The organism is Variovorax trehalosi (assembly GCF_051216415.1).
Classification (GTDB): domain Bacteria; phylum Pseudomonadota; class Gammaproteobacteria; order Burkholderiales; family Burkholderiaceae_C; genus Variovorax.
In genome coordinates, this window is record NZ_JBPJZG010000002.1 from 169,113 (window position 1) to 278,975 (window position 109,863).

Consider the following 109,863-nt stretch of genomic DNA (forward strand, 5'->3'; position numbering starts at 1 on the left):
AGCCGCGGCTGCTGGCGCTCTCGGGCGTGCTGTTCGTGGGCTTCGTCGTCGCGCTCGACCGCCACTGGCTCGTTGCCGGCCTGGCGGTGGTGTTCTGCGCCTATCTGGTGTTCCAGCGCCGGGTGCTGCGCGACATCGACTGGGCGTTGCTCGCGATCATCGCGCTGATGTTCGTCGACCTGCGCCAGCTCGCGGAGCTGCCGGCCATCGCATCGCTGATGGGCCAGTGGCCGATTGCCGAAGGCTGGCGCGCCTACCTCGCGGCCATCGTGACCTCGCAGTTCATCAGCAACGTGCCGGCGACCATCCTGCTCGACCGCTATGTGCATGACCTGCCGGCGCTCGCGGCAGGCGTGAGCGTCGGCGGCTTCGGCTGCGTGCTGGGCTCGCTCGCCAACCTGATCGCGCTGCGCCTGGCCAAGGTGCCGCACGGCCTGCGCGAATTCCACCGCATCAGCATTCCCTTTCTGCTCGTGTGCGCAGCATCCGCGGTGCTGCTGCGGCTCGGCTGATTTTCCCCTCGCTCCCCCACACTCCGACAAAGGAACTCCCATGCCGCATTCCCACGACACCCTCGACATCTGGTCCGTCGAAGGCCGATTCCAGCATCTCGTCTACAGCCCCAAGGGTGGCATCGAGGGCGTGCTCATCGACACCGACGGCATCGCCACGCAGTTCGTGTTCGATCGCCACGAACACCCGGCCGCCACCGCCTTCGCCGGTCTGCGCCCGGGCCAGGCACTGGTGATCGAGGGCGCCGAACAGGGCCCGTCGCCCAAGGGTGATGCGGCGCACAGCGTCTACCAGTTCGAGCGGCTCGTTTCGGTCGACGGCCAGGCGCCGCAGGATGCACCGCCCCGCAAGGACATCGCCGGCACCGTGGTGCGCCTGAACTACGCACGGCACGGCGAAGCGAACGGCGTCGTGCTGGACACCGGTGATTTCATCCACACGAAGCCGGACGGCTTCGCGCGCCTGGGGCTGAAGGTCGGCGACACGGTGCGCGCCGAGGGCCGCGCGCAGCCGCTCGCGACGGGTGGTGGGCAGGTGGTCGAAGCGGTCCGGGTCAACGGCCGGCACGTCAAGGAGACCGAAGGAGCCTGAGACACGGCTTGCGGCACCGCGAGGGCTGCGCGGACAATCCGCAGCAGCCCTCCATGCACGCGACACACGAACTCTCCCTGCGCAACTACGGCCCCTCGCACGGCAGCCATGCGCACGACCATTTCCAGGTGCTGATCGGCCTCGATGGCGTGCTGGATATCGAGGTCGAAGGCCGGGGCGCGGGCATCGGTGCCGGCCAGGCGCAGGTAGTCGCACCGGGCGACCGACATGACTTCGAGGCGCGCGGGCACGGCAGCGTGTGCCTCGTGCTCGACACCACGCATCCGCCGTGGGCCCGCTGCGCCGAGCGCGCACCGGCCGATGTGCCGCAGCTGCATGCGCTCGCACGCTATCTCGCGCAGTGCATGAAGCAGCCGCAGCAGTCCATGCTCGCGCTGCAGCACGGCCCCGCGCTGTTGCTGGAAGCCTGGAGCTCCGTGCCTTCGCCTCTGCCGGACACGCACCGCCGCCGCGGCATCGACTGGCAGGCGCTCACGGCCTGGGCCCGGGCACGCTGGCACGAACCCCTGACCGTTTCCGACCTCGCCGGGGTCACCTGCCTGAGCCCCAGCCAGTTCGCACAGCGCTGCCGCGAAGAGCAGGGCGTGAGCGTGATGCACTGGCTGCGCGGTCTGCGTCTGGCGCATGCGCGCGAACTGCGGCTGGACGGCATGGGTGTCGCGGAAACGGCGCGGCGCACGGGCTACCGCTCGCCGTCGGCGCTCACGGCCGCGATGCGGCGCCGGGGCATCTGACGACAAGACCGTCGCCACGCGACGAGCGACCGGCGTTGCGCGACGACCGCATCGCGTAGCCTCGCCGGTCATGTCTTCCACCGTCTACGCCCTGCTCGCCATCGCGCTCTGGACCAGCCTTGCCTCACTCGGCACGGCGCTGTCGCACCTGCCGCCGTTCCTGCTCACAGGGCTCGCACTCATGATCGGCAGCGTGCCGAGCTGGCCGCTCGTGCTGCGCGACCGCCGCGCCTGGAAGGTGCCGCCGCGCACGCTGGCTCTCGGCATCTATGGCCTGTTCGGCTACCACTTCCTGCTGTTCATCGCGCTGCGGCATGCGCCGCCGGTCGAAGCCAATCTCGTCAACTACCTGTGGCCGCTGCTCATGGTGGTGCTGGCGCCGGTGCTGCTGCCGGGGGTGTCGCTGCAGCCGCTCCACGTGGTGGCGGCGTTGCTCGGATTCGCGGGGGCGGCGATGGCGATCCTCGGTGCGCGCGGCGGCGCGGCCCCGGCTTCGGGCGCAGCCGCCGGCTACTGGGGTTTCCTCCCTGCGCTGGGCTCGGCCTTCATCTGGGCGAGCTACTCGCTGTGGACGAAGCGGGTGCCAGCGTTTCCGACCTCGGCGATCGGGCTGTTCGGGCTGGTCTCGGGCGCGCTGTCGCTGATCTGTCACGCACTGCTGGAGCCCTCGGCGGCGCTGTCGACCCGCGACTGGCTGCTGGTCGCGCTCTGCGGCCTCGGCCCGCTCGGTGCGGCCTTCTTCGTCTGGGACATGGCGCTCAAGCGCGGCGACGCGCGGCAGATCGGCATCCTGAGCTACATCACGCCGCTGGCTTCCACGTCGCTTTTGCTGGCCGTGACCGGCCGCCCGCTCACCTGGAGCATCGCGCTTGCCGCGGCGCTGATCATCGCGGCGGCCGTCATGGGCACGCGCGCCCGTTGAACGAATGAGCGAATCACGCCCGTGTCCGACGGATCGGCGCGCTTTTTCTGGCTAGAGTGGAGGCTCAGGAAAAAAAGGAGCCGAACCCATGGACGACAAGAACAAGAACGACAACTTCGAAATCACGCCCAAGCTGGTGTTCGACCTGAACCTGGCGCTGTACCTGGACCTGGTGGCCGCGCTCGAAGGCGCCGGCGCCATCACCTACCGGCAGATGGCCGCCCGGGTGCTCAACATCAGCATGGACGCCCGCGCCGACGGGGAGGCCGGCCTCTCGACGGCGCTGGAAGGCATCGCCAAGGGCTTCGCGGGCCATGGCGACGGCTTGTCGATCGAACTGCTGAAGGCCGCGCGCGGCCTGCGCGAGGACGACGCGATGGGGGATATCCCCATGCGCCCCGCCGACTGAGCCTGGCTACTTACTTGTAGTCGAGCGTGAAGGTCGCCGTGCCGTTGGCACGGCCCGGCGTCACCTTGTCGCCGGTCTGGAAATAGCGCGCGGTGTAGGGCAGCACATAGGAGCCGTCCATCGACGGCCCCACCAATGCCTCTTCACCGAATTTCACCGGCACGGTCTTGTCGTCCACCACCTGGATGCCCACGCCGGTGGCGGTGGTCGAACCGGCTTGCGTGATCTTCAGCACGCCCTGTTCGTTCGACGGGTCCTGCGTCGCATCCATGCGCAGGTAGACCGTGTTCTGCGCGTTCTGCCCGGCCTTGCAGTTGAGCTTGATGTTGAACTTGCGGTCGCCCGTGGTGGTGCCCCTGCCCTTGAAGTTGCTCTGCGGCACCTTGCCGAATTCCACCAGGATGTTGCGCGAGCCCAGGTCCACCGAGCACGAGGGCGTGATGATGGTGATGCCCTCGCCCAGCAGATTTGTCGTGAGCACCGACTTGTTGTCCGCCACGCTGTAGTACCGGGTGTAGGTGCCCTGCGCGAGCGGGCCATTGCCCGTGACGGGCGCGATCTTGAACAGCTCGACCTGAAAACGCGACGCTGCATTGAAGTCGCCGAAATCGCTGGTGGTCGAGCGGTCGTGCGGGTAGTAGCTGACCTCGGTGTCGCTGAAGTAGCGCGACAGGCGGATGCCCACGCCGGGCACCGCGGTGGTGAACACGTGGTCATAGCCCGGCACCGCGGTGCCCTGCAGCATCACGCCCTTCACGTTGCCCCCGCCCACGCAGGTCCATGGCTTGTTGGTTGTGCCGGAGAGGGGCAGCGGGAAGAGTTGGCTCTTGAACATCGTGCCCACCGCCGCATCGTTCGGAATGAGGACGCGGCCCATCGCCATGTTGACGGTCTTCTCGACATAGCCCGGCGTGACGGTGCACGCCGCCCACGCGCCCTGTGCGCCGAGCAACAGCGCGAGGGCCGATACGGCGAAGCGCACGGAACGGCGGAATGGATGGCTGCGGTTCATTCCGCTCCCTTCGGTTGCACATCGACCGGTGCAGCAGCGGCGCATTGGCCGTTCAGCTCGCGGATCGGCGGCGGGTTCTTTTCATCGGGCAGGCTGTAGGGCACGACGCATTGGTCGGCCTTGTCCTGGCCCCAGCGCACGGTCAACTGGCCGCTGCTGCCCGCGCCGGTCACGAAGGCCTGGCCGTCGGGGCCGACGATGCCGACCTCCTGGCCCGCCTCGTTCTCGATCTTCGAGCCGAGCGGCAGCATGCGGCCCTTGCGGTCGGTGAGCACCATCAGCAGGCGGAAGCCCACCGAGGTCTCGAACTTCGCGACCACCACGGCACCGCGCGTGGGCACCACCTCGGTGGCGGCGTTCTTCACTTCCACCGTGTCGCCGAGATCGCCGGTGCGGATGGCCAGGCGGTTCAGGCGATAAGGCGTGAGGTTGGGAATGATCGCGTTGCCGGCCCAGTCGGTCGCCACGCCAGGCTGCGACTCGAAGCCCACGCCGGAGGCCTTGGGCGCCTGCACCAGCGCGACGGTCTCGCCCAACGGCTGCGACATCGTGACGCCGCCGCCGTGGATCAGCACGCCGCCCGACACGCCGAAGGTGCTCTGGCCATAGCCGCTGCCCTGCGAGTGGCCGACATCGAAGCGGCCCACGGACGACAGGTAGCTCGCGCTCGCGCTGCCGCTGCTGCCACCGCCCTGGTTCGCGGCGCCGGCGGTCACGTTGTAGGTCAGGCGGCTGTCGTCGAAGGCCGAGCCGTAGACGCTGGCCTGCTGGTTGACGCGGCCGGTGCTGTCGCGCGTGACGGCGTACTGCGCGCTGGCGCGCGTGTCGCCGAGCGGGATGCTCAGCGTGAACATCACCTGGCGCACGGCCGGCCGGTTCAGGCTGGTGGTGTAGTTGTAGAAGACGCTGTAGCCGAACTGCTTGTAGTTGCCCGAGTAGCCCAGCTGCACCAGCCGGTCCTTCGCACTGGTGCCCCAATAGCTTTGCTGGCGCGCCGACGCGAACACCGTACCCAGGTCGCCGACCTGCTGCGAGACCTCGAAACGCACTTCGTTGCGACGGCTGTTGAACGACTCGAAGGGCCGCAGGTCCTGCATCTGCACCGCCTCCTGGAAGGTGCGATAGCCGCTGGTCGAGTACCGATAACCCGCCACGCGGAAGTTGGTGCCCGAGGTGAGGAATGCCTTCGAGTAGAGGAATCGCACCGACTGGCCGTCATAGGTCTTCACACCGTTGATCGGTGTGCGGTCGGTGGTGCGCGCGCTCGAGAGATCGACCGACACGGCGCCGAAATCGCGCAGGTTCTTGCCCACGCCTGCGAGCAGCGACTGGTACATGTTCGCCATCAGCAAGCCGCCGTAGACCGAGAACTCGTTACCCAGCCCGCGCGCCAGCGTCGCCTGCATGAAGACCGGCTGCGAGAGTGACGACCGAATGCCCAGCACGCTGCTGCCGTCGAAGCCGTTGCGGTATTTGCCGACAGTGGCCGAATAGCGCCAGGTGCCTTCGCGCAGCAGCGTGGGCACGGCCGAGAAGGCCTGCGTGTACTTGGTTTGCCGGCCATCGGCTTCGGCGACGGTCACCTCGAGGTCGCCGCTCGATGAGGTGGGATACAGATCGTCGATCACGAACGGGCCCGGCGCCACGAAGGTGCTGTAGATGACGTAGCCGTTCTGGCGCACGGTGACGCGTGCGTTGGTCTGCGCCACGCCGCGGACGGTGGGCGCGTAGCCCTGCTGGCTGTCGGGCAGCATCGCGTCGTCGGAAGAGAGCTGCACACCGCGGAACGGCAGGCTGTCGAAGAAGTTGCCCGGCGTGTTGCCGTCGCCGATCAGGAGGCGTCCGTTGATCGAGGCGATGTCACGCTGCATGTAGGTGTTGATGCCCTGCCAGCGGCTCTTGCCGTCGATGCCGCGGTTGTAGGTCGAGAAATGGCGAAAGCGCCAGTCGCCGTAATTGAAGCCGGCGCGCAGGCCTGCGAACAGGGTGTTGCGCTGCAAGGTCCTGTCGCGCTCGGCGAAGGGGTTCCCGTCGAACACGTTCTGCGGCGGCGCGAAGGGGTTGGTGTCGTTGCGGTAATTGCTGCCGCTGTAGCGCGCGAAGTTGAGCTGGTAGTCCAGCATGCCGGCGGTGATGCCCTGGTCCCATTTCTCGGGCCCGACCGCGCCGCGCGCCGAGCGCTTGAGCGCCGCCTGCGGAATGCTCACGAACAGGCGCTGCTTGCCGGCGTCGTAGGTCACGGCCGCATCGGGAATGACCTTGGTCAGCTCGATACAGGCCTCGTCCGCGGCCGCAACGAGTTCAGGGAACACCGCCACGTTGACGCCCCACGCGTCGAGCATGCCGCGCGTGAGACAGGGCTCCGCATCGCTCTTTCCTTCTTTGGCGGCGAAGCGGATCTCGGTCTGTCCCGCGCCGCGCTCGTTGAGCGACACGTCGACCATGTACTTGCCCGCGAGCACGCGGTTGCCGAAGGAAAAGAGCGAGAGGTCCGCGTGCGGCTGGTCGCCACCGATGCCGAGGAATTCCTCGTTGAAGCTGGAGCCGGCCAACTGCTGTGGCTTCTCCTGCGCATGACCGGGCGCGCCGAGCGTGCCCAGCAGGGCGGCGCACAGGGTCAACCGGAACGGTGCGCAAAGAGCAGGTGAACGGCGCATGGCGATTCGTCTCTTGCGTCTCAGCGCTTGGCGCCGTCGGCGGAAGGCACAGGCGGCGGGACCAGCTCGGCCTTCACGGCCACGGGCTCCGCGCCAGCCGGCACTTGCACGCGCTCTTCAGGCGTCTCGCCGCCGTAGTCGTTGAGCGTGGTGTAGTTGACCTGGATCGCCTGCGGCGCCTTCACCGTGGTCAGCGGATAGCTCATCTCGCCGAACGGCGGCACCATGTCGGCGTTGATCAGCTGCTGGCCGCTGTTGATGTTCAGCGCGGTGAAGGTCACGTGATAAGGCGTCGGGTTGCCGACCTTGAGCACCGCGCCCTGCCCTTCGGCACCCGCGCTCACCGCCCACTTGAGCTGGCCGCGCGATTCCTCGGACTTGCCCACAAGCTTCGAGGGCCGGTAGAACAGCTTGATGCGGCTGCGCACCGCGATCTGGAGCACGTTCTCTTCCTTCGACTTCTCGGGAATCTCCTTGACGTTGAGCCAGAAGACCGATTCGCGGTCGGGGGGCAGATCGCCCTGCACACGCATGATGCGCAGGATGTTTTCCATGCCCGGGTCGAGCCGCGACAGCGGCGGCGTGACGAGCAGCGGGGTCTTGTTCTTGCCTTCGCCGGCGTCGATCCAGGACTGGACCACGTAGGGCGAGGTGCCGGTGTTCTTCACCGGAATGGAGGCTTCGCGGTCCCTCTCACCGAGGATCACGCGGGTGCCGCCGAGCATCACGCCCGCGCCGGCCAGCCCCTGGAGGCCCAGCATCAGCAGGATGGCGAAAGCCCAGCGGAAGCGATGGTTGCTGCACATAAAAAAGAATCCTTGGGCGCGGGTCAGACGCATGGAACACGCGCGCCCCAGCACGGCGGTGCGCATAGGGGCACCGTCGGAAAAAGGCGAAAAAGAAGGAAATGCCGGCGCCGATGGACGCGGAAGTCAGGCGGCGGCGCAGGCATGGGCGGCATCGCCGGCCGGCCCGGAGCGGCTATGCGCTCCGGCTGGCCGCGGCAATGCCGCGGACGCTACTTACTTGTAGGCAACCGTGAACTGCGCGACCGAGTTGGCCGGGCCGACCGTGACGGCCGTCTTCGTTGCCACGTAGGCTGCCTGGAACTTCAGCGAGTTGTCGCCCAGGCCCAGGGTGTATTCGCCGGACGGCGAGCCGAGCGGGATCTTGGTGGCAGCGGAGTCACCGAGTTCGATCGCCACGCCCGAAGCCGCGCCCACGCCGACCTGGCCGGCATTGGCCACGCGCAGGTTGGTGGCGTCGTCGAGGTCGGCGGTGCCCGAGAAGGTCACGGTCGCGCCCTTGGCGGTGGCGCCGCAGCCCAGCAGGTCGATGTTGAACTTGGCGGGGGTGGCCTTCTTGCCGACCAGCGCGGTGCCGGCGGTCGGGCCGTCGAACGCGGTGCGCGAGACCTTGCCGAGTGGCACGGTCAGGTTCTGGCTGTTGGGCGAGATCGAGCAAGGTGCGTCGACGATTTCGCCGGTGAAATTGATCGTGCCGTCGGCGGCGAAGGCGCCTTGCGACAGGACGCCGGCCACGGCCAGCGATGCGAACTTGACGAGTACAGACTTTTGCATTTTGTGTTCCCTGAGGAGATGAAATAACCGAATTGCAACCTGCCTTATGCAGGGCAGGCCGCAGTCTAGTTACCCGATGACGCAAAATGGACTGTTGTTATCGTCAGTTCACCGTAGTTAACAGTTCTATTCAATTGTCCGTGACATAGGCACGAACGTTAACAAGTCGATACTAGTCTGCGGCAATTTGCAGAACCAGTTTGCCAAAGTTCTCACCACTGAACAGTTTGTTGAGCGCTTCCGGGAAGGTATCGATGCCCGAAACCACGTCTTCCTTGCTCTTCATGCGGCCATCTTTCAGGTATCCGGCAAGTTCCGCGATGGCGATGTGATACCGGTCGGCGTAGTCGAACACCACGATGCCTTCCATCCGCGCGCGGTTCACCAGGAGGCTCAGGTAGTTCTTCGGGCCGGCGCCCGGCATGCTGTTGGCGTTGTTGTACTGGCTGATCGCGCCGCAGATGATCACGCGGGCCTTGCGCGCGAGCCGGGCCAGCACCGCGTCGAGGATCTCGCCGCCGACGTTGTCGAAGTAGATGTCCACGCCCTTCGGGCAATGCGTCTTGAGGCCTTCGCGCACCGCGCCGGCGCCGGCCTTGTAGTCGATGCAGGCGTCGAAGCCCAGCTCCTTGACCACCCAGTCGCACTTGGCAGCACCGCCGGCGATACCGATCACGCGGCAGCCCTTGACCTTGGCAAGCTGCCCCACCGTCTGGCCGACGGCACCCGCCGCGCCGGAGATGACGACCGTTTCGCCCGCCTTGGGCTGACCGACGTCCATCAGGCCGAAATAGCCGGTCATGCCAGGCATGCCCAGCACGTTGAGCCATTGCGTGATCGTACCGACGCGCAGGTCGATCTTGACCAGGCCGTTGCGCTTGACCTGGTCTTCGGGGATCAGGATGTATTCCTGCACGCCCAGCGTGCCGTAGACGGTGTCGCCCACCGCGAACTGCGGGTTCTTCGAGGCGATGACCCGGCCGACGCCGCCGGCGCGCATCACCTCGTCGATGGCCACGGGCGCGATGTAGCTCTTGGCGTCGTTGAGCCAGCCGCGCATGGCGGGGTCGAGTGACAGCGACAGCGTCTTGACCAGCACCCCACCCTCGGCCGGCTCGCCGACGGGCTCGGTGGTGAACTTCCAGTTCTCGCGGGTGGCCGTGCCTTCGGGGCGTTTGGCGAGGCGGACCTGGTGGTTGGTGAGTGAGCTGCTCATGGTGTCTCCTTGATTGACGGACGCGCCGGACGCGGGTTGGAGGCGCATCGTAGCCGCGCCCATCGCACTCGCTGGTAGCGCAGGCGACAGGGTCGACACCGGGAGGAAACTCAGATTCGCACGACGATCTGCAGGCCCGGATTGGCGTTGCGCACGGTCAGCGAACCGCCGTGCGCCTCCGCAACCAGCCGGCACAGGTACATGCCCAGCCCGACGCCACCGGTGGCCCGCGCCCGCGCACCGTCGGTGCGATAGAAGGGCTCGGTCAGCCGCCCGAGCTGGGCTTCGTCGACGCCCGGGCCGAAATCGCGCACCTCGAGTTCGACGCCCTGCACCTGGCCGTCCACCACCGCGCGCAGCGATACGCACGGCGGCCGGGGCGCCTCGGTGCTGTAGCGCATGGCGTTGTCCAGCAGGTTGCGCACCAGGAGGCGGATGCGCATGCGGTCGATCGAATGCGGCGGCAGGCCTTCGGCCAGATCGAGGTGCACCTTTTCGGCACCCGGCATCTCGGCCACGATCTGACGCACCAGCACCGCAAGGTCGACCGGCTCGCGCTGCAGCGCCGCATGCGGGCTCGCCAGGCGTTCGCTCTCGAGCAGGTCGCTGATCAGGTCGCGCATCTCGTTGAGATCGCGCAGCAGCGCTTCGCGCTCGGCCCGGCCCTCGGGCGTGGCAGGCAGCAACTCGGCGTTGAGCCGGGCGCGCGTGAGCGGCGAGCGCAGCTCGTGGCTCAGCGCCAGCAGCAAGCCACGCTTGGCATCGAGCATGGCCTGGATGTCGTCGGCCATGGTGTTGATGCGCTGCGCGAGGTCGCCCAGGTCGTCGTTGCGGCGCACCGGAATCGGCTCGGTGAACTCGCCCCGGCCGAAGCGCTGCGCGCCTTCGCGGATGTCGATCAGCGGCCGCAGCAACCGGCTCACGTAGGCATAGCCCAGCAGCACGCACGACAGCAGCAGGCCCAGCGTGGCCCAGCCGGTCGCGCGCGGCGCGAGCTGCCAGAGCTTGGGCGCCCAGCCGAAGATGACGCGATGGCCGTCGGCCGTCGGCCGGATGAACCACTTGTCGCCGCCGAACACATCCTCGCGGTCGTGCATCCAGCCGCCGGGGCTGTGCGACCCGCCCGGGTTGGAATCCCAGTTGACCGTGGGGCCGACGATGCGGATCGTGATCGGCAGCCGGGCCACCAGCGCCTGCGCGCGCGTCACGTCGGGCGGCGTGCCGATCTCGGCGACGAGCCGGTCGGCGTAGTCCACCAGCATCGGCTTGGCGGCCTCGGCCCAGCCGGTGGAAAACGCCTTCTTCATGCCGCCCATGAAAACGCCGGCCATCACCAGCGCGAGCAGCACGAACATCATCACGAGACGGATGCGCAGTGACCGGCGCCAGCGGCGCTTGCCCTGCACTTTTTCGTGCCACTGGGCGTGCCATTGCCTGCGCATTTCGGCGCGGCGGCAAGCCATCTGGCGCCACGCTTCGCGGTGGTCCCGTCCGCCGAACCTCATGCAGGCTCGCTGCGTGCCACGGCCAGCGCGTAGCCGGCATTGCGCAGCGTCTTGATGCAGTCCAGCGGCTCCAGCTTCTTGCGCAGGCGGCTCACCACGATGTCGACCGCGCGGGTGTAGAGCTCGGCCTCGTGGCCGCGCAGGCGGTTGAGGATGTCGTCGCGGCTGAAGACCTTGCCGGGCTCGGCCGCCAGCAGCGCGAGCAGTTCGAACTCGGTGCCGGTGAGCTCGACGCGCTCGCCCTGGCGCAGCACCTGGCGCCGGTCGAGATCGATCGAGAGGCCGTCGAACACGCGCAGCTGCGTGCCGTTGTTGCCGCCATTGCCGTTCGCCGTGGCCGGCGTGCTGCGCTGGCGCCGCAGGATGGTCTGCACCCGCGCCACCAGTTCGCGCGGCTCGAAGGGCTTGGGCACATAGTCGTCGGCGCCGAGTTCCAGGCCGACCACGCGGTCCATCACCTCGCCGCGGGCGGTGAGCATCACGATGGGGATGTCGCTCTCCTTGCGGATCTCGCGGCACAGCGCAAAGCCGTCCATCTCGGGCAGCATCACGTCGAGGATGGCCGCGTCGTACTGGCCGGCGCGCAGCTTGGCGAGGCCTTCGCTCGGGCGCACGGCGCTCTCGAGCGTGCAGCCGAAGCGGGCGAAGTAGGTGGTCAGCGGCGCGGCGAGGTGTTCGTCGTCGTCGATCAGCAGGATGCGCGGCATGGCGGGATTGTGCCTCCTGGCAAACATGTGGCGAATGACTTCGCTGGCCATCAGACCGGTCGGCATCGCACCGCCATGGTCAGGCCCGTCACGAGCGTTGTGAGCAGCAGCGCGTGAAAGACGACGTCGGACATCGTGTGCGGACCGATGCCGAGCACGATGGTGATAAGGCCGACCAGCGTGCCGACGAGCGCAAAGCCCTGGCCGAAGATCGCTGCCGGGCGCGCGTGCGCGGGACGCAGCCATGTCTCAACCGAGGCGAGCACCAGCACGGTGGCGATCACCGCCTCGGCGATGCGGGCCTGCGGATGGGCATGGCCCGGCACGAGCAGGCCGGCGTGCACCGTCGATGCGACGCCGAGCGCGAGCGCCTCGACCAGCATCCAGGCGCGCGCGACCTGCGGGCGCAGCACGGGAGCGGTGTCGTTCATCGTCACCATGGATCGGCGCGGCCGACGCGGCCCAGGTGCGTGAGGCCGAAGCCCGAGGCGTACTTGAGCCCGTAGCCAAGTGCGCGGTCCAGGCCGAGGTGCGTGAACCAGATCAGCGCGCCGGCCACGGCCCACGGCATCGCCGCGAGCACGCCGAGCACGAGCAGCGCGACGGGGCCGATGTACGAATGCGCCGCGTTGTAGAGCGCCGCGCCTGCGCGAGGGCCCGCGAGGTAGCCGAGCAGCGACAGGTCGGGCACGAGCAGCCACAGCGCGAACACGCCCCAGCCCAGGCCGAACTGCGTGTAGGCGGCCAATGCCGCGGCCAGCACGACGGCGCCTTCGAGGCGCAGCAGCGTGCGAACGCCGCCCGCCGCTGCGTTGGGCGTGTCAGCCGCGGGCGTGACCCGTGTCGCCCATGCCACAGCTGCCGAAGCACGTTGCGTCATGAGCCCGTGCGCGGAGACCGACTCAGCCACGGTGGCTCCAGCGACGTCCGCCACGGTCCATGAAGTCGCGGACCTTTTGCTGTTGGGCGGCGTTCAGGCTGTCGAAGAAGTCGGCGGCGGCGGCGATGATTTCAGGACTGCCATTGCGTACCGCGGTGGTCTTCTCGTCGATGAGCCGCGTGGCACCGGCCTGGTCGAGCTTGTTGCCCGCGAACAGCGCCTTGAACTGCGAGCGCGGATCGCCCGAGCCGCCCGCGCCACGCAAGGCTTCGCGCTGCGCCTGCAGCTTCTCGGCCAGCACGGTGAGCTTCTGCTTTTGCGCGGTGTCGAGTTCGAGCTTGCTGCCCACGCGCTCGACCATCTTGGTGCGGAACTCGGCGCTGTCGCCGCCCCAGCCGTGACGTTGGCCTGCACAGCCGGCGATGCTGCCAGCCACCATCGCCGCGCCGGCGAAACCGAAGAGAGTGCGCTTGATCCAGTGTTTCATGAGACGTCCTTGTGTTGTCGGAAGAAGAGGAAGCTCGATGGTGCGATTTGCGCGCTCCGAAGTCCTCTCACCGCGGTTTCGGCGTGTTTCGTTTTATTGCGACGTACGAGGCGACAACGCGATGTTGTTGCTCAGAGCTTGCTGCTGTTGTTGCGTGCGGCTTCGGCGCGTGCATCGACGGGGTTCTGCATCGTCGAGATGACCTTGCTGTTCACGCGCGAGCCCGAGGTCACGTTCTGGTCGGGAGCAGCGGCGGTGCGCACGGCTTCGGCCACGACGCGGGCGCGTTCGGTCGAGACCGCCACGGTTTCAGGGCCGCGCGAACCGCGCACGATGTTCTGGTTGGGTGCCGATGCGGTGCGCACGGCTTCGGCGCTGACCTCGGCGCGGCTCATGGCCGACACGGCGGGCTGCACGCCCTGGTAGCTCTCGGCCTTGGCGCCCGCTGCGGCGAGCATGGCGAACGAGCCGACGGTGATGATCTGGGTCAGGGAGAGGGACTTCATGATGCAGGCCTTTCAGGGTGTATTGAGGAGCCCTGATCGTGCTTGCAGAGGCGCGGCAAGTCCTTTCACCGCGGTTTCGGCATGTTTCGTTTTATTGCGGCGCTATTGCTTTCGGATTCAGCAACGCAACGCAACGCCGCGGCTTGCGCGCGGCGCTTGAGATCGAATGGAAGGCAGGCGAGGACGGATGGACAGCGCCCCTCGTCCGACGCACTCGTCAGCCCGTGAGCGCGGCCGAGGGATCGTCCGACTCGAGCACCCCCCGTGCCCAGGGCTCCAGCTTGCTGGTGTCGGCGCGCAGCACTTCCTGCTTCACGGCCAGGATGCGCGACGGATGCATCGAGAAGCTGCGCAGGCCCAGGCCCAGCAGCAGGCGGGTGAAGGCTACGTCGCCCGCCATTTCGCCGCACACGGCCACGCCCTTGCCCTGGCGGCGGCACTCGGTGATGGTGTCGGCCACGAGCTTCAACACCGCGGGGTGCGCGGGGTCGTAGAGGTGCGCGACCGACTCGTCGGCGCGGTCGATGGCCAGCGTGTACTGAATCAGGTCGTTGGTGCCGATCGACAGGAAATCGAAGTGCTTGAGAAAGGTCTTGAGCGTGAGCGCGGCCGCGGGAATCTCGATCATGGCGCCGAGCTTCACGGGGCCGTACACGGCCCCGCGGTTGTCCAGTTCCACACGCGCAAAGTCGATCAGCGAGAGCGTCTGGCGAATCTCGCTCGCGTGCGCGAGCATGGGGATCAGCAGGTGGATCTCGCCGTGCGCCGCGGCGCGCAGGATGGCGCGCAGCTGCGTGAGGAACATCGCCGGATCGGCCAGGCTCCAGCGGATCGCGCGCAGGCCGAGCGCGGGGTTCAGATGCTCCTGCTTGCTGCCGGACTTGTTCTCCAGCTGCTTGTCGGCGCCCACGTCGATGGTGCGGATCGTGACCGGCATGCCCTGCATGCCCTCGACCGCGCGCTTGTAGGCCTGGTACTGCTCTTCCTCGTCGGGCAGGCGGGTCTGGCGCGCTGAAGATTCACGGCCCATGAAGAGGAATTCGCTGCGGAACAAACCCACGCCCACGGCACCCGCCTTGACGGCGCCCACGGTGTCCTCGGGCATCTCGATGTTGGCGAGCAGCTCGACGCGCTGGCCGTCGAGCGTGACGGCGGGCTTGTGACGCAGCCGCGCGAGCCGGCCGCGTTCGAGGTCGCCCTGGCGCTGCTTGAAACCGTACTCGGCCAGGATGATCGGCGAGGGGTCGATGATCATCACGCCGGCGTCGCCGTCGATGATGACCCAGTCGTCCTGGCGCACCAGCTGGCTCGCGGTGCGCGCGCCGACGATGGCCGGAATGTCCATGCTGCGCGCGACGATCGCGGTGTGCGAGGTGCGCCCGCCCACGTCGGTCACGAAGCCCGCGAACACGCTCTTCTTGAACTGGAGCATGTCGGCCGGCGAGAGGTCGTGCGCGATCAGCACCAGCGGCACGTCGATGCCGTCGCCCGCAGTGGGATCGTCATCGTCGTCGTGGGTGGCGGCGCGCTTGCGGCGCGGCGGGCTGGGCGCGAGCACCGCGGCCGTGCCCTTCATTCGGTGCAGCAGGCGCTCGACCACCTGCTCGAGGTCGGCCTTGCGCTCGCGCAGGTACTCGTCCTCCATCTCGTCGAACTGGCGCGCGATGATCTCCAGCTGCGTAGTCAGCGCCCATTCGGCGTTGTAGAGCCGGTCGGTGATCCAGTGCTTGACGCCGCCGGTGAGGGCCTCGTCCTGCAGCAGCATCTGGTGCACCTCGAGCAGCGCGGCGAGCTCGTGCGGCGCGTCGTTCGGGCCCATCTGCGCGACGCTGGTCTGCAGCTTGGCGAGTTCGTCGGCCACGGCGTTGCGCGCGGTGCGCACCCGGTCGATCTCGGTCTCGATTTCCTCGGGCTTGATGAAGTAATGGGCGACGTCGATGCGGCTCGACACCACCAGCACCGCGCGGCCGATGGCAATGCCACGGGCGACAGGGAGGCCGTGGACTGCGAAGGTCATGAGCGTGGACCGAAGGTCATCGGCCGCCGCCGGGCCGCCCCAAGGCGGCCGAGCCCCCTCGGGGGGCGGCGACGACACGCAGTGCGGAGCGTGGGGGCCACATTCATTCGCCTTCGCCGAACTTGTCGTCCATCAACTGGACGATGGCGTTCATCGCTTCTTCTTCCTGCTGGCCATTGGTCTCGAGCTCGACGGTGGAGCCCAGGCCCGCGGCCAGCATCATGACGCCCATGATGCTCTTGGCATTGATGCGGCGGTCGCCGCGCGAGAGCCACACCTCGCAGGGGTAGCTGCCTGCGAGCTTGGTCAGCTTGGCCGATGCGCGTGCGTGCAGGCCCAGCTTATTGCTGATGGTCACGGATTTCTTGATCACTGTGCTTTCTTTTTGCCTGGTTCTGGGGAGCCGCCACCGCCACCTGCATGACGCCTGCGGTGCCACCCGCGATGGCGCGCTGCACGAGCGTGTCGAGCGGTTCGTGGCGGTAGGTGACGGCGCGCAGCAGCATCGGCAGGTTGACGCCGGCCACCAACTTCGAATGGACGCCGTCCACCAGCTTCTGCGCCACGTTGCAGGGCGTGGCGCCGAACACGTCGGCCAGCACCAGCACCTGCGAGCGCGGGGCATGCAGTTGCTGCTGGAGCGTGATGCGTGCGGCCGCCAGCGTTTCCTCGGGCGACACGTTGGGCAGCACGTCGAGCGCGACGACGGCCTGCTCGCAGTCTGGAAACACATGCAGCGCGCACTGCCGCAGCGCCTGCGCGAACGGTGAGTGGGCGATGATGAGGATGCTGTTCATGCGGCTCGGAGGACGACGCGTCGATTATGCGGGGGCGCCCAGGGAAAGTAGAGATAAGACATAACGCATCAGCCCGCGAAAGAACGGACAGTGCCGTCGCTCATGGGAGGCGCAGGCCTTCGAAAAAGGTCTTGGGCGCCTCGGGGGAAGACGGCTTGCCGAGCACAGTCGCCTGGTAGAGCGCCACGGTGCCGTTTTTCTGCGATTGTGCGAACCAGAGCACCTGGACGGGCGCTGCGCCCGATGGCGCCGGTTGCGCGTCGAACCGCACCGGCGCAGGCATCGCGGTCGCCCGCTGCAGGGCTGCGGGGGCTTCGGCCACCTTTGCATCGCCCAGCTGGCCGCGCGTAGCGGCGCGCCAGGCGTTGAGCCAGGCCTCGGCTTGCTCCGGACTGCCGGCGGAGGCATGGGCAATTGCGAAGGTCGCGCCACCGGTCTCGCAGCCGGCCATGTCGACCTGCACGGATTCGGCGCCCAGCGGGAGCGCGCGGTTCGCGCGGTCGGGCTTGCAGGGCAAGAGCGCGACGAGGCCCGCATCGGCGATCGACACCTCGCGCCAGTTGAAGGTGGGGCTGCAGGCGGCGAGGAAGGTGGCCGCGGCTGTCAGCGCAAGCCAGGGGCGGGGGGCGAACGACGGCATGGGGGAGCGATTATCGAGCCGGCCCGGGCACACGCCAGCACGATCCCGCAGGCGGAACTAAAATCGCGCCGCCCTTCTCTCTCCCGCTGCCATGAAAAAATACATCGCTGCCGCCGCCGTCGCTCTTGCATTGGCCGTCGGCGTGGGCGTGTACCTCGGCTCCGGCAACACGGCGGCCCCGGCCTCCACCTTCGTGCTGCTGGACGGCAGCCAGAAGACCACCGCCGACCTGAAGGGCAAGGTCACCCTGGTCAACTTCTGGGCCACGAGCTGCGTGACCTGCGTCGGCGAGATGCCCAAGGTCATCGCGACCTACGACAAGTACAAGTCCAGGGGCTACGACACGCTGGCGGTGGCCATGAGCTACGACCCGCCAAGCTACGTCGTCAACTTCGCCGAAACCCGCAAGCTGCCGTTCAAGGTGGCGATCGACAACACCGGCAGCGTGGCGCAAGCCTGGGGCGACGTGAAGCTCACGCCGACCACCTACCTGGTCAACAAGCAGGGCGAAATCGTGAAGCGCTACGTCGGCGAGCCCGACTTTGCCGAACTGCACAAGCTCATCGAGAAGCTGCTCGCCGAGGCCTGACGCCTCTTCGATCCACCCGCAAAAAAGGCGCTACCCGGTAGCGCCTTTTGTTTTTTGCGGCCGCTCTTACTGATTGCGGAAACTGTCGTGGCAGGCCTTGCAGCTCGCGCCGGTCGGGCCGAACTGGGCCTTGAGCGCGTCGATGTTGCCGGCCTTGGCCGCGACCACCAGCTTGCCGGTTTCCTCGATGAGCTTCTGCTGGCGCTCCTTGAACTTGGCGTCTTCCTTCCAGACTTCGGGCTTGGCCTTGCCGCCCTCGGTGCCGGGGCCGAAGCCGGCCCAGGGCAACTTGGCCATCTCGGCCACGATTTCGGCGTTGGCTGCGGCAGCCGCGGCGTCGTAGGGAACCCGGCCGTTGGCCATGGCGCCCAGGCGACCGAAATGCTGGCTCATCACGAACAGCGCGCTCTGGCGGTACTTGATGGCGTCCTCGGGCTTGGCGAACTGGGCGGCGGCGGGCAGGGACATCGCAGCGCAGGTGGCTGCAAGGGCGAACGAGGCAAATCGGGTCATCGTGGGTCCTTGTGTGGGTGGGCAACGCCGTCGAACGCAGCGCTGCGGCCGAGTGTAGGGGCAGCCCATGTCGGGCGCATAGCAACAACCCGAAGCAGCCTTGCGCCCGGACTTTGCTAATCTGCGCCTTCCGCAGCCTCGCGCATCCGCGCCCCCATCGATGACCGACACCTCCGTGGCCGCCCTCCAGGCGACCGCCAGCACCGCGGCCCCCACGCGCGTCTGGGACCTGCCGACGCGTCTTTTTCACTGGGCATTGGCCATTGCCGTGCTCGGCCTGATCGGCACCGGCCTGAACGGCATCATGGAATGGCACTTTCGCCTCGGGTACACGGTGCTAGCGCTGTTGCTGTTCCGGCTGCTGTGGGGCTTCGTGGGCGGGCGCTGGTCGCGCTTTGCGGCGTTCATCTACGCGCCGGGTTCGGTCCTCAACTACCTGCGCGGGCGGGCGCACCCGGACCACCTGATCGGGCACACGCCGCTGGGTGCCCTTTCGGTGTTCGCGGTGCTGGCGATCCTGGCGTTCCAGGTCGCCACCGGGCTGATGGCCGACGACGAGATCTCCGCCTCCGGGCCGCTCACCCGCTTCGTCTCGGGTGCGGTCGTGAGCTTTGCCACCGGCTGGCACAAGGCGCAGGGCAAGTGGATCGTGATCGTCCTCGTGAGCCTGCATGTGCTGGCCGTGCTGTTCTACGTACTGGGCAAGCGGCATCGCCTCGTGCGGCCGATGGTGACGGGCGACAAGCTGGTCTCGAGCGCAAACGGCCAGGTCGCCGGAAGCCGCGACGACGCGGCTTCGCGCGGGCTGGCGCTGGTGCTGTTCGCGCTGTGCGCCGGCGTGGCGTACTGGGTCGCGTCGTTGCGCGTATGAGCTCTTCGGTTTCACGCCCTCTGCCGCTGGCGGACACGCCGGTCGTCGTGCTGCTCACGCCCGATGAAATCCACGAGATCGATGCCGCGCGCGCGATCTTTCGCGACTATGCGGCCTCGCTGAACATCGACCTGGACTTCCAGGATTTCGACAGCGAACTGGCCGACCTGCCGGGTGAATATGCCGAGCCGCGCGGCACGCTGGTACTGGCGCTCGTGGACCCGGCGAACATCAAGGAAGAAGCGGGCCGGCAGGCTCCGACGCTGCAGCGCACCGATGGCTCGCTGGCGCACGTGGCAGGGTGCTGCGCCCTGCGTCCGCTCGACAACGCGGACTATGCGAATGCGGCGGAGATGAAACGGCTGTTCGTGCGGCCTGGCTTCCGAGGCCTCGGGTTGGGCCGGCAACTGGCCGAAGCGATCCTCGACGCCGCGCGCGCCGCAGGCTACGGCTGCGTACTGCTCGATACGCTCGACGACATGGAATCGGCGCGGGCACTCTACGAAGACCTGGGCTTCGTGGAAGTGCCGCCCTACTATCACAACCCCATCGCTGGGGCTCACTACCTCAAGGCCGATCTCTGAACGATCGGCTGATCGATCACCCGCGGGCTTGCGCCAGCAGCGTGTCCGCGTCGCTGACTTCGAACTTGCCCGGCGCTTCGACGTTGAGCGTCGCGACCTTGCCATCCTTCACGAGCATCGAATAGCGGTTGCTGCGCAGGCCCATGCCACGGCCCGTCAGGTCGAGCGTGAGGCCGGTGGCCTTGGCGAAATCGGCGCTGCCGTCGGCCAGCATGCGCACCTTGGCGCCGGTCTTCTGGTCACGCGCCCAGGCGCCCATCACGAAGGCGTCGTTCACGCTCACGCACCAGATCTCGTCCACACCGGCGGCCTTGAAATCGTCGAAGTGCTGCACGTAGCCCGGCACGTGCTTGGCCGAGCAGGTGGGCGTGAAGGCGCCCGGCAGCGCGAACAGCGCAATGGTCTTGCCGGCCGAAGCCTTGCTCACGTCCACAGCGTTCGGGCCGATGCTGCAGCCTTCGCCTTCGACTTCGGAATATTCCTGCAGGGTTGCCGAAGGAAGGGTGTCACCGACTTTGATCATTGAATGCTCCTGAAAAAGAAAAACGGCCCACATTGTGGGCCGTTTCCGGTTGAGTCGTTGGACTCGAAGATCAGACCAGCACGGCCTTCTCGACCAAACGGGTCACAACCCAGTTCTTGGTCTTCGAGATCGGACGGCTTTCCGTGATCTCGATGGTGTCGCCCAGCTTGTACTCGCCCTTTTCGTCATGGGCGTGGTACTTGCTCGTCTTGGCCACGATCTTGCCGTACAGCTCGTGCTTCACACGGCGCTCGACCAGCACGGTCACGGTCTTGGCACGCTTGTCGCTGACCACCTTGCCGATCAAGGTGCGCTTGAGGGATTTTTTAGCTTCCGTCATGTTCACTCCTTACTTGGCGGCTTGGGTTTCTTGCTGCTTCTGCGCAAGAATGGTCTTGGCGCGCGCGATGTCGCGGCGCGTCACGCGCAGCGTCGAGGTGTTCGACAGCTGTTGCGTGGCTTTCTGCATGCGCAGACCGAAATGGGCCTTCTGCAGGTCCTTGATTTCGGCTTCGAGGCCTGCGACGTCCTTCGTGCGAAGGGTTGCAGCCTTGGTGACCTTGGCCGGAGCCGCGGTTTCTTTTTTCTTACGTGTTGCCATGGATGTTCTCCTCTCAGGCGCCGAGCTGGCGAGCGACGAACGTCGTACGCAGCGGAAGCTTGGCGGCGGCCAGGCGGAACGCTTCGCGGGCGAGCTCTTCGGGCACGCCGACGATCTCGAACACGATCTTGCCAGGCTGGATTTCAGCGACGTAGTACTCGGGGTTGCCCTTACCGTTACCCATCCGCACTTCGGCGGGCTTGGTCGAGATTGGCTTGTCCGGGAACACGCGGATCCAGATACGGCCACCGCGCTTCACGTGACGCGAGATCGCGCGACGAGCGGCTTCGATCTGGCGCGCCGTGAGGCGGCCGCGGTCGGTGCATTTGAGACCGAAGTCACCGAACGCAACCGAGTTACCCGTGGTTGCGATGCCGGTGTTGCGGCCCTTTTGTTCCTTGCGGAACTTTCTGCGTGCAGGTTGCAGCATTTTTGTTACTCCGTAGTTCTAAGACCAATTACTCGGTCTTGGCACCGTCAGCTGCTGCAGCTGGCGCGGCTTTGCGGACGCGCTTAACGGCGGGTTTCGAGTCTGCACCGGCACCGCCGGTTGCTTCGGCGGGCTTGTCGCTGCCATCGGCCGGAGCGGTGTTGCCACCGATCGGGCCGCGGGCGCCGGCACGGGGGCCGGGACCACGACGATCCGAACCCGGACGGTCGCCACCCGGGCGGCCATCGCGGCGCGGACCGCGCGGACGACGTTCTTCTTCAGGACGCGGCGTTTCGACGGCCGGCAGGTCGTTGCGACCCAGCGTGTCGCCCTTGTAGACCCAGACCTTGACGCCGATGACGCCGTACGTGGTCTTGGCTTCCGAGGTGCCGTAGTCGATGTCGGCACGCAGGGTGTGAAGCGGCACGCGACCTTCGCGATACCACTCGCAACGAGCGATTTCGATGCCGTTCAGGCGGCCCGACGACATGATCTTGATGCCCAGGGCACCCAGACGCATGGCGTTCTGCATGGCGCGCTTCATGGCACGGCGGAACATGATCCGCTTTTCGAGCTGCTGCGTGATGCTGTCGGCGATCAGTTGCGCATCGATTTCGGGCTTGCGCACTTCTTCGATGTTGACTGCGACCGGCACGCCGAGCTGCTTGCCCAGTTCGCGCTTGAGGTTCTCGATGTCTTCGCCCTTCTTGCCGATCACGACGCCCGGACGTGCCGAGTAGATCGTGATGCGAGCGTTCTTGGCGGGGCGTTCGATCATGACGCGCGAGACCGAAGCGTTCTTCAGCTTCTTCTTCAGGTATTCGCGAACCTTGATGTCTTCGGCCAGCATGCCCGCGAAATCGCGGTCGCTTGCGTACCAGCGGCTGGACCAGTTACGGGTGACCGCAAGGCGGAACCCGGTTGGGTGGATTTTCTGTCCCATATTTCTTCCAGGCCTTCTTAGTTGCCAACCGTCACGTACACATGGCACGTGGGCTTGCTGATGCGATTGCCGCGACCCTTGGCCCGCGCGGTAAAGCGCTTGAGCGTTGCACCTTGCTCGACGTAGATGGTCTTGACCTTCAGCTCGTCGATGTCGGCACCGTCGTTGTGCTCGGCGTTGGCAATTGCCGACTCGAGCACCTTCTTGATGATCACAGCGGCCTTTTTCTGCGTGAACTGCAGAACGTTGAGCGCTTGATCGACCTTCTTGCCGCGGATCAGGTCCGCGACCAGACGGCCCTTGTCGACCGAGAGGCGGACACCGCGGAGGACTGCACGTGTTTCAGACATGGTCGTTCCTTACTTCTTCTGGACTTTTTTGTCCGCGGGGTGCCCCTTGAACGTGCGCGTGAGCGCAAATTCGCCGAGCTTGTGGCCGACCATCTGGTCGGTGATGTACACAGGCACGTGTTGCTTGCCGTTGTGCACGGCGATGGTCAGACCGATGAACTCGGGCAGAACCATCGAACGACGCGACCAGGTCTTGATCGGCTTCTTGTCCTTGGTCGTCACAGCCTTGTCGGCCTTGGCCACCAGGTGGTGGTCGACGAAAGGACCCTTTTTGAGAGAGCGAGTCATGGGCTATCCCTTACTTCTTGCGACGCGACACGATGAAGACCTGCGTGCGCTTGTTGTTACGGGTGCGATAGCCCTTGGTCAGGTTGCCCCATGGGTCGACAGGGTGGCGGCCTTCGCCAGTCTTGCCTTCGCCACCACCGTGCGGGTGGTCGACCGGGTTCATCACCACACCGCGAACGGTCGGGCGAATACCCATGTGACGCTTCACACCGGCCTTGCCGAGTTGGCGCAGGCTGTGCTCTTCGTTGGCCACTTCGCCGATGGTCGCGCGGCATTCGATGTGGATGCGACGCACCTCACCCGAACGCATGCGGACCTGGGCGTAGACGCCTTCGCGAGCCAGCAGCGTGGCCGACGTACCGGCCGAACGCGCGATCTGCGCGCCCTTGCCGGGTTGCAGTTCGATGCAGTGGATCGTCGAGCCGACCGGGATGTTGCGGATCGGCAGGGTGTTGCCGGCGCGGATCGGGGCTTCGGCGCCCGACAGCAGCGTTGCACCGGCTTCAAGACCGCGCGGGGCGATGATGTAGCGGCGCTCGCCGTCGGCGTAGCAGACCAGAGCGATGTGGGCGGTGCGGTTCGGGTCGTACTCGATGCGTTCGACCTTGGCCGGGATGCCGTCCTTGTTGCGCACGAAGTCGACAACGCGGTAGTGGTGCTTGGCACCGCCGCCACGATGACGGATCGTGATGTGGCCGTTGTTGTTACGGCCGGCCTTCTGGAACTGAGGTTCCAGCAGGGGAGCGTGAGGAGCACCCTTGAACAGGTGGTCACGCGAAATCTTCACCGCGCCGCGTTGGCCCGGCGAAGTGGGTTTCATCTTGATGACGGCCATGATTAAGCGCCTTCCCCGACGAGGTTGAGCTCTTGACCCGGCTTCAGGGTCACATAGGCCTTGCGAACGTTGTCGCGGCGGCCGATGGACTTGCCAAAGCGCTTGGTCTTGCCCTTGGTGTTGAGCACCGACACGCCCTGGACTTCGACCTTGAACATCAGTTCGACAGCGGCCTTGATCTCGGGCTTGGTGGCGTCTTGCAGCACCTTGAAAGTGACAGCGTTCGACTTCTCGCCGACCATCGTTGCCTTTTCGGACACGATCGGGGCGACCAGCACCGCCATCAGGCGGCCTTCTTCGAACGTACGTTCAGCGGCGGTAGGGTTCACGCGGCTCATGCGAACATCTCCTTGAGCTTGTCGACGGCACCCTTGGTGACCAGCACCTTCTTGTAGTGAACCAGCGACACCGGATCGGCGTAACGGGGTTCGACCACGAGGATGTTGACCAGATTGCGCGAGGCAAGGTACAGGTTTTCGTCGACTTCTTCGGCGATCACGAGCACGGACTCGAGATTCATTGCCTTGAAACGGGCTGCCAGCGGCTTCGTCTTGGGCGAATCCACGGTCAGCGAATCCACCACGGCCAGACGGCCTTCGCGAGCGAGCTGCGAGAAGATGGCGGCCATGCCGGCGCGGTACATCTTCTTGTTGATCTTCTGCGAGAAGTTTTCGTCAGGCATGTTCGGGAAGATACGGCCACCCCCGCGCCACAGCGGCGAGGACGTCATACCGGCACGGGCACGGCCCGTTCCCTTTTGCTTGAAAGGCTTCTTGGTCGAGTGCTTGACCTGCTCGCGGTCCTTCTGGGCGCGCGTGCCTTGGCGGGCATTGGCCTGGAATGCAACGACGATCTGGTGAACCAGGTCTTCGTTGTAGTCACGGCCGAACACGGTCTCGGGGGCGTCGTACTTCGACGCGGCCTGGCCTTGTTCGTTCAGGAGTTCGAGTTGCATTACTTCGCTCCTTCAGCCGCTTGCGGCTTGGCCTTGATGGCGGGACGCACGGTGACGAAGCCACCCTTCGAACCCGGGATCGCGCCCTTGATGAGCAGCAGTTGACGCGCTTCGTCGATGCGGAAGACATCGAGGTTTTGCGTGGTCTTGGTCACATCGCCGAGGTGACCCGTCATGCGCTTGCCGGGGAACACGCGACCGGGGTCTTGTGCCATGCCGATCGAGCCAGGAACGTTGTGCGAACGGCTGTTACCGTGCGACGCGCGTTGCGAGCTCATGTTGTGGCGCTTGATCGTGCCTGCGAAGCCCTTGCCGATGGAAGTGCCTTGCACGTCCACCTTCTGGCCCACAGAGAACACGCTGCCCGCTGCGATCACGCCGCCAGCTTTGTGCTGACCTGCGGTTTCTGCGGTGACGCGGAATTCCTGGATGATTTCACCAGCTTCGACACCCGCCTTGGCGAGGTGGCCGGCTTCGGGCTTGGTCACGCGCGATGCTTTGCGCGAACCGAACGTCACCTGCAGGGCGACGTAGCCATCGGTCTCTTGGGACTTGATCTGGGTCACACGGTTGTTGGACACATCCACCACCGTGACAGGAACTGCGTCCCCGTCATCGGTGAAGAGACGCATCATCCCCACCTTGCGGCCCAGCAACCCGAGGGAGTTGCTCAGACTCATTTGTTTTCTCCAAAAATGGAAGCTCCCTTCGCCGCTGCCACTTCAATTGGCGACAGCGTTTGGCCGATTCCCCTGAGGGTTTCCGGCCTGCGGAAGGAGGTTGATAAATCTCTGCTCGAACTACACCCCTACGGACGCACCAAGGGCAGAGCCAGCGATTATAGCCCGCGATGCGGGCGCCGTGCAAGCGGTGTTGCAGGCCGGATTTTCGGGGGCGTCCGACCCCTTTTCGTCTGTTTTCCTGCCTATTTGGCAGGCATCATGATGATGTTTTCACCCTCTGGCGTGGTTTTCAGCTCACCGGAGGACTTCATGACCGGAGCGGCAGTGCCGGTCTGAATAGGGACGGAAATGGCGCTGGTGGCGCCCTTTTGCGTGATGAACACGTTGAGGTAAGCCAAGCCTTCCCGCTCGCTCACCACGGTGACGGTGACCGAGGTTCGCTTGTTCGCCGGCAACGCCAGAGCCTCGCCGCCCGAGATCGTCAGACCTGGATCGGCGCTCAACTCCACCGTCGCACCCTCTGGGGCAGTAACGCCGTCGAACTGCAGGGTCACGGGAGTGCCGCGCCCCACCTGCGGCTTGGCATCGAGCCGGGCTTGCAGCGTGACACCGGAGTCATTCGGTTTGCGTGCAGCGGTCATCATGGCCCCTCCGCGCTGGGCTGTCGATTTGGTGTGGTTCGCACCGGGCACGCCATCGGCCAGGACCGGCATCGACAACGCAGCCAGCACCAGCCCTGCCATGGAAATCATGGAACGTGGTTGGATGTTCATGATGGCCTGCCCTATTGAATGCTGACGTTGAAACATGGCTTCGCCCCGGAATTGCTGAGATCGTTGACCGCAAGGACGTAATCGCCAGCCCCCAGGCTGACCCTGTTGCTGGTTCGGGCAATCAATCCGCCGCGGTAGATATCGAAATCGGGCTGCCCGACAGGACCATTTACCACGAACTGATAGTCACGGTTCGCAGGGGCGCTGAATCGAATGTAGGCAAAGCTGCCGAGCTTGTTGTCATTGCCCGCCTCGTTGGATACACACGCCTGTACGACTGGGCCGCCCACTGTCGCCGTCTGATACATCGGCAGCGCCACGGTCACGCCTCCATTATTTTGCTCCTGGCTCCCGTATGGATCGTTCGAGGCCGCACTGATACTTTGCCCGTTCAGCAGGCCCGCCAGCGCCGATGCACTACCGGGTGCCGTCACATTGAAGGCCGCTGCGAAGGGATGGATCGACGTGACGGGCGCACCGCTCCTGAACAGAATCCCCGTCATCGCACTGTGGATAGGTTGGAAGCCGACCTGCCGGTTGAGATTCCAGAAGATGGACTGGATCGAATCCTCCGAATACCAGCCTGGGTTGCTCGAAGGTCCAGCCGTCAAGTCGAGGAGATTGCCCCGACGCGACTGCCGAACGCCGACTGAGTCCGCATAGTTGGACCGGTTGAGCGCAATGCCTGACCAGGCATTGCCCCATCCCTCGGAAAAAGCCAGCCGGCGGTCAAGGCGGTCATTCGGACCGTGATTTCCACCAGGCGAGTCGTCCCGGCTGAAAGACGACTGATAGTAGTGCCCCCACTCGTGCGCGATTACCGATTCGTCGAATTCATCGGTATCGGAGTCCTCCTTGCCGAGAACATAGATCTCTTTGCCAGTGCTCCTGTTGATGAAGAACGTGGTCCCGATGTTGCCCGAAGGCAGGTCGATGACGCCGGTCGACGGTGCATTGCTCGGGCTCCAGAATATCTTCAGTGGAGGGAACGCCGTTCCCGGCGCAACCGACAGCACCTTTTGCATCGCCGTATAGACCGTGTCGAGCACGGCAAAAGGTGCGGCGACGCGCGTCTCGGTGTAGCTCGATCCGCCCCAGCCGGTGTCGGCGCGCAGGTTGCGCGTCAGCGCAGTTGCACCCGTTCCGAAAGGCGAGGAGGCCATCGAATACAGGCCGTTCGGCTGGGGCTTGCTCGTGTTGTCGAGGACGCTCACATCCCAATTCGGCAATGCGCCGGCGCGGGTCAACTGCGCTCTGACCCGCACGATGATCGTGGTGTTTGCAGGCACGGCGACCGAATATGCCCCCGCATCGTCGGTCGCTGTGGTGGCAAGCGTCGCGGATGACGCCGCATCGAGCACATCCACCACTGCGCCCCGCACCGGCTTGACGGTCATTGCGGAATAAACAAGAGGCCCGTTCGTATTGGGAACGGATTCGTAAGTGGCCTTGCCGGTCAGAGCGACCGAATTGCCTGGCGGAAGGATCGGAAATCCTCCCCCGCCTCCTCCGCCCCCCCCACCACCGCCGCCGCAGCCCGCCAGCAGTACGGCGGCAATGCATGCCGCGCCCAACGCAAAAGAGAACTTGTGACTCATAGCTGTGCTGCCCTCGTTTCAGCCGCGGCCGATGCTTGAAAGATTTACCGGTGCGAGAGGATGCCATAGCCGCACCGCAAAAAACAAAGCCCGCCTGCATTTCTGCAGGCGGGCTTTGTCAAAACGCGACGCTGGGAGTTCTTACTGTTTACTGCAGCTTGATCTCGACGTCCACGCCGGCCGGCAGGTCGAGCTTCATCAGCGCGTCCACAGTCTTGTCGGTCGGGTCGACGATGTCCATCAGGCGCTGGTGCGTGCGGATCTCGAGCTGGTCGCGCGACGTCTTGTTGACGTGCGGCGAACGCAGGATGTCGAAACGCTTCATACGGGTCGGCAGGGGCACGGGGCCCTTGACGATCGCGCCGGTGCGCTTGGCGGTGTCAACGATTTCGGCAGCCGATTGGTCGATCAGCTTGTAGTCGAACGCCTTCAGGCGGATGCGGATTTTTTGCTTGGTAGCCATGATGTTTCCTTTGCGTCCGGCTTAGATGTCGAGGATCTTTGCCACGACGCCCGAACCCACGGTACGGCCGCCTTCACGGATGGCGAAGCGCAGGCCTTCTTCCATCGCGATCGGGTTGATCAGCTTGACGGTGATGCTGACGTTATCGCCAGGCATGACCATTTCCTTGTCCTTGGGCAGCTCGATCGCGCCGGTCACGTCCGTCGTGCGGAAGTAGAACTGCGGACGGTAGTTGTTGAAGAACGGCGTGTGACGGCCACCTTCGTCCTTGGACAGCACATACACCTCGGCGGTGAAGTGCGTGTGCGGCTTGATCGAACCGGGCTTGCACAGCACTTGGCCGCGCTCGACTTCTTCGCGCTTGGTACCGCGCAGCAGCACGCCGACGTTGTCGCCAGCTTGACCCTGGTCCAGGAGCTTGCGGAACATTTCCACGCCGGTGCAGGTGGTCTTGACGGTCGGGCGAATGCCGACGATCTCGATTTCCTCGCCGACCTTGATCACGCCACGCTCGACGGCGCCGGTCACCACGGTGCCGCGACCCGAGATCGAGAACACGTCTTCCACGGGCATCAGGAACGTGCCGTCCACGGCGCGCTCGGGCGTCGGGATGTACGTGTCCAGCGCTTCAGCCAGCTTCATGATGGCTTCTTCACCCAGCTTGCCCTTGTCGCCTTCCAGGGCGAGCTTGGCCGAGCCGTGGATGATCGGGGTATCGTCGCCAGGGAATTCGTACTTGTCCAGAAGCTCGCGCACTTCCATTTCGACCAGCTCGAGCAGCTCGGCGTCGTCGACCATGTCGCACTTGTTCAGGAAAACGATGATGTAGCCCACGCCCACCTGGCGAGCCAGCAGGATGTGTTCACGGGTCTGGGGCATCGGGCCGTCAGCAGCCGAGCACACCAGGATGGCGCCGTCCATTTGAGCGGCGCCGGTGATCATGTTCTTCACATAGTCGGCGTGGCCAGGGCAGTCCACGTGAGCGTAGTGGCGGTTGGCCGTCTCGTACTCGACGTGTGCGGTGTTGATCGTGATGCCGCGGGCCTTTTCTTCGGGCGCTGCGTCGATCTGGTCGTAAGCCTTGGCTTCGCCGCCGAACTTGGCCGACAGAACGGTTGCGATCGCAGCCGTCAGCGTCGTCTTGCCGTGGTCAACGTGACCGATCGTGCCCACGTTCACGTGCGGCTTGGTGCGGGTGAATTTACCTTTTGCCATTTTTCAATCCTTGAAAGAGCATTCCCGTGTATTGGTTTTATGTCTGCACCCGATTGCTGGTTCGCCTCGCACGGGAACGTGGCGGCACCGGATCGCAGACAACGAAGGACGCGCACTGCGCGTCCCAGCATGCTTCTAGTCAGTTGGGGACAGAGCAAATTCGCTGCGCGAATCTTGGTCTGTCCCGCAAAGACATTACTTAGCGCGAGCGGCGACGATGGCTTCGGCAACGTTACGCGGAGCTTCAGCGTAGTGCTTGAACTCCATCGTGTACGTGGCACGGCCTTGCGACATCGAACGCAGCGTGGTCGAGTAGCCGAACATTTCCGACAGCGGCACTTCGGCCTTGATGGACTTGCCGCCACCGATCATGTCGTCCATGCCCTGCACCATGCCGCGGCGTGAGGACAGGTCGCCCATCACGTTGCCAGCGTAGTCTTCAGGCGTTTCGACTTCCACGGCCATCATCGGCTCCAGGATCACGGGGCTGGCCTTGCGGGCGCCTTCCTTGAAACCGAAGATCGCGGCCATCTTGAACGCCATTTCGTTCGAGTCCACGTCGTGGTACGAGCCGAAGTGCAGCGTGACCTTGACGTCGACGACGGGGTAGCCCGCCAGCACGCCTTGCGTCAGCGCTTCGACAACGCCCTTTTCCACCGCGGGGATGTATTCGCGAGGAACCACACCGCCCTTGATGGCGTCGACGAACTCGAAGCCCTTGCCCGCTTCCTGCGGCTCGAGCTTCAGGATCACGTGACCATACTGGCCCTTGCCGCCCGACTGGCGAACGAACTTGCCTTCGGCATCTTCGACGGTCTTGCGGATCGTTTCGCGGTACGCCACCTGGGGCTTGCCCACGTTGGCTTCCACGCCGAATTCGCGCTTCATGCGGTCCACGATGATTTCAAGGTGGAGCTCGCCCATGCCGGCGATGATGGTCTGGCCCGATTCTTCGTCGGTCTTGACGCGGAACGACGGATCTTCCTGAGCGAGACGCTGCAGGGCGATGCCCATCTTTTCCTGGTCGGCCTTGGTCTTGGGCTCAACGGCCTGCGAGATCACCGATTCCGGGAACACCATGCGCTCGAGCGTCACGACGGCTGCCGGGTCGCACAGGGTTTCGCCCGTGGTGACTTCCTTCAGGCCCACGCAGGCGGCGATGTCGCCGGCGCGGATTTCGTTGACTTCTTCGCGGTTGTTCGCGTGCATCTGCACGATACGGCCGATACGTTCCTTCTTGCCGCGCACCGGGTTGTAGACGCTGTCGCCCTTGGTCAGCACGCCCGAGTAGACGCGCACGAAGGTCAGCTGGCCCACGAACGGGTCGGTCATCAGCTTGAATGCGAGCGCCGAGAACTTCTCGCCGTCGTCCGCCTTGCGGGTGACGGGCGCTTCGTCTTCGTCGGTGCCGTTGACTGGGGGAATGTCGGTCGGTGCGGGCATGTATTCGACGACGGCGTCGAGCATGGCCTGCACGCCCTTGTTCTTGAAGGCCGAGCCGCACAGCATCGGCTGGATTTCGCCGGCGATGGTGCGCTGGCGGATGGCCGCCTTGATTTCTTCCTCGGAGAGCTCGCCGCCTTCGAGGTACTTGTTCATCAGCTCTTCGCTGGCTTCAGCAGCGGCTTCGACCAGCTTTTCGCGGTATTCGGCGCAGACGTCGGCCAGGTTCGCGGGGATTTCACCGTAGGTGAAGGTCACGCCCTTGTCTTCGTCCCAGATGATCGCCTTCATCTTCACGAGGTCGACGATGCCCTGGAAGTGCTCTTCGGCACCGATCGGGATCTGGATCACGACGGGGTTGGCCTTCAGGCGGTCCACCATCATCTGGCGCACGCGCAGGAAGTCGGCGCCGGTGCGGTCCATCTTGTTGACGAACGCGAGACGCGGAACCTTGTACTTGTTGGCCTGGCGCCAGACGGTTTCGGACTGGGGCTGCACGCCGCCAACCGCGTCGTACACCATGACGGCGCCGTCCAGCACGCGCATCGAGCGCTCGACTTCAATGGTGAAGTCCACGTGGCCGGGGGTGTCGATGATGTTGATGCGGTGTTCTTCGAACTTGCCGGCCATGCCCTTCCAGAAGCAGGTGGTGGCAGCCGAGGTGATCGTGATGCCACGCTCTTGCTCTTGCTCCATCCAGTCCATCGTGGCGGCACCGTCGTGCACTTCACCGATCTTGTGGTTCACACCGGTGTAGAACAGGATACGTTCGGTCGTCGTGGTCTTGCCAGCGTCGATGTGCGCGGAGATGCCGATGTTGCGGTAGCGCTCGATGGGGGTCTTGCGGGACATGATTTACTTTCGGGTTGAAATGCGTTGAGCGCTGGGCCCCGAGCACGGGCACAACGCCCGACACTCGACACCCAACGCCCAAGCGAAGTTTGATTTTTAGAAGCGGAAGTGGCTGAACGCCCGGTTGGCTTCTGCCATGCGGTGCACTTCGTCGCGCTTCTTCATGGCGCCGCCACGGCCTTCCGTGGCTTCCATGAGTTCGTTGGCCAGACGCAGGGCCATCGACTTTTCGCCGCGCTTGCGAGCAGCTTCCTTGATCCAACGCATCGACAGGGCGAGGCGACGGACAGGGCGGACTTCGACCGGCACCTGGTAGTTCGCACCGCCGACGCGGCGCGACTTCACTTCGACCATCGGCTTCACGTTGTTGATGGCAACGGTGAAAGCTTCGAGCGGGTCCTTGTCAGGGTTCTTCTTTTCGATGAAGTCGAGCGCGCCATAAATGATGCGCTCGGCGATCGCCTTCTTGCCGCCTTCCATGATCACGTTCATGAACTTCGACAGCTCGACATTGCCGTACTTGGGATCCGGCAGGATTTCACGTTTGGGGACTTCGCGACGACGTGGCATTTTTCTAACCTCTTTGCTTCAGTTGGCACCGTTTCCGGCACCGCGAGAGCCAGTCAGGACTCTCACTTACTCGACCCGGGATTGGGTCACTTCGTTCGACAAGCCCGCCAAGGCCATCGAACACCGCTTGTTTTCTGACGACAGGAAGGCTTAAGCCTTCTTGGGGCGCTTCGCGCCGTACTTGGAGCGCGACTGCTTGCGGTCTTTCACGCCTTGCAAGTCGAGCGAACCGCGCACGATGTGGTAACGCACACCGGGCAAGTCCTTGACACGACCGCCGCGAACCAGCACGACGCTGTGTTCCTGCAGGTTGTGGCCTTCGCCGCCGATGTAGGAGATGACTTCGAAGCCATTGGTCAGACGGACCTTGGCAACTTTACGAAGCGCCGAATTGGGCTTCTTTGGCGTCGTGGTGTAGACGCGGGTGCAGACACCGCGACGTTGCGGCGAGTTCTGCATGGCAGGGCTCTTCGAATTGATCTTTTCGACCGTTCGACCCTGACGCACCAGTTGATTGATGGTTGGCATGAATGAATTAGTCCCAAAACAACCCGGCCCTGGTGGTGAAACCGCCCTTGGTCCTGACGTGACGCAAGACAAGGAAGCCGGGAATAACGAAAACGTGAAACCCTTCGGAAAATTCCGAAAAGCCCACGAGTATAGCAGGCGAGCCTGAAACGGCAAAGTCAGGCGCGGCCAGCGCTCGCTGGCGGCCTCACGCGCCCGGCTTCCTTACTTGATCCAGAGGCGCACGGCGCCCCAGGCGCGGCCGAAGACACCGGCCTGCTCGACCGCTTCCAGGGCCACCAGCGGCACATCGGCCACCGGCTGGTCGTCCAGGGTCACCTTGAGCGATCCCACGGCCTGGTATTTGGTGAACGGCGCCACCAGCGGATCGGGGCGCGCCACCTGGGTCTTGATCTTGCTGGCGGTGCCGGCAGGAACGGCGACGACGATGGCTTCCGGACGGCCCAGCTTGAGCACGTTTTCCTTGCCCTTCCAGACCGCCGGCGTGGCGGCCGGCTGGCCGGCGTCGAACAGGCGGACGGCATCGTAGGCCGTGTAGCCCCAATTCAGCAGCTTCTGCGATTCGTTGGCACGCACGGTCTCGCTGGAGGCGCCCAGAACGATCGACAGCAGCCGGCGGCCGCCGGTCAGGTTCGGGAAATCGCGCTTGGCGGTGGCGATCATGCAGTAGCCGGCGGCTTCGGTATGGCCGGTCTTCAGGCCGTCGACGGTCGGGTCACGGAACAGCAGCAGGTTGCGGTTGGTGTCGTTGGTCGACGGTGTGCCCGGATAGCGGTACTTCTTGATCGCGTAGTACTTGGCTTCTTCCGGGAAGTCGCGCACCAGCCGCGTCGCCAGGATGCTCAGGTCGCGGGCCGTGGTGGTGTGGCCGGGCGCCGTGAGGCCTTCTGGATTCTCGTAGCTGGTGTTCTTCATGCCCAGCGCCTTGGCCTGGGCATTCATGAGCTCGACGAAATGCTCGACCGTCCCGCCCACGCCCTCGGCCAGCGCCACCGTGGCGTCGTTGCCCGACTGCACGATCAGGCCCTTGATCAGGTCTTCGACCGGCACCTGCATCTTCGGATCGATGAACATGCGGGAACCGGGCATCTTCCAGGCGCGCGGGCTGACCGGGAAGGTCTGGGTCAGCGTGATCTTCTTGGCGCGCAGCGCGTCGAACACGATGTAGGCCGACATCAGCTTGGTGAGCGAAGCCGGCTCCACCGGACTGTCGATGTCCTTCTGCGCAAGGATCTGGTTGGCGGTCACGTCCAGCAGCAGATAGCTGCGCGCGGCGATTTCGGGCGGTGCCGGCACCTGGGCGGCAGCGATCACGCCGACCGAGGCAGCGGCGGTCAGCACCAGTGCGCGGAGCGCATTGAAAAAACGATTCATGGGGAGGATGAGAAGAGACGAAAACAAGCCCGTGAGGCTTTCATTCAATGCCCGCGCGGAGGTGGCGGGCAACCAGACTTTTGAGCAGCGGCAATTGTCCGTGAAAGAAATGGCCGCCCCCGGGAATAACCGTGACAGGAAGTGACTGTGGCCGCGCCCAGTCCATCACGGCGGCCAGCGGCACGGTGTCGTCCGCTTCGCCGTGGACCACCAGCATGCGATCGTGGGCTTCGACGGGAAGCGTGGCGACGGTATTACGCGCGGCGGCCGTGCCGACCAGCACGACTTGCTTTATGTCGCGCGCGGCCCAGAGCTTTTCAGCGGCGCCGCAGGCAACGAAAGCGCCGAACGAAAAGCCGGCGATGGCCAGCGGGCCTTCGGGCGCCAGCTGACTGACGACATTCAGCATGTCTTCCAGCTCACCGCGCCCTTCGTCATGCACCCCTTCGCTGGCACCCACGCCACGAAAGTTGAAGCGCACCGTCGTCCAGCCGCACGACACGAAAGCGCGCGCCAGGGTCTGCACGACCTTGTTGTCCATCGTGCCGCCGAACAGTGGATGCGGATGGGCGATCACCGCGATGCCGCGCGGGGTGCCGGCAGGCTGGTCGCGCTGCACCTCGATCGCGCCGGCAGCGCCCTGGAGGCTGATCTTTTCGGTCTGGGAGTTCATGGCAAGGTGGGTGGGCGGGCCGGCAGCGCCGGGCGGGAGCACGGTACGAGCGAAGCGCCCGGGGGAAAGTTCAGCGTCCGACGTCGGCGGGGAGCAGGAGCCGCTCGACGACCTGGCCGTTCTTGAGGTGCGACTCGACGATCTCGTCGATGTCGTCGGCATCGACGAAGGTGTACCAGACGGCTTCGGGGTACACCACCGCCACCGGTCCTCCGGCGCAGCGATCGAGGCACCCCGCCTTGTTGACCCGCACCTTGCCGGGCCCGGAGAGCCCCGCCTCCTTCACCTTCGCCTTGCAGCGATCGAAGCCTTCCTGCGCGTTGTGCATCGCACAGGAGTCTTCGCCGTTCTTGCGTTCGTTGAGGCAGAAGAAGATGTGGCGGCCGTAGTAGCCGGACGGCGCGGCGGGGATGGAACTGGACATCGGTCGATTTTAGTGACCGCCATCCCGATACCCGGGCTACGGCGCGAACCGCCCCCTGCGCGACAGGGCGGCCACCACGTACGCCAGCACCGCGAACGGCCAGACCCATCCCAGCCACTGGGCCAGCCCGTGGAAGCGGATGAAGCGCCCCTGCTCCCAGGTCGCCAGGGTCTGTGCGAAGTACGCGCTCTCGGGCGCCTGGTTCAGCAGGCTCAGCTGGAGTACGAGCCCCACCAGCAACAAGGCCGCGCACAAACGGCGCGGCGCGGCCACCAGCAACACGCCTGCTACGAGCGCCGCCGCCATTCCCACCTGGACTGGAAGATCCAGCCACGCCCAGGCATGCGCGGGGCCATAGCTCAGGGCCGCCGACAACGCCGACGCCGCAAAACCCGCCAGAAAGATCAGCGGAAGCAGCATCGCGCGCTGGACCACGGTGCGCGCCGCAAGATAGCCCAGCAGGCACGGCACCAGCGCGCCGAGCATCACGCACAGCAGTTCCACCGCCGGCACCAGGGGCTCGAGCTCGAACTGGCGCACGGGCAACCAGTCGATGAAGGGCGTGTCGAGCAGCCATTCGGAAATCGCGACCTCGAGCCGTTCGAAGACCTGGCCCAGCCCGAAGGGGACGGCCGCGGGGAAGAGCAAGGCGAACGGCCAGAGCGCGAGCAGCACGAGGGTCCCGCGCGAATCGTCGATGAACCATTGTGAGCGCGCACGGCCCCAGTGGGCCACCGCGCCCAGCCGCTCCAATCCCACCGCCAGCACGGCGCCCAGAACCGTGCCGGTCGTGTTCAGCCCCAGGTCGACGTTGGAGGGGATGCGCGCGGGCAGGTAGCTCTGCAGCGTCTCCATCGCGAAGGCGATCGCCGCGCCGGCCATGGTGGCGCGCAGCACCGCGCCCCAGACCCCGGCGGTCCGGCGCGTCCGCAGCACCGCCAGGGCGCACAGGAACCCAAAAGGCACGTAGCCCGCGACGTTGACCGCGAAGTCGAAACCCGTCCAGTACTTGGGCCACGGCGCTGACAGATAGGCCCAGGGCGCAATGCCTTGGTCACGCCAGTCGGCGAAGGGATAGAGGCTCGCGTAGACAATCAGCGCCGCGTAGGCGAGCGCAAGGGGAAGCGCGGCGGACTTGTGCGGCTTCTCCACCGTGTCCATCGGGCTCAGAACGGCTTGACGACGACCAGGATCACGATGCCGAGCAGCAGCAGCACCGGCAGTTCGTTGAACCAGCGGTACCAGCGGTCGTTGCGCTGGTTGCCTCCCGCCGCGAAACGGCGCAGCAACACGCCGCAGCCATGGTGATAGCCGATCACCACCAGCACCAGCGCCAGCTTGGCATGCATCCAGCCGTTGCCCGGCCCGCGGCCGATGCCGTAGCCCAGCCAGAGCCACAGGCCGAAGCCCAGCGCCGGGACGGCCAGGAAAGTGGTGAAACGCAGCAGCTTGCGCGCCATGAGCAGCAGGCGTTCGCGCTCGGCGACCGACTCCGGCGGCACCATCGCAAGATTGACGAAGATCCGCGGCAGATAAAAGAGCCCGGCGAACCAGCTTGCGATGAAGACGATGTGGAGAGATTTGACCCAGAGCATGGCGGCAGTTTAGTGGTGCACCGCACTGGCGCACCGGGCCGTCACGTAACGCCCGGAAAGCCCCGGACAAAAAAAAGCCCGACGTCTTCACGTCGGGCTGGGAAGCCCTTTTGCTGTCACACATCAAGGCACCCGCTCAGGGAGGAAAAGCGGGGAGCGGCAAGCCGCCCGCTTCAGAATTTAACAAAGACGAAACAAGGTTTCAAGCGACTGCGCCACTTTCTTTGCAATTCATAACCATTTATTTAGAACTTTATAGTTACGAATTTCCGTAGTTGTCAGACAACCTGTCCCGCAGGCGACAACACGGCAATTGAATGCTTCAGGCACAATTTTCGGGATTATGACGCGCCCCCATTCCCCCCTTGCCATGTTCCCCGCCGGCCGTCCAAGGCGCCTGCGCCGGGACGCCTTCACCCGCAACCTGGTGCGCGAGAACGCGCTGACGGTCAACGACCTGATCTATCCGGTGTTCGTTCAGGAAGGCGAAAAGCGGCGCGATGCCGTCCCCTCCATGCCCGGCGTGGAGCGCCTGAGTCTCGACCTCTTGCTCCCGGTTGCCGAACAATGCGTGGCGGCCGGCATCCCGGTGATGGCGCTGTTCCCGGTGATCGACGCGAGCCTCAAGACGCCGGCCGGCGACGAGGCATTCAACCCCGATGGGCTGATTCCCCGCGTGGTCGCCGCCCTCAAGTCGCGCTTTCCCGAACTCGGCGTGATGACCGACGTGGCCCTGGACCCCTACACCAGCCACGGGCAGGACGGCCTGCTCGACGAGAGCGGCTACATCCTCAACGACGCCACCGTCGAAGTGCTGGTGAAGCAGGCACTCACACAATCGCAAGCCGGCGTGGACATTGTGGCGCCCAGCGACATGATGGACGGCCGCATCGGCGCCATCCGCACCGCCCTGGAAGCCCGTGGCGACATTCACACGCGCATCATGGCCTACAGCGCCAAGTACGCGAGCGCCTTCTACGGTCCGTTCCGCGATGCCGTCGGCTCGGCCGCCACGCTCGGCAAGAGCAACAAAAGGGCCTACCAGATGGACCCCGGCAACAGCGACGAAGCGCTGCGCGAGGTGGCCCTCGACATCGCCGAAGGCGCCGACATGGTGATGGTCAAGCCCGGCATGCCGTACCTGGACATCGTGCGCCGCGTGAAGGACGAATTCCATGTGCCGACCTTCGCCTACCAGGTGAGCGGCGAATACGCGATGCTCAAGGCCGCCGCCCAGAACGGCTGGCTCGACCACGATGCCGTGGTGCTCGAAAGCCTGCTGGCCTTCAAGCGGGCGGGCGCCGATGGCGTGCTCACCTACTTCGCGCTTGACGCCGCGCGGTTGCTACAAAAATAATAGCTCCCCAGGCCCATTGCACATGGGGGAGCTGGGCGGATGGACAAGAAAACCAAGGCAGGGCGATGCGCATCTTCGAAATCAACCGCTCGCAGGTCAGCGAGCATCCGGCGCTCACGCCGCTGACCGTGCCGGGCGCGTGCGCCGCCAATGGCTATCTCTGGATTTCGCTCACGCGCGAGGAATTTCGCGCCTCCCTGGCCGAGGTCCAGCAGATCCTCCAGACGCTGTGCCAGACCCAGCTGGTGGACCTGCACGTGGCCGACCTGCTCAACGACCAGTTGCCCTCGCACTACGACTACACCTCCCAGTACGACGTGCTGGTGTTCCGGCGCCTCGCAACCAGCCAGGGGCAGGCGGCGCTGGGCAACGGCAAGGGAAATGGCAACGAAGCGCCGCCGATTCCCGCCGCCACCACCGAGGCCTCCAAGCCCCGGGGCGGCCCGCCCGTGCTGCGTCGCGTCGACACCCGTCCGGTCGGCTTCGCGGTCTTCGACCGGGTACTGCTTTCGGTGCACCCCGAAGACGGCGCGGTGCGCGACGCCTTCGCCGCCCGGCTGCTGGCGGCCGGGTCGTCCGATGACCGCAGCGCCCCTGCGCTGGACGTGCGTGCAACCTCTGCGCGCGTGCCCACGGGGCCTTCGGACCTGATGCTGCGCGTCATCAACCAGATCGTCGACGGCTACCTCGACCTGCGGCGCGAACTCACCAAGCAACTCGACCACTGGCAGACCGAACTGATCGATCCGCGCAGCCGTTTCACCAACTGGGGGGCGCTGATGGAGGCGCGGCAGTCGCTGCACCACCTGGACGAGATCTGCGAAGACCAGCGTGCCGCCATGCAGGACTGGATCGATACGCTCGAAACCCTGCCGCCGCCCAAGGGCGACGCCGAGCAGCGCGAGCGGGAGCTCATCATGATCAGGAGCCGCGACGTGCTGGAGCACATCGAGCGAGTGGTGCACCACGTGCACCGGCTCGAACAGAACGCCGAGACGGCCGTGCAGATGCACTTCAGCGTCCAGGGCCACCGCGCCAACGACATCATGCGGGTGCTCACCGTGCTGACGGCCATCTTCCTGCCGCTGAACCTGATCGCGGGGATCTTCGGCATGAACTTCGAGTTCATTCCGCTGGTGCACAAGGCCGACGGCTTCTGGATCGCAATGACCGCCATGCTGGTCATCGCGGTGCTGCTGGTGCTGGTCTTCTGGCGCAAGCGCTACCTCGCGCGAACGCGCTGATCACCGCCCGCCCAACGAAAAAGGCCACGCTTTCGCGTGGCCTTTCTGCTGAACTGCCCCGAGGGGCGGGTTCTTTACTTGGCGGTAGCGCCCGTGCCTTGCTGGGCTTGAACGCGTGCGTCCATCGGGTTGGCCATGGTCGAGACGACCTTGCTGTTGACGCGCGAACCCGAGGTCACGTTCTGGTCGGGAGCGTAGGAGGTGCGAACGGCTTCGGCTTCCACGAGCGAACGCTCCTTCGACACGGCGACCGTTTCCGGGCCGCGCGAACCGCGGGTCACGTTCTGGTTCGGAGCCGCTGCGGCGCGCACGGCTTCGGCGTTGACTTCGTCGCGGCTCTTGGTCGAGACGGCGGTGTTCACGCCTTGGTACGTTTCGGCTTGGGCGCCGGTGGCGGCCAGGAGGGTCAGAGCAGCGGCGGCGAGGATGTGCGAGGTCTTCATGTCAATTCCTTGTGTTCGTCGGATGGTTTGTCCACCAGGCTTGCTCGGTCGCTTGCCTGTGCGGCGAGTGTCAAACGAAATTCCGTAGAGAAAACGCTCGGATCAGAGACACGGTGTTTCCTCTATTGAAACAATGCCTACACATTGGCATGCACATGAAAAAAGGCCGGGGCCGCATGCACGGCCCCGGCCTTTTCGAAACCCGAGGACTTCGGCCTAGCGGCCGGGACGCGCCGCTTGAAATTGCGGCGGGACCTCGCTGTTCGCGAAAGCGCGGCGGTCCAGGTTCTGGTTCGGCGCGTGAGCGGCGGCAACCGCTTCCGCATGGACCGAGGCGCGATTGAGCTGGCTGGGGTGCGTGGTCAGCGGCGATGCCACCACGTCGCCATAGACGTTGCCGCCGCGCGCGGCCGCAGCCCCTTCGGCTTCCAGCTGGGCGCGGCTCCCGCCGATCTTCAACGGCTGTAAGGGCTCGAAACCCTGTGCGTGCGCACCGACGGCCGTCAGGATCGACAGGGCGGCAACGGCGATGATGTTCGAGGTGTTCATGGTTCGGCTCCTTCGGCGCGTGGACGGAGTGTGACGCAGGTCGCCTGAGAAAAACGCCGGAGAATCGAACCACCGCGTTCCTCGAACGGAAACAATGGGCTCTTTGACATGGACAGTCTCGATCTGATCAGAACCTTTCGCGAAGTCGCCTCCCACGGCAGCTTCTCGCAGGCCGCCAAGAAGCTCGACATGTCGAAAGCCACCGTCAGCAAGTACGTGGCCGAACTCGAAACCCGTTTCGGCGTGCGGCTTCTCAACCGCTCCACCCGCTCCGTGAGCCTCACCGACGCCGGGCAATTGCTGCTCGAGCGCAGCACCCCGGTGCTCGAAATGGTGGAACTCACTCAAGCCGAGTTGCAGGATCGCGCCAGCCAGCCCGCCGGCCGCTTGCGCATCTCGGCCCCGCACGGCATGGGCAACGGCGAATTTCCCAACCTGCTGGCCGATTTCATGCGCTATTACCCGGACGTGAGCATCAGCCTGCAGCTGACCAATCGCGCGGTGGATCTCGCCGAGGAAGGCATCGACGTCGACATCCGCAGCGGCCCCGTCGAGGACGCCAACCTCATCGTGCGCAAGCTGCGCCTCATGCAGATGGTGGTCTGCGCCTCGCCGGTCTACTGGAAAAAGCACGGCAAGCCCGAGCATCCGCGCGACCTGGCCGGGCACGACGCGCTCACCCACTCTCTGCTCGGCGCCCAGCCGGTGTGGCGCTTTGACGATGGCGGGGAACCGCTGGACGTGCACGTCAAGAGCCGCATGGACTGCACCGAGGGCGCGCCGCTGATCCGGGTCGCGATGCGCGGCTTCGGCGTGATCTACCTGCCCTCGCTCCTCGTGCAATCGCACATCGAGCACGGCGAACTCGTGCCCGTGTTGCAGGACTACGCGCGCAAGGACATGTGGCTGTCGGCCGCCTACCTTCAGCGGCGCCACAACAGTGCCGCCCTGCGCGCGCTGCTCGACTTTCTCCAGACCCGCGTGGGCGATGCGCCGGGCCTCAAGAAATAAAAAAGCCCGGCGCGGGCCGGGCTTTTTCTTGCACTGACCCCGCAGGTCAGCCGACGTGCTTGGCAAAGAACGCGAGCGTCCGTTCGCGCGCCAGCTTGGCCGCATCCGCGTCGTACGAACCGCGCTGGTCGCAATTGAAACCGTGGCCGACCGGATAGACATGCACTTCCACCTCGGGATGCGCCTTCTTGAAGCTCTCGACAGTGTCCAGCGGAATCCAGTGATCCTGGTTGCCGAAGTGTGCCAGCACCGGCACCTTGGGCTGGCGTGCGGTTTCAGCGGGCGAAGTCATGCCGCCGCCGTAGTACGGCGCCGCGGCCGCCAGGCCCGGCAGCAGGGCGGCCGCGCGCCAGGTCAGCAAACCGCCCCAGCAGTAGCCCACGATGCCGACCTTGCCGGCCTTCGATGCATAGGCGATGGCCGCTTCGATGTCCTGCAGTACGCCGGGCGCGGGCAGCGCCTCGACCGCCGCCTTCAGGGCGGAACCCTCCTTCATGTCCTCGTCGCTGTAGCCGAGTTCGACCCCGGGCTTCACGCGAGGGAAGGTTGACGGCGCGACTGCGAGATACCCCTCGGCCGCATAGCCGTCGGCCACCGAGCGGATGTGCGAGTTCACACCGAAGATTTCCTGCACCACCACCACCGCGCCGCGCGGCTTGCCCGCGGGCTCGGCCACATAGGCGGGAAAACTGAAGCCGTCCTTGGCTGTGAGATCGATGAATTGACCCATGTTTGTCATGCTCCTGATAGCAATTGGATAAAAAAGGTTGTCGTCACTGGCGCAGCGCCCGCTCGACGAAATCGAGCCGGTCCTGCCCCCAGAAAATCTCGCCATCGATCACATAGCTCGGCGCGCCGAACACCTGGATATCAATGGCTTCCTGCGTATAGGCCTCGTAGCGCTCCTGCACCGCCTGGCTTTGCGATTGCTCCGAACGCTTGGCGGGCAGGCCGCATTCGACGACCAGCGCTTCGAGCACGTTCGGATCGCCGATGTTCCGCTCCTGCACCCACACTGCCGCGAACACCGCGGTGCAGACGCGCATCGCGGCCTCGGTGCCGTCGTGGATATCGGCCGCGATGATGATCCGCGCCGCGTCGTCGCTGGCCACCGGAAAGAACTTGGGCTTGGTGTTCATCGGCAGGCCCAGGTGCCGCGAGAACCGCGCCATCTCCACCAGCCGGTAGGCCTGCCGCTGCGGCGCCCGCTTGCCCAAAGGAAGTCCGCCGGACACCGGGAACACGCTGCCCATGTCGATGGGCCGCACGCGCACCGTGGCGCCAGCGGCCGCAGCAATGGCCTGGAACCGGGTATGACCCAGATAAGTCCATGGGCTCTGGGGCGCAAAGTAGTAGTCAATCGTCTTGCTCATGCGCGTGCCCTCGAATGATGTAATCCAAGCCGACGGTTTTAACTGACACCCGGTTTCTCTGCAGGAGGTAGGTTTTGAATCCAGTGCTATTGATCACCGGCGGCGGACGCGGCATCGGTGCCGCCACCGCCCTGCTCGCCGCGCAGCGCGGCTACGCGGTGGCCGTCAACTACGCCAGCAACTCGCTGACCGCCGACGAGGTGGTGCGCACCATCCGCGACGGCGGCGGCACGGCCATCGCCGTGCAGGCCGACGTGGGCAATGAGGCCCAGGTGATTTCGATGTTCGAGAAGATCGATGCCAAGCTCGGCCGCCTCACCGCCCTGGTCAACAACGCCGGCGTGGTCGACGTGCAGGCGCGCGTCGACGAGATGAGCGTCGCGCGGCTCGAGCGCATGTTCCGCATCAACGTGATCGGCAGCTTCGTCTGCGCGCGCGAAGCCGTGCGCCGCATGAGCACGAAGCACGGCGGCGAGGGCGGAGCGATCGTCAATATCTCCAGCGGCGCCGCACGCCTGGGCTCGCCGGGCCAGTACGTCGACTACGCCGCCAGCAAGGCCGCCATCGACACCCTCACCATCGGGCTGGCAAAGGAGGTGGCCGAGGAAGGCATCCGCGTCAACGCGGTGCGCCCGGGCCTCATCGACACCGAGATCCACGCCTCCGGCGGCATGCCCGACCGCGCCGCCGAGCTTGCGCCCACCGTGCCGATGAAGCGCACCGGCAGCCCCGAGGAAATCGCGGGCGCCATCCTCTGGCTGCTGTCGGCCGAGGCGAGCTACACCACCATGGCCCTGCTCGACGTGACCGGCGGAAGGTGAGCACCATGAGCACCTCGATGGACCTCATCAAGCCGCTGGTCACGCTGGTGGCCATCGTCAACCCGCTGGCCATCGTGCCTTTCTTCATCCACTACACGCAGGGGTATTCCGATGCGCAGCGCCGGCACACGGTGCGCATGTCGGCGTTCAGTGCGTTCGTGGTCATCGCAGTGAGCGCGCTGCTGGGGTTGCAGCTGCTGTCGTTCTTCGGCATCTCGATCGCGAGCTTCCAGGTCGGCGGCGGCCTGCTGCTGCTCATGAGTTCGCTGTCCATGCTGAATGCGCAACCGGCCGAGAGCAAGACCAACGTCGAGGAACTGCGCGCCACGGAAGTGAAAGCCTCGATGGGTGCTTCCATCGCGGTGGTGCCGCTCACCATTCCGCTGCTGACGGGGCCGGCCACCATTTCCACGGTGGTGATCTACGCCGACAAGGCGCAGCACCTGTGGGAGCTCGCGGTGCTCGTGGGCTACGGCGTGGTGGTGGCGCTGGCGACTGCGCTGGCGTTTTCGCTTGCGCAGCCGATCGCGCGGGTGCTGGGCAAGACGGGCATCAACATCATGACGCGGCTGATGGGCCTGATCCTCGCGGCGCTGGCCGTCGAAGTGATGGCGGACGGGCTCGGCAAGCTGTTCCCGATCCTGTCGAAGGTCGCCTGAACGCAGAAGTTCAGGCCAGCATCTTCTCGATGATCTTCCAGTGCGCCGGTTCCACCGGCGTGATCGACAGCCGGTTGCCCTTGCGCAGGATGATCAGCTCGGCCAGCTCGGGCTTGGCGCGCAGTTCGGGCAGCGCCAGCAGGCGGGTCTTGCGCACGGCCTTCACATCGACCAGCAGCCAGCGCGGGTCTTCCTTCTTCGAGCCCGCGTCGTAGTAGGGCGATTTCGCATCGAACTGCGTCGGATCGGGCTTGATGCCCGAGGCCACGCGTGCGATACCGGCGATGCCCGGCTCCGGGCAGCTCGAGTGATAGAACAGCACGCCATCGCCGACCTTCATGCCGTCGCGCATGAAGTTGCGCGCCTGGTAGTTGCGCACGCCGGTCCACGCCACGGTGGCGTCGGGCGCGGCGAGCGCATCGTCGATGGAGACTTCGTCGGGCTCGGATTTCATCAACCAGTACTGGGGCATGGCGCTCTCGCGAAGGGTTCGGCGACGAAATATAGCCGCCCGCCCCCGTACTGGCGAGCCGGTCTTACGGTGTCACGTAGTCCGACACCACCACCCACTTGCCGTCCTTGATCTGCGACAGCCGCGACTGCTCGTTGCCGAGGCGCTTGGTGGCCGTGTAGTTGCTCTTCGGGCTGCCGAACATGTCGGGCTCGAAGGTCATGCCGTCCATCGACTTGATGAAGCTGTCGGTCGTCAGGTTGGGGCCGGCCTTGGTCGCCGCCTTGATGAACGAATCGATGATCACGTAGCCATACACCGAGAACACCGTCGGGTCTTCGTTGAACTTGGTCTTGTACTTGTTGGCCCAGAAGCGCAGCGGCTGCGACTGCTCGTCGGTGTAGGGGTTCTGCACCGTCATGGTGGCGTAGATGCCGTCCATCGCCTTGCCGCCCAGCTTGTGGATCAGGTCGGTGTAGGCCGCGCTCGAACCCAGGAAGGTCGGGTTGAAGCCGGTCTTGCGCGATTCGCCCACCGTGCCGATGGTCTCGCGGATGATGGTGCCCAGCACCACGAGATCGCAGTTGGCCGCTTTCATCTTCGCGACCTGCGAGCTGAAGTCGGTGGCGCCCCGTTTGAACGAGGTCTTCTCGGCGAGTTCCATGCCCGCGGCCTTCAAGCCCGCCTCAGCGCCGCGCTGAACCTCGAGCCCGAACTCGTCGTCCTGGTAGATCGTGCAGACCTTCTTGGCGCCCTTGTCCTTGACCATCTTGGGCAGTGCAAGGCGGATCTGGTCGTAATAGGTCGCCGCGAACGAGTACTTCAGCCGGTTCAGCGGTTCGTACATTTCGCGCGCCGCGGTGATCGGCATGAAGTTGACGATGTTCTTGTCGAACTGCACCGGCATCGCCGCCATGTTCTGCGCCGTGCCGATGTGGCCGGCCATGATGAAGATCTTTTCCTGGTTCACCAGCTTCTGCGCGGCCAGCACCGCCTTCTTCGGGTCGTAGCCCGAATCCTCCACGAAGAGCTTGAGCTTGCGGCCATTGAGGTTGCCCTGCTCGTTGAGCTCGTCCACGCGCAGCTGCATGCCGTTGCGCGCCTGCTTGCCGAAGCCCGCGAGCGGACCCGACAGATCCTGGATCGTGCCGATCCGGATCTCGTCCTTGCTCACGCCCTGCTGCTGCGCGGACGCGAGCGTTGCGATCAGGCCCAGCACGGCCAACGTCGTCACTGTCTTGAGCTTCATTCGGTTGTCTCCTCGGGTTGACACTAAAAACGTTCGCCGATCAGCGGTACATGGCCTCGATGCGCTCGGCATATTTCGTCTGCACCAGCTTGCGCTTGAGCTTCATCGTCGGCGTGAGCTCTTCGTCCTCGGCGCTCAGCTGCGTCTCGAGCAGGAAGAACTTCTTGATCTGCTCCACGCGCGCGAACTTCGCGTTGACGCGGTCGACCTCGCCCTGGATCAGGTCCAGCACCTCCTGCGCGCGCGTCAGGCTCTCGTAGTTGCTGAACGGCACGTCGTTGTCCTGCGCAAACTTCTCGACGTTCTCCTGATCGATCATCACGATCACCGTCAGGTAGGGTTTCTTGTCGCCGATCACCACCGCGTCGGTGACGTAGGGGCTGAACTTGAGTTCGTTCTCTAGCTCGCTCGGCGTGATGTTCTTTCCACCTGCCGTGATGATGATGTCCTTCATGCGGTCGGTGATACGGAAATACCCTTCCGCGTCGACCAGCCCGACATCGCCGGTGTGCAGCCAGCCGTCGGCGTCGATGGTCTCGGCCGTCTTCTCCGGCAGGTTGAGATAACCCATGAAGACATTGGGGCCGCGCACCAGGATCTCGCCGGTCGTCGGGTCCAGCCGCACCTCGTTGTAGCTGGTGGCCGGGCCGATGGAGCCCGGGGCGATGCGCGACGGCGGCACGCCGGTGGCGGCGCCGCACGACTCGGTCATGCCCCACACCTCCAGCATCGGCACGCCGAGCGCGAGGTACCAGCGCACGAGGTCGGGCGAAATGGGCGCCGCGCCGGTCACAAGGAAGCGCGCGCGGTGGATGCCGATGAGCTTGCGCACGTTGTTGAGCGCGAGCCAGCGCGCGATGCGGAACTTCAGGCGCAGCCCCGCGCCGATCGGCTTTCCCTGCAGCACGCGCTCGGCAATCTCCTGTCCCACGCCGATGCTCCAGCCGTAGGCGGCCTGCTGCAGGCGGCTCGCCTCCTTCAGCGCGATCATCACGCCCGAATAGAACTTCTCCCACACGCGCGGCACGGCGGTGAACACCGTGGGCGAGATCTCTCGCACGTTCTCGGGCACCGTCTCGGGGTTCTCGACGAAGTTGAGGATCGAGCCGGTGTACATCGCGAAGTACTCGCCGCCCATGCGCTCGGCAATGTGGCACAGCGGCAGGAAGCACATGCGCTCGTCCGTCTCGCCTTGCGCGAGCAGCGTGTTGTAGCCGCGCATGGTGTAGACCAGCCCGCGGTGGCTGTGCATCGCGCCCTTGGGCTTGCCTGTGGTGCCCGAGGTGTAGACGAGGATGGCGAGGTCTTCGGCACGGCAGGCAGCGATGCGCTGTTCCAGCGCTTGCGGGTTCGCCTTCAGGTGCTCGCGGCCGAGGGCGCGCAGGGCATCGAGGCTGATGACGCCGGGGTCGTCCAGGTCGCGCAGCCCTTCCATGTCGAACACGATCACCTTGCGCAGCAGCGGAAGCTGCGCACGCACTTCGAGCGCCTTGTCGAGCTGCTCGTCGTCTTCCACGAAGAGCATGGTGGTGCGCGAGTCTTCGCACAGGTACGTGACCTGCGAGGCCGCGTCGGTGGGATAGATGCCGTTCGACACGCCCCCGCAACTGAGCACGGCCACGTCGCACAGCACCCATTCGATGACGGTGTTGGAGAGGATCGAGCAGCACTCGCCATGTCCGAAGCCCAGCGCCAGCAATCCACCGGCGATCTCGCGCACGGCCTCAGCGGTCTGCCGCCAGGTCCAGGTGCGCCAGATGCCGAACTCCTTCTGGCGCATCCAGACCTTGTCGCCGCGCAGCTCGACGGCCTTCCAGAAGACGGCCGGAATGGTGTCGCCGGGCACAACCACATCGAGCCGAGGTTGAAGATGCGCCAGGTCCCAGAGACCGGCAGGAGCGCGCAATGCGAGTGTGCTCATGGGGTCATCTCCAGTTCTTCTTCTTTTTCCAGCGCCGCTCGCCGCGCACGCCGTCGTCCTTCATGCCGAGGTAGAACTCCTTGATGTCTTCCTTCTCGCGCAAGCGGTCGCAAGAGTCCTCCATGACGATGCGCCCGTTCTCGAGCACGTAGCCGTGGTCGGCGGCATTGAGCGCCATGTTGGCGTTCTGTTCGACCAGAAGGATCGTGGTGCCGCGCTCGCGGTTGATGCGCACGACGATCTCGAAGATCTCCTTCGTGAGCTTGGGGCTCAGGCCCAGGCTGGGCTCGTCGAGCAGGATGAGATGCGGCGCGGCCATGATGGCGCGCGAGATCGCGAGCATCTGCTGCTGCCCGCCCGAGAGCAGGCCGGCGTCCTGCGTGGCGCGCTCGCGCAGGATGGGAAAGTAGGTGTAGACGGTCTCCATGTCCCGCGCCACGCCGTCGCGGTCCTTGCGGGTGTAGGCGCCCATCAGCAGGTTGTCCTTCACCGAGAGCAGCGGGAACACCTCGCGGCCTTCGGGAACGTGACTCAGACCCTGCTGCACGATGAAGGCGGGGTCCTTGGCGGTGATGTCCTTGCCCTGGAATTCGATGCTGCCTTTGCGCGGATCGATGATTCCCGAAATGGTCTTGAGGATCGTTGTCTTGCCTGCGCCGTTCGAACCCAGGACCGTGGCGATCTCGCCCTGCTTGACTTTGAGGCTGACGCCGCGGATGGCCTTGATCGGGCCATAGGCGCTTTCGACGTTGAGCAGTTGCAGAACGACGTCGCTCATGCGGGTGCTCCTGAGGTCGGGGAACGGCGTTGGGGCCCCGGAGCCCGGTGTGCGGTGCGGGGCGGACGCCCCCTCTGCGCCGCCGAGGAGCGCAGCGTTTCGCGGATCAGGGCTCGCAGCTGTTTGAGCGAAGCGAGTTCTGCGAGACCCCGCGAAATGCGAGCACCGCAGGGGAGCCGCGAAGCGGCCGGCGCAGTGGGGGCGACCGCGCCGCACCGCATACCGGGCGCCTCTCCAAAGGTAGCGAACAAGACATTCACGCCGCCACCCTCCTCAAGCTGCTCACGTCGTCCACGGTGCCAAGGTAGGCCTCGATCACACGCTCATCCGCCTGCACCTCACGCGGCGTACCGGTGGCCAGCACCTCGCCCATGTTCATTGCCAACACGCGGTCCGACACTTTCGACACCAAAGACATGTCGTGTTCCACCATGAGCACCGACACGCCCAGTTCATGCTGGATGTCCTGAATCCAGAACGCCATGTCCGCCGTCTCTTCGACGTTGAGCCCCGACGACGGCTCATCGAGCAGCAGCAGCTTGGGCTCGGTGCACAGCGCACGCGCCAGTTCCACCACCTTGCGAACACCGTAGGGCAGGCCGGCCACCATCGAGTCGCGGTGATGCTGCAGGTCGAGCAGCTCGATCACCTGCTCGGCCTTCTCGCGCGCCGCAATCTCGGCACGCCGCGTGGCGGGCGTGAAGAACACCTCGCTCCAGAACCCCGTCTGCCGGTGCGTGTGGCGGCCGATCAACAGGTTGTGCAACACGGTCGCGTGCTCGAAGAGCTCGATGTTCTGGAAGGTGCGCGCGATGCCCAGCGCCGCGATCGCATGCGGCGCCTGCTGCGTCAGCGCAACCGGGCCGGCGGCTTCGCCGTGCCATGTGATCTCGCCCGTGGTCGGCGTGTAGATGCGGCTGATCAGGTTGAACACGGTCGTCTTGCCCGCGCCGTTCGGGCCGATCAGCGTGAACACCTCGCCGCGCCGCACGTCGAAGCTCACTTTGTTGACCGCGAGCACGCCACCGAAGCGCACGCTCAGGTCCTTCGCCGAAAGGAGGATGTCGCCGCTGCTGCTCATCTCAGCCGGTCCGATTTGGTGAAGGACTTCTGCCGCTTGAACAGGCCCTTGCGGTAGAACGGGAAGAGTTGCAGGTACGTCCTGATCTTGAGCCACCGGCCATAGAGCCCCAGCGGCTCGAACAGCACGAACGTGATCAACACCACGCCATACACCAGCCCCTGCAGGCCGGGCGCCTGTCCGATCACGGCCGGCAGCCAGTCCTTGCCCATCGAGATGAGCTGCGGCATCGCGATCAGGAAGATCGCGCCCAGGAACGCGCCATGCACCGAGCCGAGGCCGCCGATCACCACCATCAGCAACAGGTCGATCGACTGCAGGATATTGAACTGGTCCGGCGAGATGAAGCTCAGCTTGTGCGCATACAGCGCGCCGCCGAGCCCCGCAAGCGCGGCCGAGATCGCGAACGACATCGTCTTGTAGCGCGCGAGGTGGATGCCCATGCTCTGCGCCGATATCTCGGAATCGCGGATGGCCACGAAGGCGCGCCCCGTCGGCGAACGCAGCAGGTTCAGGATGCCCAGCGTGCTGAGCACCGCCACCACCAGGCACAGGAAGTAGAAGCCGTCGCCCGAACCCAGCGACCAGCCGAAGAGCTGCGGCGACTTCACATGCAGCCCCGCGTTGCCGCCCGTGACGCTCTCCCACCGCGCGAACACTTCCTCGACGATGAAGCCGAACGACAGCGTTGCAATGCCGAGGTAGATGCCCTTCACTCGCAGCGCCGGCAAGGCGACCACCACGCCCACCGCTGCGGACAGCGCCGCGGCTGAGAGCAGCGCAAGCGGGAACGGCACGCCCATGTTGGTCAGCACGCCCTGCGTGTACGCGCCCGCGCCAAGAAACGCCGCATGCCCGATGGAGAACTGCCCCGTGAAGCCCGCGAGCAGCATCAGGCCCAGGCCGACGATGCCGTAGATCAGCACGAAAGTCAGCTGTGCAAGCCAGTACTCCTCGATCACCCACGGCGCAGAGATGAGGAACGCGACGAGCAGGCCATACCAGAACACATGGCCGCCGTGCCGGGCGAGCCGGATGTCCTGGTCGTAGCTGGTCTTGAAGATGTAGCGCATGGAGACTTACACCTTCTTGCGCAGCTTTTCGCCGAACAGACCGTTGGGCTTGATCATGAGCATCAGCAGCACCACGATGTACGGCGCCGTGTCCTTGAAGCCGTCGGGCAGGTAGAACCCGGCGAACGATTCGACGATGCCGATCACCAGCCCGCCGACGATCGCGCCCGGCAGGCTGCCGAAGCCGCCCACCACCGCCGCCGGAAAGGCCTTGAGCCCGATGAAGCCCATGTTCGCGTGCACGAAGGTGATGGGCGCGAGCAGCATGCCCGCGATGGCCGCGACCGCAGCCGCCAGCCCCCATACCAGCCCGTTGAGCCGCTTCACCGGAATGCCCATGTAGTAGGCCGCGAGCTGGTTCTGCGACGAGGCCTGCATCGCGATGCCCAGCTTGCTGTAGCGGAACATCGCGAACAGGAGGCCGCACAGGATGGCCGTGGCGATGATGATCGCCAGCTGCTCCAGGTTGACCACCAGCCCGCCCAACTGCCAGATCTGGTCCTTGTAGGGCACGGGCAGCGTGTGGGTCTCGGTGCCGATGCCCGGCACCATGGTGATGAGGCCACGCGCCACGTAGGCGATGCCGATGGTCAGCATCACGATGGAGAACTGCGGCTGCCCGAGGATCGGGCGGATCACCGCCAGCTCCAGCAGCACGCCGAAGGCCGCCATCGCCACCACTGCGAGGATGGCCGCGAGCCAGAACGGCATGCCGAAGAGCGACATGCCGGCGAACGCACCGAAGGCGCCGAGCATCATCAGGTCGCCCTGCGCGAAGCTCACCGTTTCGGTGGCCTTGTAGATCAGCACGAACCCGAGCGCGATCAGTCCATAGATGCAACCCTGCGCAATGCCCGACAGCAGGAGTTGGAGGATCTGCATGGGGCCCCTTTCCCTGCCTACTGCCGGAAGCCGCCGGCTGCGTCGTGCAGCGCGAGGCGGCGGGAGCCGGCCAGGATGTCGCTGGGCTTCAGGCCATAGACCTGGCGGATCGAGTGGCTGAAGTGCGTCGAATCGGGGTAGCCGGTGTCCAGCGCGATGTCGGTGAGCGTGGTGGTCTGGCGCACGTAGCGCAGCAGGCTGCGTGCGCGCTTCCAGGCCCGGAAGGCGCGGAAGGCCATGCCGGTTTCCTGCTTGAAGAGATGCAGGAAGCGCGAGAACGACAGGTGCACCGAAGCCGCGCAATCTTCGGCCGAGGCGGACGCGGCCGGGTCGGCGACGAGCGCGTCGATGACACGGCGGATGCGCGCATCGATCGCGCGCGGCGCGAGCGCCTCGCCGAAGAAGAGCGCATCGAAATCGAAGCCCTCGAAATCCGTGCCCCGTCCCGAGGCCGCGAGCAGGTGCGCATGGGCATCGCGCACGCGCTGCACGAAGGCCGGTGCATCGACCGGGCCGCAGTGCTGCAGGAAGGCGGGCATGCGCGCGGGATCGACCGACTCCGATTCGATCAGCAGGTTGAAGATCAGCGGATGCGCGCTCTCGACATGGTGCGGCACCTGCGGCGGCACCACGATGAGCTCGCCCGTCTGCCAGGCGCCGCCACCGATGCGGATGCGGATCGGTGAGACGCCCGCAGGCGACACATACACGCCGTGCCCACCCATCGTGCGCTCGGCGGCCGCGCCGAGCAGGCCGGCGTAGAACACGCGCTGCGGCGTGAGCCACATGAGGCGTTCGCCCTGCCGTGCGCCACCGTTGTCCGGGGGCGCATTACTCGCTCGCTGCATGGTGTTTGTCTCCTGCATCGGGTCTGGCCTGCCCTGCGGTGGGCGGCCTCGTGTTGGCTGGATCGTAGCGGCGCAACCCTGTTGCGCGGCATGCATTTGCGCGGGGACTTTCCCTAGTCCGCCCTCAGTTCGCCCTCACCTCATCGTGAACGCGCGATGCAACTCGGTGGCGCAAAGCGCGACTGCGGTGTTGGCCTCGTCGAGCACCTTGCCCATGGTGATGAAGCCGTGGATCTGGCGCTCGAAGCAGACGTAGTCCGCGCGGTTGCCGGCCGCGGTGAGGGCCTCCGCGTATGCGAGCCCCTCGTCGCGCAGCGGGTCGTAGCCGGCGGTGATCACAAGCGCGGGCGGCAGCTTCGAGAGGTCGGTGTGCAGCAGCGGCGAGGCACGCCAGTCGAGGTCGAGCTTCGCGTCGGTGATGTAGTGGTCGTGGAAGTACGTCATCGTGTCGCGGGTCAGCAGGTAGCCCTGCCCGTTCGCCTGGTGTGACGGGTGGCCGCGGCGCATGTCGGTGGCCGGGTAGATCAGCAGCTGGAAGGCGATGGGCAAATCGCCCGCATCGCGCGCCGCGATGGCGACCACGGCCGCGAGATTGCCGCCGGCGCTGTCGCCGCCCACGGCCATGCGGCTCGCGTCGAGCCCCAGCGTCGCGGCTTCGCGGCGCACCCAACGCGTGGCAGCCAGCACATCGTCGACGGCGGCGGGAAAGCGGTGCTCGGGCCCCATGCGGTAGTCGACCGCCACCACCGCGCAGCCCGCGCCGTTGGCCAGCTCCCGGCAGAGCACGTCGTGCGTGTCGAGGTCGCCGATGACCCAGCCACCGCCGTGGTAATACACCAGCACGGGCAACGGGCCGGCGTCGGAACCCAATGGCCGGTAAAGGCGCACCGGGATGGTGCCGTGCGGGCCGTCCGCTGCGAGGTCGCGCACCTCGGCCACTTCCGTGGGCAGCGGCTGCGTGGCGGCACGGCGCTCGCGGTAGAAAGCCCGCGCATCGACGGGCGAGAGCGTGTGGGTCGGCGGAATGCCGCGCGCCTCGATGAAGTCGAGCAAGGCGCGCGCCTGGGGATGCAGCATGGTGTCTCCGGTGGATCGAGCGGGCGCCCAGTGTGGAGCGCATCGCGCATGCGCGGTATCCGCATGCACCCGCCCCGCTTCGGCCTCCCGGCAAGACCCGCACCATGCCCGCACCCTTGCGGCGCGGCTTGCGAAAACTGGCTACGGCTGTCGCGTGCTGTCCCGAAAGAGCTCAGTCCTTGCGCGGCTTCACGCGTGACGCCGCTTCCTTGGCGAGCTTGCGGGCCGTGTCGGTGTCGGCCGCGTGCACCAGCGCCACGCCCATGCGGCGCTTGAGAAAGCTCTCGGGCTTGCCGAACAGGCGGATGTCGCTGCCGGGCACCTGCAGCGCCTCGGCCACGCCGTCGAAGGCGATGCCGGTGGCGTCGACGCCGCCGTAGATCACCGCGCTCGCGCCCGGGCTCTTGAGCGAGGTGTCGACCGGCAGGCCGAGGATGGCGCGCGCATGCAGCTCGAACTCGTTCTGCCATTGCGTGGCCATGGTGACCATGCCGGTGTCGTGCGGACGCGGGCTCACTTCGCTGAACCAGACCTCGTCGCCCTTCACGAACAGCTCGACGCCGAACAGGCCCTGGCCGCCGAGGTCGGCCGTCACGGCCTGGGCGATCTCTTGCGCTTTCTGCAGCGCGGCGGGCGCCATGGGATGCGGCTGCCAGCTTTCCACATAGTCGCCGCTCACCTGCACGTGGCCGATGGGGTTGCAGAACTTCGTCTCGACGGCACCGGCCGCGTCTTTCGCGCGCACGGTCAGCAGCGTGATCTCGTAGTCGAAGTCGATGAAGCCCTCGACGATCACGCGGCCATGGCTCACGCGACCGCCGGCCATGGCGTAGTCCCAGGCCTTCTGCACGTCGGCGGGGCCGTCGATCTTGCTCTGGCCCTTGCCGGAGCTGCTCATCACAGGCTTGACGATGCAGGGGTAGCCGATGCCCGCATCGATCGCGGCCTGCAGCTCGGCCAGCGAGTCGCAGAACTTGTAGGGGCTGGTGGGCACGCCCAGCGTCTCGGCGGCCAGGCGGCGGATGCCTTCGCGGTCCATCGTGAGGCGGGCGGCGCGGGCCGTGGGAATCACGCGCACGACGCCCGCGTCTTCCAGCGCCTGCAGCGTTTGCGTGGCGATGGCCTCGATCTCGGGCACCACGAGCATGGGCTTCTCGGCCTCTATCAATGCCTTCAACTGCTCGGGGTCGCTCATGGTGATGGTGCGCGCGTGGTGCGCCACCTGCTGGCCGGGCGCGTTCTCGTAGCGGTCCACCGCGATGGTCTCGACGCCGAGGCGCTGCAGGGCGATCAGCACCTCCTTGCCGAGTTCGCCGGAGCCGAGCAGCATCACGCGGGTGGCGGAGGGGGAAAGGGGGGTGCCGAGGGTGGTCATGGTCGAAGTCGAAAAGAGAGAAGAAAAAGCAACCGCCGCACTGTAAGCCACCGGTGGGGCGCCGGTGTCGCGTGCGGTAACGGCGCGCCCGCGAGGCTGCTTCACAATCGATGTCCTCTGCCGCGGCGGCGGCCCTGGCGCCCCGCGCGCTCCCCCTTTTCTTTTTTTGTACTTCCAAGGAGTTTTCTCATGACGATCCAGACCGTCGGCATCATCGGCGCCGGAACGATGGGCAATGGCATTGCGCAGGCCTGCGCGGTGTCCGGCGTCAATGTGGTGATGATCGACGTGGCCCAGGCCGCCGTCGACAAGGGCCTCGCCACCATCTCGGGCAGCCTCGACCGGCTCATCAAGAAAGAAAAGCTCACCACCGAGCAGAAGGCTGCAGCGCTTGCGCTGATCAAGGGCTCGACCAACTACGACGACCTCAAGGGCGCGCAACTCGTCATCGAGGCGGCCACCGAGAACCACGCGCTCAAGCTCAAGATCCTGAAGCAGGTCGACGAACTGCTCGCGCCTGAGGTGATCGTCGCGTCGAACACCTCGTCGATCTCGATCACGCAGCTGGCCGCAGCCACCTCGCGCCCCGACCGCTTCATCGGCATGCACTTCTTCAACCCGGTGCCGATGATGGCGCTGGTGGAACTGATCCGCGGCTACCTCACGAGCGACGCCACGCACGACGCCGTCAAGGCACTGGCCGAGAAGCTGGGCAAGTCGCCGATCACGGTGAAGAACGCGCCGGGCTTCGTGGTCAACCGCATCCTGGTGCCGATGATCAACGAGGCCTTCTTCGTGCTCGCCGAAGGCATCGCCACGGCCGAGGACATCGACGCCGGCATGAAGCTGGGCTGCAACCAGCCCATCGGCCCGCTGGCGCTGGCGGACATGATCGGCCTGGACGTGTGCCTGGCCGTGATGGAGGTCTACCTCGAGCAGTTCGGCGACTCCAAGTACCGCCCTTGCCCGCTGCTCAAGGAAATGGTCGCGGCCGGCCAGCTGGGCCGCAAGACAGGCCGCGGCGTGTACACGTACTGAGTCGGCGTTCCATAAAAACAAGGAGACAAACGCCATGACCGCCACGCCCACCACCCCGCCCGCAGAAGGCTGCATCGACACCCAGGTGCTCGGCCACGTGCTCTTGATCGGCATCAACCGCCCGGCCAAGCGCAACGGCTGGACGCCGCCGATGTTCAAGCAACTGGCCGAGGCCTACACCCGGCTGGACGACGACCCGACCCTGCGCGTGGGCGTGCTGCATGCCTTCGGCGACCACTTCACCGCGGGCCTGGACCTGCCCGCGGTCACCGAGTACATGAAGCGCGGCGAGAAAGCGATTCCCACCGGCCTGGTGGAACCGCACGACTTCGGACTGCCTGACTACCGCCGCCGCACCAAGCCGATGGTGGTGGCGGTGAAGGGCATCTGCTTCACGGTCGGCATCGAGCTGATGCTGGGCGCGGACATCGTGGTGGCCGCCGACAACTGCCGCTTCTCGCAGATGGAAGTGCAGCGCGGCATCATGGCCACAGGCGGTGCCACGCTGCGCATGGCCGAGCGCGCGGGCGTGGGCAATGCGATGCTGCACCTGCTCACGGCCGACGAGTTCGACAGCGCCGAGGCGTACCGCCTGAACTTCGTGCAGAAGGTGGTGCCGGCCGGGCAGGAGCTCGACGCGGCACTGGCCATTGCGCAGCGCATCGCGGCGCAAGCGCCGCTCGCGGTCGTGGCTACGCGGCTCAACGTGATCAAGGCCGTGGAGCAAGGGCCGCTCGCGGCGGTGTCGGAATTCATCGAAACGCAGAAGCGCCTCTCGAACAGCGAGGACGCGGCCGAAGGCGTGCGCTCCTTCGTGGAGCGGCGCCCTGCGCGCTTCAGCGGTCGTTGATGATGAATTCCACCGGGGCCTTTGTGACCATGTCTTTCTTCCAACGCGCGGCGCTCGCCGCCGCCTCCACACTGCTTGCCGTGAACACCTCCATTGCACAGACGCCCGCGCCCGCCGCGCTGCCCGACCCCGCGGCCACCTCGGTCGACGCGCTCGGCTGGATGAAGGGCTTTCCGCCGCCGCCCGACAAGCAGATCACCTTCGACAACCCGGCCGGCGGCGTGTTTCCGCGCACGCGCTGGAGCTTCTCGCACGTGCGCGAGACGGTGCCCACGGCCAACGTGTGGCGCGGCAGCGGCGCAGCGAGCCCGCTGCCTGCGGCGCCGCGCAACGACCTCGAAGCCGTCACCTTCAAGCCGCTCGGCAGCGAAGAGACGGTGACCTTCGCGCAGATGATCCCGCGCACCTACACCGACGGTATCCTGGTGATGCACCGCGGCCGCGTGGTCTACGAGAAGTACTTCGGCGCGCTCACGCCCGAGCGCCCGCACATCGCGATGTCGGTGACCAAGTCCTTTGTCGGCACGCTGTCGGCGATCCTCGCGGACGAGGGCAAGCTCGATCCGTCGGCGCCGGTCACCAAGTACCTGCCCGAACTCAAGGACACGGCGTACGGCGACGCCACCGTGCGCCAGGTGATGGACATGACCATCGGCGTGCACTACTCGGAAAACTACGCCGACCCGAAGGCCGAAATCTGGGACTACGCACGCGCCGGCGGCATGCTGACGCAAGGGCCGAACTACACGGGCCCCAAGTCGTTCTACGAATTCCTCGTGACGCTCAAGAAGGAAGGCGCGCACGACACCGCCTTCGCCTACAAGACGGTGAACGCCGAGGTGCTCGCGTGGATCCTGCGACGCGCCAGCAACCAGTCACTGGCCGACCTGTTGAGCGAGAAGATCTGGCGCCGCATCGGCGCCGAGCAGGACGCCTACTTCATGGTTGACCGCATCGGCACCGAGTCGGGCGGCGGCGGGTTGAACACGGTACTGCGCGACCTCGCGCGCTTCGGCGAGACGATGCGCAACGGCGGGCGCGCGCCCAACGGGCAGCAGGCGTTTCCGAAGGCCGTGGTCGAAGACATCCAGCGCAGCGGCGACCCCGCCAAGTTCGCCAAGGCGGGCTACGCGCTGCTGCCGGGCTGGTCGTACCGCAACATGTGGTGGGTGTCGAACAACCCGCATGGCGCGTACATGGCGCGCGGCATCCACGGCCAGAGCATCTATGTCGACCCGAAGGCGGAGATGGTGATCGTGCGCTACGCGGCGCACCCGATCGCTGCGAATGGGGGGAACGATCCGCTCACGCTGCCGGCATTCCAGGCGGTGGCCGAGGCGCTCATGCGCCCCTGAGCCTTTTCAGCTCAGACGACGGCGCGCTCGCGAGCGATCACGAGCAGGCCGTCCATGATCAGACTCTCGACCAGCTCGAAGTGCCCGTTCATGACGGGCGCCATCTTCCAGCCCGCGCCGCCCGTCATGTAGCAGGCCGGCTCGGCGCCGCAGTGCGAACGCACATGCTGCACCATGCGCTCGACCGCGCCCGCGATGGCGTAGGTGCCGCCGCTGGTGAGAGCGTCGCTGGTGTTGGTGGGAAATTCGCGCACCTCGCCGGTCGGCACATGCAGGCCCGCGGTGCCCGACTCCAGCGCGCGCAGCATGATGCCGTGACCCGGCAGGATCAACCCGCCGAGGAACTTGCCGCTGGCGTCGATCGCCTCCACCGTGACGGCCGTGCCGATCAGCACCACCACCATCGGCCGCGCCGGCCCTTGCGCGAGCATGCGGTGCCGCGCGCCGATCATCGCCACGAAGCGGTCGGCGCCCAAGCGCGTGGGATGGTCGTAGCCGTTGACGATGCCCGCCTCGCCCGCGCTCGACACCACCCAGCGCGGCGCGCAATCGAAGCGCTCGACGATCTGCTCTTCGGCGCGGCGCCGCAGGGTGTCGCCGGCCACCACGCAGCCGAGCATGGAGCTGGGTGCAGGCAGGTCGGCCCAGGGGCCGTCCGCGAGGCGTTCGATGTGGTCCAGGAACTCCGCGCCCGAGGCCTGCAACGCGGCGCCCGGATGCGCCCCGTCGTAGAGCGCCCATTTGAGGCGGGTGTTGCCGATGTCGATTGCGAGGAAGGGGGATGCCATGCGCGGGATTATTGCGACTTTGTGGTTATTCCTGCTGGCGCGTGCGTCGCATACGCGGCTTGGGCCTACGCGGGCCTGCGGTGTTCCACCGCTACATTCGCAAATTCCATCCACCACGGCACAAGGAGAACACCATGGGATTGCTCAGTTTCATCAAGGAAGCCGGTGAAAAACTGTTCGGCGGCTCGTCGGCCCAGGCGGCCACGCCCGATGCGAACACGGCGGCCGCAGCCGCCATCAAGACCTACATCGAGACACAGAACCTCGGCCTCACCGGACTCGAAGTAACCTACGCCGCCAGCACCGGCGTGGTGACCCTCGCAGGCCAGGCGCCCTCGCAGGAAGCCAGCGAGAAAGCCGCGCTCGCCGCAGGCAACGTGGCCAACGTGACGAGCGTGGACAACAACCTCGTCGCACCCGCCGCGCCGCCCGCGCAGTACCACGACGTGGTCAAAGGCGACACGCTCTCGGCCATCTCCAAGAAGTACTACGGCGACGCCAACAAGTACAACGCGATCTTCGAGGCGAACAAGCCGATGCTGTCGCATCCGGACAAGATCTATCCGGGGCAGAAGCTGCGGATTCCGGCGCTGAGCTGATCTTTCGAGACTCCTATAAGAAAAGGCTCACGGCGTGCCCGTGGGCCTTTTTGCTTTTTGCTTTTTGCTTTTTGCTTTTTGCTTTTTGCTTTTTGCTTTTTGCTTTTTGCTTTTTGCTTTTTGCTCGCCGTCATACGGCATGGGCTCTCGCAGCAGTGGCCTTGCCGGGCCGCACCGCACTCGATGTTGCAGGCTTGTCTAATGTCGCCTTATTAGCAACAATCGTCGCCCAATGAGCAACGATTCTTCCCTCATGGACCTCCTGTTCCCCGCCGCGCGGCAGCGCGCGCTGGCAGTGCTGCTGCTGCAGCCGCAGTCGGCCTTTCATTTGCGGGAGCTTGCGCGCCTGACCGACAGCCATGCGGGCACGCTGGCGCGGGAGGTGGACAAGCTGGCGCGCACCGGCCTGCTGCTGCGCAGCGAACAAGGTAATCAGGTGCGCTACAAGGCCAACACGAGCCACCCTCTGTTCGACGATCTGGCGGCAATGTTTCGCAAGACGCATGGCGTGGTGCCGGCTGTGCGCGAAGCGCTGGCGCCGCTGGATGCGCAGATCCAATTGGCGCTGGTATTCGGCTCGGTGGCGCGCGGCACGCCCTCGCCGGGCAGCGATGTGGACCTGCTGGTGCTGGGCAGCGTGGATTTCATGACGCTGGCACAGGCGGTGTTTCCTCTGCATGCGGCGCTGGGCCGTGAAGTAAACACGGTGCTCTATACATCCGAGGAGTTTGCGCAGCGCGCGCGCGATGGCGATGCATTTGCGCGCGACATACTGGCCAAACCAAAATTGCTTGTGAAGGGAGGAGCCGATGAGCTTGCAGAACTTGCTGGCGATCGGGCGGCTGCAGGCCCATCAGCCTGACGCCGCGGGCATCGCCAAATTGCTTCAGGCCGCGCGACGAAATCTGACCGACGCGCATATTGCACAACTCAGCACCGACAACCGATTCGATGCGGCCTACAAATGCATCATGCAATGCGCGATGCTGGCTTTGTGGGCCAACGGCTACCGCACGTCCACCAGCCAGCCCGGCCACCACCAGACGGCCATCCAGAGCCTGGGCCTGACGATGGGTGTGGCACAGCCGCAGATCATCGTGCTCGATGCACTGCGCCGGCAACGCAATGTGAGTGACTATGAAGGTGACCCGGTTTCCACCGCCACGCTGCAAGCCTGCATCGACCAGGCCGCGCAATTGCTGGCCGGCGCCGAAGCCTGGCTCCGCGCCAATCGACCCGATCTCCTGAGCCCGCAGTGAACACCGACATCGAGAAACGCTTTCTCTTCTAGAGCGGATCGTTCCGTTGCTCGGCTTTGGCCGCGAACGCGACACCGGGGACCTGACGCGGGCTCAGTTCTGCTTCCAGGGCAGCCCACGCTTGCGCCAGCCGCCGATCTGCCCGCGGTGCCCGCTCTCATCCGGATTCCCTTCGAAGCCTTCGAGGATGTTGTAAGCCTCCAGCCCCAGCTCAGTGGCGCGCTTCGCAGCCGCAATGGAACGCACACCGCTGCGGCACAACAGCACCAGCTTCTTGCCGCCTTCACCGGCAGCACGCGCGCCATCGTCGAACCCCGGGTTCATCGCCATGCCCGGCCATTGCTTCCACGCCAGCGGCACTGAGCCGGGCACATAGCCGACCCACTCGCGCTCGGCATCGGTGCGCACGTCGACCAGCACGGCCTCGCCGCTCGCGAGCCACTCTGCGGCCTGCTCGGGCGTCACGTCGCCGGCATAGCCCTTTTCACCAACGGGTTCAGTCATTTCTTTGCTTCCTTCCATTTCATTAGGGTTACCTCGCGGGCCGCCGCATCTTTACCTTGCCTGAAGCCCGCCGGATGGTGGAATTTTTCACCAGTTCGTGAAAACCCTGTTTGTCACGTTTTCGCGCGCGCCAAAGATCGGGCTTGGGCCTGTCAAACATAACTCGAAGAGGCGGGCAGGGTTTTTCGGTCAGTCAGAACTTGTATGGAGAGAGACAACATGACAGAGAGCAAATCACCCCGCCGCCGCAACCTTCTGAAGGGTGCCGCCGTGGCCGCAGGCGCCATGTCGGCGCCGATGGTCAGCATGGCCCAGACCACCTCGCTGCGCTTCCAGAGCACCTGGCCGGCGAAGGACATCTTCCACGAGTACGCCAACGACTTCGCCAAGAAGGTGAACGACATGGCCGGCGGCCGCCTGAAGATCGAGGTGCTGCCGTCCGGGGCGGTGGTGCCCGCGTTCCAGCTGCTGGAGGCAGTGAACAAGGGCACGCTCGACGGCGGCCACGGCGTGGTGGCGTACCACTACGGCAAGAACTCCGCGCTCGCGCTCTGGGGTTCGGGTCCGGGCTTCGGCATGGATGCCAACACCGTGCTGGCCTGGCACAACTACGGCGGCGGCAAGGCGTTGCTCGAGGAGATCTACAAGAGCCTGAACATGGAGGTGGTGTCGTACCTCTACGGCCCGATGCCCACGCAGCCGCTCGGCTGGTTCAAGAAGCCGGTGGCCAAGGTGGAAGACATGAAGGGCCTGAAGTTCCGCACCGTCGGGCTGGCCGTGGACATGTTCACCGAGATGGGCACCGCGGTGAACCCGCTGCCCGGGGGCGAGATCGTGCCCGCACTCGACCGCGGTCTGATCGATGCGGCCGAGTTCAACAACGCCTCGAGCGACCGCGTGCTCGGCTTCCCCGACGTGGTGAAGAACTGCATGCTGCAGAGCTTCCACCAGTCGGGCGAGCAGTTCGAGGTGCTGTTCAACAAGGGCAAGTACGCCGGGCTGTCGCAGGAGCTGCGCTCGATCATCGACTACGCCGTGCAGGCCGCGAGCGCCGACATGAGCTGGAAGGCGGTGCAGCGCAACTCGCAGGACTATGCGGACATGAAGAAGGCCGGCATCAAGTTCTACAAGACGCCCGATGCGGTGCTGCGCGCGCAGCTCGCGGCGTGGGACAAGACGGTGGAGAAGAAGGCCGGAGAGAACCCGCTCTTCAAGAAGGTGCTGGATTCGCAGCGCGTGTTCGCCGAACGTGCGCTGCAGTGGCAGAACGACTACGGCGTCGATTTCAAGATGGCCTACAACCACTACTTCAGCAAAAAGAAGTCCTGAGCGAGATCTGCCGATGACGGTTCGCGCCAGCCATCCGGAACGCTCCGGATGGCTGGCTTTCTGATGCGTGCTTTTCTGCCTGCCATGCTTTCATGACCATCCAACGTTTCCTCCACGCCGTCGACCGGTTCAGCATGGTCGTGGGCAAGACCTTCTCGTGGCTCATCGTCGCGCTGATGCTGCTGGTGTGCGGCGAGGTCTTCAAGCGCTATGCGCTCAACGCGCCCACCGCCTGGATCTTCGATGCCAACAACATGCTCTACGGCACGCTCTTCATGATGGGCGGCGCCTACACGCTCTCGCAGGCCGGCCATGTGCGCGGTGATTTCTTCTACGGCAGCATGAAGCCGCGCACGCAGGCTGCGCTCGACCTCGTGCTGTTCGCGGTCTTCTTTCTCCCCGGCGTGGTGGCGCTCACCTGGTCGGGCTGGACCTATTTCGGCGAATCGCTCGCGATGCGCGAGCAGACTTTCAATGCCGACCCCATTCCCGTCTATCCCTTCAAGTTCGTGATCCCCGTGGCCGGCGCGGTGCTGCTGGTGCAGGGCATCGCGGAGATGGTGCGCTGCGCGCTGTGCCTGAAGACCGGCGTGTGGACGCCGCGGCTGAAGGATGCCGAAGAGATGGACGTGGTCGGTGAACAGCTCGCCGGCAGCAGCTACGTCGACGAAGCCGACAAGCGCGAGGTGATCGACAGGGCCAAGTCCATCGAGCAGGCTGCGCAGCAGCGCAAGAGCGACTCGACGGGAGGCGCGGTATGAGCGAGCCTGCACTCGGCATGCTGATGCTCGGCCTGATCGTGGTCGTGATCATGCTCGGCTTCCCCACGGCGTTCACGCTGATGGGCCTGGGCATGTTCTTCGGCTTCATCGCCTTCTACGACCCCGCCTCGCCCTGGCTGGACAACAAGGTCTTCGACCTGATGGTGCAGCGCGCCTTCGGCGCCATGACCAACGAGACGCTGCTGTCCATCCCGCTCTTCGTTCTGATGGGCTATGTGATGGAGCGCGGCGCGCTGGTGGACAAGATGTTCCACAGCGTGCAGCTCGCGTTCCGCCGCGTGCCGGGCTCGCTTGCGGTGACGACGTTGATCGTGTGCACCTTCTGGGGCATCGCAAGCGGCCTGGTCGGTGCGGTGGTCGTGTTGATGGGCGTGATCGCAATGCGGCCGATGCTCAACGCGGGCTACGACACGCGGCTTGCCGCCGGCGTGATCACGGCCGGCGGCACGCTCGGCATCTTGATCCCGCCCTCGGTGATGATCATCGTGTACGCAGCCGTCGCCGGGCAGTCGGTGGTGAAGCTCTATGCGGCCGCGATGTTCCCGGGCTTCTTCCTCGCCTTCCTGTATCTGATCTACGTCATCGGCTGGGCCGTGCTGCAGCCGAAGGTCGCACCCAAGCTGCCGCCCGACAAGCAGCGCGCACCGATCACGCCATGGGTCGCGCACATCGCGGCCAGCTATTCGCCGCGCATGCTGCCCGCTCTGTTCGCGGCGGTGGTATCGCCGGCGCGCGCGCTGCGTGGCGCGGCCGAGGGCGTGCGCATCACCTGGTGGATGCTGCTGCGCAGCCTGCTGAACGCACTGGTGCCGCTGGCGCTGGCCGCGGCGACGCTGGGCTCGGTGTGGTGGTACGTGACGATCTACTCGCAGAAGGACAACAACGCGCCGGTGGTGGCGGAGCAGCAGGCGACGCAGAAAACCGCGGGAGCAGCCGCGACGCTGCCCGAGGCGTCCTCGTCTGCTTCCTCCGAAAGCGGCACAGGCCTCGCCGAACCGCCGACCGACGACGCGCCGAAGGAAGCCGGATCGGACAGCGGCCTTCAGGAGCCGCCCGGCGGCGTCGAGGAGCCACCCGGCAGCGAAACCGCTTCACCGCCATCCACCGCAGAGGGCGGACTTCAACAGCTCGGCGAAGCGGTCGAAGCACCGAAGACTGCCGCCGTGCCCGATGCCTTCTACACCGGCTTCCTGCTCGCCAGCCTCTTCACGCTCGCACTGCTCGGCTGGTACTACTGGCGCATGGACGCGGAGCAGTTCGAGATCCTGCGCATGCTGGTGTCGTCGGTGATGCCGCTCGCCACGCTCACGCTGGTCGTGCTGGGCGTGATCCTGTTCGGCATCACGACCGCCACCGAGTCGGCGGCGGTCGGCGCGGCCGGGGCATTCCTGATGGCATGGCAGGCCGGCACGCTGGACTTCAAGAAGACCAAGGAAGCGGTCTTCCTCACGCTCAAGACCACCTCGATGGTGTGCTGGCTGTTCGTGGGATCGGCGCTGTTCTCGGCGGTGTTCGCGCTGCTGGGCGGGCAACGCATCATCGAGGAGTGGGTGCTGGGCATGAACCTGTCGCCGCTGCAGTTCCTGCTGCTGTCGCAGGCGATCATCTTCATCCTCGGCTGGCCGCTGGAGTGGACCGAGATCATCGTGATCTTCGTGCCCATCTTCCTGCCGCTGCTCGCGCACTTCCAGATCGATCCGCTGCTCTTCGGCGTGCTGGTGTTCGTGAACCTGCAGGCGGCCTTCCTCTCGCCGCCGGTGGCGATGTCGGCCTTCTATCTGAAAGGGGTGTCGCCTTCGCATGTGACGATCAACCAGATATTCGCCGGGATGATGCCGTACATGCTGATCGTGATCCTGTGCATGGTGTTCATGTACATCTGGCCGGGATTGACGTTGTGGCTGCCGCAGTACCTGTACGGCTGAACGCAAGGAACCCATCGCGTCATCAGGTAACGGCACGGGACCGCGCAGGGTCCATCCGGCTCGGCGAGCAGGCCGTGTGAGGTTGTGCACTGGCCCCCGAAGCGCCGGTGCCGCCTATGATGCGGGCCGGGACCGCCCGCAGGGAAACAGAGCATGAACGACAGGACGCCGCCGAGGTATCTCGCGCTGGACACCGCGCTCGAGATGCGCGTGCTGCGCGAGCACCTGGCCTCGGTGTATGCCGGACACACGACGGCCATCGCGGCGCACGGCGGCTTCGCCATCGCGATCGGCGTCTTCGGCTACCTCAACGTGGCCCCCGTCCATCGCCCGCTGGTGCTGTGCCTGATCGCGGCGATCGTCCTGATGGACCTGTATGCCCTGCTCGCTCCGCGCTGGACCCCGGACGTGCCCCCGGAAAAAAGCCGCCACTGGGCGCGCAAGTACACGCTCCTGATCACGCTGATGAGCACGATGACGGCCCCGTGCAGTCTCTTTCTCGTGCTCATCCAGAGTCCGGCGGTCACCACTTTCGTGACGGTCGTGATCATGGGCAGCTGGACCCGTGCCGTGCAGGCGCGCTGGCCGCTGAAGGCCGCGATGTTCGGCTACGGCATTCCGATGATGAGCGCGCTCGTCGTGGCATTGGCCTGGTGCGGCGGCATGCTGAACTGGTTTCTCGCCGCCTTCTGTGCCGCCAATCTGGTGCTCACGCTGCGCGAGGGCGTCAAGCAGAACAGGCGCCTGACCGCTTCGCTGATCCTGCAGTTCGAGAACGAGGCGCTGGCGGCCCAGTTGCGCGAGCAGGTGGCGGCGACCGAGCGCGCAAGCGCCGAGAAGACCCGCTTCCTGGCCGCGGCAAGCCATGACCTGCGCCAGCCGATGCATGCCATCGCCCTGTTCGGCGCGGCGCTGGGCAACACCTTGCAGCAGCGGCCCGAGATCCGGAGCGTCGAGCGCATGATGCGCGCGGTCGATGCGCTGGGCGCCTCGCTGGACACCATGCTCGACATCTCCCGCCTCGATGCCGGCGTGGTCCAGTCGGCGCCCCGCGCACTGGAACTCGATGCCTTGCTGATCCCGCTGCACCACACCTTCTCGGCGCATGCCGAACGCAAGCACCTGCAGTTGCGCGTGCGCGCCAGCGGCCTGTGGGTACACAGCGATCTGCAGCTGCTGTATCGCATGCTCTCGAACCTCGTCGACAACGCGCTGAAATACACCATGAGAGGGGGCGTCACCGTGATCGCGCGGATGCGCGGCGACGACGCGTGGATCGAGGTGCGCGACACCGGCATCGGCATTGCGCCGGAACAGCTGGACCGCATCTTCGAGGAGTTCTACCAGGTCGACAACCTCGGGCGCGACCGCTCCCGAGGCCTGGGCATCGGGCTGTCGATTGTCAAGCGCCTCTCCCGGTTGCTCGGGCACCGCATCGAGGTGCGCTCCCTCCCCGGACGCGGCACGCGCTTTCGCGTCGTGGTGCCCATGGCGCGGCCGTCCGAAGCGTCGCCGGGCGTTTTCCGTCTGCGCGACCTCGAAGTGCAGGCGCGCCCTCGCCTCGAGGCGCCGGGCCTGCGGGGGCGCATCCTGCTGATCGACGACGAGGAAGAGATTCGCGAGGCGATGACCGAGCTCATGAGCGCCTACGGCATCGACGTCGCGGCCGTGGCCGGAGAAGCCGAGGCCGAAGCGCTGTTGACGCATCCGGACGCGCGCGCCCGTCCGATCACGCTGCTGATGTGCGACTACCGACTGTCGAGCGGTGTGGACGGATTGGAGGTGGGCCTGCGCCTGCGGGAAAGGTACCGGCTCGACGCCCCGATGCTGCTGATCACCGGCGAAACCGCGCCCGACCGGCTGCAGCGGGTGCGCGCGTCGGGCGTACCGGTGCTGTTCAAGCCGGTGAGCGCGGCGACGCTGATGCATGCAATGGCCGAGCTCTTTCCCGCGGAGGTCTAGTGCGCTGGTGCGCCAGGATCAGCGCCGCCGCTCCACATACGGCCGCGCCTGCAGCAGCACGATGCGATCGCCCACCGTCGCCCACTCGATGTCCTGATCGACCGCGTTGAACGTGCGCTTCACGGCCGCCCCCACGCTGGCCAGCCGCACCACGAGCGCATCGGTCAGCACGTTGCGGCCCTGCTCCACCGGCACCTCCTTCACGCCGCCGTCTTTGTCGAGCTGCAACGCCGTCTCTTCCGCCGACCGGCTCAGCACCTGGATCGCCTTCGACCAGCTCGAATACATCACCTGCTCCGCCACGCGCTGGCCTTCGACCACGCGGATGCCGATGCCGCGCTTGGCCGAGATGTAGGTGATGTAGGGGTGGCCCGCGTCGAACGGGTCGCGCGTGATCATCACGCCGGCGTTGGTCGAGTCGATGGCGGTTTGCACGAACACGCCCATCAGCACCGATTCGGCGCCGAAGCCCGCGGCACTGCGCGCCTCCCAGGCCTCGGGGTTGAACACCGAGGCCCAGACCTTCTTGACCGCAAGCTCGAGCGCATCGCCGGTCTTCACGTTGGGCACCGTGGTGTAGAGCCCCGCGCCGCTGAATCCGGGCAGGTCTTCGGAGTTGGACGAACTGCGCACGAACACGCCGCCACCGCCCAGTTGCGACTGCCACGCGGCTCGCCATGACGCTGCGGTAGCGGCGTCGACAGGCCACTTCACGATCTCGTCGCGCAGTTGCGCGAGCGCCTTCTGCCTCAACTGCGGATCGCTCGCGAAACCGGGCTGCTGCTGCATGCGCGCGATGCGATCGGCCAGGCCGTTGGTTCGCATGAACCGGTCGTAGTGCGCGAACGGAATGCAGAAGCCGTCGGGCACGGTGGTCGATGGAATGCGCGCCGCCAGCACGGCGCCGAGGTTGGCGGCCTTGGAGCCGCACTGCGCACTGTGGCGTGCGCGCAGCGACGCGAGCGGCAGCAGGCGGGTTTCGCGCAGGTCGGGCTTCACGGCCCTGTCGCTGCCGGGCACCGCGCCGGTGGCCGCGGTGCGCACGGCACGCGGCGGCAACGCTGCGATTTCGTCCGCGGTGAGGCGGCGCAGTTGGTAGCCCGAGGCCGCGACCTTGAGCGCCACCCACTGGCCCACATGCTCGCGCAGCACCGTCGCCGCATCGCGCACATAGGCGTTCGGAATGCCCCAACCCTTGGCCAGCAGGTTGACGTGCGAGAGCGCGGTCGATGGCCGTTCGGTCAGCACGCCCGCGACAGGCGGCAGGTTGATCGGCACCTGGCGCAGCACGGCGATGTCGTCGGGCAACAGCGCGTTCAGGCCCGATGCATCGTCCACGATGCGCACGCGTCCCGTCGCGGTGCCGAGGTTCATCGGCATGTAGGGCTGCTCGCGAATCAGCGCCTCCTGGCTCACAAAGTCGATGCCCGCTTCTTTCGCCACGCGTTCGTGCAGCGTGGAGTTGGTCTTGAACTTCACGGGCGCGAAGAAGCTCGCCTTCACCTGTGCGTCGGCTTGCTTCAGCAGCGGCGGGGTGAGCTGGTCGCCTTCCCAGAATTCATAGGTGAAGCTGCCGATGTTCTGCTGCCAGCTCAGCGTGCCGAACAGGAAGCGGCGATCGGGCACGAGGTAGTTGCGGTCGATCTCGCGCTTGCCCGCGCGCGGCGAAAGGCCAGTGTCGCGCACGAAGCGCACGTGCAGCTGGTAGCGCGGCGTGTCGATGTAGTACGTGCGCACCGGCTTGGCCTGGCGATCGACGACGAAGAGCACGTGGGCCAGTTGCATCGGCGTGCCGGGGTCGTAGACGCGCGCCAGCGTGTCGAAGTCGCCCTGGCTGCGCAGCGCGGGCAGCGATGCGGGCACCGCAGGACGCGGAACGAGTTGGGCGGCCGGGCCCTCGGGCTGCTGGTTCTGCTGTTGGTAGAAGGAAGGCTTGCGCGCGAGTTGCGCATCGGCTGGCAGGGGCGCGATGCCAGCGGCGCACAACGCCAGTGCCGATAGCCAGCCCGGCGCCTTGCGCGCCCGATCCTGGGTGCTGCTGTTGTTCTTCATGGGGTATCCCTCTCGTTGCAGGGCGGATTCTCGCTCGCGTCCGGCGGGGCCGTACCCGCGCCAAGTCCCGCCGGTAGCACCGGCATCGACCCGCCGCTACAGTCGCCCCAAAAGGAGTTTCTTCTCATGCCCACATTCGACTTCGACCTCTTCGTCATCGGCGGCGGCAGTGGCGGCGTTCGCGCTGCGCGCATGGCGGCACAGACAGGCGCCCGCGTCGGTTTGGCCGAAGCCGCCGATCTCGGCGGCACCTGCGTCAACGTCGGCTGCATTCCGAAGAAGCTCTACAGCTATGCGGCCGGCTATGCCGAATCGTTCGAGGAGGCCGCGGGCTATGGCTGGAAGCTGTCCGCCGAGCCGCAGTTCGACTGGGCACACCTCAAGTCGCAGCGTGCGAACGAAATCGGCCGGCTCAACGGCATCTACGCCTCGCTGCTGAAGAACTCGGGCGTCACGCTGATCACCGGATGGGCGCAGCTGGTCGATGGCCACACGGTGGAAATCGACGGCAAGCGCCACACCGCGCGCCACCTGCTCGTGGCCACCGGCGGCACCCCTTATGTGCCGGAAATTCCGGGCCGCGAACACATCGTGACGTCGGATGCGATGTTCGATCTCGACCCGTTCCCCAAGCGGCTGCTGGTGGTGGGCGGCGGCTACATCGCCTGCGAGTTCGCATCGATCTTCAACGGCCTGGGTTCCAAGGTGACGCAACTGCACCGCCGTGCGCACCTGCTCACCGGCTTCGATGACGACGTGCGCCAGTTCCTCGCGAACGAGATGGGGAAGGCGGGCGTGGACGTGCGCCTGAACTGCGAAGCCTCGTCGATCGCGCGCGGGCCCGATGGGCTCGTCGCGACCCTCGCGCGCGGACAGCAGATCGAGGCCGACACGGTGCTCTTCGCCACGGGCCGCGTGCCCAATACGAAAGGACTGGGCCTCGAAGCCGCGGGCGTGAAGCTCGACGAGAACGGCGCGATCGCGGTCGATGCGCACTACCGCACCTCGGTGCCGTCGATCTACGCGGTGGGCGATGTCTCCACGCGCGTGCAGCTCACGCCGGTGGCGCTGGCCGAGGCGATGGTGGTGGTCGATGCACTGTTCGGCAAGGGCAAGCGCCGCATGGACTACGAGTTCATCCCCACGGCGGTGTTCACTCATCCGAACATCGGCACCTGCGGCTACACCGAGCTCGACGCGCGCGCGAAGTTCGGCGAGGTCACGGTGTTCTCCAGCGAATTCAAGTCGCTGCGCCACACGCTCTCGGGCCGCAGCGAGCGCACCTTCATGAAGCTGGTGGTGGACAAGAAGAGCGACCGCGTGGTGGGCCTGCACATGGTGGGCGCGGACGCGGGCGAAGTCGTGCAGGGCTTTGCGGTGGCGATGCGCGCGGGTGCGACGAAGGCGATCTTCGACAGCACCATCGGCATCCACCCGACGGGTGCCGAAGAGTTCGTCACCATGCGCGAGCCGATGCCCGGCTAGACGACGGCCTTCTGCCGCTTTCCTTCGAGCAGCTTCACCATCACGAACAGCACGCGGTTCGCGGGCGTGGGCACGCCGAGCGCCTCGCCGCGGCGCACGACCAGGCCGTTGAGGTGGTCGATCTCGCTGAGCTTTCCGCGTGCGAGGTCCTGCGCGGTCGACGAGTACTGCGAGGGCATCGACTGCGCGATGCCGCGAATGGCCGCATCGGTGTCACCCGGAATCACGACGCCTTCGGCTTTCGCAACGGCGAGGCATTCGGCGACCACGTCGCGGATCACATCGGTCACGCCTACGCCTCTGGTGAGTTCGCCGTAGGGCAGTTGCGACACCGCCGACAGCGCGTTGTAGGCGCAGTTCAGGATCAGCTTGGCCCAGAGCGAGCCGCGCACGTTGTCTGAAATCTGCGTGGGCACGCCGGCGGCGACCAGATGCTGCGCGACCTGCTCGCTGGTGCGCGAGGGCGCGATCACCAGCTCGCCGCGGCCGTGGTGCTTTACATGGCCCGGGCCCGCCATCTCCGTGGCGACGTAGACCACGGCGGCAGCCACCTCGTTGGACAGCACCGAGCGCACGCGTTCGTCGTTGTCGACGCCGTTCTGCAGCGTGAGCACCAGCGCGCCGAGTGCGAGATGCGGCTTGATCTGCGCGGCGGCGGATTCGCTGTCGGTGGACTTCACACAGAACAGCACGAGATCGGCGCCCTGCACGGCGCTCGCTTCGGTGCTCGCGCCAAGGCGCACCTGCTCGTCGAAGGTCTTCGTCTCGAGCCGCAACCCGTTCGACTTCACCGCCTCGACATGCGAAGTCCGCCCGATCAGCACCACCTCGTGGCCCGCGCGCGCCAGCATGGCGCCGTAGTAGCAGCCGACTGCGCCGGCGCCCATGACTGCGACTTTCATCGATTCGTTTCCTTGCTCGTTGTCTGTTCGACGGCAGAGGCTAACGAAAACCTGCGCGTCGTGCTTTTTGCACGGAGGAGCACCCGTCGCTCTTCCATGGGCATGCAGACTCTCCGAACTGCGCACGCCCCACGGCTCGTGGGCTCTCGACCACTCACCTCTCATGCCGATCGATTCAGACTTTTTTCACTCTCAAGGCCACGCCCAACTGTCCAAGGCCATCGCGCCGGACCTGACCGATCGCCTGTGCGCCGCCATCGACGCAATCCAGGCCCGAGTTCCCCAGATGTCGGAAGCGGAGCGCGCCAGACTGGTTTTCGAGCGGGACTTGCCGGCTCATCGCCGCGGCGAGGTCGAAGCCCCGGCGGTGGGCGATGCGATCTTCATCCTCGGCGAACCCTGCGCGTTCGACCCTTTGTTCGAAACGCTGCTTCACCATTCCGCGATTCGCGATGCAGCGCGAGTGCTTCTGGCGAGCGATGCGCTGGCGATCCACTTCATGAACGTGACAATCAAGCATCCGCGCTTCGGCCGATCCATCGGCTGGCACCGGGATTTTCCGAACGACTACATGTGCCCAGCAAGCTCGCGCTTCGTACGCCTGATGCTCTGCCTCGACGGCATGGAGGAGGCAATGGGCGCCACCCGCTTCCTGCCGGGCAGCCATCGCCTTTCCGATGCGGAAGCGCTGCGTGAGAAGCGTGAAGGCACTCGCCCCAAGCCCTCAGACGACGCAGGCGTGGCGCTCGACTGCGCCGCGGGCGATCTGGTCGCGATCCATCCCAAGGTTCTGCACGGCAGCGGCATCAATCGCAGCGACCGCACGCGCCGCAACGTGGTGCTGCAGATCGGGCTGGCGTCCGAGCCACTCGCCACGACCGAGTGCGAGGGAGTGACCGGAAGACTGTTGGGCTAGCAATACGGCAGCCGCACTGCACAATGCCGCCATGCCCTACATGCCCACATTCGTCGCCCCCGCCCGCTTCACCGACGCCGCCGCCGCACTCGACCAGGTCAAGGCCATCTACCAGGGCGGCCTGTCCCATCTGCGCGAGTCGATGCTGCGCTTCGTGGCCGGCGAGGCGCTGCCGGGCCGGGTGCGGGCCTGCTATCCGTTCGTGCGGGTGCACACGCACACCGTCTCGCGCCACACGCCGCCGGCCAATGCGGGCCTGAGCTACGGTTTTGTCGCCGGGCCCGGCCGCTACGAGACCACGCTGACGCGGCCTGATCTCTTCTCGCGCTACTACCTCGACCAGTTCCGCCTGCTGCTGGAGAACCACCAGGTCGAGCTCGAGGTGGGCACCAGCACGCAGCCGATTCCGATTCACTTCTCGTTCGCCGAGAACGACCACATCGAAGGCACGATGAGCGAAGACCGCCGCGCACTGATGCGCGACGTGTTCGACCTGCCCGACCTGGGCGTGATGGACGACGGCATCGCCAACGGCACCTTCGAGGCGCGCGACGGCGAGGCGCAGCCGCTGTCGCTGTTCACGGCGGCGCGCGTCGATTACTCGCTGCACCGCCTGCGCCACTACACCGGCACCGCGCCCGAGTGGTTCCAGAACTTCGTGCTGTTCACCAACTACCAGTTCTACATCGACGAGTTCGTGCGGCTGGGCCACGAGGCCATGGCCGACGAGAACAGCGAATACATCGCCTTCATCGAGCCGGGCAACGTGATCACGCGCCGGCGCGGACTCGATGCGGGCGCGAGCACCACCTTCGGCCACCTGCTCGACGGCAGCCAGGGCACTGCGCCGCCGCGGCTGCCGCAGATGCCGGCCTACCACCTGGTGCGCGAGGACTACAGCGGCATCACGATGACCAACATCGGCGTCGGCCCGGCCAACGCCAAGACCATCACCGACCACATCGCGGTGCTGCGCCCGCACGCCTGGATGATGCTGGGCCACTGCGCGGGCCTGCGCAACACGCAGCAGCTGGGCGACTACGTGCTGGCGCATGCCTATGTGCGCGAGGACCACGTGCTCGACGAAGAGCTGCCGCTGTGGGTGCCGATTCCGGCGCTGTCGGAAATCCAGCTCGCGCTCGAAAAAGCCGTGGCCGACATCACGCGCTACGAAGGCCCCGACCTCAAGAAGATCATGCGCACCGGCACCGTGGCGAGCACCGACAACCGCAACTGGGAGTTGCTGCCCGGCAACCAGCCGCAGCGCCGCTTCAGCCAGAGCCGCGCGGTGGCGCTCGACATGGAGAGTGCGACCATCGCGGCCAACGGCTTTCGCTTCCGCGTGCCCTACGGCACTTTGTTGTGCGTGAGCGACAAACCGTTGCACGGCGAGATCAAGCTGCCCGGCATGGCCAACCACTTCTACCGCGAGCGGGTGGAGCAGCACCTGCGCATCGGCATGCGGGCCATCGACATCCTTCGGGAAGAGGGCTCGACCCGGCTGCACAGCCGCAAGCTGCGCAGCTTCGCGGAAGTCGCTTTCCAGTAATAGTTGGCAGTTGCTGGCGCCTTCAAGGGTTTTTACCTAGGCGCTTGTGCAGGTGTTTTGCACATTTCGCGGACATCATCCGGTTACTTTTGAGAACAACCGGAAACAAAATGGCTAAATCGTCACCTTCTGCCCTTTCTCGCCGCGATTTCAGCGCATGGGTGGCGGGCGGCGTCGCCGCCGCCGGCGCTGGCCAGGCCGCACTGCTGTGGCCCCGGTCGGCCGGTGCGGCCGAGCCGCAGTTGGTTGCCAAATTGCGCATCGTCATTCCCGCCAACGAAGGCGGCGGCTGGGACCAGACCGGCCGCGCGCTCGGCGCGGCGCTGCTGGCCTCGGGCGCGGCGGGCGACGTGGTCTACGAGAACGTCGGCGGCAAGGGCGGCACCATCGGCCTTGCGAAATACGTCGAGAAATACGATGCCGATCCCGACACCCTGCTGATGAGCGGCATGGTGATGGTCGGCGCGGTGGCGCTGCAGAAGCCCGCGGTCACCATGGCGCAGGTCGCCCCGGTCGCTCGCCTCACCAGCGACTACGAAGTGGTGGCGGTGAAGGCCGATTCACCCATCAAGACCCCCAAGGACCTGATCGCCGCGTTGCGCGCCGACGCGGCCAAGACCGTCATCGCGGGCGGCTCGGCCGGCGGCGTCGATCACATGTATGCCGGCATGCTGGCGCGCGTGGCGGGCAACACTGCGGGCCTGGTCTACCAGCCGTACCCGGGCGGCGCGCAGGTGGTGGAGGCGCTGGAAACCGGCAAGGCCGTGGCCGGCATCTCGGGCTACAGCGAATTCAGCGAGGCGCTGGCCGGCGGCAAGCTGCGCGCGATCGGCGTGTCGTCCAAGCGGCCGTTCCTGGGTATTCCGTCGGTGCGCGAACAGGGCGTGGACGCCGACCTCGCCAACTGGCGCGGCGTGCTCACCGGCAAGAAGGTGCCCGCCGAGCGCCGCGCCGTGCTGCTCGAAGCCGTGCGCCGCGCGACCGGCGCCGACATCTGGCAGAAGACCATCAAGCGCAACAACTGGGATGCGTACTGGATGGCCGGCAAGGACTTCGAAAGCTTCCTCGAGCTCGACCTGGCGATGGCCGGGCCGATGATCTATCTGCTCAAGCTGAAAGCCTGACGCAGCGCCTTCAGGCGAACAGCTCCGGCATCTCGCGCTGCGCCTTGGGCGTGAGCGCGAGTTCGCGCCCGTCGAGCTCCTGCCGCACCCAGCCGCGGCGCAGCGACAGCTGCAGCCACGCGGCTCCCAGCGCACCGCCCAGATGCGGACGACGCTCGCTCCAATCGAGGCATGCGCAGGCAAAACGCCGGCGCGAGCGGCGCACCGCATCGACTTCGACGCCCAGGCTCTCGAGCGCGATCGCGCCTTCGGGCGTGAGTTCGTACGAACCGCTCTGCAAACCGCTGAGCCAGCCCTGCGCATGCAGCCGGTCGTGCAGCGCGACGCCGGCCGTGCCGGCCATGTGGTCGTAGCAGGTGCGCGCGGCGCGCAGGCGGCTCGGGGTGTTCGGCTTGAACTCGACCGCGCGCGGAGCGCCCGCCACCACCATCAGGCTTTCGAGCGCGGCTGCGACGTTGTCGTCAGCCAGGCGGAAGTAACGGTGCTTGCCCTGCACGAGCACTTCGACCAATCTCTCTTCCTTGAGCCGTGCGAGGTGCGCGCTCGCGGTGGAGGCGGCCACCTCGGCGACGGTGGCGAGTTCGGTCGCGGTGCGTGCATGGCCGTCCATCAAGCAGTTGAGCATGCGAGCGCGCGCCGGCTCGGCGATGGCGCCTGCGAGGCGGGCCAGTTGGAGATCGGCGTTGGCATTCGAAATCGTGTCCATGCGGCCAATCGTAGAGCGATGCGGCAATCCACACTTCGTTCGCGGGCGAAGTGTGGCGGCGACGGCGATTGCACACTGCGCGCCATGAACACAAGCCCCACTTCTCTCCTCGACAGGCCTGTCGATCCGGTCGCGGCCGTCATGCACGCAGACCCTTACCCCTTCTATGCCCAGCTGCGCGCAGGCCCGCCGCTCGCGTGGAACGAGAAGCTGCGCGTGTGGGTCGCGAGCCGCGCGGATGTCGTCGAATCGGTGCTGCTCGCGCACGGCGCGCTGCGTGTGCGGCCTGCCGCCGAACCGGTGCCGCGCGCCATCGTGGGCAGCCCGGCCGGCGAGGTGTTCGGGCACCTGGTGCGTATGAACGATGGCGCTGCGCACCAAGCCCATCGGCCCGCACTGCAGCGCGCGTTGGCCGGGCTGGATCTGAACGCCGTGCACGCAGCGGCCTTGCAGGTTGCGCGCAACATGCCGATGGCACCTTTGTCGGACGCGCTGTTTTCCATGCCCGTGCAGACGGTCGCGCACCTGCTCGGTTTTGCAGATGAAGCACTGCCGCAGGTGGACCGGTGGATGCGCGATTTCGTCGCCTGCCTGTCGCCGCTGTCCACGGCAGACCTGTTGCAGGCCGCGAGCGCTGCGGCGAGCGAACTGATGATGCGATTCGAGGTGCTGACGGCGAATGCACCACCTCGCAACGGCACGTTGCTCGCGGCGGTACTGGCCGAGAGCAACGCTAGCGCACCCCTCGCTCGCTCCCTGCTCGCCAACATCGTCGGCCTGCTCTCGCAAACCTGCGACGCAACGGCTGGCCTGCTGGGCAACAGCCTCATCACGTTGATGCGGGATCCCTCATTGCGCCAGACCGCACGCACGCGCGACGGATTGCAGGCGATCGTGGAAGAGACGGCGCGGCACGATCCCTCGGTCCACAACACGCGCCGCTTCGCGATCGAACCCATCACCATCGCGGGCACGTCGCTGGCGGCGGGCGATGCGGTGCTGCTGGTGCTGGCCGCTGCCAACCGCGATCCGGCGTTCAACCCCGACCCTGACCGTTTCAAGCTGATCCGCGAACGGCGCCGCATGCTCGGCTTCGGCCACGGCATGCACGCCTGCCCGGGCCAGGCGCTGGCCTGCACGCTCGCGGCCACGGGGCTCGATGCGCTGCTGCGCCACCAGCCCGACCTCGACGCCCTGCAAGCACGCGGCTGGCACTACCGTCCCTCGGCCAACGCGCGGATCCCGGTCTTCCACTGACGGATTCAGCTGCGCGCGGCGGCCCAGTGCCCCGTGCCTGCCAGGTGCGGCGACAGTTGCGCATCGCCCCAACGCAGCGGCAGCGCGGCGGGCCGGCGCAATGCGTGCTCGACATGCAGGCGCAGCAGGCGCTCGGCGCCTTCGAATTCGGCAAGCTCAGGCCCGTCCAGCACGATCTCGGCGGTCGCCGCCACATGGAGCAGATCGCCGTTGTCGTAGTCGATGAACAGCAGCCCCGCGCGCGGGTGCGCCAGCAGGTTGCCGAGCGTGTTGAAAAAGCGGTTGCCGTTGAAGTCGGGCACCGTCAGCACGCCGCCTTCGTCGACACGCACGAAGCCGGGCCGGCCGCCGCGGTGCGACACGTCGACGCCGTGCGACCTGGCATCGGCTTCGTCGCCCGCTGCCACTTCGTCGGGGTAGGCCGTGGCGATGAACAGCGTGTCCGCGCTGCCGATGAGACGCTGCGCCTCGAGGTCTAGCGTGTCGAGCCACTGCGCGGATGCGCTGTCCGTGCGCGTCGGCACGAACACCGGCTCGCGCGCCTGGATGTACCGCGGGCAATTGCCGAAGCTCTGCTGCACCTCGAGCATGAAGCCCGTGGCATCGAGCGATTCGACCGTGGCGTTCATGCGGTTGCGCCGTCGCGTGTGCGGCTCGATGCCCAGCAAGCCGAGCGGGGCGCCCTGTGCGAGCTGGCCCGCGAGCGGATCGCCGGCCGCCGGCAGCGCATCGATGCGCAGGTGCGTCGCATCGGGCGAATGCGCGAAGCCCGCGGGCGCCGCGAGCACGCTGGCCCAGGGCTGCAGGTTCGCATCGAGGCTGCCGACCACGACGAACGGCAGCTGCGCGAAGAACGCGCGGTGCTGGTCGGGCATGTAGTCGCGGATCACGCGCGGCCCCGCGACCGCCATCTGCTCGCGGGACCCGGCCTGCAACTGCAATGCGCGCTCGCCGGCGTGGAACGGCGCGGCGATCATGCGGCCGCCGCGAGTCCGACCGGCGTGCGCACCATCGGCACAAAACCGGGCAATGCCTCTACGCGGGCCAGCCATTCGCGCACGCGCGGGTAGCCGTCGAGCGCCACGCGGCCTTCTGGCGCATGCGCCACGTAGGCGTAGTTCGAGATGTCGGCGAGCGTGGCTTCGGGGCCGGCGAGGAAAGGCTGTCGTTCCAAGTGGATTTCCATCACCGCGAGCAGCGCATGCGAACGCGTCACCGTCTCGGTAGGGTCCACGGCCAGGCCGAACAGCGCCATCACGCGCGCAGCGGCCGGGCCATACGCCAGTGGCCCGGCCGCCACCGAGAACCAGCGCTGCACGCGCGCGGCACCCACCGCGTCTTGCGGCATCCAGCGCGACGGGTCGGCCGAATAGCGCGCATTGAGGTAGACCAGGATCGCATTGGAGTCGGCCAGCGTGACGTCGCCGTCCTCGATCACCGGCACCTGGCCGAAGGGATTGCGCGCCAGGAACTCGGGCGTGCGGTTGGCGCGCTGCTTCAGATCGAGCTCGATCACCTCGAAAGGCAGACCGAGCATCGAGAGGAACAGCCGCACGCGGTGCACGTGGCCCGAGATGGCGCTGCCGTAGAGCTTGATGGGTTGCGCGGGGCGGTTCACGATGGCGTTCATGGGTGGTCCTTTGGGATGTCGAAACGAGAGCCGGGGGTGGCGTGTTCCCGATTCTTCTCTCTTGCACCCAATGAATGAATAGCCATTTCTGTATTTGACTGCTGCGTTTTCCGGTTTAATCGCGCCATGGACCGCTTCAAAGCCATGCAGACCTTCGTTCAGATTGCCGAGCAAGGCAGCATGACCCGCGCCGCCGAATCGCTGGGCACCTCGTTGCCTGCGGTGGTGCGTTCGCTCGCCGCGCTCGAGGCGCACCTGGGCGTGCGCCTCTTCCATCGCACCACCCGCCGCCTGTCGCTCACCGAGGAAGGCCGCCACTACCTGCCGAGCGCACGCGAGGTGCTGCTCGCGGCCGACGCCGCCGACCGCGCGCTCAACGCCGAAGCGCGCGAGCCGGCGGGCCAGCTCACCATCACCGCCCCGGTGCTGTTCGGCCACATGTACGTGGCGCCGGCCATCACGCGTTTCATGAAGCGCTATGACAAGGTGCGCTGCAGCGTGCTGCTGTACGACCGCGCGGTGAACCTGCTGGAGGAGAACATCGACGTCGGCATCCGCATCAGCCCGCTGGAAGACTCGTCGCTCGTGGCGCAGTCGCTGGGCACCATCCGGCGCGTGGTGGCGGTGAGCCCCGACTACCTCGCGCGCCATGGCACGCCGCAGCATCCGCGCGACCTGAACGGCGCACCCTGCGTGCGCGGCCGCATCGACGCGCCGCCGCAATGGCAATTCCACGAAGGCGGCAAGACGATCAGCGTGACGCCGAGCAACCGCCTGGAGTTCAACCACCTCGCGCCCGCCGTCGAGGCCTGCGCGGCGGGCATGGGCTTCGGCACCTTCTTCTCGTACCAGGTGCTGCCCTATGTGGCGCAGGGCCGCTTGAAGATCGTGCTCGAGGATTTCGAGCCGCCGCCGCGCCCGGTGAGCGTGATCTATCCGAATGCGCGGCTGCTGCCGGCCCGCACGCGGGCGTTCATCGACTGGATGAAGACGGAGTTCAGCGGCTTGCGGATGTAGCCGCTACGGCGCGAGTGCAGGCAGAGGCTTGCCCTCGCACAACGCCGCGGCATCGGTCGCCATGCTGCGCACCGCTTCTTCCATGCCCAGATTCAGCACCGCCATGAACTCGCCGTTGCCACTGGCCCAGTTGGTGCGCGTGCCCATGCCGCTGTAGAGCCGCGTGGCCGTCTCGCCGCCGGGCAGGCGGTAGTTCACCTTCAGCACCACGTGCGAGACGAGGTTGAGCCCCGCGGACCATGCATGGGCCAGACGCAGCGCGACGACGGCCGAGACCTGCCGTGCCGAAGCGGACGCTGGGGCCACAGCCGGCGCGCCGACGACGGTCTGGAAACCGTAGCGCCTGGTCGACAACAGCGCGGTGCGCGTCCACATGCCCGCATCGCCGCTGCGCAGCGACTCCACCGTCCTCGGCGTGGCATGCACCGTCGGCAGCATCAGCGTCAGGTTGCCCGCGTAGAGCTGGTTGTTGCGGGCGTCCTCGATGGCCGGGAGGTACAGCGTGCAGCCCTGCGGCGCACGCAGGATTTCGACCGGCGGGCCGTTGGGGCGCTGCTCCTGTTCCGGCGCCTGCTCGTAGACCATGTCGAGCGGCTCGCTCTCGCTGAGCGCGTGCGCGAAGCCGGGCACGGCGCACAGGGCGAGCAGGACAGCCGCGGCCATGCCGCTGCGTTGCGCTTGTGGCTTCATGGGGCGGCGCTCCGGACCGAATACATCGCGTTGTCCTGGTCGCGGAACACCACGCGGCCGGGCTGGTCGTCGAAGCCCTGGCCGCCGAGCGTGAACCACGTGCCGTTGACGTTGAACCGCGCGGTGCGGATCGCGCCGGAGCGCGCGCCGGCCAGGTCCAGCCCCACCACGTGCAGCGTCTGCCTGATGGAATCGCGCATCACCGCCTTGAGTTGCTGGCCGTCGTTGGCGCCCAGCCGGCGCACGACGGTGGCGCGCGTCCCGCCGCCGACCGGCGTCTGGAAGATCGTGGCGGAGCGGTACGACGGCTCCTTGTTGCCATCCTGCCAGAGCAGCGCCGTGGTGCGCGTGGTGAAGGCGCCCAGCCCGGGCTCGAGCACGTATTGCAGCAACAGCACCAGGTAGGCGGGGCCCGTCTTCGTGGCGGCGATGCGGGCGTTCTGCTCGGCCTTCGGCGGCATGCCCGCCAGCACCTGCGACGAGGCGATCTTCAGCGGGAACACATTGGGCGTGTTCAGCAGCTCGCCCAGGGCCAGGCCGGCCTCGACCCGGTAGTCGTAGTCGAGCAGGGGGCCGACGATGGCGCCGACTTCCGCACTCATTTCCTTTTGCCGCGCCTGCTGCACCGAGGAGTCGATCAGCGCACCGAGCAGGCCGCCGCCCGTGGCCTCGGCCACGCCAGGGGCCTGCGCGGAGAACATGAAGTTCTCCTGCGCGACGACCACGCGAACATCGACCTCCCGGACCTTTGCCCGGTCCGCCGCCGCGAGCGGCCGGTGAAACTGGGCGCACGCGCCAAGCAGCAGCACGAGGGACAACGCCAACAGGGAACGCAGCATCTTCGGATCTTCTCTCGCGGTGTTCGATGGGGCGTCGATTGTGCCGGGAGTTGCGACGAACATGCGCGAGTTGTCCATCGGTTGAAGCGATGGCGGCACCCGTTCCGGGCCTGGGTCAGAATGGCCGCGTGCCCTCCTCCTCCCCCACCACCCCCCTCTTCCACGCCAGCCACCTGCGCAAGCGCTACGGCGACACCACGGTCGTGGACGACCTGTCGTTCGAGATCGCGCCCGGCGAATGCCTCGGCGTGATCGGCCCGAACGGCGCCGGCAAGACCACCACCATCCGCATGTGCCTGGGCCTCACCGCGCCCGACGGCGGCGAGATCTCGGCGCTGGGCCTGCAGATGCCGCGCGATGCGCTCGCCATCAAGGCGCAGCTGGGCGTGGTCACGCAGTTCGACACGCTCGACCCCGACTTCAGCTGCGCCGAGAACCTCGTGGTGTACGGCCGCTACTTCGGTTTCAGCAAGGCGCAGGTGCGTGCACGCGTGCCGCAGCTGCTGGAGTTCGCGGCGCTCTCGCACAAGGCGGATGCGAAGCCAGGCGAGCTGTCGGGCGGCATGCGTCGGCGGCTCTCGCTGGCGCGCGCGCTGGTGAACGACCCCAAGCTGCTGCTGCTCGACGAGCCGACCACCGGGCTCGACCCGCAGGCGCGCCACCTGATGTGGGAGCGGCTGCAGGTGCTGCTGCAGCAGGGCAAGTCGATCCTCTTGACCACGCACTTCATGGACGAGGCCGAGCGCCTGTGTTCGCGCCTTCTGGTGCTCGACCACGGTCGCAAGATCGCCGAAGGCAAGCCGCGCGACCTGATCGCCGAGCACCTGGAGCCCGACGTGGTCGAGGTGTATGGCAACGGTGCGCTGTCGCTGGCCGAATCGCCCGAACTCAAGGCGATGGCGGCGCGCGTCGAAGTGAGCGGGGAGACGGTGTTCTTCTACACGCAGGACGCGCGGCGGCTGCTCGATGCGCTGACGCAGCATGCGGGCCTGCGCACCTTCCATCGCCCTGCGAATCTCGAAGACCTATTTCTCAAGCTCACCGGGCGGCAGATCCGCGAGGACGGCTAGACCATGAACACGACGACTGCAACGACAACGACGAACACCACGCCGACTCCGCCCTCCGTGTGGCGCGCACCCGAGATCTCGCTGCGCTGGTGGCCCGTGTTTTTGCGCAACCTGCTGGTGTGGCGCAAGCTCGCGATACCGAGCCTCATCGGCAACATCGCCGAGCCGCTGATCTGGCTCGTGGCCTTCGGCTACGGCATGGGCGCGCTGGTGGGACAGGTGGCGGTGGACGGCGTGAAGGTGCCCTACATCCTGTTCCTCGCGAGCGGCTCGATCTGCATGAGCGCGATGAATGCGGCGAGCTTCGAGGCGCTGTATTCGGCGTTCTCACGCATGCATGTGCAGAAGACCTGGGACGGCATCATGAATGCGCCCGTCGGCCTGGACGACATCGTGCTGGCCGAGATGCTGTGGGCCGCGTTCAAGTCGATCTTCACCGTCACCGCGATCCTGTTCGTGATGCTCGGGCTGGGCATCAGCCACAGCCCCAAGTTGTTCGTCGCGTGGCTGGTGCTGATCGGCGCGGGCATCACTTTCTCGTCGATCGCGCTGATCTTCAACGCGCTCGCGAAGGGCTACGACTTCTTCACCTACTACTTCACGCTGTTCATGACGCCGATGATGTTCCTGAGCGGCGTGTTCTTTCCGCTGGAGCAACTGCCCTCGGCGGTGAAGGCGGTGGCCGCATGGCTGCCGTTGACCAATGCGGTGGCGCTGGTGCGGCCGCTTTTCATGGACCAATGGCCGGCCGACTGGTGGCTGCACGCGGGCGTGCTCGCGGTGTATGCGGTCGTGGCGTTCTGGATCGCACTGGCACTGACGCGCAAGCGGTTCAAGGCCTGAGGAATCGCGGCTGAAGGTATCCCGAAACGGATGCTTTCAAATTACATTGCACACAATTAAATTGCTCGATAGAATTCAAGCCATGCGCTCCACGACCGTCTCCGCCGACGAAATGCTCAAGCTGGACAACCAGCTGTGCTTCGCCGTGTATTCCGCCTCGCTGGCGATGACCCGGCTCTACAAGCCGGTGCTGGAAAAGCTGCAGCTCACCTACCCCCAATACCTCGTCATGCTGGCACTCTGGGAGCAAGACGGATTGATGGTCTCCGAGCTCGGCGAACGCCTTTCGCTCGATTCCGGCACGCTCACCCCGCTGCTCAAGCGGCTCGAAGCCAACGGCTATGTGGCCCGGGTGCGCGACGTGGCCGACGAACGTCGCGTACACATCACGCTCACCGCCGCCGGTCGCAAGTTGAAGACGCGCGCCGCCAGCGTTCCCGGTTGCCTCATGGCCGCCACCGAATGCTCGGTGCCCGAACTCATCGCGCTCACCCAGCAGATCCAGACCCTGCGCGACCGCATCAAGAAGGCGGCCTGACGGACAACGTTTTTCTCCCTGCTTCGATCGAACAACGAGAGAAGCTTTTTTACCCACCCCTCCCTCCATCATCAAAGGAATCACCATGACCACCAAGCTCGACAAAGTGCTCTACACCGCAGAAGCCCACACCGTCGGCGGCCGTGACGGCGCAGGCAAGTCCAGCGACGGCGCGATCGACGTCAAGCTCAGCTCGCCCGGTTCGGGCAAGCCCGGCACCAACCCCGAGCAGCTGTTCGCGGTCGGCTATGCCGCCTGCTTCATCGGTGCGATGAAGGCCGTCGGCCCGAAGATCAGCGTGAAGGTGCCCGACGACGTGTCGATCGACTCGAAGGTTTCCCTCGGCCCGACGAACGGCGGCGCCGCTTACGGCATCTCGGTGCAACTCGCAATCACGCTGCCCGGCCTCGATGCCGAGCAAAAGCAGAAGCTGGTCGACACCGCTCACCAGGTCTGCCCGTACTCGAACGCCACGCGCGGCAACATCGACGTCGAACTGACGATCGTCTGATTCCAGCGTCAGCCAAGTAAAAAGCGCCCCGGCCACAAGCCGGGGCGCTTTTTTCATGGCCGGCGTTGTCTCACGGGTGACGCGGAAAGGGACAACGCGATAGCGCCTTTCATCAAGCTTGGCTAACGTGGCCGCACGCCCTTCAACGCACCGTGGAGATCGACCCCATGAGCACCACCAGTTTCCTGATCCGCAAGGACAGCCTTCCCACCACGCGCCTGCACACCGCCACCGACCAGCCATTGGCCGACGGCCAGGTGCGCGTGCGCATCGACAGCTTTGCGCTCACCTCCAACAACATCACCTATGCCGCCTTCGGCGACGCGATGAGCTACTGGCAGTTCTTTCCCTCCGAGGAAGAAGGCTGGGGCAGCATCCCCGTGTGGGGCTTCGCGAGCGTGGTGCAGTCCCTGCACCCGGGCGTGGCCGTAGGTGAACGGCTCTACGGCTACTGGCCGATGGCAACGAGCGCGGTGCTGAGTCCCGACCGGCTCTCGCCCGGGCGCTTCACCGATGCGGCGCCGCACCGCGCCGAACTGCCCGCGGTCTACAACCAGTACTTCCGCTGCAACGCCGACCCGCTCTACACCACCGACACCGAAGACCTGCAAGCGCTGCTGCGCCCTCTGTTCATCACCTCGTGGCTGATCGACGACTTCATGGCCGACAACGACTTCTTCGGCGCCACGACCATGCTGCTGTCGAGCGCATCGAGCAAGACGGCCTACGGCACCGCTTTTCAACTGCACCAGCGCAAAGGCATCGAGGTGATCGGCCTGACCTCGCCCGGCAACGTGGCCTTCTGCGAGAGCCTCGGCTGCTACCACCGCGTGGTGACCTACGACGCGCTCGACAGCATCGCGGCCGACACACCGGCCGTGTACATCGACTTCGCCGGCAACGGCGGGCTGCGCAACGCCATCCACGATCGCTTCGCGAACCTCAAGTACAGCTGCTCGATCGGCGGCACGCATGTGGAGCAGCTCGCGTCCAAGGGCGCGGGCAAGAGCCTGTCGGGCCCGCGCGCCACGCTGTTCTTCGCGCCGGCGCAGATCAAGAAGCGCACCACCGAATGGGGCGCGGAGGAATTCGGCCGGCGCATGGTGGCCGCCTGGCGCAACTTCCTCGCCACGGTGACCAACGCCAGCAACCCCTGGCTGCACGCCGAGCAGCACCGCGGCGGCGAGGCCGTGCAAGCCGCCTATGCGCAGGTGCTGGCCGGCAAGGGCGATCCGCGCACGGGCCATATCCTTTCGCTTTACAAACAACCCGGCGGGCTGTGACGCGGCCGCTGCGGGGGTAGCGACAATCGCTGCATGACCCCTTCCCCCGCGGCGCCCGCCAACACCCATCCCTACGAGAGCCTCACGCCCGACGTGGTGCTCGACGCGCTCGCGACGCTCGGCCTGCACGGCGACGGCCGGCTCACCGGCCTGAACTCCTATGAAAACCGGGTCTACCAGGTGTTCCTGGAGGACCGCAGTGCCGTGGTGGTCAAGTTCTACCGCCCCGAGCGCTGGACCGAAGCCGAGATCCTCGAAGAGCACGGCTTCTCGCTGGAGTTGGCCGCGGCCGAAGTGCCGGCCGTGCCGCCACTGGTATTCGACGGCAAGACCCTGCACCACCACGCGGGGTTCGCCTTCAGCGTGAGCCCCTACCGCGGCGGCCGCGCGCCCGAACTCGACAACTTCGAGGTGCTCGAATGGGTCGGCCGGTTCCTGGCGCGCATCCATGCCGTGGGCAGCGCAAAGCCCTTCGAGGCCCGCCCCGCGCTCGACCTGCAGACCTTCGGCCTCGACTCGCGCGACTGGCTGCTGGAGAACGACAAGATCCCGCTCGACATGCAGCGCGACTGGGAAAAGATGTGCAACGAGGCGCTGGACATGGTCCGCGCGACCGCGCTCGCACTGCAGCCGACGGCCTCGGACTTCAAGCCACGCAAGCTGCGCCTGCACGGCGACGTGCACCCCGGCAACATCCTCTGGACGCCGACCGATCACCCCAACGGTGGCCCGCACTTCGTCGACCTGGACGATGCGCGCACCGGCTTTGCGGTTCAGGACCTGTGGATGCTGCTGTCGGGCGACCGCGCGCAGCGCACCTCGCAGCTGTCGGGCCTGCTCGACGGCTACGAGCAGTTCCGCGAATTCGACCGCCGCGAGCTCGCGCTGATCGAGCCGCTGCGCACGCTGCGGCTCATCCACTACAGCGCCTGGTTGGCACGCCGCTGGGAAGACCCGATCTTCCCGATCAACTTCCCGTGGTTCGGCTCGAGCGACTACTGGAAGGGGCAGATCCTCGTGCTGGAAGACCAGTGCGAGCAGATGGCGGAAGAGCCGCTCTACGCCTGAGCCGCGGTTTCAGCGACACCCTGCAGCAGCCGCTCGATCAGCACATTGGGCGGACCTGCGCGCCACACGCCGTAGGCCTCCGACTGCGCCACCGGGCGATCGAGCGGCCGGAACACCGCGCCGCGCAGGGCTGAATTTCGCATCGCCTGCGGCACCAGCGCCACGCCCATGCCCTGCGACACCAAGGACACGACGGCGAGCCAATGGCGCACTTCATGCCGCACCTCGGGCAGGAAGCCCGCATCGGCGCAGATCGACAGGATGCGCTCGTGATAGTCGGGTGAGGCCTCGCGCGAGAACAACACGAAGGGCTGGTCGCGCAGGTCGGCCGGGGCCAGCACCTTCTTGCGCGCGAGCGAATGCCCTGCGGGCAGACAACACACGAAAGGCTCCGACAGCAGCAAGCGGTGATGCAGCTCCGGCGGCATGCGGCTCGTATGAACGAAGCCGAGGTCGAGCCGGTCGTGCAGCAGCTCCGATATCTGCACACCCGAGTTGAGTTCGTTCAGCGTGATGCGCACCGCCGGGTGCTTCGCCTGGAATGCGCGCAGTGCTGGCGGCAATCCGCGATAGAGCATCGCCCCGACAAAGCCGATGCGGAGGCGCCCCGCCGACCCACTTGCCACATCGCGCGCTTCCGTCGCCGCCTCTTCCGCCTGCTGCAGCAACCGCCGCGCCGAAATGCGCAACGCCTCGCCCGCATGCGTGAGCCGCACCTCCTTGCTGTTGCGCTCGAACAGCCGGGCGCCCACCGATTCCTCGAGCTGCCGGATCGCGACCGACAGCGGCGGCTGCGAGATCGACAGGCGCCGCGCCGCGCGACCGAAGTGCAGCTCTTCGGCCAGCACGGAGAAATAGCGCAGGTGTCGCAGTTCCATGAATAGGTAGATCGAATCGAACAAGACCAATTCGATATTAGACACGGATCGTCGCGGCTTCAACAATGTGGCGAACCAGGAGACAAAACGCAATGTCCGAGAACGCCGCTCACGCCGCGCCGCCAGCCGCGCATGCCCATCCGATTCCCGACCGTCACGGCCAGAACCTGTTCACCGTCGACACCGAGCTGCACGCCCTGCTCGCGCTGTACCTGCCCGAGGACCTGCGCACCCACATGCAGCCGCACTTCGAGCGCCTGGGCGGCCTGGCGGGCGGCCTGCTCGACGAGCTGGCCGGCACCGCCGACCGCAACCCACCCACACTGAAGCAGCGCACCCGCACCGGCCTGGACGAGCAGAAGATCGTCAAGCACCCGGCCTACATGGAGATGGAGCGTCTCGCACTCAGCGAATTCGGCTTGGCCGCGATCTCGCACCGCGACGAAACGCTCGGCTGGAAGGGAAAGATGCCGCCGCTGGTCAAGTACGTGCTGACCTATCTCTTCGTGCAGGCCGAATTCGGCCTGTGCTGCCCGGTCTCGATGACCGATTCGCTCACGCGCACGCTCAAGAAATTCGGCAACCCCGAACTGGTCGCGCGCTTCCTGCCGCGCCTGACCTCGCTCGACTTCGACGAGCTCGCGCAAGGCGCGATGTTCATGACCGAGCAGGCCGCGGGCTCCGACATCGCGGCCACCGCAACGATGGCGAGGCGCAAGGTCGACGGCAGCTGGCGCATCACCGGCGACAAGTGGTTCTGCTCCAACCCCGACGCCGATTTCGCGATGGTGCTCGCGCGCGCCGAGGACGGCGCGGCGGGCATGAAGGGCGTGTCGCTGTTCCTGCTGCCGCGCCGGCTGGACGACGGCAGCCTCAACCACTACCGGATCATTCGCCTGAAGGACAAGCTGGGCACGCGCTCGATGGCCAGCGGCGAGATCCGGCTCGAAGGCGCGGTCGCCTGGCTCGTCGGCGAAGAAGGTCGCGGCTTCGTGCAGATGGCCGACATGGTCAACAACTCGCGCTTGTCGAACGGCGTGCGCGCCGCGGGGCTCATGCGCCGCGCAGTGGCCGAGGCCGAATACATCGCATCGGAACGCCGCGCCTTCGGCCGCACGCTCGACCAGATGCCGCTGATGCAGCGCCAGCTCGACAAGCTGCGCCTGCCGGCCGAGCAGGCGCGCACGATGGTGTGCCAGACCGCGCTCGCACTCGCACGCTCCGACGCCGGCGAGCCCGATGCGTATGCGCTGCTGCGCATCCTCACGCCGCTCATCAAGTTCCGCGCCTGCCGCGATGCGCGCAAGGTGACGGGCGATGCGATGGAAGTGCGCGGCGGCTGCGGCTACATCGAGGAGTGGACTGATCCGCGCCTCGTGCGCGATGCGCACCTGGGCTCGATCTGGGAAGGCACGAGCAACATCGTGGCGCTGGACGTGATTCGTGCGGTGAAGCGCGAGGGCTCGCTGCCGGTGCTGCGCGCGCACTGCGAGAAGCTGCTCGGCGATGCGGCGCTCGCACCTGCTTTCGCCAAGGCCTTGCGCGATGCGCTGGCACGCGCCGCGGCGCTGGCCGAGACCGCGGCGCGCGAAGGCGGCGACGTGCTCGCGCGCCAGGCCGCATCGGCGCTCTACCACTGCACGAGCAGCATCGCGATGGCCTGGGAGGCGAGCCACAGCCGCTCGGCCCCGCGCCTGCGCTGGGCGCAACTGGTGCTGCTGCACCGCGTGCTGCCGCGCGACCCGCTCGCGCCCGATGCGATGCCCGCTGACTGGAACACCACCGCGACACGCACCGCAGAAATCACTGCCTGATTCATAAAAATGGAGACATCCTCTTGAGACACCTCACCCATTTCTTCGCCGCAGCCACTGCTTGCGCCGCACTGCTGAGCGCAGCACCCGCTGCGCAAGCCCAAGGCCCCTTCCCTTCCAAGCCTTTGACGCTGGTCGTGCCCTTCCCACCCGGTGGCCCAACCGACGCGATGGCGCGCACGCTCGCCGCCGAGATGAAAGACCGCCTCGGCCAACCCATGATCGTGGAGAACCGCGCGGGCGCGGGCGGCAACATCGGCGCGGAATACGTGGCGCGCGCGGAAGCCGACGGCCACACGCTGCTGTTCGGCACCTCGGGCCCGCTTGCCATCAACGCAAGCCTCTATCGCAAGATCAACTACGACCCGGTGAAGAGCTACGCACCGGTGATCCAGGTCGGCTACCTACCGAACATCCTGGTGGTGAACCCCGCACTGCCGGTGAAGACCGTGCCCGAGCTCGTCGCCTACGCCAAGGCCAACCCCGGCAAGCTGAGCTATGCATCGTCGGGCAACGGCGCGTCGTCGCATCTTGCGGGCGTGCTCTTCAACTCGGTGGCCGGCACCGACCTGCAGCACATCCCCTACAAGGGCACCGGTCCGGCGCTCAACGACCTCCTGGGCAACCAGGTCAGCATGACCTTCACCGACATCCTCACCGCGCTGCCCTACGTCAAGGCCGGCAAGCTGCGCGCGCTGGGCGTGGCGACGGTCGCGCGCTCGCAGGCGCTGCCCGAGGTGCCGACGATCTCGGAGCAGGGCTACAAGGGCTACGACGTGAGCGTGTTCTTCGGCATCGTCGCGCCGGCTGGCACGCCGGCAGACCGCGTGACCAAGCTCAACCATGCGTTTGCCGAAGTGCTGAACTCGCCCAAGGTCAAGCAGATGTTCGCCGCGCAAGGGCTCGAGGCGTCGGCCGATACGTCGCCGCAGAAGCTCGGCCAGTTCATCGTGAGCGAATCGGCCAAGTGGAAGGACGTCGTGAAGAAGTCCGGCGCGCAGCTCGATTGATCGATCGCGAACGCACGGAACACACCGACATGACATCACCCCAAGGCGCCCTCGCAGGCATCCGCGTCCTCGACATCTCGCGCATCCTCGGCGGCCCGTACTGCGGCCAGATCCTCGGCGACCACGGGGCCGACGTGCTCAAGGTCGAGCCGCCGCAGGGCGACGACACGCGCACCTGGGGCCCGCCTTTCAAGGAAGGCGTGGCCTCGTACTACCACGGCCTGAACCGCAACAAGCGCGTGCAGCACCTGGACTTCTCGACCGAGGAAGGCCGCGAAGCGCTGCTCGCGCTGGTGGCCGAGGCCGACGTGCTGATCGAGAACTTCAAGACCGGCACGATGGAGCGCTGGGGCATCGGCTACGAGGCGCTGTCGAAGCGCTTTCCGCGGCTCGTGTGGTGCCGCGTGTCGGGCTTCGGCGCCGATGGTCCGCTCGGTGCGCTGCCCGGCTACGACGCGGCGGTGCAGGCGATGACCGGCATCATGAGCATCAACGGCGAGGCCGACGGCGGCCCGCTGCGCGTGGGCCTGCCGGTGGTCGACATGGTGACGGGGCTCAACGCGGTGATCGGCGTGCTGCTCGCGCTGCAGGAGCGCAACCGCAGCGGCCGTGGGCAGTTCGTGGAAGCGGCGCTGTACGACAGCGGCCTCTCGCTGCTGCATCCGCATGCGGCCAACTGGTTCATGGACGGCACCGCACCGCGCCGCACGGGCAACGCACATCCCAACATCTATCCCTATGACGCGCTGGCCACGGGCACCGACCCGGTGTTCGTGGCGGTGGGCAACGACCGGCAGTTCGCGAGCCTGTGCCGCTGCATCGGCCTGCCCGAACTCGCGGACGATCCGCTCTACCGCACGGCCGGTGCGCGCTCGGTGCATCGCGACGGGCTCAAGCAGCGGCTCGAAGCGGCGATGGCGGCTTTCGACGGACGTACGTTGGTCGATCAATTGATGGCCGCCGGCGTACCCGCCGCGCCGGTGCTCCCCGTGGCCGATGCGCTGCAGCATCCGCACACGCTGCACCGTGAGATGGTGGTGGAGCTGCCCGGTGGCTACCGCGGCATCGGCGCGCCGGTGAAACTGAGCCGCACGCCCGCGAGCTACCGGCATGCGCCACTGACGCCGGGCAATGCGTTCCTGTCCGCTGCCGACGATTCAGCGCAGCACTGAACGGCCGCGGCCGATGCCGTAGTACGCAATGCCGGCGGCTTCGACTTCGGCGGCGTCGTAGATGTTGCGGCCGTCGAAGATCGCGGGCGTCTTCAGCGCGCCCGCGATGCGCGCGAAATCAGGGCAACGGAACACAGGCCATTCGGTCACGAGCGCCAACACGTCGGCGCCCTTCAGCGCATCTTCGGGCGTGTCGCACCAGCGCACATCGCCGCGTTCACCGACGATGGCGCGCGCATTCGGCATCGCCCCCGGGTCGTGCACCTGCACACGCGCACCCGACGCCCACAACCGCTCCAGCAACACAAGGCTCGGGGCATCGCGCATGTCGTCGGTGTCGGGCTTGAAGGCCAGGCCCCAGAGCGCGATGGCCTTGTTCGCGATGTCGCCTTCGAAGTGATGCGTCATCAGGTCGAACAGCCGGCCCTTCTGCTCATGGTTCGCGGCTTCCACAGCCGAGAGGATGCGCAATACCTGCCCGCCGCGATCGGCCGCATGCCGCAACGCCCGCACGTCCTTCGCCAGGCACGAACCGCCGTAGCCCGCGCCCGCCTGCAGGAAGTCGGGGCCGATGCGCCGGTCCGAGCCGATGCCGCGCCGCACCATCTCGATATCGGCGCCCGCATGCTCGGCCATGCGCGCCATCTCGTTCATGAAGCTGATGCGGGTCGCGAGCATCGCGTTGGCGGCGTACTTCGTGAGTTCGGCCGAGCGCCGGTCCATCACCAGCAGTTGCTTCGCGGGGTCTTTGACGAAGGGCGCATAGAGCTGCGTCAGGAAGTCGATGGCCTCGGGGTCGTTGGCACCAATCACCACACGGTCGGGCTGCCGGCAATCGCGCACGGCCGAGCCTTCGCGCAGGAACTCGGGGTTCACGGCCACCGCGATGCGATGTGCCGCACCGCGTTGCGAAAGCGCCGCGTGCAGCACGGCCTCGACCTGCTCCGCGGTGCCGACCGGCGCGGTGGACTTGCAGACGACCACGGCATCGCGGTCCCGGTGCTGCCCGATGCTGCGGGCCACGGCCATCACATGCCGCAGATCGACATCGCCGTCCGCATCGGCCGGCGTGTTGACCACGATGAAGAGAACGTCGCCATGCAGGCTCGCCGCGCGCTCGTCGGCCGTGAACCGCAGCGTTCCCGCGGCGAGGCCTTGCGCCACCAGCGCCTCAAGCCCCGGCTCGTGCAACGGCATCCGGCCCTGTTGCAGCCCCTCGATGCGGCCCGCATCGGCGTCCGCGCACAGCACGTCGTGCCCGGCTTCGGCCAGGCAGGCGGCGAAGCTGAGGCCCACATAACCGGCGCCGAAGATGGCCGCCTTCATGCGCGCGCCCCTTCCTTAAGGCACTGGCAGCAGCGGCGGTTGTGAGATAAAAGCAGGATGCAAGCCTTCAAAACAATGTCCGGACAGGAAAATTCGATGATGCCCGATCAAGTTGCCGCGCGTTGCGCGCTGGTCCTGGAGACCAACAACCTGCGCGGCGGAGCGGATGCCGAAGCCGCCGCAAGCACCAGCCTGCAGCGTCTGATCGCCCTGTTGGCCAAACAGAAGCTACCGCTCACGGCACTGGCCCAGGTGGTCATCACGCATGACGGCCTGAGCACCGCATCGTGCGAGGCCGTCACGGCGCTGGCGGGCCGCCCCATCGACTTCGTGCGTATCGACGCCGCCACCGGCTACTACGACGCCAAGAACGTCGGCTTCGCGGCCACCGATGCCGCGCGCTGCGACCACGTGGTGTTCGCCGATGCCGATTGCCTCCCCGACGATGACTGGCTGCTGCAGATGCTCACGCCCTTCACACGCGGCGCCGATGCGCCCGCGGTGGTCGCCGGCCGCACGAGCTACGCGGACAGCATCGTCGGCACCGCGCTCACGACCATCGACTTCATGTACTTCCCCAACGCCGACCACGCGGGCGCGACGAGCAACTTCTACGCGAACAACGTCGCCTTTCGCCGCGACGTGTTCGAGCAGCACAGCTACCAGGCGCTCGACGGCGTGTACCGCGCGCACTGCCAGGTGCTGGGCATGCGCCTGAAAGCGGCGAACGTGCCCATCCACTACGCGGCCGCGGCCCACACCGAGCACCGCCTGCCCGACACGCGCACCGAGGCGCTCAAGCTGCGCTGGATGCGCGGGCAGGACACGTATTCGCTCACGCCGCACCTCTTGCGCAGCTACGTGTCGGCGCGCTGGCAGTGGCTCGCGAAGAGCGGGCCGATCGGGCCGCTGTGCGTGTTGTTCACGCGGTTGGGTTTCAGCGTGCGCGCGCTCAACCATCAAGACCTGCCTCCCCTGCGCGGCCTGCGCTGGCTCGCGGGCGTGGCGCTGATCGTGGGCTTTTCGGCCATCGACATGCTGGGCGCGTTCGCGCGCGGCATCGGCCTGCACACGACAGGCCGCACGAACGCGGATGCCCAGGCGCTTTCCTACCATCGCCCGACATGAACAAGAAAAACATCTTCAGCCTGCTCGTGCTGGCCGGCGCGTGCGCCGCAGCGGGCGCCGCCGATTTCACCGGCCGCGGCGTCTTCAATTTCAAGTCCGACAGCGGCTGCCCCTTCTCCGCGCTCGCGGGCCCTGCCAACGAATGCAACCGCCTCGCGCTGGACGATGCCGACACGCGCGCCGCGCTCGACAGCGCCGCGCACACCATCCGCTTTGCCAATCCGCGCATCTACGGCGAGAAGACCATCGTGGGCGATGTGCTGCTGCAGGGCTCCGGCCAGTCGCACAGCAGTGGCCAGCGCGTGCCGCTGACCTTCCATGCGCTCGTGAGCCGCTCGGGCAACGAGTGGTCGGTGAGCAGCCATGCGCACTCGCCCATCGGCGGCGAGTTCAGCGACATCCGCATCGACCCGTACCAGGTCGTGGTGATCGAGGGGAGCGCCGAGCGCGTGGTGTTCACGCCGGCGCAGATCAGCGAGACGCTCTCCAAGCCATCGATCGCCGCGCGGCTCGCCAACGAGATCGTGCAGGTGCAGGACAACCGGACGGGCGGCGCCACGGATGCGGACATCACCGTCGGCCTGGGCTTGAGCCGTGCCTCCAAGTCGGTGGCGCGCGCACGTTTCCGCGCGCCTGCGGCCAAAGGCAGCGAGCTCTCCGAGGCGATGCGGCAAGGCAACTGGTCGCTCGAGCTGCAGGCGCTGAGCGGGAAGATTCCGCGCCAGGTGGTGCAGCGCGACCTGTTCCTCTACGGCCTCGAATCGCAGTCGCTGCTGCAGCCATTGATGCAGCGCGGCTTCCGCAAGAACGAGAAGCTGGTGCTCGGCGCGGCGGGCGGCAAGGGCTACGTGCGCTACGACGGCCAGCAGCGCGAGTTCGTCGGTGCCGATGCATCGGCGCGCGCATTCCTGCAGGACAGCTTCATCGGGCTCGTGCTCGGTTGGCAACAACAGCAGCCGCAGCCCCCGGTGGCAAAGGCCAATGGACGTTGACACCGCCCGGACGAACGCGGGGTTCGACTGCCTCGCGCCGCCGACACTTCAAGGCTGGCCGGCGCTGCAGGCGCGACTGGTGCATCACATCAAGCGCGCCGCATTGCGCCAGATGCATGCGAGCCGCGCGGGCGAAGTGATGTTGTTGCGCCTCTACCTGGTCGGGGAGGAATCGTCCGAGCAGGCGCTGCAGCGCGAGTTGCGCACCAGCGCCCCCGAGTGGCTCACACGCCAGCTCGACCAGCACCTGGCCGACGAGCAACTCCATGCGCAACTCTTCGCCGATGCCATCGTCGAACGCGGCGGCAACGCGCAGGCGGCTGCATCGCCGGAAGAAGCGCCGCAGCCCGACTGGCTGAGCCGGCGCAAGCTCGCGCGCTGGCAGCGCCTCATCCAGCGCCATGCGCCGCACTTCGCGCACGGCGGCCTCGTGCCGGCCTATGCGATCGGCCTTGCCGCCGAGCAGATGGCTTCGCGCATCCTGCAGCGCCATTGCGCGCTGATCGGCCCGCGGCATGCGCTGCATCCGCTGCTCACGCGCGTGCTCGCCGATGAAGAGCGCCACATTCGCCTCTGCAGCCACACGCTGCAGCGCTGCGTGGCGCCGCATGAAGAAGCACAACTCGCGCAGCTGATGCACGAGGTGCGCGACACCGAGCGCGGCTTCGGCATCACCGGCGCGCTGGGCATGTACGCGGCCGGCCTGGCCTTGCGCCTGCGCCCTGGCAGCGCGCGGCCGGTGGCCGCCTGAGTCGATGCCGCCGCGCATCGTCTACTTCGCGACCGCGGACGCGCGCGGCCACCTGATGCGCGCGCAACTGCTCGCGCATTCGCTGCGCGCGGCAGGCGCCAGCGTGCAGGTGCTCACCACCTCCGACGAAGGCGCCCGCTTCCTCGCGGGCTTCGGCGTCGAGGCACCTGTGCTCTCGCGCCACTACGCGGTGCAGTTCGACCGCGAGCAGAACATGCTGCGCCGCGAGACCGACCGCAACGTGGCGCACTACGTGTTTCGCCCGGGGCGCATGCTGCGCGACATCCTACGGCTGCGCGCATGGTTCCGCGATGCGGACCTGGTGGTGAACGACTCCTTCCATCCCGCACTGCTGTTCATGGGCTGGATGCCGGGTTGGCGGCGCAAGGTGGTGCATGTGTACGGTGCGAGCCTGCGGCATGCGCTCGAGACCAATTTCAGCGGACGCATGCCGGCGTGGATGGCGAACCTGTTCGGTCGCATCGTCGCTTGGCAGATCGATCGCAGCCGCGCACGCATCGCGCACGACTTCGCCTACGGCGAGCCGCAGCACGATGGATGCGGCGGCCATCAGCTCGCCACGCCGGTGGCCGTGATGGGCGCCGACACGGAGGCGCACGACGACCTCGCGCCGCAAGCTGCGGTCTATCTCAACCCGCATTTCAAGGAAGCGGCGTTGGCCGACGGCCTGGAGCGCGGACTGGCCGATGCGCGCGTGCCGGCGCACCTCGTCGGCGAAGGCTATGCGCAGCGCGCGGGCTGGCACGCGCAGGACGAGCACTGGATCGAGATGGCCGCGCGCAGCGCCTTCATCGTCTCGGCGCCCGGCATGGCGGCGCTGTCGATCGCGGCGGTGTACCGCAAGCCCATCCTGCTGCTCCTGACCGACCAGCCCGAGCAGGCGATCAATGCGCAGCGCGCCGCGCAGCTGGGCCTGCACCATCGCATCGTGGTGTGGCAGGGCCGCACCGGGGATTTCGCGCGGGCCGTGACGACCGCCGCGAGCGAACTGCTCGCACTGGCCGACGACGGCAATGGACCGCAGGCAGCACAGAAGGGCCGCGAGGCCGCCATCGCACGCCTGCAGCACTGGACCGCGCTGCTCCACGACCTCGCCGCTGAAAAACCTAACCGGTAACTCCGCGCGCCGAGTCGCGCAGCGCGCGGAACACCCAGGCCAGCGCACGCACCGGCCGCATCTCGGACCACTGCACCGACGACACCGCCGGCGGCGGCATCGCGACCACGCCCCGCGCCGTGCGCAACGACACCTGCAGTTTCCTGAGCGTGAAGCCCGGCTTCGCGACCGCGCCGCGCGCATTGCCGCGGCCCGCATCGGCCACGACGAACTGCAGCACCAGGCACTTTCTGCCGGCCGTGGGCTGCACCTCGAACACCAGGCTACGCCGCTTGGCGCCGGTGGTGCAGGAGCCGGGCAGCACCACGCCGTCGAACATCGCGTGCACGCTCGTGGCCTTGGCGTTGCTGCGGAAATCGATGCGCACTTCGAGGCGGTGCGGCTGCTGGTGCGAGAGCGTTTCCGCCAGCGACGGCAGCGGGATCACCAGGCACGCCAACTCGCCGATGCTTTTCGCGCCCTCGGCATCGGGCTTCGACCAGCCGTGGCTCAGCCAGCCCGTCGCGGGGCTGCCGAGGTGGAACAGGTACAGGCGACTCAACTGCAGCTCGGCCACGTCGTGCAGGCCGCGGCTCTGGTCATCGAAGCCCCAGCGGGTCATGAAGGCGCGGTCGATGGCGGCGGCGGGCCATGCGGCGAAGTGGTGCGGCACCGCGTCGTCGATACCGCTGATGGCGGCCATGAAATCCATCGCACCGAGTTGGGGCCCGACGGGTATCCACCCCGAGCACGCCACCGGCAGTTGCCCCGCCGCGTTGCGGTCGGCGCGGATCAGCGCATGTGCGGGCTTGCGGAAGTAGCGCGCCTCGGTGAGCACGCTTGACGACAGGCTGGCCGCGAAATGCACGTTGGCGGCCGACAGCAGCGCATAGGTGTTCTCCTCGGTCCACGCCACATTGGGAACGGCCCGAGCGACCGGCGCGAGGTCGTGCAGCGCGGGCTCGTAGGGATGCGGCTTGATCACCAGCAGGTCGACGCTGCGCGCCAGTTCGCGCAGCGGCGCGATGACGCTCGCGGGATGCATGGTGCGCCCGCCGCTCACCAGCGACAGGTCGACCAGGCTCTGGCCGAAGAAGAGCCCGATGCGAAGCCGCGGATCGAACAGCGCCGGCGCACCATGCCGCCCGAAGTGACCCTTGAGCGCGGCCGCGTGGTTCCAGAACACCTCTTCATCGACACGGCGCGCCTGCAGTGCCGCGGCGATGACCGGATCGTTCGTGCGCGCGCAGAAGTGCAGGTGCTCGGTGAAGCGGCGCGGATCGATCTCGATGTCCAGGTAGCTCGCGCCGCTGCGCGCAATGCAGTGCTGCAGCGCGGGCGTGAGGCCCCAGCCGATCACCAGGCAGCCGGGGTCGAAGGCCGGCATGCCTTCGCGGCCATGCACCGGCAGCAGATCCGCGATGCAGGCGCGGGCCCAGCCGGCGGGCGTCGTGGGCAGGTCGAGCCGCGCCATGAGGCGGGCCACGTCGATGCGGCCGCCACCCTCCAGCGGCGCCACCTCGCGCACCGGCAGGCCCAGGCGGCCGAGCGTCGAATCGAAAAAACCGCGCAGGAATCGCCGGTTCGCGGCGTGGTACGGAAGACCGTTGGCGGCGGACCGAAAGAAATCGTCCGCGAAGATGACGTGATTGAACCGGCGGGTTGTCATTGACTGGGTGCGAGCCGGCCTTGCTTGTGCAACCCGTCCGCGCGACCTTCCATGTGCGATGCGCCAATCTAGGCAGTCACTCTTAGTTCAGAGTGAGAGTGGCCGCCTGCGCGCGCAAAGTTCGTGCAAAGGACCCGTAAAGCGGGCCGAAACATTGCCTGTTTTTTAATCAGTCGAGCGACAGGTTGAGGCTCTTGATCAACGGATGCCAGCGCGCCGTTTCGTCGTCGATCAGCGCCTCGAACTGCGCCGGCGTGCTGCCCACCGGCTCGACGCCCGATTCGGCGAGCTTGCGCAGCACCGCCGGGTTGTGGATCGCGCTGGCCACTGACTGCTGCAGCCGCGCCACCAGCTCGGGCGGCGTGCCCGCGGGCACCGCCAGGCCCATGAGCGCGGCCGCCTCGACCCGCGGCATGCCGAGCTCCGCGAAGGTGGGCACCGCAGGCAACTGCGGCAGGCGGGTGGCGTTGGCGACGGCCAGGGCGCGCGCCTTGCCGCTCTGGATGAAGCGGTTGGCCGCGGCCAGGTCGCTCATCATCGCGGGCAGTTGGCCGCCCGCGAGATCGGCCAGCGCGGGCGCAGCGCCGCGGTAGGGCACATGGACCATGCGCAGCCCAGCCTGCCGCTGGAGCAGCTCCATCGCCAGGTGCTGCGGCGTGCCGGTGCCGGCGGAGGCGAAGCTGACCTTGCCGGGAAAGGCCCGCGCATCCGCGATGAAGGCGCGCGCGTCCTTCACGCCGCTGGACGGGCCGACCAGCAGCACCATCGGCAGCCGACCCAGCAGCGTGACCGCCGCGAAGTCGCGCGACGGGTTGTAGCTGAGGTTGCGATACAGCGCCGGGTTGAACACCAGCGTGCCGTTGTCGGCCGAGAGCACGGTGTAGCCATCGGCCGGCGCGCGGGTGGCCTCGATGGCGCCGAGCGCGGTGTTGCCGCCGGCGCGGTTCTCGATCTGCACCGGCTGGCCGGTATCGATGGCAAGCTGGGTGCCGATGGTGCGCGCGACGATGTCGGCAATGGTGCCCGCGGGGTACGGCACGATCCAGCGGATCGGCCGGGCCGGGAAATCGCGTTGCGCGTGCGCAGCCCTGACCGACATGGCGGCGAGGGCCAGTGCCGCAAGCTCGCGTCGGGTCAGGCCGGCCATCACCACATCAGGCAGCGCGGCTCGTTTTCAGGCCCTGCCCTGCGGCCCATGTCGCGACGTCTTCACGCTTGATCGCAGCAGCCATGAGCCCCGGGAACGCATCGGGCGTGCACGCGAACGACGGCACGCCGAGCGCGGCCAGCTTCGCAGCCAGGTCGCGGTCGTAGGCGGGCGCGCCCTCGTCGCTGAGCGCGAGCAGCGCGATGAACTGCACGCCGGCCTCGACCAGCTCGTTGGCGCGGCGCAGCAGGTTGTCTTCCACGCCGCCTTCGTACAGGTCGGAGATCAGGATGAGGATGGTGTTGCGCGGCTCGCGCACCAGGCTCTGGCAATAGCCGACCGCGCCGTTGATGTCGGTGCCGCCGCCCAGCTGCACGCCGAACAGCAGGTCCACCGGGTCCTGCAGCTGCTCGGTCATGTCGACCACGGCGGTGTCGAACACCACGAGCTTGGTCGCCACCGCGGGCAGGCTCGCCATCACCGCGCCGAAGATGCTCGAGTAGACGACCGAGGCCGCCATCGATCCGCTCTGGTCGATGCACAGGATCACCTCGCGCTGCGGCTGGCGGGCCTTGCGGCCGTAGCCGACCAGCGTCTGCGGCACCACGGTGCGGTATTCGGGCTGCCAGTGGCGCAGGTTGGCACGGATGGTGCGGTTCCAGTCGATCTCGGAATGGCGCGGGCGGCGGTTGCGCTGGCTGCGGTTGAGCGCGCCGCTCACCGCGCTGCGCATCGGCTCCTCTAGCTTCTTCATGAGCTCGTCGACCACCTTGCGCACCACGGCGCGCGCGGTGTCCTTGGTGCCGGCCGGAATCACGCTGGACAGCGCCACCAGGTTGGCGACCAGATGCACGTCAGGCTGCGCGTTCTCCAGCATCTCGGGCTGCAGCAGCATCTGGCGCAGGTTGAGCCGCTCCATCGCATCGCGCTGCATCACCTGCACCACCTGGCTCGGAAAGTACTTGCGGATGTCACCGAGCCAGCGCGCCACGCTGGGCGCCGAATCGCCGCGGCCGCCGCGCTGGCCGCCTTGGCCTAGGCCGCGCCGGCCATCGGCTTCGTAGAGCGCGGCGAGCGCCTGGTCGATCTCGCGCACGCGGCCTTCGACGGCACCGCAGCTCGCGTTGGCTTCGCTGCCGAGCACGAGGCGCCAGCGCTGCAGGCGGTCGGTGGGCGGCAATGCTTCCTGTTCGGCGTCGGTGGGATCCTGAAGATTCGCGCTCATGCTTTCACTCCCAGCAGTTCCCGCAACAGCGGCAGCGCGAGCACCGCGCGTGTTTCGTCCCAGTCGGTGGCAGCCACGGCAGCGGGCAAGGTGCCACCGACCGCACCGCGTTTTGCACGCTCGCCGAGCGCGCGCCGGTCCGAACCTGAAAAATCCGCGAAGCTGCGGCGCACCAGCGGCAGCACCTGCACGAAGTGCTCTTCGCCGAGCCCCGAGAGCCAGCGGTCGACCAGCGACCAGACGGCCTCGTCGTGCAGCAGCACCATCGCGTTGCGGTTGAGAAAACCTTCGAGCCACGCGGCGGCCTCGGTCGGCGGTGCGCCGGCCGAGAGGTTGCGGCCGAGCTGTTGCGAGGCGGTGTCGCCTTCGAGCTGCGCATCGTCGAGCAGCAAGCGGCAGCTCACGCCGCGCAGCAGCGGCGCGCCGGTTTCGCCGAAGGCGATGGACCGCAGCGCGGTGCGCCAGGCGGCGGTGGTCTCTTCGCCGTCGCGCAGGCGCACCGCGTCGTGCGTGGCGATGAGCCGGGTGCGCAGCGCCTCGGCGGCTTCGGCATCGAGCGCGCCGCAGGCAATAGGCAGGCCGATGGCGCCGCGCACGATCAGGCTGTCGAGCACGTGCGAGAGCAATGCGCTGTCGGTCTGGCGCACGCTGCCGTAGCGGAACACGTTGGCCAGCGGCGGCACCGCGCCGATGAGCTGCACCGCGTCGCCGGTGAGCGCGGCCCGGTCTTCGAGCGCGCGGGTCACAGCCTGCACCGCGACCGGCAGGTCGGCCAGCAGCACGATGTCGACCTGCTCGGCGAGGGCGGTGAGCGAGGTCTCCGCGGCCAGTTCTTCCATCACGCGCGCGCTCGCGGCATGCGCCACGGTCGCGCCGAAGCGGCTGGCTTCGATGATGCGCAGTGCGAACTCGGGCTGCCATTGCAGTTGCCACACTTCGTGGAAGGTGCCGCGGCTCGCGCGCTGGCCCGCGGTGATCTCGCCCCATGGCAAATCGAGCAGCCGCAGGCGATGCAGCAGGTGGCTGCGCGCGAGGTCGTTCGGCTGGCGCAGATCGAGATCGAGCGTCTTCGCCGTCGCCTCGGGCTTGAGGCGCAGGCTTTTCTGCGCCTGCTCGATGTCGCGCTGCAGCGGCACGGTCGGCACTTCGGCGGGCACCTGGCCCATGCGGTCGCCGACGGTGAGGCGCTCGCGGATCAGCGTGAGCGGCGCCTGCTCGCCCATGCAGATCACGCTGCGCACGGCCTCGTCGAGTTCGGGCAGGCCCGGTGCCGGTCGCTCGCGCAGCGCGGCGAGCGTTTCGGCGAGGCGCGTGGCTTCGATCAGGTGGGCGGAGGAGCAGTCGAGGTCGTGTTCGCGCAGCAGCCTTGCCACGCGTGCGAGCCAGCCGGTCGTGCGGCCGGCCACTTGCTCGCCTTGCTGCCACAGGTGCTCATACCAGCCGGGCGAATCGATGCCCGCGCCGTAGCCGCTGGCACTCGTCAGATGCCGGTAGGTCCACGGCACCCAGGTCGCGAGCACCTTGAGCTTGGGCAGGCCCTTGAGCAAGGCGGCATCAGCCTTGGCCGTCACCGTGCTCTGCAGCGCGGGCACGTGCCAGGCGCCGCAGACGACGGCGATGCGCTGGTGGCCGGCCTTGACGGCTTCGCGGATCGATTGCCGCATGAAGGCTTCGCGCAGCTGCTCCCGCTCCATGGCGCGTTGGCCGCGGCGGTCTTCGGGCGTTTCGGCGCGCACTGCGGTCATCGCTTCGGCAATGGCGCCGAACAGGTCCTCGCCGTCGCCGCGCTCCTCGACCATGTGGTTCCACCAGCTCTCGCCGTCGGCATAGCCCGCGGCATGGGCGAGCCAGTCGAAGGGGTCGTCGGGCAGCGCGTTGGCGGTCTGAGCTTCCTCGGGCGCTTCGAGCGTTTCGGAGACGGGCACGTTGTCGGTCTCGTCGTCATCGAGCGGCGTTTCGGCAGGCGCCTCAGCCTTGGCCTCGTCCGCCGCACGCGCCGCCTGGTCGATGGCCATGCGGTGCGCCTGCGGCAGGTCGATGAAGCGCGTGGGCAGCGCGTGCTTCACGCCCCACTGCAGCGCCTGCCACTCGGGCGAGAACTCGGCGAGGGGGTAGAAGGCGGCCAGGCGCGTGTCGTCGTTCGCATGCACCAGCATCGCGACCGGCGGACGCAGGTCGGCATGCGCCATGAAGGAGAGCAGGCCCTCGGCCTCGGGCGGGCCCTCGACCAGGATGCAGTCGGGCTGCAGCGACTCGAAGGCGCGCAGCAGGCTGCGCGCGCAGCCGGGCCCGTGGTGGCGGATGCCGAAGTAATGCAGCGGTGATGCCATGTGCAATCGCGGTGGCGTGCGAGGCTCAGAGCTGTTCGCGGCAGGCGCGATAGAGATCCTTCCAGTCGGCGCGCTCCTTCACCACCGTCTCCAGGTATTCCTTCCAGACCACGTGGTCCTGCACCGGGTCCTTGATGACGGCGCCGATCAAGCCCGAAGCCACGTCGGCCGAGCGCAGCACGCCGTCGCCGAAATGGCCGGCCAGCGCCATGCCGCTGTTGATGACGGAGATGGCCTCGGCGGTGGAGAGCGTGGAGGTCGGCGACTTGATGCGCGTCTTGCCGTCCTCGGTCTGGCCGTTGCGCAGCTCGCGGAAGATCTGCACCACACGGCGCACTTCCTGCAGCGCGGGCGGTTCGGCCGGGAGCGCCAGCGCGCGGCCCAGTTCGGACACGCGCTTGACCACGATCTGCACTTCCTCGGCCTCGCTCGCGGGCACCGGCAGCACCACGGTGTTGAAGCGGCGCTTGAGCGCGCTGGAGAGTTCGTTCACGCCCTTGTCGCGGTTGTTGGCGGTGGCGATCACGGAGAAGCCGCGCACCGCCTGCACCTCGCTGCCGAGCTCGGGAATGGGCAGCGTCTTTTCAGACAGCACGGTGATCAGCGTGTCCTGCACGTCGGCCGGGATGCGGGTGAGTTCTTCGACGCGCGCGATCTTGCCGAGACGCATCGCGTGCACCAGCGGGCTCGGCACCAGCGCCTTTTCGGAGGGGCCGTGGGCCAGAAGCTCGGCGTAGTTCCAGCCGTAGCGCAGTTGCTCTTCGCTGGTGCCCGCGGTGCCCTGGATCAGCATGGTCGAGTCGCCGCTCACGGCCGCGGCCAAGTGCTCCGACACCCACGACTTGGCCGTGCCCGGCACGCCGTAGAGCAGCAACGCGCGGTCGGTCGCGAGCGTGGAAACGGCGATCTCCATGAGCCGCGAATTGCCGATGTACTTGGGGCTGACCTCGAAGCCGTTCGCGAGCTTTCCGCCCATCAGGTAGGTGAGCACGGCCCAGGGCGAGAGTTTCCAGTTGGCCGGGCGCTGGCGGTCGTCGACCTTCTGGAGCGCATCGAGTTCTTCGGCGAATTGCTGTTCGGCATGCTGGCGCAGGACATTGCTCATGGACGGCCTTGAGATGGAGAAGAAGAAGTGGACGAAAGACGAAGGGTTGAAAACAGCTGGCGCGCACGCACGATGCGTGTGGTGTCGCTCAATGCGCTGGCAAGGCCGGGGCTTTCCTCGGCGGCGCGCGGCAAGTCGGCCAGCAGGTGCAGCGCATCGGCATGCAGCAGCGCGGCCGCGTTGCCGAGCACCTGGCGCAGCACGTAGTCGTTGACGAGGTCGCCGCGTTCAACGCGCATGCGCAGCGTGGCCGCGAGCTTGCGCGACAGTTCGGCCGAAGGGGTTTCGCCGGGCGCGCAGGCCTGGTCGGCATAGGCGACGACTTCCTGCACGCCGTTACCGGATTCGCCGAGCTCGCTCGCCCAGTGGCGCTCGCGCCGTTCGCGAGGCAGCAGCGCGAGCAGTTGGCCGACCCACGCGCGCTGGCTGCGCGGGCGATCGAGCATCGCGTCGCACCAGTCGACATCGGGCACGGCGAGGATGGCTTCGTTCCAGCCGCGCAGCAGGGCGTCTTTCCAGTCGCTCTTCGCGGCCCATTCGAGCAGCGCGGCAGGGGTCATGCCGGTGTGGGCGGTCCACCACGCGAGCGGTGTTTGCCGCACGAGCTGGTACAGCCACCAGGCGCGCTCGCCGAGGCTGTCGTGGGTGGGGCGCACGGGATCGATGGCGTCGTCTTTCCAGCGCGGGTCCGCGGCCTCGGGGGCGTTCATCTGCCACGCGCCGCCTATCTGCGACAGCAGCGGTGCGAGGAAGGCTTCGATGCGCTGCACGTGGGCGCTGGCCGGCAGGCGCTGCAGCAGTTCGACCGCAGCTTGGCGCACGTCGCGCGCGCGGTCCTTGAGCAGGGCGTCGATCAGGGCTTCGTCGTCGGGGCTGATGTTCTCGGCCAGCGCACCGAGCAGCGCGGCGCGCTCCTTGGCGGGCAGTTGCGGCAGCTCCGCGGCGAGGCGTTCGCGCGCGGCGGCGGGATCGCTGCGGCGTTGCTCGGCAAGCACCGCGCGGCGCTGTTCGAGGCTGCCTTCGTCCCAGCGCGTCTGCGCATCGGCCTGCTCACTGGCGCCGACGGCGTAGCGCCAGTCGTCGTTGCGCGCGGCGAGCCAGAGGCCGCGCTCGCCGAGCGCGGGGATCACGGCGGGGCGCAGGTCGATCGCACGGCGGCCGGCGTCGAGCGCGGTGGGCAAGAGGTTGTGGGGCAGGCGCAGGCCGGCGGCAGTCAGCGCGGCGAGGCCTTCGTGCTGCAGGCGCAGCGGGCCGCTCGCGAGCGCGTCGGCGATGGCGGCTTGCAGCGCGGGATCGTTCAGCACGGGGCGCTCGTCGGCGGTGGCGACCGGCGCGTCGTAAGGCGAGAGGCCGGGCGCCACGAAGCCGGCGCGGCGGCCGACGGCCACGGCGCCTGCGGCACGCAAGAGCTGGCCTTGTACTTCGCCTTCTTGTATTACTTGCAGCAGCGCGGCGAATTCGCCTGCCATTCCCTCGACCGCCGGCACGGGTTGTCGGGCAGTGCCGACCAGCGCGGTCTGCAGCAGGGTGTTCCAGTGGCTCATGCACGCACTCCCGTCAGAGTCCAGATCGGCGCGCTGCCCGCTGCGGCGCCTGAGGCCCAGGCGGTGAGCGGCGCGAACTGCTCGCCGTCCCATTCGCCGAAGACGCGCAGCGGCGCGCCGCCCGAATGCGCCAACAGCTGCCAGGCCTCCTGCGTGGCCAATTGCATCGGCACGGCCTGCGGCGTGGCGTCGAGGCGCAGCCACCATTGGTCGCCGTGCCGCGCGGGCACGGCTTCGGCCCACACCATCGGCAGCAGCGGTTGCCAGGGGTTGGCGGCGATCTGTTGCGCCATGCGTTGCCACTCGTCGGATGCGTTCGACGCGAACTCTGCCGATGCAGCAGGCGCATCCGCCAGCAGCTCGGCCACCAGCGCGCGCTGCGAGGCGTGGCCGGGATAGAAGCACAGCACCGCGGCACGCTCGCTGCCGCTGACCCAGCCGGTTTCGAAACCGCGGCCACCGTGCGAATAGTCGAGCAGCAGCGCGCGCCGCCCGCTCGCGCGGCCCTGCAGCCACACATGGCGCTCGACCAGCTTCGCGTCGCGCTCGTCGGTGCACTGGCCCAGCACGAGCCAGTGGTCGCTGATGCGCTCGCCGTCCGCGAGCAGGCCTTCGCGGTCCTGTGGCCAGCCGAGCGCGATGCGCAGATCGGCCAGCGTGGCGGGCGAGAGCGACTCGCGGCGCGGCACCGCATCGACGATCAATTGAAGACGGCCCAGCCGGTCGAGCAAGCGCGCCGGCCAGCCTTCGCCCACGCCGATGAGTTCGGCCGCCTGCGTGATGCGCTGGCCGAGCCCCGGCGCCTGCGCATCGACCATGCGCGCCGCCATCGCGCCCCAGGCCTGCTGCTGTTCGCTGCCGAGCGCGGCAAGGCCGCGCTGGGTCTGGTCGTCGAGCCAGCGCGCGAGCTCCTGCACGCCGGCCTCGATGCGCTTCCAGCGCTGCGCGTCGCGCTTGGCGGCCGCTGCCGGGTCGGGCGCAACCGCGGGCTCGGCGGCGCGCGCTTCTTTTTTCTCGGCCTTGTCGCGGCGCGAGGCGATCCACTCGGCCACCCACGGCGGCGGTGTGCCGGCGGTGAAGCTGGCGCCGCTCTGCGCGCGCAGCAGCATCAGCGCAAGGCCGTGCTTGCAGGGGAACTTGCGGCTCGGGCAGGAGCAGCGGAACACCGGGCCCGCAAGGTCGACCTGCGTCTGGTACGGCTTGCTGCCGCTGCCCTGGCACTCGCCCCAGACGGCCTCGTCGGAATACCCGAGCGTGGGCCACTTGGCCGGTGCGAGCAGGCCCTTGGCGGCCTTGGCCGACGCATCGTCGGGTGCGAGCGCCAGGACGGCTTCTGTGCTGAGAGTCATCGGGGCACCCTCGCGCCGCTCCGCGGCGCGGATGATTGGAAAGACGCGACCATCAGGGCGCGACGGGATTGCCCGGCGTGCCGAGACTGCCGGCCGAAGCGGCGGCAGCAGGGGCCGGTGTGCTGTAGGAAACGCGCACCGCGGAAGGCTGCGGCGCGGCGGCGGCAACCGGTCGGGTCACACCGCCCTTGGTGACGGTCACCGGCGCGGCCGGTGCGATCGCTGGCACGGGCGCCACGGCGGTGACGCCGGACGTACCGGAAACCGGCACCGTGGCCCCGATCGCCGCCGTGGTGACCGGCGCGGCGCCGCCCGCGGGCGCATACCCCGGCTTGCCCGCATTCGGGTCGTGCAACACCACGCTCTTGCCCACGCCGACACCGGTGCCGATCGGCCCGATGCCGACGCCCACACCCACGCCTGCAGTGCCGGCCACCACGCCGGTGTTGTTGACCGAGACGCCCGCGCCGAGCGGGCCCCAGCCGGTATTCAGGCCGACGGAGAAATTGCCGTCCTTGGTGGCGCCCAGCCCGAGCGAGAGCCCGGGCACCAGCGGAATGCCGATGTGATAGTGCGAACAGCCGCTCACCAGGAGCATCGTCAGCAGCGCCGCCGGAGCGACGGCTGCTGCACGAAGGGTGCGCGGCCGGGCCGTCACACCAGCAGCGCGTTGACGCGCCTCACGTAGGCGGCGGGGTCGGCCGGGAGGCCCCCTTCGGCGAGCAGCGCCTGGTCGAAGAGGATGTTGGCGAGGTCGTCGAAGTGCTCGGAGCTCTCCAGCTTCTTCACGAGCGCGTGCTCGGTGTTGACTTCGAGCACCGGCTTCAGGTCGGGCGCGGGCTGGCCGGCTTGCTTGAGCATGCGCGCGAGCTGCGTGCTCATGCCGCCGTCCTGCACCACAAGGCAGGCGGGCGAGTCGACCAGGCGGGTGGTCACGCGCACGTCGTCGGCCTTGTCCTTGAGAGCTTCCTTCAGGCGCTCGAGCAGCGGCTTGAAGGATTCGGCGGCTTCCTCGGCGGCTTTTTTCTCGGCCTCGTCCTGCAGCTTGCCCAGGTCGACCGCGCCCTTGGCCACGCTCTGCAGCGGCGTGCCGTCGAACTCGGTGAGGTAGTTGAGCGCCCACTCGTCCACGCGGTCGGTCATGAGCAGCACTTCGATGCCCTTCTTCTTGAAGACCTCGAGTTGGGGGCTGTTCTTGGCGCCAGCCAGGGTGTCGGCCGTGATGTAGTAGATCGCGTCCTGGCCGTCCTTCATGCGCGCCTTGTAGTCGGCCAAGCTCACGGTCACGGCGTCGCTGGTGCTCGAGGCGAAGCGCAGCAGCTTGGCGATGCGGTCGCGGTTGCCCATGTCTTCGCCCAGGCCCTCCTTGAGCACCGCGCCGAACTCGGCGTAGAACTTGGCGTACTTGCCGGATTCGTCGGCGGCTGCGGCGGCCGTTTCAGCGGCGGTGGGCGTGTTCTTGTCGACCACATCGGTCACACCTTCGGTCGGCTCGGGGGCCGGCACCGATTCGCCCGAGCCCACGTCGATCTTGCCCTCGCCGCTCTCGGGCGCGGTCTTCTGCTTTTTCGCCAGGTCTTCGAGCATCGAGAGCACGCGCTTGGTGCTGCCTTCGCGGATGGCCTTCACATCGCGGCTTTCCTGCAGCAGCTCGCGGCTCACGTTCAGCGGCAGGTCGGCCGAGTCGATCACGCCCTTCACGAAGCGCAGGTAGCTCGGCAGCAGTGCCTCGGCGTCGTCCATGATGAAGACGCGCTTGACGTAGAGCTTCACGCCCGCGCTCTTGTCGCGGTTCCACAGGTCGAACGGGGCCTTGGCGGGGATGTAGAGCAGCTGCGTGTATTCGGTGCTGCCTTCCACGCGGTTGTGGCTCCAGGCGAGCGGCGCCTCGTAGTCGTGGCTGATGCTCTTGTAGAACTCCTCGTACTGCTCAGGCGTGATGTCCTTCTTGGGGCGGCTCCAGAGGGCGTTGGCCTTGTTGACCGTTTCCCACTCGCCGGTCTTCACCATGTCGCCGGGCTGGTCGTTCTCGCCTTCCTTCCACTCTTCCTTTTCCATGAGGATCGGGAGCGAGATGTGATCGGAGTACTTGCCGACGATCTGCTTGAGCTTCCAGGCGTTGAGGTATTCGTCGGCATCGTCGCGCAGGTGCAGCGTGATGCTGGTGCCGCGCTCGGCGCGGGTGATGTCGGCCACCTCGAAGTCGCCGGCGCCGCCGCTGACCCAGCGCACGCCCTGGTCGGCCGCAAGGCCCGCACGGCGCGACTCGACGCTGATCTTGTCGGCCACGATGAAGCCCGAATAGAAGCCCACGCCGAACTGGCCGATGAGCTGGGCGTCGGCCTTCTGGTCGCCGCTGAGCTTGCTCATGAAGTC

General features: G+C 66.8%; 115 protein-coding genes (2 of these 115 running past the window's edge). 42 read left to right on the forward strand and 73 right to left on the reverse strand.

Annotated features, from left to right (window positions below):
- From ACSFA7_RS08685 to ACSFA7_RS08705, 5 genes are all read left to right on the forward strand, one after another.
- Nucleotides 1–512, forward strand: the 3' end of a protein-coding gene (locus ACSFA7_RS08685) for an SLC13 family permease (RefSeq protein ID WP_435499021.1). It extends 634 nt beyond the left edge of the window; the window shows 512 of its 1,146 coding nt (coding positions 635–1,146); its start codon lies beyond the left edge, outside the window; the stop codon is at nt 510–512.
- Nucleotides 513–552: 40 nt separating this feature from the next.
- Nucleotides 553–1,104 (forward strand): hypothetical protein, encoded by a 552-nt coding sequence (locus tag ACSFA7_RS08690; protein ID WP_435499022.1) that lies wholly within the window; start codon nt 553–555, stop codon nt 1,102–1,104.
- 53 nt (nt 1,105–1,157) lie between these two features.
- The gene (locus ACSFA7_RS08695; protein ID WP_435499023.1) at nt 1,158–1,859 is read left to right on the forward strand and encodes a helix-turn-helix domain-containing protein; all 702 of its coding nucleotides are present in this window, start codon (nt 1,158–1,160) and stop codon (nt 1,857–1,859) included.
- 70 nt (nt 1,860–1,929) lie between these two features.
- Nucleotides 1,930–2,781, forward strand: a complete 852-nt coding sequence (locus ACSFA7_RS08700; RefSeq protein ID WP_435499024.1) for a DMT family transporter — start codon at nt 1,930–1,932, stop codon at nt 2,779–2,781.
- An 88-nt stretch (nt 2,782–2,869) separates the two neighbouring features.
- Complete coding sequence (locus tag ACSFA7_RS08705; protein ID WP_206175949.1) at nt 2,870–3,190, forward strand: hypothetical protein; 321 nt, start codon at nt 2,870–2,872, stop codon at nt 3,188–3,190.
- A 10-nt stretch (nt 3,191–3,200) separates the two neighbouring features.
- Here ACSFA7_RS08705 and ACSFA7_RS08710 read toward each other — a convergent pair whose 3' ends face one another.
- The 15 genes from ACSFA7_RS08710 to ACSFA7_RS08780 form a co-directional block, all read right to left on the reverse strand.
- The gene (locus tag ACSFA7_RS08710; protein WP_435499025.1) at nt 3,201–4,202 is read right to left on the reverse strand and encodes a fimbrial protein; all 1,002 of its coding nucleotides are present in this window, start codon (nt 4,200–4,202) and stop codon (nt 3,201–3,203) included.
- Nucleotides 4,199–6,859 carry a fimbria/pilus outer membrane usher protein gene (locus ACSFA7_RS08715; RefSeq protein WP_435499026.1) on the reverse strand — a complete coding sequence of 887 codons (2,661 nt, stop codon included), beginning with the start codon at nt 6,857–6,859 and terminating at the stop codon, nt 4,199–4,201. Before ACSFA7_RS08715 ends, ACSFA7_RS08710 begins: the two co-directional genes overlap by 4 nt.
- A gap of 20 nt (nt 6,860–6,879) precedes the next feature.
- Nucleotides 6,880–7,665: a fimbrial biogenesis chaperone gene (locus tag ACSFA7_RS08720; protein ID WP_435499027.1), complete on the reverse strand. Its 786-nt coding sequence runs from the start codon at nt 7,663–7,665 to the stop codon at nt 6,880–6,882.
- Between the two features lie 216 nt (nt 7,666–7,881).
- On the reverse strand, nt 7,882–8,439 hold the full coding sequence (locus tag ACSFA7_RS08725; RefSeq protein ID WP_435499028.1) for a fimbrial protein: 558 nt from the start codon (nt 8,437–8,439) through the stop codon (nt 7,882–7,884).
- Nucleotides 8,440–8,611: 172 nt separating this feature from the next.
- The gene (locus ACSFA7_RS08730) at nt 8,612–9,655 is read right to left on the reverse strand and encodes an NADP-dependent oxidoreductase (RefSeq protein ID WP_435499029.1); all 1,044 of its coding nucleotides are present in this window, start codon (nt 9,653–9,655) and stop codon (nt 8,612–8,614) included.
- A 110-nt stretch (nt 9,656–9,765) separates the two neighbouring features.
- Nucleotides 9,766–11,118, reverse strand: coding sequence for a HAMP domain-containing sensor histidine kinase (locus tag ACSFA7_RS08735; protein ID WP_435499557.1), 1,353 nt, complete (start codon nt 11,116–11,118; stop codon nt 9,766–9,768).
- Between the two features lie 38 nt (nt 11,119–11,156).
- Complete coding sequence (locus ACSFA7_RS08740; protein WP_435499030.1) at nt 11,157–11,867, reverse strand: response regulator transcription factor; 711 nt, start codon at nt 11,865–11,867, stop codon at nt 11,157–11,159.
- A 50-nt stretch (nt 11,868–11,917) separates the two neighbouring features.
- The gene (locus tag ACSFA7_RS08745; protein ID WP_435499031.1) at nt 11,918–12,298 is read right to left on the reverse strand and encodes a hypothetical protein; all 381 of its coding nucleotides are present in this window, start codon (nt 12,296–12,298) and stop codon (nt 11,918–11,920) included.
- Nucleotides 12,299–12,300: 2 nt separating this feature from the next.
- Nucleotides 12,301–12,747, reverse strand: a complete 447-nt coding sequence (locus ACSFA7_RS08750; RefSeq protein WP_435499032.1) for a DUF4260 domain-containing protein — start codon at nt 12,745–12,747, stop codon at nt 12,301–12,303.
- Between the two features lie 22 nt (nt 12,748–12,769).
- Nucleotides 12,770–13,234, reverse strand: coding sequence for a Spy/CpxP family protein refolding chaperone (locus ACSFA7_RS08755; protein ID WP_435499033.1), 465 nt, complete (start codon nt 13,232–13,234; stop codon nt 12,770–12,772).
- A gap of 131 nt (nt 13,235–13,365) precedes the next feature.
- Nucleotides 13,366–13,740 carry a DUF4148 domain-containing protein gene (locus ACSFA7_RS08760; protein ID WP_435499034.1) on the reverse strand — a complete coding sequence of 125 codons (375 nt, stop codon included), beginning with the start codon at nt 13,738–13,740 and terminating at the stop codon, nt 13,366–13,368.
- A 217-nt stretch (nt 13,741–13,957) separates the two neighbouring features.
- The gene (gene ptsP / locus ACSFA7_RS08765; protein ID WP_435499035.1) at nt 13,958–15,757 is read right to left on the reverse strand and encodes a phosphoenolpyruvate--protein phosphotransferase; all 1,800 of its coding nucleotides are present in this window, start codon (nt 15,755–15,757) and stop codon (nt 13,958–13,960) included.
- Between the two features lie 103 nt (nt 15,758–15,860).
- Nucleotides 15,861–16,130 carry an HPr family phosphocarrier protein gene (locus ACSFA7_RS08770; protein WP_013543930.1) on the reverse strand — a complete coding sequence of 90 codons (270 nt, stop codon included), beginning with the start codon at nt 16,128–16,130 and terminating at the stop codon, nt 15,861–15,863.
- Nucleotides 16,099–16,554, reverse strand: a complete 456-nt coding sequence (locus ACSFA7_RS08775) for a PTS sugar transporter subunit IIA (protein WP_042578717.1) — start codon at nt 16,552–16,554, stop codon at nt 16,099–16,101. Before ACSFA7_RS08775 ends, ACSFA7_RS08770 begins: the two co-directional genes overlap by 32 nt.
- Nucleotides 16,555–16,654: 100 nt before the next feature.
- Nucleotides 16,655–17,194: a hypothetical protein gene (locus tag ACSFA7_RS08780; protein WP_435499036.1), complete on the reverse strand. Its 540-nt coding sequence runs from the start codon at nt 17,192–17,194 to the stop codon at nt 16,655–16,657.
- 91 nt (nt 17,195–17,285) lie between these two features.
- Between ACSFA7_RS08780 and ACSFA7_RS08785 the strand changes: the two genes are divergently transcribed.
- Nucleotides 17,286–17,783, forward strand: coding sequence for a TlpA family protein disulfide reductase (locus tag ACSFA7_RS08785; protein WP_307651355.1), 498 nt, complete (start codon nt 17,286–17,288; stop codon nt 17,781–17,783).
- 66 nt (nt 17,784–17,849) lie between these two features.
- Here ACSFA7_RS08785 and ACSFA7_RS08790 read toward each other — a convergent pair whose 3' ends face one another.
- A complete protein-coding gene (locus ACSFA7_RS08790) occupies nt 17,850–18,296 on the reverse strand; it encodes a c-type cytochrome (RefSeq protein ID WP_435499037.1) in 447 nt (148 codons plus the stop codon).
- 160 nt (nt 18,297–18,456) lie between these two features.
- On the opposite strand from ACSFA7_RS08790, the gene ACSFA7_RS08795 reads away from it, so the two are divergent.
- Complete coding sequence (locus ACSFA7_RS08795; protein WP_435499038.1) at nt 18,457–19,167, forward strand: cytochrome b/b6 domain-containing protein; 711 nt, start codon at nt 18,457–18,459, stop codon at nt 19,165–19,167.
- Nucleotides 19,164–19,751, forward strand: a complete 588-nt coding sequence (locus ACSFA7_RS08800; RefSeq protein WP_435499039.1) for a GNAT family N-acetyltransferase — start codon at nt 19,164–19,166, stop codon at nt 19,749–19,751. The genes ACSFA7_RS08795 and ACSFA7_RS08800 overlap by 4 nt, the downstream gene beginning before the upstream one ends.
- 16 nt (nt 19,752–19,767) lie before the next feature.
- Here ACSFA7_RS08800 and ACSFA7_RS08805 read toward each other — a convergent pair whose 3' ends face one another.
- The 23 genes from ACSFA7_RS08805 to ACSFA7_RS08915 all read right to left on the reverse strand — a co-directional run bounded on the left by ACSFA7_RS08805 (nt 19,768) and on the right by ACSFA7_RS08915 (nt 36,867).
- Nucleotides 19,768–20,274, reverse strand: coding sequence for a peroxiredoxin (locus ACSFA7_RS08805; RefSeq protein WP_093079077.1), 507 nt, complete (start codon nt 20,272–20,274; stop codon nt 19,768–19,770).
- A 70-nt stretch (nt 20,275–20,344) separates the two neighbouring features.
- On the reverse strand, nt 20,345–20,614 hold the full coding sequence (gene rpsQ, locus ACSFA7_RS08810; RefSeq protein ID WP_015867662.1) for a 30S ribosomal protein S17: 270 nt from the start codon (nt 20,612–20,614) through the stop codon (nt 20,345–20,347).
- A 9-nt stretch (nt 20,615–20,623) separates the two neighbouring features.
- On the reverse strand, nt 20,624–20,875 hold the full coding sequence (gene rpmC, locus ACSFA7_RS08815; protein ID WP_206175965.1) for a 50S ribosomal protein L29: 252 nt from the start codon (nt 20,873–20,875) through the stop codon (nt 20,624–20,626).
- Between the two features lie 13 nt (nt 20,876–20,888).
- Nucleotides 20,889–21,305, reverse strand: a complete 417-nt coding sequence (rplP, locus tag ACSFA7_RS08820; RefSeq protein WP_007838137.1) for a 50S ribosomal protein L16 — start codon at nt 21,303–21,305, stop codon at nt 20,889–20,891.
- Nucleotides 21,306–21,333: 28 nt separating this feature from the next.
- Nucleotides 21,334–22,248, reverse strand: a complete 915-nt coding sequence (rpsC, locus tag ACSFA7_RS08825; RefSeq protein WP_013543940.1) for a 30S ribosomal protein S3 — start codon at nt 22,246–22,248, stop codon at nt 21,334–21,336.
- Between the two features lie 17 nt (nt 22,249–22,265).
- Entirely contained in the window at nt 22,266–22,598 is a 333-nt protein-coding gene (gene rplV / locus ACSFA7_RS08830) for a 50S ribosomal protein L22 (protein WP_007838134.1), read from the reverse strand.
- Between the two features lie 9 nt (nt 22,599–22,607).
- Nucleotides 22,608–22,886, reverse strand: coding sequence for a 30S ribosomal protein S19 (rpsS, locus tag ACSFA7_RS08835; RefSeq protein ID WP_007838132.1), 279 nt, complete (start codon nt 22,884–22,886; stop codon nt 22,608–22,610).
- Between the two features lie 10 nt (nt 22,887–22,896).
- A complete protein-coding gene (rplB, locus tag ACSFA7_RS08840; RefSeq protein ID WP_007838130.1) occupies nt 22,897–23,721 on the reverse strand; it encodes a 50S ribosomal protein L2 in 825 nt (274 codons plus the stop codon).
- Between the two features lie 2 nt (nt 23,722–23,723).
- A complete protein-coding gene (gene rplW, locus ACSFA7_RS08845) occupies nt 23,724–24,059 on the reverse strand; it encodes a 50S ribosomal protein L23 (protein ID WP_007838129.1) in 336 nt (111 codons plus the stop codon).
- Complete coding sequence (rplD, locus tag ACSFA7_RS08850; protein WP_013543942.1) at nt 24,056–24,676, reverse strand: 50S ribosomal protein L4; 621 nt, start codon at nt 24,674–24,676, stop codon at nt 24,056–24,058. The genes rplW and rplD overlap by 4 nt, the downstream gene beginning before the upstream one ends.
- On the reverse strand, nt 24,676–25,356 hold the full coding sequence (gene rplC, locus ACSFA7_RS08855; RefSeq protein WP_013543943.1) for a 50S ribosomal protein L3: 681 nt from the start codon (nt 25,354–25,356) through the stop codon (nt 24,676–24,678). The genes rplD and rplC overlap by 1 nt, the downstream gene beginning before the upstream one ends.
- A gap of 245 nt (nt 25,357–25,601) precedes the next feature.
- Nucleotides 25,602–26,132: a hypothetical protein gene (locus ACSFA7_RS08860; protein WP_435499040.1), complete on the reverse strand. Its 531-nt coding sequence runs from the start codon at nt 26,130–26,132 to the stop codon at nt 25,602–25,604.
- A gap of 11 nt (nt 26,133–26,143) precedes the next feature.
- Nucleotides 26,144–27,730 carry a hypothetical protein gene (locus ACSFA7_RS08865; RefSeq protein ID WP_435499041.1) on the reverse strand — a complete coding sequence of 529 codons (1,587 nt, stop codon included), beginning with the start codon at nt 27,728–27,730 and terminating at the stop codon, nt 26,144–26,146.
- A 148-nt stretch (nt 27,731–27,878) separates the two neighbouring features.
- Nucleotides 27,879–28,193, reverse strand: a complete 315-nt coding sequence (gene rpsJ / locus ACSFA7_RS08870) for a 30S ribosomal protein S10 (protein WP_007838118.1) — start codon at nt 28,191–28,193, stop codon at nt 27,879–27,881.
- A gap of 21 nt (nt 28,194–28,214) precedes the next feature.
- Nucleotides 28,215–29,408 carry an elongation factor Tu gene (tuf, locus tag ACSFA7_RS08875; RefSeq protein ID WP_012745744.1) on the reverse strand — a complete coding sequence of 398 codons (1,194 nt, stop codon included), beginning with the start codon at nt 29,406–29,408 and terminating at the stop codon, nt 28,215–28,217.
- Nucleotides 29,409–29,603: 195 nt separating this feature from the next.
- Nucleotides 29,604–31,703: an elongation factor G gene (gene fusA / locus ACSFA7_RS08880; RefSeq protein ID WP_013543946.1), complete on the reverse strand. Its 2,100-nt coding sequence runs from the start codon at nt 31,701–31,703 to the stop codon at nt 29,604–29,606.
- A 96-nt stretch (nt 31,704–31,799) separates the two neighbouring features.
- Nucleotides 31,800–32,273, reverse strand: a complete 474-nt coding sequence (gene rpsG / locus ACSFA7_RS08885) for a 30S ribosomal protein S7 (protein WP_013543947.1) — start codon at nt 32,271–32,273, stop codon at nt 31,800–31,802.
- A 150-nt stretch (nt 32,274–32,423) separates the two neighbouring features.
- Nucleotides 32,424–32,801 carry a 30S ribosomal protein S12 gene (gene rpsL, locus ACSFA7_RS08890; RefSeq protein WP_013543948.1) on the reverse strand — a complete coding sequence of 126 codons (378 nt, stop codon included), beginning with the start codon at nt 32,799–32,801 and terminating at the stop codon, nt 32,424–32,426.
- Between the two features lie 204 nt (nt 32,802–33,005).
- Nucleotides 33,006–34,175, reverse strand: a complete 1,170-nt coding sequence (locus ACSFA7_RS08895; protein WP_435499042.1) for a D-alanyl-D-alanine carboxypeptidase family protein — start codon at nt 34,173–34,175, stop codon at nt 33,006–33,008.
- Nucleotides 34,176–34,215: 40 nt separating this feature from the next.
- Nucleotides 34,216–34,848, reverse strand: coding sequence for an alpha/beta hydrolase (locus tag ACSFA7_RS08900; protein WP_435499043.1), 633 nt, complete (start codon nt 34,846–34,848; stop codon nt 34,216–34,218).
- A 70-nt stretch (nt 34,849–34,918) separates the two neighbouring features.
- Entirely contained in the window at nt 34,919–35,272 is a 354-nt protein-coding gene (locus ACSFA7_RS08905) for a (2Fe-2S) ferredoxin domain-containing protein (RefSeq protein ID WP_435499044.1), read from the reverse strand.
- Between the two features lie 36 nt (nt 35,273–35,308).
- The gene (locus ACSFA7_RS08910; protein ID WP_435499045.1) at nt 35,309–36,433 is read right to left on the reverse strand and encodes a VanZ family protein; all 1,125 of its coding nucleotides are present in this window, start codon (nt 36,431–36,433) and stop codon (nt 35,309–35,311) included.
- 5 nt (nt 36,434–36,438) lie between these two features.
- Nucleotides 36,439–36,867 (reverse strand): CopD family protein, encoded by a 429-nt coding sequence (locus tag ACSFA7_RS08915; protein ID WP_093440435.1) that lies wholly within the window; start codon nt 36,865–36,867, stop codon nt 36,439–36,441.
- 370 nt (nt 36,868–37,237) lie between these two features.
- Here ACSFA7_RS08915 and hemB point away from each other — a divergent pair, with 370 nt between their 5' ends.
- Both hemB and ACSFA7_RS08925 read left to right on the forward strand, forming a co-directional pair.
- Nucleotides 37,238–38,224 carry a porphobilinogen synthase gene (gene hemB, locus ACSFA7_RS08920; protein WP_435499046.1) on the forward strand — a complete coding sequence of 329 codons (987 nt, stop codon included), beginning with the start codon at nt 37,238–37,240 and terminating at the stop codon, nt 38,222–38,224.
- Nucleotides 38,225–38,289: 65 nt separating this feature from the next.
- Nucleotides 38,290–39,468: a magnesium transporter CorA family protein gene (locus ACSFA7_RS08925; RefSeq protein WP_435499047.1), complete on the forward strand. Its 1,179-nt coding sequence runs from the start codon at nt 38,290–38,292 to the stop codon at nt 39,466–39,468.
- A gap of 74 nt (nt 39,469–39,542) precedes the next feature.
- Here ACSFA7_RS08925 and ACSFA7_RS08930 read toward each other — a convergent pair whose 3' ends face one another.
- Nucleotides 39,543–39,911, reverse strand: a complete 369-nt coding sequence (locus tag ACSFA7_RS08930) for a DUF4148 domain-containing protein (protein ID WP_435499048.1) — start codon at nt 39,909–39,911, stop codon at nt 39,543–39,545.
- 216 nt (nt 39,912–40,127) lie between these two features.
- On the reverse strand, nt 40,128–40,460 hold the full coding sequence (locus ACSFA7_RS08935; RefSeq protein WP_435499049.1) for an alpha/beta hydrolase: 333 nt from the start codon (nt 40,458–40,460) through the stop codon (nt 40,128–40,130).
- A 108-nt stretch (nt 40,461–40,568) separates the two neighbouring features.
- Between ACSFA7_RS08935 and ACSFA7_RS08940 the strand changes: the two genes are divergently transcribed.
- The gene (locus tag ACSFA7_RS08940) at nt 40,569–41,471 is read left to right on the forward strand and encodes a LysR family transcriptional regulator (protein WP_435499050.1); all 903 of its coding nucleotides are present in this window, start codon (nt 40,569–40,571) and stop codon (nt 41,469–41,471) included.
- 46 nt (nt 41,472–41,517) lie between these two features.
- Here the strand turns inward: ACSFA7_RS08940 and ACSFA7_RS08945 are convergent, their stop codons facing one another.
- Both ACSFA7_RS08945 and ACSFA7_RS08950 read right to left on the reverse strand, forming a co-directional pair.
- On the reverse strand, nt 41,518–42,201 hold the full coding sequence (locus ACSFA7_RS08945; RefSeq protein WP_435499051.1) for a dienelactone hydrolase family protein: 684 nt from the start codon (nt 42,199–42,201) through the stop codon (nt 41,518–41,520).
- Nucleotides 42,202–42,244: 43 nt separating this feature from the next.
- Complete coding sequence (locus ACSFA7_RS08950; RefSeq protein ID WP_435499052.1) at nt 42,245–42,844, reverse strand: 2-hydroxychromene-2-carboxylate isomerase; 600 nt, start codon at nt 42,842–42,844, stop codon at nt 42,245–42,247.
- A 74-nt stretch (nt 42,845–42,918) separates the two neighbouring features.
- Here ACSFA7_RS08950 and ACSFA7_RS08955 point away from each other — a divergent pair, with 74 nt between their 5' ends.
- Nucleotides 42,919–43,665: an SDR family oxidoreductase gene (locus tag ACSFA7_RS08955; RefSeq protein ID WP_435499053.1), complete on the forward strand. Its 747-nt coding sequence runs from the start codon at nt 42,919–42,921 to the stop codon at nt 43,663–43,665.
- A gap of 5 nt (nt 43,666–43,670) precedes the next feature.
- Complete coding sequence (locus ACSFA7_RS08960) at nt 43,671–44,324, forward strand: MarC family protein (RefSeq protein ID WP_280812142.1); 654 nt, start codon at nt 43,671–43,673, stop codon at nt 44,322–44,324.
- A 10-nt stretch (nt 44,325–44,334) separates the two neighbouring features.
- Here ACSFA7_RS08960 and ACSFA7_RS08965 read toward each other — a convergent pair whose 3' ends face one another.
- The 10 genes from ACSFA7_RS08965 to purT form a co-directional block, all read right to left on the reverse strand.
- Complete coding sequence (locus ACSFA7_RS08965; RefSeq protein WP_435499054.1) at nt 44,335–44,796, reverse strand: EVE domain-containing protein; 462 nt, start codon at nt 44,794–44,796, stop codon at nt 44,335–44,337.
- A 64-nt stretch (nt 44,797–44,860) separates the two neighbouring features.
- Complete coding sequence (locus ACSFA7_RS08970; protein ID WP_435499055.1) at nt 44,861–46,024, reverse strand: ABC transporter substrate-binding protein; 1,164 nt, start codon at nt 46,022–46,024, stop codon at nt 44,861–44,863.
- A 40-nt stretch (nt 46,025–46,064) separates the two neighbouring features.
- Complete coding sequence (locus tag ACSFA7_RS08975) at nt 46,065–47,945, reverse strand: AMP-dependent synthetase/ligase (RefSeq protein WP_435499056.1); 1,881 nt, start codon at nt 47,943–47,945, stop codon at nt 46,065–46,067.
- A gap of 4 nt (nt 47,946–47,949) precedes the next feature.
- Nucleotides 47,950–48,723 (reverse strand): ABC transporter ATP-binding protein, encoded by a 774-nt coding sequence (locus ACSFA7_RS08980; protein WP_435499057.1) that lies wholly within the window; start codon nt 48,721–48,723, stop codon nt 47,950–47,952.
- Nucleotides 48,724–48,979: 256 nt separating this feature from the next.
- Nucleotides 48,980–49,804: an ABC transporter ATP-binding protein gene (locus ACSFA7_RS08985; protein WP_206175986.1), complete on the reverse strand. Its 825-nt coding sequence runs from the start codon at nt 49,802–49,804 to the stop codon at nt 48,980–48,982.
- The gene (locus tag ACSFA7_RS08990; protein ID WP_435499058.1) at nt 49,801–50,877 is read right to left on the reverse strand and encodes a branched-chain amino acid ABC transporter permease; all 1,077 of its coding nucleotides are present in this window, start codon (nt 50,875–50,877) and stop codon (nt 49,801–49,803) included. The genes ACSFA7_RS08985 and ACSFA7_RS08990 overlap by 4 nt, the downstream gene beginning before the upstream one ends.
- 6 nt (nt 50,878–50,883) lie before the next feature.
- Nucleotides 50,884–51,759: a branched-chain amino acid ABC transporter permease gene (locus ACSFA7_RS08995; RefSeq protein WP_435499059.1), complete on the reverse strand. Its 876-nt coding sequence runs from the start codon at nt 51,757–51,759 to the stop codon at nt 50,884–50,886.
- 17 nt (nt 51,760–51,776) lie between these two features.
- Entirely contained in the window at nt 51,777–52,607 is an 831-nt protein-coding gene (locus ACSFA7_RS09000) for a helix-turn-helix domain-containing protein (protein WP_435499060.1), read from the reverse strand.
- Nucleotides 52,608–52,742: 135 nt separating this feature from the next.
- Nucleotides 52,743–53,684 (reverse strand): alpha/beta hydrolase, encoded by a 942-nt coding sequence (locus tag ACSFA7_RS09005; protein ID WP_435499061.1) that lies wholly within the window; start codon nt 53,682–53,684, stop codon nt 52,743–52,745.
- A gap of 172 nt (nt 53,685–53,856) precedes the next feature.
- Nucleotides 53,857–55,059, reverse strand: coding sequence for a formate-dependent phosphoribosylglycinamide formyltransferase (purT, locus tag ACSFA7_RS09010; protein WP_435499062.1), 1,203 nt, complete (start codon nt 55,057–55,059; stop codon nt 53,857–53,859).
- 189 nt (nt 55,060–55,248) lie between these two features.
- Between purT and ACSFA7_RS09015 the strand changes: the two genes are divergently transcribed.
- From ACSFA7_RS09015 to ACSFA7_RS09025, 3 genes are read left to right on the forward strand one after another with little or no spacing between them, the layout of a single operon-like run.
- Nucleotides 55,249–56,097 carry a 3-hydroxybutyryl-CoA dehydrogenase gene (locus ACSFA7_RS09015; RefSeq protein WP_435499063.1) on the forward strand — a complete coding sequence of 283 codons (849 nt, stop codon included), beginning with the start codon at nt 55,249–55,251 and terminating at the stop codon, nt 56,095–56,097.
- A gap of 34 nt (nt 56,098–56,131) precedes the next feature.
- The gene (locus ACSFA7_RS09020) at nt 56,132–56,947 is read left to right on the forward strand and encodes a crotonase/enoyl-CoA hydratase family protein (protein ID WP_435499064.1); all 816 of its coding nucleotides are present in this window, start codon (nt 56,132–56,134) and stop codon (nt 56,945–56,947) included.
- 29 nt (nt 56,948–56,976) lie between these two features.
- Nucleotides 56,977–58,302 (forward strand): serine hydrolase domain-containing protein, encoded by a 1,326-nt coding sequence (locus tag ACSFA7_RS09025; RefSeq protein WP_435499065.1) that lies wholly within the window; start codon nt 56,977–56,979, stop codon nt 58,300–58,302.
- A gap of 11 nt (nt 58,303–58,313) precedes the next feature.
- Here ACSFA7_RS09025 and ACSFA7_RS09030 read toward each other — a convergent pair whose 3' ends face one another.
- Nucleotides 58,314–59,090 carry a type III pantothenate kinase gene (locus tag ACSFA7_RS09030; RefSeq protein ID WP_435499066.1) on the reverse strand — a complete coding sequence of 259 codons (777 nt, stop codon included), beginning with the start codon at nt 59,088–59,090 and terminating at the stop codon, nt 58,314–58,316.
- Between the two features lie 134 nt (nt 59,091–59,224).
- Between ACSFA7_RS09030 and lysM the strand changes: the two genes are divergently transcribed.
- From lysM to ACSFA7_RS09045, 3 genes are all read left to right on the forward strand, one after another.
- Nucleotides 59,225–59,689, forward strand: a complete 465-nt coding sequence (lysM, locus tag ACSFA7_RS09035) for a peptidoglycan-binding protein LysM (protein ID WP_435499067.1) — start codon at nt 59,225–59,227, stop codon at nt 59,687–59,689.
- Nucleotides 59,690–59,942: 253 nt separating this feature from the next.
- On the forward strand, nt 59,943–60,551 hold the full coding sequence (locus tag ACSFA7_RS09040) for a nucleotidyltransferase domain-containing protein (protein ID WP_435499068.1): 609 nt from the start codon (nt 59,943–59,945) through the stop codon (nt 60,549–60,551).
- Nucleotides 60,499–60,948, forward strand: coding sequence for a DNA-binding protein (locus tag ACSFA7_RS09045; RefSeq protein WP_435499069.1), 450 nt, complete (start codon nt 60,499–60,501; stop codon nt 60,946–60,948). Before ACSFA7_RS09040 ends, ACSFA7_RS09045 begins: the two co-directional genes overlap by 53 nt.
- Nucleotides 60,949–61,041: 93 nt before the next feature.
- On the opposite strand, the gene ACSFA7_RS09050 is transcribed toward ACSFA7_RS09045, so the two are convergent.
- Entirely contained in the window at nt 61,042–61,452 is a 411-nt protein-coding gene (locus ACSFA7_RS09050; protein ID WP_435499070.1) for a rhodanese-like domain-containing protein, read from the reverse strand.
- 219 nt (nt 61,453–61,671) lie between these two features.
- Here ACSFA7_RS09050 and ACSFA7_RS09055 point away from each other — a divergent pair, with 219 nt between their 5' ends.
- The 4 genes from ACSFA7_RS09055 (at nt 61,672) to ACSFA7_RS09070 (ending at nt 67,450) form a co-directional block, all read left to right on the forward strand.
- Nucleotides 61,672–62,781 (forward strand): TRAP transporter substrate-binding protein, encoded by a 1,110-nt coding sequence (locus ACSFA7_RS09055; protein WP_435499071.1) that lies wholly within the window; start codon nt 61,672–61,674, stop codon nt 62,779–62,781.
- Nucleotides 62,782–62,873: 92 nt separating this feature from the next.
- Nucleotides 62,874–63,542: a TRAP transporter small permease subunit gene (locus ACSFA7_RS09060; RefSeq protein ID WP_435499072.1), complete on the forward strand. Its 669-nt coding sequence runs from the start codon at nt 62,874–62,876 to the stop codon at nt 63,540–63,542.
- Nucleotides 63,539–65,488, forward strand: coding sequence for a TRAP transporter large permease (locus ACSFA7_RS09065; protein WP_435499073.1), 1,950 nt, complete (start codon nt 63,539–63,541; stop codon nt 65,486–65,488). Before ACSFA7_RS09060 ends, ACSFA7_RS09065 begins: the two co-directional genes overlap by 4 nt.
- A 153-nt stretch (nt 65,489–65,641) precedes the next feature.
- A complete protein-coding gene (locus ACSFA7_RS09070) occupies nt 65,642–67,450 on the forward strand; it encodes an ATP-binding response regulator (RefSeq protein WP_435499074.1) in 1,809 nt (602 codons plus the stop codon).
- 18 nt (nt 67,451–67,468) lie between these two features.
- Here the strand turns inward: ACSFA7_RS09070 and ACSFA7_RS09075 are convergent, their stop codons facing one another.
- Nucleotides 67,469–69,502 (reverse strand): PEP/pyruvate-binding domain-containing protein, encoded by a 2,034-nt coding sequence (locus tag ACSFA7_RS09075; protein WP_435499075.1) that lies wholly within the window; start codon nt 69,500–69,502, stop codon nt 67,469–67,471.
- 126 nt (nt 69,503–69,628) lie between these two features.
- On the opposite strand from ACSFA7_RS09075, the gene gorA reads away from it, so the two are divergent.
- Nucleotides 69,629–70,987: a glutathione-disulfide reductase gene (gene gorA, locus ACSFA7_RS09080; RefSeq protein WP_435499076.1), complete on the forward strand. Its 1,359-nt coding sequence runs from the start codon at nt 69,629–69,631 to the stop codon at nt 70,985–70,987.
- Here the strand turns inward: gorA and ACSFA7_RS09085 are convergent.
- Entirely contained in the window at nt 70,984–71,889 is a 906-nt protein-coding gene (locus ACSFA7_RS09085) for a ketopantoate reductase family protein (RefSeq protein ID WP_435499077.1), read from the reverse strand. The two genes, gorA and ACSFA7_RS09085, sit on opposite strands and share 4 nt — an antisense overlap.
- A 163-nt stretch (nt 71,890–72,052) precedes the next feature.
- Between ACSFA7_RS09085 and ACSFA7_RS09090 the strand changes: the two genes are divergently transcribed.
- The 3 genes from ACSFA7_RS09090 to ACSFA7_RS09100 all read left to right on the forward strand — a co-directional run bounded on the left by ACSFA7_RS09090 (nt 72,053) and on the right by ACSFA7_RS09100 (nt 75,478).
- Entirely contained in the window at nt 72,053–72,805 is a 753-nt protein-coding gene (locus ACSFA7_RS09090; RefSeq protein WP_435499078.1) for a phytanoyl-CoA dioxygenase family protein, read from the forward strand.
- A 31-nt stretch (nt 72,806–72,836) separates the two neighbouring features.
- Nucleotides 72,837–74,354 (forward strand): AMP nucleosidase, encoded by a 1,518-nt coding sequence (locus ACSFA7_RS09095; RefSeq protein WP_435499079.1) that lies wholly within the window; start codon nt 72,837–72,839, stop codon nt 74,352–74,354.
- 110 nt (nt 74,355–74,464) lie between these two features.
- Nucleotides 74,465–75,478: a Bug family tripartite tricarboxylate transporter substrate binding protein gene (locus tag ACSFA7_RS09100; protein ID WP_435499080.1), complete on the forward strand. Its 1,014-nt coding sequence runs from the start codon at nt 74,465–74,467 to the stop codon at nt 75,476–75,478.
- 10 nt (nt 75,479–75,488) lie between these two features.
- On the opposite strand, the gene ACSFA7_RS09105 is transcribed toward ACSFA7_RS09100, so the two are convergent.
- Nucleotides 75,489–76,184 carry an ArsR/SmtB family transcription factor gene (locus ACSFA7_RS09105; protein WP_257864120.1) on the reverse strand — a complete coding sequence of 232 codons (696 nt, stop codon included), beginning with the start codon at nt 76,182–76,184 and terminating at the stop codon, nt 75,489–75,491.
- 84 nt (nt 76,185–76,268) lie between these two features.
- Between ACSFA7_RS09105 and ACSFA7_RS09110 the strand changes: the two genes are divergently transcribed.
- Complete coding sequence (locus ACSFA7_RS09110; protein WP_435499081.1) at nt 76,269–77,441, forward strand: cytochrome P450; 1,173 nt, start codon at nt 76,269–76,271, stop codon at nt 77,439–77,441.
- Between the two features lie 5 nt (nt 77,442–77,446).
- On the opposite strand, the gene ACSFA7_RS09115 is transcribed toward ACSFA7_RS09110, so the two are convergent.
- Together ACSFA7_RS09115 and ACSFA7_RS09120 are read right to left on the reverse strand one after the other, a co-directional pair.
- Nucleotides 77,447–78,418 (reverse strand): flavin-nucleotide-binding protein, encoded by a 972-nt coding sequence (locus ACSFA7_RS09115; protein WP_435499082.1) that lies wholly within the window; start codon nt 78,416–78,418, stop codon nt 77,447–77,449.
- The gene (locus ACSFA7_RS09120; RefSeq protein ID WP_435499083.1) at nt 78,415–79,071 is read right to left on the reverse strand and encodes a glutathione S-transferase family protein; all 657 of its coding nucleotides are present in this window, start codon (nt 79,069–79,071) and stop codon (nt 78,415–78,417) included. Before ACSFA7_RS09120 ends, ACSFA7_RS09115 begins: the two co-directional genes overlap by 4 nt.
- Before the next feature lie 126 nt (nt 79,072–79,197).
- Between ACSFA7_RS09120 and ACSFA7_RS09125 the strand changes: the two genes are divergently transcribed.
- A complete protein-coding gene (locus ACSFA7_RS09125) occupies nt 79,198–80,088 on the forward strand; it encodes a LysR family transcriptional regulator (RefSeq protein ID WP_435499084.1) in 891 nt (296 codons plus the stop codon).
- A 3-nt stretch (nt 80,089–80,091) separates the two neighbouring features.
- On the opposite strand, the gene ACSFA7_RS09130 is transcribed toward ACSFA7_RS09125, so the two are convergent.
- Both ACSFA7_RS09130 and ACSFA7_RS09135 read right to left on the reverse strand, forming a co-directional pair.
- A complete protein-coding gene (locus tag ACSFA7_RS09130) occupies nt 80,092–80,778 on the reverse strand; it encodes a hypothetical protein (RefSeq protein ID WP_435499085.1) in 687 nt (228 codons plus the stop codon).
- A complete protein-coding gene (locus tag ACSFA7_RS09135; RefSeq protein WP_435499086.1) occupies nt 80,775–81,617 on the reverse strand; it encodes a hypothetical protein in 843 nt (280 codons plus the stop codon). Before ACSFA7_RS09135 ends, ACSFA7_RS09130 begins: the two co-directional genes overlap by 4 nt.
- A gap of 89 nt (nt 81,618–81,706) precedes the next feature.
- Here ACSFA7_RS09135 and ACSFA7_RS09140 point away from each other — a divergent pair, with 89 nt between their 5' ends.
- From ACSFA7_RS09140 to ACSFA7_RS09165, 6 genes are all read left to right on the forward strand, one after another.
- Nucleotides 81,707–82,687 (forward strand): ATP-binding cassette domain-containing protein, encoded by a 981-nt coding sequence (locus ACSFA7_RS09140; RefSeq protein WP_435499087.1) that lies wholly within the window; start codon nt 81,707–81,709, stop codon nt 82,685–82,687.
- Between the two features lie 3 nt (nt 82,688–82,690).
- Nucleotides 82,691–83,530 (forward strand): ABC transporter permease, encoded by an 840-nt coding sequence (locus ACSFA7_RS09145; protein ID WP_435499088.1) that lies wholly within the window; start codon nt 82,691–82,693, stop codon nt 83,528–83,530.
- A gap of 82 nt (nt 83,531–83,612) precedes the next feature.
- Entirely contained in the window at nt 83,613–84,068 is a 456-nt protein-coding gene (locus tag ACSFA7_RS09150; RefSeq protein ID WP_435499089.1) for a MarR family winged helix-turn-helix transcriptional regulator, read from the forward strand.
- 85 nt (nt 84,069–84,153) lie between these two features.
- Nucleotides 84,154–84,579, forward strand: a complete 426-nt coding sequence (locus tag ACSFA7_RS09155; RefSeq protein ID WP_013543998.1) for an organic hydroperoxide resistance protein — start codon at nt 84,154–84,156, stop codon at nt 84,577–84,579.
- Between the two features lie 167 nt (nt 84,580–84,746).
- On the forward strand, nt 84,747–85,862 hold the full coding sequence (locus ACSFA7_RS09160; protein ID WP_435499090.1) for a DUF2855 family protein: 1,116 nt from the start codon (nt 84,747–84,749) through the stop codon (nt 85,860–85,862).
- Between the two features lie 33 nt (nt 85,863–85,895).
- Nucleotides 85,896–86,930: a serine/threonine protein kinase gene (locus ACSFA7_RS09165; RefSeq protein WP_435499091.1), complete on the forward strand. Its 1,035-nt coding sequence runs from the start codon at nt 85,896–85,898 to the stop codon at nt 86,928–86,930.
- Here ACSFA7_RS09165 and ACSFA7_RS09170 read toward each other — a convergent pair.
- A complete protein-coding gene (locus tag ACSFA7_RS09170) occupies nt 86,921–87,808 on the reverse strand; it encodes a LysR family transcriptional regulator (RefSeq protein ID WP_435499092.1) in 888 nt (295 codons plus the stop codon). The two genes, ACSFA7_RS09165 and ACSFA7_RS09170, sit on opposite strands and share 10 nt — an antisense overlap.
- Before the next feature lie 92 nt (nt 87,809–87,900).
- Between ACSFA7_RS09170 and ACSFA7_RS09175 the strand changes: the two genes are divergently transcribed.
- From ACSFA7_RS09175 to ACSFA7_RS09185, 3 genes are read left to right on the forward strand one after another with little or no spacing between them, the layout of a single operon-like run.
- Nucleotides 87,901–89,622: an acyl-CoA dehydrogenase family protein gene (locus ACSFA7_RS09175; protein WP_435499093.1), complete on the forward strand. Its 1,722-nt coding sequence runs from the start codon at nt 87,901–87,903 to the stop codon at nt 89,620–89,622.
- Nucleotides 89,623–89,645: 23 nt separating this feature from the next.
- Nucleotides 89,646–90,632: a Bug family tripartite tricarboxylate transporter substrate binding protein gene (locus tag ACSFA7_RS09180; protein ID WP_435499094.1), complete on the forward strand. Its 987-nt coding sequence runs from the start codon at nt 89,646–89,648 to the stop codon at nt 90,630–90,632.
- Between the two features lie 29 nt (nt 90,633–90,661).
- Complete coding sequence (locus tag ACSFA7_RS09185) at nt 90,662–91,804, forward strand: CaiB/BaiF CoA transferase family protein (protein WP_435499095.1); 1,143 nt, start codon at nt 90,662–90,664, stop codon at nt 91,802–91,804.
- Here ACSFA7_RS09185 and ACSFA7_RS09190 read toward each other — a convergent pair.
- Complete coding sequence (locus tag ACSFA7_RS09190; protein WP_435499096.1) at nt 91,790–93,130, reverse strand: UDP-glucose dehydrogenase family protein; 1,341 nt, start codon at nt 93,128–93,130, stop codon at nt 91,790–91,792. The genes ACSFA7_RS09185 and ACSFA7_RS09190 overlap by 15 nt on opposite strands.
- Before the next feature lie 96 nt (nt 93,131–93,226).
- On the opposite strand from ACSFA7_RS09190, the gene ACSFA7_RS09195 reads away from it, so the two are divergent.
- Genes ACSFA7_RS09195 through ACSFA7_RS09210 form a run of 4 tightly spaced genes read left to right on the forward strand, consistent with a single transcriptional unit; the run spans nt 93,227 to nt 97,139 of the window.
- Nucleotides 93,227–94,258 (forward strand): glycosyltransferase family 2 protein, encoded by a 1,032-nt coding sequence (locus tag ACSFA7_RS09195; protein ID WP_435499097.1) that lies wholly within the window; start codon nt 93,227–93,229, stop codon nt 94,256–94,258.
- The gene (locus ACSFA7_RS09200) at nt 94,255–95,250 is read left to right on the forward strand and encodes a hypothetical protein (RefSeq protein WP_435499098.1); all 996 of its coding nucleotides are present in this window, start codon (nt 94,255–94,257) and stop codon (nt 95,248–95,250) included. The genes ACSFA7_RS09195 and ACSFA7_RS09200 overlap by 4 nt, the downstream gene beginning before the upstream one ends.
- The gene (locus tag ACSFA7_RS09205; RefSeq protein ID WP_435499099.1) at nt 95,240–96,001 is read left to right on the forward strand and encodes a ferritin family protein; all 762 of its coding nucleotides are present in this window, start codon (nt 95,240–95,242) and stop codon (nt 95,999–96,001) included. Before ACSFA7_RS09200 ends, ACSFA7_RS09205 begins: the two co-directional genes overlap by 11 nt.
- 4 nt (nt 96,002–96,005) lie before the next feature.
- Nucleotides 96,006–97,139 (forward strand): glycosyltransferase family protein, encoded by a 1,134-nt coding sequence (locus tag ACSFA7_RS09210; protein WP_435499100.1) that lies wholly within the window; start codon nt 96,006–96,008, stop codon nt 97,137–97,139.
- Here the strand turns inward: ACSFA7_RS09210 and ACSFA7_RS09215 are convergent.
- The 9 genes from ACSFA7_RS09215 to htpG form a co-directional block, all read right to left on the reverse strand.
- Complete coding sequence (locus tag ACSFA7_RS09215; protein ID WP_435499101.1) at nt 97,129–98,787, reverse strand: hypothetical protein; 1,659 nt, start codon at nt 98,785–98,787, stop codon at nt 97,129–97,131. The genes ACSFA7_RS09210 and ACSFA7_RS09215 overlap by 11 nt on opposite strands.
- A gap of 169 nt (nt 98,788–98,956) precedes the next feature.
- Nucleotides 98,957–99,934 carry a Bug family tripartite tricarboxylate transporter substrate binding protein gene (locus ACSFA7_RS09220; protein WP_435499102.1) on the reverse strand — a complete coding sequence of 326 codons (978 nt, stop codon included), beginning with the start codon at nt 99,932–99,934 and terminating at the stop codon, nt 98,957–98,959.
- A 7-nt stretch (nt 99,935–99,941) separates the two neighbouring features.
- Nucleotides 99,942–101,159, reverse strand: coding sequence for a VWA domain-containing protein (locus ACSFA7_RS09225; RefSeq protein ID WP_435499103.1), 1,218 nt, complete (start codon nt 101,157–101,159; stop codon nt 99,942–99,944).
- Nucleotides 101,156–103,489 (reverse strand): DUF5682 family protein, encoded by a 2,334-nt coding sequence (locus ACSFA7_RS09230; protein ID WP_435499104.1) that lies wholly within the window; start codon nt 103,487–103,489, stop codon nt 101,156–101,158. Before ACSFA7_RS09230 ends, ACSFA7_RS09225 begins: the two co-directional genes overlap by 4 nt.
- A gap of 25 nt (nt 103,490–103,514) precedes the next feature.
- Complete coding sequence (locus tag ACSFA7_RS09235; RefSeq protein ID WP_206176037.1) at nt 103,515–104,594, reverse strand: ATP-binding protein; 1,080 nt, start codon at nt 104,592–104,594, stop codon at nt 103,515–103,517.
- A complete protein-coding gene (locus ACSFA7_RS09240) occupies nt 104,591–106,138 on the reverse strand; it encodes a DUF5691 domain-containing protein (RefSeq protein ID WP_435499105.1) in 1,548 nt (515 codons plus the stop codon). Before ACSFA7_RS09240 ends, ACSFA7_RS09235 begins: the two co-directional genes overlap by 4 nt.
- Entirely contained in the window at nt 106,135–107,487 is a 1,353-nt protein-coding gene (locus tag ACSFA7_RS09245; protein ID WP_435499106.1) for an SWIM zinc finger family protein, read from the reverse strand. Before ACSFA7_RS09245 ends, ACSFA7_RS09240 begins: the two co-directional genes overlap by 4 nt.
- Before the next feature lie 52 nt (nt 107,488–107,539).
- Complete coding sequence (locus ACSFA7_RS09250; protein ID WP_435499107.1) at nt 107,540–108,145, reverse strand: hypothetical protein; 606 nt, start codon at nt 108,143–108,145, stop codon at nt 107,540–107,542.
- On the reverse strand, nt 108,142–109,863 hold the 3' portion of the coding sequence (gene htpG / locus ACSFA7_RS09255) for a molecular chaperone HtpG (RefSeq protein ID WP_435499108.1). It continues 315 nt past the right edge of the window; only the last 1,722 of its 2,037 coding nucleotides appear in the window; its start codon lies beyond the right edge, outside the window; its stop codon occupies nt 108,142–108,144. The genes ACSFA7_RS09250 and htpG overlap by 4 nt, the downstream gene beginning before the upstream one ends.

Coding starts and splice junctions, on each gene's coding strand:
- ACSFA7_RS08690 (WP_435499022.1), top strand. CDS start 553: ATGCCGCATTCCCACGACACCCTCGACATCTGGTCCGTCGAAGGCCGA.
- ACSFA7_RS08695 (WP_435499023.1), top strand. CDS start 1,158: ATGCACGCGACACACGAACTCTCCCTGCGCAACTACGGCCCCTCGCAC.
- ACSFA7_RS08700 (WP_435499024.1), top strand. CDS start 1,930: ATGTCTTCCACCGTCTACGCCCTGCTCGCCATCGCGCTCTGGACCAGC.
- ACSFA7_RS08705 (WP_206175949.1), top strand. CDS start 2,870: ATGGACGACAAGAACAAGAACGACAACTTCGAAATCACGCCCAAGCTG.
- ACSFA7_RS08710 (WP_435499025.1), bottom strand. CDS start 4,202: ATGAACCGCAGCCATCCATTCCGCCGTTCCGTGCGCTTCGCCGTATCG.
- ACSFA7_RS08715 (WP_435499026.1), bottom strand. CDS start 6,859: ATGCGCCGTTCACCTGCTCTTTGCGCACCGTTCCGGTTGACCCTGTGC.
- ACSFA7_RS08720 (WP_435499027.1), bottom strand. CDS start 7,665: ATGTGCAGCAACCATCGCTTCCGCTGGGCTTTCGCCATCCTGCTGATG.
- ACSFA7_RS08725 (WP_435499028.1), bottom strand. CDS start 8,439: ATGCAAAAGTCTGTACTCGTCAAGTTCGCATCGCTGGCCGTGGCCGGC.
- ACSFA7_RS08730 (WP_435499029.1), bottom strand. CDS start 9,655: ATGAGCAGCTCACTCACCAACCACCAGGTCCGCCTCGCCAAACGCCCC.
- ACSFA7_RS08735 (WP_435499557.1), bottom strand. CDS start 11,118: ATGGCTTGCCGCCGCGCCGAAATGCGCAGGCAATGGCACGCCCAGTGG.
- ACSFA7_RS08740 (WP_435499030.1), bottom strand. CDS start 11,867: ATGCCGCGCATCCTGCTGATCGACGACGACGAACACCTCGCCGCGCCG.
- ACSFA7_RS08745 (WP_435499031.1), bottom strand. CDS start 12,298: ATGAACGACACCGCTCCCGTGCTGCGCCCGCAGGTCGCGCGCGCCTGG.
- ACSFA7_RS08750 (WP_435499032.1), bottom strand. CDS start 12,747: ATGACGCAACGTGCTTCGGCAGCTGTGGCATGGGCGACACGGGTCACG.
- ACSFA7_RS08755 (WP_435499033.1), bottom strand. CDS start 13,234: ATGAAACACTGGATCAAGCGCACTCTCTTCGGTTTCGCCGGCGCGGCG.
- ACSFA7_RS08760 (WP_435499034.1), bottom strand. CDS start 13,740: ATGAAGTCCCTCTCCCTGACCCAGATCATCACCGTCGGCTCGTTCGCC.
- ptsP (WP_435499035.1), bottom strand. CDS start 15,757: ATGACCTTCGCAGTCCACGGCCTCCCTGTCGCCCGTGGCATTGCCATC.
- ACSFA7_RS08775 (WP_042578717.1), bottom strand. CDS start 16,554: ATGAACAGCATCCTCATCATCGCCCACTCACCGTTCGCGCAGGCGCTG.
- ACSFA7_RS08780 (WP_435499036.1), bottom strand. CDS start 17,194: ATGCCGTCGTTCGCCCCCCGCCCCTGGCTTGCGCTGACAGCCGCGGCC.
- ACSFA7_RS08785 (WP_307651355.1), top strand. CDS start 17,286: ATGAAAAAATACATCGCTGCCGCCGCCGTCGCTCTTGCATTGGCCGTC.
- ACSFA7_RS08790 (WP_435499037.1), bottom strand. CDS start 18,296: ATGACCCGATTTGCCTCGTTCGCCCTTGCAGCCACCTGCGCTGCGATG.
- ACSFA7_RS08795 (WP_435499038.1), top strand. CDS start 18,457: ATGACCGACACCTCCGTGGCCGCCCTCCAGGCGACCGCCAGCACCGCG.
- ACSFA7_RS08800 (WP_435499039.1), top strand. CDS start 19,164: ATGAGCTCTTCGGTTTCACGCCCTCTGCCGCTGGCGGACACGCCGGTC.
- ACSFA7_RS08805 (WP_093079077.1), bottom strand. CDS start 20,274: ATGATCAAAGTCGGTGACACCCTTCCTTCGGCAACCCTGCAGGAATAT.
- rpsQ (WP_015867662.1), bottom strand. CDS start 20,614: ATGACGGAAGCTAAAAAATCCCTCAAGCGCACCTTGATCGGCAAGGTG.
- rpmC (WP_206175965.1), bottom strand. CDS start 20,875: ATGGCAACACGTAAGAAAAAAGAAACCGCGGCTCCGGCCAAGGTCACC.
- rplP (WP_007838137.1), bottom strand. CDS start 21,305: ATGCTGCAACCTGCACGCAGAAAGTTCCGCAAGGAACAAAAGGGCCGC.
- rpsC (WP_013543940.1), bottom strand. CDS start 22,248: ATGGGACAGAAAATCCACCCAACCGGGTTCCGCCTTGCGGTCACCCGT.
- rplV (WP_007838134.1), bottom strand. CDS start 22,598: ATGTCTGAAACACGTGCAGTCCTCCGCGGTGTCCGCCTCTCGGTCGAC.
- rpsS (WP_007838132.1), bottom strand. CDS start 22,886: ATGACTCGCTCTCTCAAAAAGGGTCCTTTCGTCGACCACCACCTGGTG.
- rplB (WP_007838130.1), bottom strand. CDS start 23,721: ATGGCCGTCATCAAGATGAAACCCACTTCGCCGGGCCAACGCGGCGCG.
- rplW (WP_007838129.1), bottom strand. CDS start 24,059: ATGAGCCGCGTGAACCCTACCGCCGCTGAACGTACGTTCGAAGAAGGC.
- rplD (WP_013543942.1), bottom strand. CDS start 24,676: ATGCAACTCGAACTCCTGAACGAACAAGGCCAGGCCGCGTCGAAGTAC.
- rplC (WP_013543943.1), bottom strand. CDS start 25,356: ATGAGTCTGAGCAACTCCCTCGGGTTGCTGGGCCGCAAGGTGGGGATG.
- ACSFA7_RS08860 (WP_435499040.1), bottom strand. CDS start 26,132: ATGAACATCCAACCACGTTCCATGATTTCCATGGCAGGGCTGGTGCTG.
- ACSFA7_RS08865 (WP_435499041.1), bottom strand. CDS start 27,730: ATGAGTCACAAGTTCTCTTTTGCGTTGGGCGCGGCATGCATTGCCGCC.
- rpsJ (WP_007838118.1), bottom strand. CDS start 28,193: ATGGCTACCAAGCAAAAAATCCGCATCCGCCTGAAGGCGTTCGACTAC.
- tuf (WP_012745744.1), bottom strand. CDS start 29,408: ATGGCAAAAGGTAAATTCACCCGCACCAAGCCGCACGTGAACGTGGGC.
- fusA (WP_013543946.1), bottom strand. CDS start 31,703: ATGTCCCGCAAGACCCCCATCGAGCGCTACCGCAACATCGGCATCTCC.
- rpsG (WP_013543947.1), bottom strand. CDS start 32,273: ATGCCACGTCGTCGCGAAGTCCCCAAACGTGAAATCCTGCCGGATCCC.
- rpsL (WP_013543948.1), bottom strand. CDS start 32,801: ATGCCAACCATCAATCAACTGGTGCGTCAGGGTCGAACGGTCGAAAAG.
- ACSFA7_RS08895 (WP_435499042.1), bottom strand. CDS start 34,175: ATGAATCGTTTTTTCAATGCGCTCCGCGCACTGGTGCTGACCGCCGCT.
- ACSFA7_RS08900 (WP_435499043.1), bottom strand. CDS start 34,848: ATGAACTCCCAGACCGAAAAGATCAGCCTCCAGGGCGCTGCCGGCGCG.
- ACSFA7_RS08905 (WP_435499044.1), bottom strand. CDS start 35,272: ATGTCCAGTTCCATCCCCGCCGCGCCGTCCGGCTACTACGGCCGCCAC.
- ACSFA7_RS08910 (WP_435499045.1), bottom strand. CDS start 36,433: ATGGACACGGTGGAGAAGCCGCACAAGTCCGCCGCGCTTCCCCTTGCG.
- ACSFA7_RS08915 (WP_093440435.1), bottom strand. CDS start 36,867: ATGCTCTGGGTCAAATCTCTCCACATCGTCTTCATCGCAAGCTGGTTC.
- hemB (WP_435499046.1), top strand. CDS start 37,238: ATGTTCCCCGCCGGCCGTCCAAGGCGCCTGCGCCGGGACGCCTTCACC.
- ACSFA7_RS08925 (WP_435499047.1), top strand. CDS start 38,290: ATGCGCATCTTCGAAATCAACCGCTCGCAGGTCAGCGAGCATCCGGCG.
- ACSFA7_RS08930 (WP_435499048.1), bottom strand. CDS start 39,911: ATGAAGACCTCGCACATCCTCGCCGCCGCTGCTCTGACCCTCCTGGCC.
- ACSFA7_RS08935 (WP_435499049.1), bottom strand. CDS start 40,460: ATGAACACCTCGAACATCATCGCCGTTGCCGCCCTGTCGATCCTGACG.
- ACSFA7_RS08940 (WP_435499050.1), top strand. CDS start 40,569: ATGGACAGTCTCGATCTGATCAGAACCTTTCGCGAAGTCGCCTCCCAC.
- ACSFA7_RS08945 (WP_435499051.1), bottom strand. CDS start 42,201: ATGGGTCAATTCATCGATCTCACAGCCAAGGACGGCTTCAGTTTTCCC.
- ACSFA7_RS08950 (WP_435499052.1), bottom strand. CDS start 42,844: ATGAGCAAGACGATTGACTACTACTTTGCGCCCCAGAGCCCATGGACT.
- ACSFA7_RS08960 (WP_280812142.1), top strand. CDS start 43,671: ATGAGCACCTCGATGGACCTCATCAAGCCGCTGGTCACGCTGGTGGCC.
- ACSFA7_RS08965 (WP_435499054.1), bottom strand. CDS start 44,796: ATGCCCCAGTACTGGTTGATGAAATCCGAGCCCGACGAAGTCTCCATC.
- ACSFA7_RS08970 (WP_435499055.1), bottom strand. CDS start 46,024: ATGAAGCTCAAGACAGTGACGACGTTGGCCGTGCTGGGCCTGATCGCA.
- ACSFA7_RS08975 (WP_435499056.1), bottom strand. CDS start 47,945: ATGAGCACACTCGCATTGCGCGCTCCTGCCGGTCTCTGGGACCTGGCG.
- ACSFA7_RS08980 (WP_435499057.1), bottom strand. CDS start 48,723: ATGAGCGACGTCGTTCTGCAACTGCTCAACGTCGAAAGCGCCTATGGC.
- ACSFA7_RS08985 (WP_206175986.1), bottom strand. CDS start 49,804: ATGAGCAGCAGCGGCGACATCCTCCTTTCGGCGAAGGACCTGAGCGTG.
- ACSFA7_RS08990 (WP_435499058.1), bottom strand. CDS start 50,877: ATGCGCTACATCTTCAAGACCAGCTACGACCAGGACATCCGGCTCGCC.
- ACSFA7_RS08995 (WP_435499059.1), bottom strand. CDS start 51,759: ATGCAGATCCTCCAACTCCTGCTGTCGGGCATTGCGCAGGGTTGCATC.
- ACSFA7_RS09000 (WP_435499060.1), bottom strand. CDS start 52,607: ATGCAGCGAGCGAGTAATGCGCCCCCGGACAACGGTGGCGCACGGCAG.
- ACSFA7_RS09005 (WP_435499061.1), bottom strand. CDS start 53,684: ATGCTGCATCCCCAGGCGCGCGCCTTGCTCGACTTCATCGAGGCGCGC.
- purT (WP_435499062.1), bottom strand. CDS start 55,059: ATGACCACCCTCGGCACCCCCCTTTCCCCCTCCGCCACCCGCGTGATG.
- ACSFA7_RS09015 (WP_435499063.1), top strand. CDS start 55,249: ATGACGATCCAGACCGTCGGCATCATCGGCGCCGGAACGATGGGCAAT.
- ACSFA7_RS09020 (WP_435499064.1), top strand. CDS start 56,132: ATGACCGCCACGCCCACCACCCCGCCCGCAGAAGGCTGCATCGACACC.
- ACSFA7_RS09025 (WP_435499065.1), top strand. CDS start 56,977: ATGTCTTTCTTCCAACGCGCGGCGCTCGCCGCCGCCTCCACACTGCTT.
- ACSFA7_RS09030 (WP_435499066.1), bottom strand. CDS start 59,090: ATGGCATCCCCCTTCCTCGCAATCGACATCGGCAACACCCGCCTCAAA.
- lysM (WP_435499067.1), top strand. CDS start 59,225: ATGGGATTGCTCAGTTTCATCAAGGAAGCCGGTGAAAAACTGTTCGGC.
- ACSFA7_RS09040 (WP_435499068.1), top strand. CDS start 59,943: ATGGACCTCCTGTTCCCCGCCGCGCGGCAGCGCGCGCTGGCAGTGCTG.
- ACSFA7_RS09045 (WP_435499069.1), top strand. CDS start 60,499: ATGAGCTTGCAGAACTTGCTGGCGATCGGGCGGCTGCAGGCCCATCAG.
- ACSFA7_RS09050 (WP_435499070.1), bottom strand. CDS start 61,452: ATGACTGAACCCGTTGGTGAAAAGGGCTATGCCGGCGACGTGACGCCC.
- ACSFA7_RS09055 (WP_435499071.1), top strand. CDS start 61,672: ATGACAGAGAGCAAATCACCCCGCCGCCGCAACCTTCTGAAGGGTGCC.
- ACSFA7_RS09060 (WP_435499072.1), top strand. CDS start 62,874: ATGACCATCCAACGTTTCCTCCACGCCGTCGACCGGTTCAGCATGGTC.
- ACSFA7_RS09065 (WP_435499073.1), top strand. CDS start 63,539: ATGAGCGAGCCTGCACTCGGCATGCTGATGCTCGGCCTGATCGTGGTC.
- ACSFA7_RS09070 (WP_435499074.1), top strand. CDS start 65,642: ATGAACGACAGGACGCCGCCGAGGTATCTCGCGCTGGACACCGCGCTC.
- ACSFA7_RS09075 (WP_435499075.1), bottom strand. CDS start 69,502: ATGAAGAACAACAGCAGCACCCAGGATCGGGCGCGCAAGGCGCCGGGC.
- gorA (WP_435499076.1), top strand. CDS start 69,629: ATGCCCACATTCGACTTCGACCTCTTCGTCATCGGCGGCGGCAGTGGC.
- ACSFA7_RS09085 (WP_435499077.1), bottom strand. CDS start 71,889: ATGAAAGTCGCAGTCATGGGCGCCGGCGCAGTCGGCTGCTACTACGGC.
- ACSFA7_RS09090 (WP_435499078.1), top strand. CDS start 72,053: ATGCCGATCGATTCAGACTTTTTTCACTCTCAAGGCCACGCCCAACTG.
- ACSFA7_RS09095 (WP_435499079.1), top strand. CDS start 72,837: ATGCCCTACATGCCCACATTCGTCGCCCCCGCCCGCTTCACCGACGCC.
- ACSFA7_RS09100 (WP_435499080.1), top strand. CDS start 74,465: ATGGCTAAATCGTCACCTTCTGCCCTTTCTCGCCGCGATTTCAGCGCA.
- ACSFA7_RS09105 (WP_257864120.1), bottom strand. CDS start 76,184: ATGGACACGATTTCGAATGCCAACGCCGATCTCCAACTGGCCCGCCTC.
- ACSFA7_RS09110 (WP_435499081.1), top strand. CDS start 76,269: ATGAACACAAGCCCCACTTCTCTCCTCGACAGGCCTGTCGATCCGGTC.
- ACSFA7_RS09115 (WP_435499082.1), bottom strand. CDS start 78,418: ATGATCGCCGCGCCGTTCCACGCCGGCGAGCGCGCATTGCAGTTGCAG.
- ACSFA7_RS09120 (WP_435499083.1), bottom strand. CDS start 79,071: ATGAACGCCATCGTGAACCGCCCCGCGCAACCCATCAAGCTCTACGGC.
- ACSFA7_RS09125 (WP_435499084.1), top strand. CDS start 79,198: ATGGACCGCTTCAAAGCCATGCAGACCTTCGTTCAGATTGCCGAGCAA.
- ACSFA7_RS09130 (WP_435499085.1), bottom strand. CDS start 80,778: ATGAAGCCACAAGCGCAACGCAGCGGCATGGCCGCGGCTGTCCTGCTC.
- ACSFA7_RS09135 (WP_435499086.1), bottom strand. CDS start 81,617: ATGCTGCGTTCCCTGTTGGCGTTGTCCCTCGTGCTGCTGCTTGGCGCG.
- ACSFA7_RS09140 (WP_435499087.1), top strand. CDS start 81,707: ATGGCGGCACCCGTTCCGGGCCTGGGTCAGAATGGCCGCGTGCCCTCC.
- ACSFA7_RS09145 (WP_435499088.1), top strand. CDS start 82,691: ATGAACACGACGACTGCAACGACAACGACGAACACCACGCCGACTCCG.
- ACSFA7_RS09150 (WP_435499089.1), top strand. CDS start 83,613: ATGCGCTCCACGACCGTCTCCGCCGACGAAATGCTCAAGCTGGACAAC.
- ACSFA7_RS09155 (WP_013543998.1), top strand. CDS start 84,154: ATGACCACCAAGCTCGACAAAGTGCTCTACACCGCAGAAGCCCACACC.
- ACSFA7_RS09160 (WP_435499090.1), top strand. CDS start 84,747: ATGAGCACCACCAGTTTCCTGATCCGCAAGGACAGCCTTCCCACCACG.
- ACSFA7_RS09165 (WP_435499091.1), top strand. CDS start 85,896: ATGACCCCTTCCCCCGCGGCGCCCGCCAACACCCATCCCTACGAGAGC.
- ACSFA7_RS09170 (WP_435499092.1), bottom strand. CDS start 87,808: ATGGAACTGCGACACCTGCGCTATTTCTCCGTGCTGGCCGAAGAGCTG.
- ACSFA7_RS09175 (WP_435499093.1), top strand. CDS start 87,901: ATGTCCGAGAACGCCGCTCACGCCGCGCCGCCAGCCGCGCATGCCCAT.
- ACSFA7_RS09185 (WP_435499095.1), top strand. CDS start 90,662: ATGACATCACCCCAAGGCGCCCTCGCAGGCATCCGCGTCCTCGACATC.
- ACSFA7_RS09190 (WP_435499096.1), bottom strand. CDS start 93,130: ATGAAGGCGGCCATCTTCGGCGCCGGTTATGTGGGCCTCAGCTTCGCC.
- ACSFA7_RS09195 (WP_435499097.1), top strand. CDS start 93,227: ATGATGCCCGATCAAGTTGCCGCGCGTTGCGCGCTGGTCCTGGAGACC.
- ACSFA7_RS09200 (WP_435499098.1), top strand. CDS start 94,255: ATGAACAAGAAAAACATCTTCAGCCTGCTCGTGCTGGCCGGCGCGTGC.
- ACSFA7_RS09205 (WP_435499099.1), top strand. CDS start 95,240: ATGGACGTTGACACCGCCCGGACGAACGCGGGGTTCGACTGCCTCGCG.
- ACSFA7_RS09210 (WP_435499100.1), top strand. CDS start 96,006: ATGCCGCCGCGCATCGTCTACTTCGCGACCGCGGACGCGCGCGGCCAC.
- ACSFA7_RS09215 (WP_435499101.1), bottom strand. CDS start 98,787: ATGACAACCCGCCGGTTCAATCACGTCATCTTCGCGGACGATTTCTTT.
- ACSFA7_RS09220 (WP_435499102.1), bottom strand. CDS start 99,934: ATGGCCGGCCTGACCCGACGCGAGCTTGCGGCACTGGCCCTCGCCGCC.
- ACSFA7_RS09225 (WP_435499103.1), bottom strand. CDS start 101,159: ATGAGCGCGAATCTTCAGGATCCCACCGACGCCGAACAGGAAGCATTG.
- ACSFA7_RS09230 (WP_435499104.1), bottom strand. CDS start 103,489: ATGGCATCACCGCTGCATTACTTCGGCATCCGCCACCACGGGCCCGGC.
- ACSFA7_RS09235 (WP_206176037.1), bottom strand. CDS start 104,594: ATGAGCAATGTCCTGCGCCAGCATGCCGAACAGCAATTCGCCGAAGAA.
- ACSFA7_RS09240 (WP_435499105.1), bottom strand. CDS start 106,138: ATGAGCCACTGGAACACCCTGCTGCAGACCGCGCTGGTCGGCACTGCC.
- ACSFA7_RS09245 (WP_435499106.1), bottom strand. CDS start 107,487: ATGACTCTCAGCACAGAAGCCGTCCTGGCGCTCGCACCCGACGATGCG.